Here is a 110717-nt window from a genome sequence, read left to right on the forward strand (position 1 = left end):
GATGGCGGCTGATAGGGATAGGGGCGTGTTGCCTCGGCTTGTTCGCGTCGCCGGCCTGGGCGCAGCAGGCGGCGCAGCCGCAACCGGCGGGGCCTGCGGCCGGGGCCGGCAAGCCGGCGGAGCCGGGCGGTGAGGGGCGGAACGTGCTGAACGCCGGCCCCGAGCCGCGTGTGCTGCTTCCGGCGGACTCCCGCGACCGCGCCGCCATCTTCGGTACGACGGATCCGGATGAATTGGCGCTCGCCGCGCAGGAAGACGTCATCGACGAGCAGCGCTTGCGGCTGCAGGTGCTTGAGAGCTTGTTCGGCCAGGCGTCGGAGACCCGCTCCGCGCCTTCGGGCAGGATACCGCTGCGCCCGACCTCGGCCGATCTGCCGCCGCCGTCCATGCCCCGGTTGATGCCGGCGCCGGCCGGCGCGCGGATCGATGGCACGCGGGAGGCGCGCGGCCAGGTCGACGACATGCAGCGCCGGGTGGACGGTTTGCTGCGCAACGCCGATACGCTAGGCCAACCGGCGCGTTGATCGCCGGGTGACCGAGGGCGGGAGCGCGTCTGGGCGTCAGCGGCGCCGCGCGAGTTCTCGCAGCCGTCCCGCGATCCCGGTGGGGAAGTAGTACACCGACACTACGAACAGAATGCCCAGCCACAGCAGCCAGCGGTCGGGCTCGAACAACAGCGCCAGCGGGGCGATGCCGGACACCGATTCGTGGATGCGGTGCAGGCCGTCCTGCAGATAGCTCTGCGCGAAGACGAACAGGCTGGCGCCCACCACTGCGCCGTACATGGTGCCCATGCCGCCGATCACCAGCATGAGCAGGATATTGAGCATGATCTCGAACGACAGCGAGGTATCGGGGCCGTTGTAGCGCAGCCAGAGCGCGTACATCGCGCCGGCCAGCGTGGCGAAGGCCGCGGCCAGCAGATTGGACAGGCTGCGGTACAGCACTGTGCGGTAACCGATGGCTTCGGCGCGGAACGGGTTCTCGCGGATCGCCTGCAGCACGCGGCCGAACGGCGAATTGACGATGCGCAGCAACAACAGGAACAGTACCAGGCAGACCGCGGCGATCAGGTAGTACGTAATGATGCGGCCGTCTATCGTAATGCCGAGGATGGGCTCGGAAAAGGGCCGGAAGGCCGGCCGCAGCATCTGCGGCACCTTGAAGTTCAGGCCGTCTTCGCCGCCCGTGAGTTCCGAGAGCTGGGACACCAGCGTCTGGAACGCGGCGGCGACCGCGAGCGTGATCATGGCGTAGAAGATGGCGCGCACGCGCAGGCTGGCCAGGCCGATCAGCAGGGCGAAGGCCAAGGACACGGCCAGGCCGGCGGCCGTGCCCGCGAGAACGGCCGTCCAGCCCGGTTCCAGGCGCACGCTGGCGATCGCCACGCCGTAGGCGCCGATGCCGAAGAACATCGTGTGCGCGAAGCTGACGATGCCGGTATAGCCCAGCAGCAGGTCGTAGCTGGCCACGAGGATCACGAACACCAGGATCTTCGCCGCCACGGCCAGCGACTTCGGGCCGGGGAAAAGAAAGGGCGCGGCCGCCAGCGCGGCCACGATCGCGATAAGCACGAGCGCGAGCACCGCGCTGCGGGGGGGATCGCCGGAAAGCAGGCGTACGGACATGTCGACGGGCCCTAGCGGTTCGTGACCGGATAAACGCCCTGCGGACGCCACAACAGGATGGCGACCATCAGCGCGATGTTCGAGAACAGGGCGGCCTTGGGCAGCAGGAAACCGGTGTAGTTGGCCATCAGGCCGACCAGCAGCGCGCCGATCAGGCAGCCCACGGTAGAGCCCAGGCCGCCGATCATGATCACGATGAAGATCAGCACGTTCACCTGCGCGCCCAGCTGCGGCACCACCGACTGCTGATACATGCCCCACAGCACGCCGCCGAGTCCGGCCAGCATCGATCCGGCGACGAACACGCCCACGAAGAGATGCTTGATCCGGTAGCCCAGGCTTTCCACCATCTCGCGGTCTTCCACCCCGGCGCGGATCAGCAGGCCCAGCTTGGTGCGGTTCAGCAGCCACAGCATGCCGCCCAGCACGAGCAATCCCGTCACCAGCGCGACGATCCGGAACTTCTCGATCGCGGCATCGCCGAGCAGGAACGCGCCGCGCATCGCTTCGGGCAGCGGCAGCGAGATCGTCTGCGGTCCCCAGAGCATCTTGATGATCTCTTCGCCGATGATCATGCCGCCCATGGTGATGAGGATCTGCTTGAGATGCTGGCCGTAGACCGGCCGGACGATGACGCGCTCGAACGCCAGGCCGACGGCGCCGGCCACCAGCATGCCGACGATCATGGCGGGCAGCACCGCCGCCAGGTTGACCCACAGGCTGCCGGACTGCGTCCAGTCGGCCATGGAGCCCAGCACCGTGGCCGCCATGTACGCGCCGATGGCGATGAACAGGCCGTGGCCGAAGTTCAGCACGTCCATCAGCCCGAAGACCAGCGTCATGCCCGAGGCCACGATGAAGATGATCATGCCCATGGCCAGGCCGGCCAGCGTCAGGGTGAGCCAGGTGGACAGGGACCCCACCAGCGGCAGCGCGATCGCGGCCAGGGCCAGCACCAGCAGGGCGGGGCGCAGGTCCGCGCGCACGCGCGGCAGCGGAGTGTCGAGTTCTAGCGTGCTCATTGGTGGCTTCCCAGGGACAGGCCCAGCAGGCGTGTCTGCAGTTCGTCGTCCGCGGCCAGCTGCGCCATGCTGCCGGCATGCACGACGCGGCCGTTGTCCATCACGGCGACGTGGTCGCCCACGAGGCGGGCGAAATTGAAGTTCTGTTCGACCAGCAGGATGGTGGTGGAGGCCTGCTTCAGTTCGATGAAGGCGTCGATCATGTTCTGCACGATGGCGGGGGCGAGGCCCTTGCTGGGTTCGTCCACCAGCAGCAGGCGGCGCGGCTCGATGATGGCGCGCGCCACCGCCAGCATCTGCTTCTGCCCGCCCGACAGCTTGCCGGCGGGATGCAGCCAGAACTTCTTCAGCGCGGGGAAGAAGCCGAAGATCCATTCCAGCCGGGCGGTGTCGAGCTGCGCGGCGTTGCGGGCCTGGCGCGCCGCGAGCAGGATGTTCTCCTTGACGGAGAGGTCGGCGAAGATCCCCATGTTCTCGGGCACGTAGGCCATGCCCATGCGCGCCATGTCCGGCGGCGAGGTGCGCGTGCCGGGGCCGCCCACGGGCGCGCCGTCGAAGCTCACCTGGCCCTGCGAAGCGCGCCACAGGCCCATGACCGTGCGCAGCGTGGTGGTCTTGCCCGCGCCGTTGCGACCCAGCAGCATGGTCACCGCGGAAGGCGGCACGTCGAGGTCCACGCCGTGCAGGATGTGGTACGCGCCGATGTGCGTATGCACGTCCTTCAGTTCCAGCAAGGGGCGCGTCATGCCGTTTTCTCCGTCGGGCTGACGCCCAGGTACGCCTGCTGCACGATGGGCGAGGCGATGACCGCGGCCGGTTCGCCGTCGGCCATCAGTTGACCGTTGTGCAGCACCACGATGCGGTCGGCCAGCTCGCGCACCACGTCCATCTTGTGTTCCACGAGCAGGATCGTCTTCGAGGGATCGTTCTTGATCTCCCGGATCAGCTCCAGCACCACGGGCACGTCGTCCACGCTCATGCCGGCCGTGGGCTCGTCGAACATGAACACCTCCGGATCCAGCGCGACCAGCATGGCGATTTCCAGCTTGCGCTGGTCGCCATGCGGCAGGTCGGCGGCGGACTGGTCGCGCCGCGCGGACAGGCGGGTGCGTTCGAGCAGCATGTCGGCGCGCCCGATCAGGCCGCGGTCGTCGTCCCAGGTGCGCCAGAACCGGATCTGGCGCCAGCCCATGCCTTGCTGGCGGGACTGCAGGGCCAGCCGCACGTTCTCGTGCACGCTCAGGCGCGGGAACAGCTGCGTCAACTGGAACGCGCGGCCCAGGCCGGCGTGCATCCGGGCCGCGGCGCCCAGCGCGGTGAGGTCGCGCCCGTTCAGGCGCACCGTTCCCGAACTGGCGCGCAGCTGGCCGGAGATAAGGTTGAAGTAGGTGGTCTTGCCCGCGCCGTTCGGGCCGACGATGGCCGTCAGCGTGCCAGGCGCATAGCTGCAGCTGACGTCGTTGACGGCCACGTGTCCGCCGAAACGGATGGTGAGCGATTGGGTCTCCAGCATGGACGGGCGGGGTTTCAGCGTTTGTTCTGGATCGGCACCGACATCTGGTCCGGCGTGATTTCCTTGACCAGGTCCTGCACGGCCCATGGCACCGACGGATCGTTCTTGATGCGGAAGTGGTACATGGACTGCATGGCCTGGTGATCCTCGGGCCGGAACGTCATCTTGCCCTTGGGCGTTTCGAAGCTCATCCCTTCCATGGCCTTGATCAGCGTGTCGGTATCGGAGTTGCCCGCGGTCTTGGCCAGCGCCTGCGCGATCGCGATGCCGGCCGACATGCCGCCCGCGGTGAAAAAGTCCGGTGGCTGTCCGTAGCGCTTTTGGTGCTCCGCGACCAGCCAGTCGTTCACCGGGTTCTTGGGGATGCCGTAGTAGTAATAGGTGGCGCCTTCCATGCCGGCCAGCGATTTCAGCGGCGTCATGACCGCCAGCGTGTTGCCGCCGGTGGCGATCTCGATGCCGAACCGCTTGGGATCGAGGTCGGCGATCTTGAAGGGGTTGCCGGCGCCGGCCCAGAGGATGAAGATGATCTTGCGGCCGGGCCTGTCCTTCAGCGCGTCGAACAGGCGCTGCGCGCCGGCGGTGAAGTCCGTGGCGTTGGCGGGCAGGTATTCCTCGTGCACGATCTTGGCATTTTTCAGGGCACCCTTGAACGCTTTCACGCCGTCCCGGCCGAACGCGTAGTCCTGCGCCAGCATGGCGATGGACGTGCCGGCCTGGTCGAAGGCCACGGCATTGGCGATGGCGTCCTGCGAGGAATTGCGGCCGGTGCGGAAGATGTAGCGGTTCCACTTGTCGCCGGTGATCGAATCCGCCACGGCCGGCTCGACCAGCAGGATCTTTTCGTACTCTTCGGCGATCGGCAGCATGGCCAGCGCGACGCCGGAGGAGGTCGGGCCCACGGCGATGTCGGCGTTGTCGTCGGCATAGGCCGAGGCGAGCTGCGCGCGGGCGACGTCGGGCTTGCCCTGGTTGTCCTTTTCGATGACGCGGATCTTGCGGCCGGCGACCGTCATGGTGCCTTGCGTCGCGTATTCCAGCCCCAGCATCAGGCCGGCCTGGGTTTGCTTGGCATAGGCTTCCAAGGGGCCCGTCTTGTCGTAGACGTGGGCGACGACGAAATCCTTCGCCGCCGCAGCGGAACTCATGCATAGGCCGGCCAGCGCGGCGAGCAGAACGCGTTTCATGGGTGGGCTCCTGTTATCAGTGGCGGATGGCCGCCGGTTGGTCCGGCGTGGCCAGGAATTGGCGGATGGCTTCAATCTGGGGGGCGACGTTCAGGGCGGGAGCGTGGCCGCAATCGGGGAAGTCGATGCGTTGCGCCCGCGGGCCGCGGCGCGTCATCGCGTCGGCGACCTCCGGCAGCAGCAGGTCCGAGTCGGCGCCGCGCAGCAGCAGGACCGGCATGCGCAGCGAGTCGTAGCCGCTCCAGCGCGCGTAGTCATCGGGGTGATGGCTGAACTGCCCGACGATGGCCGGGTCGTAGTGGGCGGTGACGCGGCCGTCCGGCAGGCGGCGCATGGAGGTCTCGGCCATCCGGCGCCATTGCTCGTCGCTTTGCCAGCCATAGGGCTTGTAGGCGACCCGCAGCCAGCCCTCCAGTTCCGTGACCGTGTCGAAGGCGGGCGGAGTGCCGACGTAGTCCAGGATGCGCTGGATGGCGGCCTGGGGCAGCTCGGGCCCGATGTCGTTGACCACCAGGTGCGAGATCCGGTCGCGCAGCGTGGTGGCGGCGGCATGCATGCCCGTCGCGCCGCCCATGGACGTGCCGACCCAGCGCACGCGGGCGAGCGCCAGGCCGTCCAGGAGGGCGCGCGCCAGCGCCGCGTAGAAATCCAGCCGGTACTCGGCCGCCGGGTCGGGGCTCCATTGGGACAGGCCCCGGCCTATCGTGTCCGGGCAGATGATGCGGTAATCGCCCGCGAGCGCCTGCGCCAGGTCGTCGAAGTCGCGTCCGGTGCGGGCCAGGCCGTGCCACATGATGACGGGGGGCGCGTCCGCGGCGCCCCATTCCGTGTAGTGCAGTTCGCGGCCTTCGCAGCGCAGATAGCGCGAAGCCGGCGCGGACGCGTTCGCCATGGGTCTCCTCCCGGGTTGTCCAGGTTGTGTGCTTATCGGGCTGACTATAGACTTGCGCCAAGCGCGCCAACAAGGCGGCCGACACCCCGGAACAGGGTGAGTCAAGAATATGTAGACGCAGGATCACGAGCGCCCGGCGCCGATCCCCGCGTACAAGGAGACCGCGCCATGTCCGATACGGAATTCGCCATTTCGGCCGGCGCCGGCGCGGACCGGCGCGACGAATGGCGCGCGGCCCTCTCGGACGCGTTCGGCCCGTTCGAGGTGCATCACGGCCGGCCCGGCAACTTTTCCGGGCACGTGCGCTACGCGCGCCGCGCCAGCCTGCAATTCAACGACCTGCACTACCAGGGGCAGAAACTCGAACGCACCGCCGGCAACGTGTCGCGGCTGGACCAGGAGTTCTATACCTTCGGCCTGCCGCTGGCGGGGCCCTTGGCCGTGCGGCAGCGGGGCCGGGAGTTTCAGATCGAGCCGGGCTGCGTGTACCTGATGAACCAGAGCCTGCCCTACGAGGCGACCGCGCAGGGCGCCGCCGGCTACCGCAGCCTGAGCGTTTCGTTTCCGCGCAGCGCGCTGTCCCAGCGCGATTCCCGCATCGGCGCGTTCTACAAGCTGCGCGTGGACGACGGCTCATCGCGGGGCGCGCTGTTGGCCAGCTACATGGACCATCTGTTCAAGGGCATGGGCGGCTGGTCGGACATCGAAGTGGCGGAACTGGGCGAGCGCCTGATCGACCTGATCGTGCTGTTCCTGGTACAGCCGGGGCAGGGGCAGGCCTCGGAGTCGGACAGCAGCGTGACGGTGGCGCACCGGCAACGCGTGCTGGCCTACATCCGCCAGCATCTGGCGGATCCGGCGCTGTCGCCCCAGTATGTGGCGCAGGGCTGCGGCCTGTCCGTGGCGTATCTGCACCGCATCCTGCGCGCGGGCGGGCTGTCGGCGGAATCCTTCATTTTCGAGCAGCGACTCGACAAGTGCCGCGAACTGCTGCTGAACCCGCAGCATCGCCACCGCAGCATTTCGGAGCTGGCCTATCAGGTCGGCTTTTCGCACCCCTCGCACTTCAGCCGCCTGTTCAAGCGCCGCTTCGGCATGACGCCGCGCGACTTGCGGGCCGGCTGCTGGCCCGAGGCCTCAGGCGCGGGCCAGCAGCAGGGCTGAGCCCCAGGCCGCCAGGTACAGTCCCACGCCGAACGAGGCGTGCGCCATCAGGCTGCGCGCGCGCGCCGTATTGGGCTTGGGCACGCGGGAGGCGGCGATGCCGGCGCCCATGCCCGGCTGCAGGATGAGAAAGGACGCCGCCACGCTGAGCAATCCGAATAGCAGGGCGGGCATCAGGGTGGGGCGCTGGGCCCATTCCAGGCCGACGGCCGCCAGCAGCATCGCCGCGAACGCCATGCCGACCCCGTAATGCACTGCCCAGCCCAGCCCGAGTTCGCCGCGCACCGGGGCGGCGCGGCCGATGGCCTCATGGGTGTAGCGGCCGCGTGCCAAATGGCCGACCCACCTGCCCACCATGGCGTAGTTGAGCGAGGGGGCGCCGAAGCAGCGGTTGAGGAAAACCGCCCATAAGTCCATGACCGCGGTCGCGCCGATACCGATCATCAGGGCGCGCGACAGGAATTCGAGTTCGGGGGGCATGGGCATCTCCGGTTGCCGCGCCAGGCAGTGCGGCCGCGCGGATAGATATCAAGACATTCAATTTATTGATTGAATGTTAGAGTGATGGTATCGTGATGTCAATGAACGCCTCCGCCGATTCCTATCCCGCCCAGCATTTCGATGCGCTCGCCGAGATCGCCAAGACCTTGGGGCACGCGCACCGGCTGGTGCTGCTTGAGCACGTCGCCCAGGGCGAGCGCGCGGTAGAGCGCCTGGCCGAACTCTCCGGGCTGTCGGTGGCCAATACGTCCCAGCATCTGCAGCACCTGCGCCGCGCCGGTTTCGTCCAGACCCGGCGCGACGGCAAGCGCGTCCTGTACCGCCTGGGCACGGGGCCGGTGGCCCAGTTGCTGGCGGCGCTGCGCGGTTATGCCGAACACCAGCGCGCCGAGATCGAGGAAGTCATCGCCGACAGCGTTCACCGGCGCGAGCGGCTGGATGGCGTTTCCGTGGATGAATTGCTGGGTCTGCTGGCCAGCGGAAGCGTCACGCTGCTCGACGTGCGTCCCGCGGAAGAATTCGCGCTCGGCCATCTGCCGGGGGCGGTCAACATCCCGCCCGAGCAGTTGGAACGCCGGCTGGCGGAGCTGCCGGCCGATGCCGACATCGTGGCCTATTGCCGGGGCCCGTATTGCGTGCTGTCGTCGGATGCGGTCGCCGCGCTGCAGGCCAGGGGGCTGCGCGCGCGCCGGCTGGACGTCGGCTTTCCCGAATGGAAGGCGGCGGGGCTGCGCGTCGAAGCGGCTTGAGGCCGGGTAGCCCGCCAGGCAAAAAAAACCCGAACGATGACGTCCGGGTTTTTTTTCGAGCGGGCAGGGTCAGACGTGCGTGATGAACTTCGTGACCAGGTAGCCGTCGAACGTCTCCAGGCCGCCTTCGCTGCCGATGCCGCTGTCCTTGATGCCGCCGAAGGGCGTCTCGGCCAGGGCGCTGCCGAAATGGTTGATGTTGACCATGCCGGCTTCCAGGCCATTGGAGACCTTGGTGGCGGTCTGCAGCGAGTTCGTGAACACGTACGACGACAGGCCGAAGGGGAGGCTGTTGGCGCGGCGCAGCACTTCATCGGTATCGGTGAAGCGGACCACGGGCGCGACCGGGCCGAAGGGTTCTTCGGTCATCAGCATGGAGTTGTCGGGCAGGTCGGTCACGACGGTGGGGGCGAAGAAGAAGCCCTTGCGGTCCAGCGGGCCGCCGCCGACCACCACCTTGCCGCCGTGCTTCTTGGCGTCGTCGATGAAGGCGCTCATGGCGGGGACGCGGCGTTCATGCGCCAGCGGGCCCATGTCGGTGCCGTCTTCCAGGCCGTCGCCGACCTTGATGTTCTTCAGCACTTCGGAGAAGCGCGCGAGGAACTGCTCGTAGGCGCCGTTCTGCACGTAGAAGCGGGTGGGCGACACGCACACCTGGCCGGCGTTGCGGATCTTGAACTTGGCCAGCATGGTGGCGGCGCGGTCGATGTCGGCGTCGTCGAACACCAGCACGGGCGAGTGGCCGCCCAGTTCCATGGTGACGCGCTTCATGTGGGCGCCGGCCAGTGCGGCCAGTTGCTTGCCCACCGGTACGGAACCGGTGAACGATACCTTGCGCACGATCGGCGAGCGGATCAGGTAGTCCGAGATCTTGGCGGGCTCGCCCCAGACGATGTTCAGGCAGCCCTTGGGCAGGCCGGCGTCGTGGAACATGCGGGCGATCGCCATGACGGCGCTGGGCGAATCCTCGGGGCCCTTCAGCACCACCGTGCAACCGGCGCCGATGGCGGCGGCGATCTTGCGGATGGCCTGGTTGTAGGGGAAGTTCCAGGGCGTGAACGCGGCGCAAACGCCGATGGGCTCGCGCACGACGATCTGGCGCACGTCGGGGTTGCGCGGGGGCACCACGCGGCCGTAGATGCGGCGGCATTCCTCGGCGTGCCAATCGGCGTGCTCGGCGCAGGAAGTGACTTCGCCGACGGCCTCGGCCAGCGGCTTGCCCTGGTCCAGCGTCATGTTGCGGCCGATTTCCTTGGCGCGTTCGCGCGACAGCGTCGCGACCTTGCGCAGGATGGCGGAACGCTCCATCGGAGACGACTTCTTCCAGGATTCGAAAGCACGCTGGGCGGCGGCTAGCGCGCGATCCAGATCCGCTTCGGTGGCGTGGGGCAGCTGGCCGAGAACTTCCAGCGTGGCCGGGTTGATGACGTCCTGGGTGCGCCTGCCCTCTCCGGCGACGAATTCGCCGTCGATATACAGCGCCAACTGTTCATACATGCCTGTCTTTCCTTGCGAAGTAGGAGTGGATAGCGATCGCTGTCGCCCGTGCCAGTCTAAACCAGCTTGCGGGCCGCGGGGAGGTCCAATGCGGGGAGGACGCTTGGAGCCAATCGGCGGGCGAACCTTGCGTGCGCGCCCGGGCATGGACAAAATGGTGCATCTTTGGCTGCCCACCCGGTTATCTATTGTGCAACCCGTCGATGCGCGTCCGTCCGGCAAGCCCAGTTTCTACTCACGAGCCTTTTTCCGTTTCATCGACTGGCTCCGCAACCGCATCGCCCAGGCCTCGCTGGTGGGCGACCGGCCCATCTTCCAGAACGGCCAGTTCCCCTGGGTGGCCCGGCTTGAAGCCCAAGCGCCCGCCATTCGCGCCGAGCTGAGCGGCCTGCTGGCCGAGCGCCGGCAGCTGCCATCCTTCCATGAACTGTCCCCGGATGTGGGCATGATCACGTCGGACGACCAGTGGAAGACGTTCGTCTTCATGGGCTACGGCCTGCGGTCCGAGCGCAACCTGGCGCGCTGCCCGGCCACCGCGCGGGCCTTGCAGGACATCCCCGGCCTGCGCACCGCCTTCTTTTCGATCCTGGAGCCGGGCAAGCGCATCCCCCGGCACACCGGGCCGTACAACGGGGTCCTGCGCCTGCACCTGGGGTTGGTGGTGCCGGAGCCGGCCGACCGATGCTGGATCGAGGTGGGGGGCGAACGCTACAGCTGGAAGGAGGGCGAGGCCGTCGTGTTCGACGATCTGTACCCCCACGAGGTGCACAACGACACCGCCGGGCCGCGCGCCGTGCTCTTCGTGGACTTCGAGCGCCCGTGCCGGGCGCCGATACGCTGGCTCAACCGGCTGGTGCTGGCGGCGGCGCCGTTCACCGACGAAATCCGCCGCGGCAAGGCCAACCATGACGCCTGGGAGCGAAACTACTACCGCGATAAAAAAGGGCTGGATTGAACCGGGCCGAAAACGCCCCCCAAAGGGAAGTTTTCCACAGGCGCTGTCGTGTATTTGCTCACTATCTCAACAAAGGGCTTGCGCTCAAAATATAAGCAGGCTAGAATTGTCAGCTTTCCCAGATTGTCGATTGGCCAGGGATAAGCTCAGGCCAACGTGTTGGGGGAATACCCGCAGGATTTCAACCCAGGGTCGTTGCGTTGCCACCAGTTGCTGGTCTTTGGAGCGGAAGCTCGAGGCGCCAGCCAACAATAAGCAGGGCGGCTGACCTGACGGGACCAAAACTGGCAGGAATTGCAGTGTTCCCTTTTGGGGAAAACCGTATTTCCAGTTAAGTTGGAACAGGAAAAATCATGATCCAAATGCAGACCACGCTGGACGTGGCCGATAACACTGGTGCGCGTCATGTCATGTGCATTAAGGTGCTCGGCGGCTCCAAGCGCCGTTATGCCGGTATCGGCGACATCATCAAGGTGAGCGTCAAAGATGCGGCTCCGCGCGGACGCGTCAAGAAAGGCGAAATTTACAATGCCGTGGTGGTTCGTACCGCCAAGGGCGTGCGCCGTAAAGACGGTTCGCTGATTCGTTTCGGTGGCAATGCCGCCGTGTTGCTCAACGCCAAGCTGGAGCCCATCGGCACCCGCATCTTCGGACCCGTTACGCGTGAACTGCGTACCGAGAAGTTCATGAAGATCGTGTCGCTGGCCCCGGAAGTGCTGTAAGGAGCCCTACGATGAACAACATTCGTAAAGGCGACGAAGTCATCGTCCTGACCGGCCGCGACAAGAAGCGTCGCGGTACCGTGCTGGCGCGCGTCGATGCCGACCACGTTCTGGTCGAAGGCGTCAACGTCGTCAAGAAGCACGTGAAAGCCAACCCGATGGCCAACAACCCGGGCGGAATCGTCGAAAAGACCATGCCGATCCACATCTCGAATGTGGCGCTCTTCAACCCCGCTACCGGTCGTGGCGACCGCGTGGGCGTGCAAGAAGTGGAAGGTCGCAAGGTTCGCGTGTTCCGTTCCAATGGTGCCGTTGTCGGCGCCAAGGCGTAAGGGGCGATAGACATGTCTCGTTTGCAAGATCTCTACAAGAGCAAGGTCGCTGCCGACCTGCAAGCCAAGTTTGGCTACAAGAGCACGATGGAAGTGCCGCGCATCACCAAGATCACCCTGAACATGGGTGTCTCGGAAGCCGTGGCTGACAAGAAGGTTATCGAGCACGCCGTCTCGGACCTGACCAAGATCGCCGGCCAAAAGCCCGTCGTGACGAAGACCAAGAAGGCTATCGCCGGGTTCAAGATCCGCGAAAACTACCCGATCGGTTGCATGGTCACGCTGCGTGGTCAGCGCATGTACGAATTCCTGGATCGCCTGGTGGCGGTTGCGCTGCCTCGCGTGCGCGACTTCCGCGGTATCTCGGGTCGTGCGTTCGACGGCCGTGGCAACTACAACATCGGGGTGAAAGAGCAGATCATTTTCCCCGAAATCGAGTACGACAAGATCGACGCGCTGCGTGGGCTGAACATCAGCATCACCACCTCCGCGAAGACCGACGAAGAAGCCAAGGCGCTGTTGACGGCCTTCAGCTTCCCGTTCCGTAACTAAGGGGCTGATGACGTGGCTAAACTTTCCCTCATCAATCGCGACATCAAGCGCGCCAAGCTGGCTGACAAGTTCGCTGCCAAGCGCGCTGAGTTGAAGGCGATCATCGACGACCAGTCGAAGACCGACGAAGAACGTTACCAAGCTCGGCTCAAGCTGCAACAGCTGCCGCGCAATGCCAACCCGACGCGTCAACGTAACCGTTGCGTGGTCACCGGTCGTCCGCGCGGCGTGTTCCGCAAGTTCGGCCTGACGCGCCACAAACTGCGTGAAATGGCGATGAAGGGTGAAATCCCCGGCATCACCAAGGCCAGCTGGTAGGAGAAACAATATGAGCATGAGCGATCCCATCGCCGATATGCTGACCCGCATTCGCAATGCGCAGCAAGTGGACAAAGTTACGGTGAGCATGCCCTCCTCGAAGCTGAAGGCGGCCATTGCCGCTGTGCTGAAGGACGAAGGCTACATCGACAGCTTTGATATCAAGGGCACCCAGGCCAAGCCTGAGCTCGAGATCACCCTGAAGTACTACGCTGGCCGTCCGGTCATCGAGCGCATCGAACGCGTCTCGCGCCCCGGTCTGCGTATCTACAAGGGCCGTACCAGCATTCCTCAGGTCATGAACGGCCTGGGCGTGGCTATCGTTTCGACCTCGCGCGGCGTCATGACCGACCGTAAGGCTCGCGCCAACGGCGTCGGCGGCGAAGTGCTGTGCTACGTGGCCTAAGGAGAAATTCGAATGTCACGTATTGCTAAGTATCCGGTCGAACTGCCCAAGGGTGTTGAAGCCAACATCCAGCAGGATCAGATCACCGTCAAGGGCCCGCTGGGCACCCTGACCCAAGCCCTGACCGGCGACGTCACGGTTGCGCTGGACGACGGCAAGCTTACGTTTGCCGCCGCCAACGAAACCCGTCACGCTAACGCCATGTCGGGTACCGTGCGCGCTCTGGTGGCCAACATGGTCACCGGCGTGAGCAAGGGCTTCGAGCGCAAGCTGAACCTGGTCGGCGTGGGTTACCGCGCCTCGATTCAAGGCGACGCCGTTAAGCTGCAGCTCGGTTTCTCGCACGACGTTTTGCACCAGTTGCCGGCCGGCATCAAGGCCGAGTGCCCGACCCAGACGGAAATCGTCATCAAGGGCGCCAACAAGCAAGTCGTCGGTCAGATGGCCGCTGAAATCCGCGCGTACCGCGAACCCGAACCCTACAAGGGCAAGGGCGTGCGTTACTCGGACGAACGCGTCGTCATCAAAGAAACCAAGAAGAAATAACGGCGCACGCAAGGACGAATCATGGACAAAAAAGTTTCCCGTTTGCGTCGTGCGGTTCCGACCCGCCGGAAGATCAACGAGCTGCGCGTTCATCGCCTCTCGATTTTCCGCTCGAACCAGCACATCTACGCCAACATCATTTCGCCGGAAGGCGATCGCGTTCTGGTCAGCGCCTCGACGGTCGAAGCCGAAGTGCGCGCGCAACTGGCCGGCCAAACCGGTCAGGGCGGCAACAAAGCCGCTGCGTCGCTGGTCGGCAAGCGCGTGGCCGAAAAGGCCAAGGCTGCCGGTATCGAACTGGTCGCTTTCGATCGCTCGGGCTTTCGTTACCATGGCCGCGTGAAAGCGCTGGCCGATGCCGCGCGTGAAGCCGGCCTGAAGTTCTAAGCGAGGATCTGTCAAATGGCTAAAGTACAAGGCAAGAACGCCGCGGAAAAAGAGAACGATGACGGCCTCCGCGAAAAGATGATCGCGGTCAACCGCGTGAGCAAAGTGGTCAAGGGTGGTCGCACCATGAGCTTTGCCGCGCTGACCGTGGTTGGCGATGGCGATGGCCGCATCGGCATGGGTAAGGGCAAGGCGCGTGAAGTGCCGGTGTCCGTTCAGAAGGCTATGGAACAAGCCCGCCGCGGCATGTTCAAGGTCGCGCTGAAGAACGGCACGCTGCACCACACCGTGGTTGGCAAGCATGGCGCCGCTACCGTGCTGATCTCGCCCGCTGCTGAAGGTACCGGCGTTATCGCCGGCGGCCCGATGCGCGCTATTTTTGATGTGATGGGTGTGCGTAACGTGGTTGCCAAGAGCCTGGGCTCCAGCAACCCCTACAACATGGTTCGCGCCACGTTGAACGGCCTGCGCGCCTCCATGACCCCGGCTGATGTTGCTGCCAAGCGCGGCAAGTCGGTCGAAGAAATCCTGGGGTAAATCATGGCTCAGAAGCAGATCAAAGTGACCCTCGTGCGCTCGGTGATCGGTACCAAGCAATCGCACCGTGATACGGTTCGCGGTTTGGGCTTGGGCCGCATCAACAGCAGCCGCGTGCTGGTCGATACGCCCGAGGTGCGTGGGATGATCCGTAAGGTGGATTATCTCGTTTCCGTCTCGGAAGCCTAAGGAATCACCATGTCGGATATGCAACTTAATTCGCTGAAGCCCGCCGAGGGCAGCAAGCACGCCAAGCGCCGCGTCGGCCGTGGCATCGGTTCGGGTCTGGGTAAGACCGCCGGCCGTGGTCACAAGGGTCAGAAGTCGCGTTCGGGCGGTTTCCATAAGGTTGGCTTCGAAGGCGGTCAAATGCCGCTGCAGCGTCGTCTGCCCAAGCGTGGTTTCACCCCGCTCGGCCAGCACCTGTACGCCGAAGTCCGTCTGTCGGACCTGCAAGCCCTGCCCATCGACGAAGTCGACGTGCAAGTGCTGAAGGCCGCTGGCGTGATCGGCCAGGCGGTTCGTTACGCCAAGGTCATCAAGTCGGGTGAACTCTCGCGCAAGGTTGTGCTGAAGGGCATTACCGCGACGGCCGGCGCTCGCGCCGCCATCGAAGCCGCGGGCGGCTCGCTTGCCTGATCACGAGGTGACGAGTGGCTAACGCGCAGGCATTGGGCAAAACCGGAGGACGGTACGGCGACCTGAAGCGCCGTCTCGTTTTCCTGGTGCTCGCCCTGGTGGTTTACCGGTTGGGTACGCACATCCCGGTACCGGGCATCAACCCGGATGCGCTGGCGGACTTGTTCCGTCAGAACCAGGGCGGGATCCTCGGCCTGTTCAACATGTTCTCGGGCGGGGCGCTCTCGCGCTTCTCGATTTTTGCCCTGGGGATCATGCCGTACATTTCGGCATCCATCATCATGCAGCTGATGTCTGTGGTGGTGCCGTCGCTGGAAGCCCTCAAGAAAGAGGGCGAGTCCGGCCGTCGGAAGATCACCCAATACACCCGCTACGGCACGGTCGTGCTGGCGCTGGTGCAGGCTGTGGGCATTTCGGTAGCGTTGGAGTCCCAGCAGGGACTGGTGATCGATCCGGGCATGCTGTTCCGCTTTACGACCGTCGTGACCCTGGTCACCGGCACCATGTTCGTCATGTGGCTGGGTGAGCAGATCACGGAACGCGGTCTGGGCAACGGGATTTCCATCCTGATCTTCGCAGGTATCGTCGCAGGCTTGCCTGCAGCGCTGGCTGCACTGTTGGACCTGGTCCGCACCAACTCGATGTCCGTGCTGTCGGCACTGTTCATCGTGGCTCTGGTGGTGCTGGTTACCGCTTTTGTGGTGTTCGTGGAACGCGGACAGCGCAAGATCACGGTGAACTACGCCAAGCGTCAGGTCGGCAACAAGATCTACGGTGGCCAAAGCTCGCATTTGCCGCTGAAGCTGAACATGGCAGGGGTGATTCCGCCGATCTTCGCGTCGTCGATCATTCTGTTCCCGGCCACGATCACGAGCTGGTTCTCCAGCAGCGAGAACATGCGCTGGCTTAGCGACCTGGCTGCGGCCCTGTCGCCTCGTCAACCGCTCTACATCACGCTGTACTCGGTCGCGATCATTTTCTTCTGCTTTTTCTACACGGCTCTGGTGTTCAACAGCCGCGAAACGGCGGACAACCTGAAGAAGAGTGGTGCGTTTGTTCCGGGCATCCGTCCGGGCGAACAAACGGCGCGCTACATCGACAAGATCCTGATGCGTTTGACGCTCGCAGGTGCCATCTACATCACGTTGGTGTGCCTGTTGCCGGAATTCTTGGTGATGCGCTGGAACGTTCCCTTCTACTTCGGTGGTACGTCTCTGTTGATTATTGTGGTGGTGACGATGGATTTCATGGCGCAAGTCCAGGCCTACATGATGTCTCACCAGTACGACTCGCTGCTCAAGAAGGCTAACTTCAAGGGCTCGGGTTTGCCGATGCGGTAAGCACAAGAATGTCCAAGGACGACGTCATTCAGATGCAAGGTGAGGTTCTTGAGAACCTCCCGAACGCGACATTTCGCGTCAAGCTCGAAAACGGCCACGTGGTGTTGGGCCATATTTCCGGCAAGATGCGTATGCATTACATCCGGATCCTGCCGGGTGACAAGGTCACAGTGGAGCTCACGCCCTATGACCTGACGCGAGCCAGGATTGTCTTCCGCTCCAAATAAGCGGAACCGGATTACGGAAAATTAGGAGTCAACCATGAAAGTAATGGCATCGGTTAAGCGGATCTGCCGCAACTGCAAAGTTATCAAACGTCACGGCGTGGTGCGCGTTATCTGCACCGACCCGCGTCACAAGCAGCGTCAAGGCTAACTCGGGTTAGCGACTACGCAACGGATTTATTCAAGGAACAGTCATGGCCCGTATTGCTGGCATTAACATTCCGCCGCATCAGCACGCCGAGATCGGCCTGACCGCCATTTTTGGCATCGGTCGTACGCGCGCTCGCAAGATTTGCGAAGCGGCTAACGTCCCGTTTGACAAAAAGGTCAAGGATCTGAGCGACGCTGAACTGGAACGCGTCCGCGAACACGTTGGTGTGTTCACGGTCGAGGGTGACCTGCGTCGTGAAGTGCAGCTCTCGATCAAGCGTTTGATCGACCTGGGAACCTACCGCGGCATGCGCCACAAGCGCGGCCTGCCCGTGCGCGGCCAGCGCACTCGCACCAACGCTCGCACCCGCAAGGGCCCGCGTCGTGCTGCTGCGTCCCTGAAGAAATAATCGAGGAACTGGATTATGGCGAAAGCTTCCACCAGCGGCGCTTCGCGCGTGCGCAAAAAGGTCAAGAAGAACGTCTCGGACGGCATCGCGCACGTTCACGCTTCGTTCAACAACACCATCATCACCATCACCGACCGTCAGGGCAACGCTTTGTCGTGGGCCACGTCGGGCGGTGCGGGCTTCAAGGGTTCGCGTAAGTCGACCCCGTTCGCCGCGCAGGTTGCCGCTGAAACGGCTGGCCGCGTTGCGCTGGAGTACGGCATCAAGACGCTGGAAGTGCGTATCAAGGGCCCCGGCCCCGGCCGCGAATCGTCGGTCCGCGCTCTGAACGCGCTGGGCATCAAGATTTCGAGCATCGCCGACATCACGCCCGTTCCGCACAACGGCTGCCGTCCGCCGAAGCGTCGTCGTATCTAAAGGGAATCCACATGGCACGTTATATTGGACCCAAATGCAAGCTCTCGCGCCGCGAGGGTACTGACCTGTTCCTGAAGAGCGCCCGTCGCTCGCTGGATTCCAAGTGCAAGCTGGATTCCAAGCCTGGCCAACACGGCCGCACTTCGGGTGCTCGCACTTCCGACTACGGCCTGCAGCTGCGCGAAAAGCAAAAGCTGAAGCGCATGTACGGCGTGCTGGAAAAGCAATTCCGCAAGTACTTCGTTGAAGCCGAGCGTCGCCGTGGCAACACCGGCGAAACGCTGATCCAGCTGCTGGAATCGCGCCTGGACAACGTCGTCTACCGCATGGGCTTCGGCTCGACGCGCGCCGAAGCTCGCCAGCTGGTGAGCCACCGCGCCATCGAACTGAACGGCCACACGGCTGACATCGCTTCGATGCTGGTCAAGGCTGGCGACGTCATCTCGATCCGCGAAAAGGCCAAGAAGCAAGGCCGTATCAAGGAATCGCTCGACCTGGCCACCAGCATCGGCATCCCCCAGTGGGTGGAAGTCGATACGACCAAGTTGACCGGTACGTTCAAGTCGGCCCCCGATCGCGCTGACGTCGCTCGCGACATCAACGAATCGATGGTCGTGGAACTGTACTCGCGTTAATCAGGCCTGCCGGCGCCTCCTTCGCGGAAGCGTCGGCGAGCTGGTCTCGCGACCCGTTTGCACGTCCCGCAGCAGCCCGCTTTCCGCCTTTCGGTGGAGCGGGCTTTGCGGTAAGTATCGGCCGGCGTTTTTTCGCGCCGTCCTGTTTCAAGTTTCACCCTGTCCATCAGCCTTATCGGTGTAACGAGCCGAGGGTATTGAAAAGGAACACAGTAAATGTCCACTCAAGGTTTCCTGAAGCCGCGCTCCATTGAAGTCGAACCGGTCGGCACGCACCATGCCAAGATCGTGATGGAGCCGTTCGAGCGTGGCTACGGTCACACGCTGGGCAACGCCCTGCGCCGCATCCTGCTGTCTTCGATGACCGGCTACGCGCCGACCGAAGTCCAGATGACGGGCGTGGTGCATGAATACTCGACCATCCCGGGCGTTCGCGAAGATGTCGTCGACATCCTGCTGAACCTGAAGGGCGTGGTCTTCAAGCTGCACAACCGCGACGAAGTGACCCTGGTCCTGCGCAAGACCGGCGCCGGCACCGTGCTGGCCAGCGACATCGAGCTGCCGCACGACGTCGAGATCATCAACCCCGGCCATGCCATCTGCAACCTGACGGACGCGGGCAAGCTGGAAATGCAGATCAAGGTCGAGAAGGGCCGCGGCTACGTGCCGGGCAACGTGCGCGCGCTGTCGGAAGACCGCACCCACACCATCGGCCGCATCGTCCTGGACGCTTCGTTCAGCCCGGTCCGCCGCGTGAGCTACGCCGTTGAAAGCGCCCGTGTGGAACAGCGCACCGACCTGGACAAGCTGGTCCTGGACATCGAAACCAACGGCGTGATCTCGCCCGAGGAAGCGGTGCGCCAGTCGGCTCGCATCCTGATGGACCAGATCTCGGTCTTCGCCGCCCTGGAAGGCGCTGGCGATTCGTACGAAGCTCCGGTCCGCGGCACGCCGCAGATCGACCCGGTGCTGCTGCGCCCGGTCGACGACCTGGAACTGACCGTGCGTTCGGCCAACTGCCTGAAGGCCGAAAACATCTACTACATCGGCGACCTGATCCAGCGTACCGAAAACGAGTTGCTCAAGACCCCGAACCTGGGTCGCAAGTCGCTCAACGAGATCAAGGAAGTCCTGGCCGCACGCGGCCTGACGCTGGGCATGAAGCTCGAAAACTGGCCCCCCCTGGGCCTGGAGCGTCCCTAAGTCTTGAGGGGGCCATCCCTGGAAAGGGGCGGCTCCCGCAGGCAGCCGGCCTTGCGCCGGCCCGTTTGCGAAATCGTCGTAAAATGCACCGTTTTCTACCGGACCGCAGCCTGATCGCAGGTTGATAGAAGAGCCGGACAACCCGATGGCGGAAACGCCGTCTTTAGATTCAAAGGAAACTTATCATGCGTCACGGTAATGGCTTGCGTAAGCTCAACCGCACCAGCAGTCACCGTCTTGCCATGTTCCGCAACATGGCCGTTTCGTTGATCACCCACGAAGCCATCAAGACCACGCTGCCGAAGGCGAAAGAATTGCGCCGCGTCATCGAACCCCTGATCACGCTGGGTAAAGAACCCACCCTCGCGAACAAGCGTCTGGCTTTTGCCCGTCTGCGCGACCGCGATGCCGTGGTGAAGCTGTTTGCCGAAATCGGCCCGCGCTACGCGGCCCGCAACGGCGGCTACACCCGCGTGCTGAAGATGGGCTTCCGTCAAGGCGACAACGCTCCCATGGCTTTCATGGAACTGGTTGATCGTCCGGAAGTCGATGAAGCCGCTGAGGACAGCGCTGCCGAGTAAGTTTCGGTAGAGCGATAAGCGACAAGGGCGGGTCTTCGGACCCGCCCTTGTTTTATTCCGGGCCCGGATTGGCGGGCCGGCGCGCCGCGATGCGCGTCAGGACGCGTGCAGTTCGCCGCGCAACTGTGCCGCCAGCGCCGCCAGCGCGTCCGGCGCGGCCTGGGGCGGCATCTTGAACGTCAGGTCCTGCTGCTCGATGTATTGGGTGGAGGTGACGTCCTGCGGATGATGCATGGGGATGACGTGCGCATGGGCATGCGCCACGTGGATGCCGGTGAAGGCGAAACCCACCCGTTCCACGCCGTACAGGCGCTTCATGTGGCGTCCCAGCTTCTGGCCCAGGTTGAGGATGTTGCCCGCCAGGTCGGCCGGCATGTCCTCGTAATAGGGGTAGTGCTGCTTCGGGATGATCAGCGTGTGCCCGGGGCGCACCGGCTGGATATCGAGAAACGCCAGCAGGCGTTCGTCTTCGTGGATGACGTGGGCGGGGATCTCGTGCCGGGCGATGCGGCAGAACAGACAGTTATCGGACATGCGTGCCTCGGTGAAAACGGGTTGCATGGCGGCGCTTGCTGGCCCGGGCGATCCGGGCGATGGCCGCAATACCGATAAAATACCCCGAGTTACGTCCCATACGGGTATTCCAAGGAGGCCTCATGTTGCGAGATGACGACGTTGTGATGGTCATCAGCAATGCGCCCGACCTGCTTCTGGCCAAGCGGATCGCGCATGTCCTGGTCGAAGACGGCCTGGCCGCCTGCGTGAACCTTGGCGCGCCGGGCCTGTCCATCTACATGTGGAAAGGAGAAGTCGAAGGGGCCGAGGAAATCCCCATCCACATCAAGACCACCTACGCGCGCCACCAGGCCGTTGTGCAGGCCCTGGCGCAGATGCATCCCTACGACGTGCCCGAGATCATCGTGCTGCCGGTCATCGGCGGCGCCGCGCCCTACCTGGACTGGGTGCGCGAACAAACGGACGTCACGCAGAACAAGAGAGAGTGATGTTGCAATTTGCCGGTATCGTCGGCGCGCCGGGGCGCCAGCCTCGCGCGGCCCGCGCTTTGCTCGGGCGGTGCCTCGCCCTGTTGGCGATGACGCTGCTGTTGCTGGGTTGGCAGGCCGCGGCGCGGGCCGAGGCGGAGTTCCTGGAACCCGAGAAGGCCTTCGTGTTCAGCGCGGAGATGGTGGCGCCGGACATGCTGGAGATGCGCTACCGCGTCGCGCCCGGGTATTACATGTATCGCGAGCGCTTCGGCATCACGATCAGTCCCATCGGCGCCGCGACGCTGGGCGAAGCCGTCTATCCCAAGGGCGAGGTGAAGTACGACCCCACCTTCGAGAAGGACATGGAGGTCTTCCACCAGGACGTACGCATACGCGTGCCGATCGCCGCAGGCGGACAGCCCTTCACGCTGACCCTGACCGGCCAGGGCTGCGCGGATGCCGGCCTGTGCTATCCGCCCATGGACAGCAACGTCAAGCTGACCCCGGTCGAGGGCGGCTATGCGCTGGCCGGGCCGGCGGGCGCCGCGCCTGCCGAGGCGGGGTCCGGCGGCCTGAGCGCGCTGGTCAATGCCGGCGATACCGGGCTCGCGGATGCGCTGGGCGGACTGGGCTGGGCCAAGACCGCCGGCGTGTTCCTGGTGCTGGGCCTGCTGCTGGCTTTCACGCCCTGCGTGCTGCCGATGATTCCCATCCTGTCGTCCATCGTGGTGGGCGGTTCGGCGCAAGCCCGGCCGAGCCGCAAGCGCGGCCTGGCGCTGGCCGCGACCTACGTGCTGGGCATGTCGGTCGTGTACACCGCGCTGGGCGTGGCGGCCGGCCTGAGCGGCGCCGGCCTGGCGGCCTGGCTGCAAACCCCCTGGATCCTGAGCCTCTTCGCCGCGCTGCTGGCGGTGCTGGCGCTGGCCATGTTCGACGCGTTCACTTTCCAGATGCCGTCGGGCATCCAGGCCCGGCTGTCCGAGCGCGCCTCGCGCATTCCCGGCGGCCGCTACACCGGCGCGCTGTTGATGGGCGCCTTGTCAGCCCTCATCGTCGGGCCGTGCGTGGCCGCTCCGCTGGCCGGCGCCCTGTTGTACATCTCGCAGACCGGCGACGTGGTTCTGGGCGGATCGGCGCTGTTCGCCATGGCATGGGGCATGGGGGTGCCGCTCCTGATCGTGGGGGCATCCTCGGGGGCCCTGCTGCCGAAGGCCGGCCCGTGGATGGACGGCGTGAAGCGTCTGTTCGGCATGCTATTGCTGGCCACGGCCTGGTGGATGCTGATTCCCGTCGTGCCGACCTGGGTGCAGATGACGGGCTGGGCGTTCCTGGCGGCGGTCTCGGCCGTGATGCTGCGCGCCTTCGATGCCTTGCCCCAGGGCGCGGGCGCCGGACGCATGTTCGGCAAGGGCCTCGGCCTGCTGCTGGCCCTGGCCGCGGCCGCGTGGCTGGTGGGCGCGGCCAGCGGGGGGCGCGACGTGTTGCAGCCCTTGTCGCACCTGGCGGCGCGTCCGGGCGCACCCGTGGCCGCGGCGGAAGCCGGCGGCGAAGTGCGCTTCATGCGTGTGCGCAACAACGCCGAACTGGACGCGGTGCTGGCGCAGAGCCGCCAGCCGGTCATGCTGGATTTCTACGCGGACTGGTGCGTGTCGTGTCGCGAGATGGAACGGTTCACCTTCACCGATCCGGGCGTCGCGCAGCGCATGGCGGGCATGGTGTTGGTGCAGGCGGACGTGACGGCGAACAATGCCGACGACCGCGCGCTGCTCAAGCGCTTCCGTCTGTTCGGCCCTCCCGGGATCATGTTCTTCGAGCCCGGGGGCAAGGAGCTGCCCGACGCGCGCGTCGTGGGCTTCCAGGACGCCAAGCGGTTCACCGAATCGCTGGACAAGGTGCTGGTGCGCTGACGCCCGCCGGCGCGGCCGCAAGGCCGCCGTGCAAGGCCAAACAGGCCGCGGCCGGGGAACTGCCCCGGTCGCGGCCTTTGTCCGTCTAGCCCTGGCGCGTGGCGCGCGCGTCACGGTGCTGCCAGCCCAGCTCCGCGGAGATCGCGTCGGCGCAGCGCTTGACCTCGGCGATGAGCGGGCTGCTCCAGCGCGCGTCGAATACCCCCGCGGCGCCGATGGCCGTGATGGCGAGGACGACATTGCCGTTCGAGTCGAACACCGGCGCGCTCAGCCCGTTGATGCCGGGTATCGGGTCGCCGATGGCGCGGGCGATGCCGCGCTGGCGGACTTCCCGCAAGGTCCGCTCGAACTTCTCCGACTTGCCGAGCGAGGGCACCGCGCCCAGGCGCAGGAAGTCCTCGTGCAGCAGGCTTTCGATCTTCTTGGGCGGCAGCATGGCCGCGAAGACCTTGCCCGTGGCCGTGTTCGTCAAGGACATCACCGTGCCGGTGCGCATGTTGACGTGGATCGGGTAGTTGGATTCATGCAGGTGCACGATGACGGGGCCGAGGTTGCCCAGCACGGCGATCGCGATCGTCTGCCCCGTTTTTTCGGCGAGTTCGCGCGTGATCGGCACGGCGATCTTGATGGGATCCAGCCGGTGCAGCGCCGCCAGCCCCAACTGCAGCGCGAGCGGCCCCAGTTCGTACTCGCCGGAGTTCGGGTCCTGCCGGACCAGGCCCAGGTTGCCGTAGCTGACGAGATAGGCGTGGGCATTGGCGCTCGACATGCCGGCGGCCTTCGCCAGCGCGCCCAGGGGCAACGAAGACGAGTGGTCCAGCAGCGCGAGCAGGAGCTTGCCGCCGACCTCGATGGATTGGATGCCGCGCCTGCGCGGGGGCGGCTTGACAGGGGATTGCGCGGCATTGCGCTTGCCGTTGCTGGGAGTGGTGGCCATTTTTCTTTATCGAATTGGATTGCTTATGTTAGTACTTTCGCTAATAGCAAACCATATTGACACTATCAAATCGACTGTCTACAGTCCCAGGAACAAGAAGGCCGCCGCGATCCCCGGATCGGAGGACGGCCGCCAGTGGGTATGGAGACAACGTGGAAGATTCTCGTCAATACGACTGCGACGTGTTGGTCGTCGGGTCGGGCGCGTCCGGCATGGCGGCTGCAATCACGGCCGCCACGGCGGGCCTGAAGGTCCTTATCGTTGAAAAAGAGCCGCGCTTCGGCGGGTCCACCGCGCGTTCGGGCGGCTGGCTCTGGATCCCGGGCACGTCCCTGGCCAAGGTGCAGGGGATACACGAAACCCCGGACGAAGGGCGCGCCTATCTGCGCCATGAAGCCGGCGACAGCTATAACGCCGAGCGCGTCGATGCGTTCCTGGAGCATGGCCCCCAGGCCGTCGATTTCTTCACCTCGAAGACCGACGTGCAGTTCGATATGCCGCTGGTGTTCCCCGACTACCACGCGGAAGCCCCGGGCGGGAAGCAGGGCGGTCGTTCGATGGTGGCGCGGCCCTACGACGGGCGCAAGCTGGGCGCCCATATCCGCGACCTGGCGCCGGCGCTGCCCGAACTGACCGTGTTCGGCATGATGCTGGGTTCGGGCAAGGAAATCGTGCACTTCATGCGCGCGACGCGTTCGCCGGCTTCCGCCTGGTACGTCGCCAAGCGCCTGTCGCGCCACTTCCTGGACGTGGCCAAGCACGGCCGAGGCATGACGCTGACCAACGGCAATGCCCTCGCGGGCCGCCTGGCCGCGTCCGCCTTCAAGCTGGGCATCCCGTTGTGGCTGCGCGCCCCGGCCCGCTCCCTCATCGTCGAGGATGGCGCCGTGCGCGGTGCCGTGGTGCAGCGCGACGGGGCGACCGTGCGGGTGCGCGCGGCGCGCGCGGTGGTGCTGGCGTCCGGCGGCTTCCCCTATGACATCGAGCGCCGCAAGCGCCTCTACGCGCATGCGCCGACCGGCACGGAACACTATTCGCCTTCGCCCGCCGGCAATACCGGCGACGGCCTGCGCATGGCCGAGAGCGTGGGCGCCAGCGTGAACGCCGGGCTGCCCAACGCGGCGGCCTGGGTGCCGGTGTCGGTGGTGACGCGCAAGGACGGCAGCCCGGGCTACATGCCGCACTTCATCGACCGGGCCAAGCCGGGCGTCATCGCGGTGACGCGCAAGGGCAAGCGCTTCGCCAACGAGGGCAGTTCGTACCACGACTTCGTGCAGGAGATGGTGCGCGCGTGCCAAGGCGAGAGCGAGACCTGCGCCTGGCTGATCTGCGACCACCGGACCCTGCGCAAGTACGGCCTGGGCAGCGTCGCGCCGTTCCCCCTGCCCATCAAGCGTTATCTGGATACCGGCTACCTGACGCGGGCGCCCTCGGTGGCGGAATTAGCGCAGAAAACCGGCATCGACGCCGGCAGCCTGCGGCAGACCATCGAGGCGTTCAATCGCGAAGCCGCGCAGGGGCGCGATCCGGAGTTCGGCAAGGGCAGCAAGGCCTACAACCGCTACCAGGGCGATGCCCTGCACGGCCCGAATCCCTGCGTGGCGCCCATCGTCAAGGGGCCGTACTACGCGATCAAGATGATGATCGGCGATATCGGCACGTTCGCGGGCCTGAAAGTCGATGGCGAGGGCCGGGCCTTGAGCGGGGATGGCGAGGCCATCCCCGGCCTGTACGCCGTGGGCAACGACGCTTGCAGCATCATGGGCGGCAACTATCCCGGCGCCGGCATCACGCTGGGGCCGGCGCTGACGTTCGGCTACATCGCCGGCCGGAGTATCGCCGCCAGCGCGGCGGCGCAGGAGGCGGCATGAGCGGGGCGCCAGGATTGCTGCAGGGCAAGCTGGCGCTGGTCACCGGCGCGGGGCAGGGCAACGGTCGCGCGATTGCGCTGGGCCTGGCCGCGGCCGGCGCACGCGTGGTGGCCACCGACGTGGATGCCGGCAACGCCAGGCAGGCCGCCGACGACATCCTCGCGGCGGGCGGCCAGGCGTGCGCCCATGCGCTGGACGTGACCGACCCCCGCGCCTGCGAGGCCATCGCCGCGGCAGTCCGGCAAGCGCAGGGCCCCATCGACGTGCTCGTCAACAACGCCGGCATCCTGATCCGCGAAGGCATCGACAGTCCCCGCGCCGCCGAGAACTGGCGCCGCGTGCTGGATGTGAACCTGAACGGCGGCTTCAACATGATCCATGCTTTCCTGGACGCGCTGCGCGCCACGCGCGGCGTCATCATCAACGTGGGTTCCATCGCGTCGTTCGCGGGGGCGGGGTCGACCCTGGGCTACTCGCCGTCCAAGGGCGGCGTGAAGATGATGACGCAGGCGATGGCGCGCGATCTCGCGCCCGACGGCATCCGGGTCAACGCCATCGCGCCGGGCGTCATCGAAACGCCGATGACGCAATACACGCGGGACGATCCGGCGCGGCTGGCCAGCTTCATGCAGCGCATCCCGCTCGGGAGGGTGGGGCAGCCGCAAGACCTGGTGGGCCCCGTCGTTTTCCTGGCATCGTCCATGGCGGCCTACGTGACGGGCGTGTCCCTGCCGGTGGACGGCGGCTATCTCGCGGTATAGCGAGCAACGCGCGGCGGGCGCCGAATCGATCATCGACTTGCAGCACATCCACAAAACACAGGAGACAGCGATGAAAACACCGGGGATTTTCTCCACCTTGTCCAAGGCCGCCGTGTTGTGCGCGCTGGCCATCGGCGCGCAGGCGCAGGCCCAGGACATCAAGATCGGTTTCAACGGCGATCTGTCGGCCTCGCCGTCCGCGCAAAGCGGGCAGGCCGCCGTGCTGGGATTGCGCACCGCCATCGACGACATCAACGCCGCGGGCGGCCTGCTGGGCCGCAAGCTGGTGCTGGTGGTGCGCGATGATCTCTCGCAGCCGCCCAAGTCCATCCAGAACATGACCGACCTGATCGACAACGAAAAGGTGGTGGCGATCGTGGGCCCGACCAACTCCGGCAACGCGCTGGCCTGGAAGCACATCCCCAACCAGAAGAAGATACCGGTGATGGGCGCCATCGGCTCGGGCACCGACATCACCAAGCCCGTGCGCGCGGGCGCCGAAAACTACATGTTCCGCGTCGGCATGGTCGACCGCGAGCAGGTCGACGGCGTGATCGGCTACCTGAAGAAGAATCCCAAGGTCAAGAACGTGGGCTTCATGATCGAAACCACCGGCTACGGCCAGAGCGCGCTCAAGGACCTGGAGGAAGTGGGCGCCGCGCAGGGCATCAAGCCGGTTGCGGTCGAGAAGTTCGGCGTGGCCGATACCGACATGACCTCGCAGCTCAACAAGCTGAAGGCCGCGGGCGTGGACACGGTAGTGATCTGGGCGCAGAGCACGCCTATCGCTCATGTGTTCCGCAGCATGGAGAAGATCAACTGGTTCCCCCTGACGCTGACTTCCTGGGCGGCGGACAACATCGCGTTCTACGACACGGCCGGCAAGACGTTGTCGGAGAAGCCCTTCTTCCTGCGCACCATCACCGACAACCGCACGCCGGCGCAGCAGAAACTCTACGACCGCGTGTCGGCCAAGATGACGTCTCCCACCGCCTTCGGCTTCCTGGCGCATGCCTACGATGGCATGAACCTGCTGGGCATGGCGATCAAGCAGGCCGACTCCACCGACGGAGACAAGGTGCGCGTCGCGCTGGAGAACCTGCAAGGCCGCTACGAGGGCGCCATGAAGACCTACGAAAAGCCGTTCTCGGCCACCGTCCACGACGCGCTGCTGGTGGGCGACTACAAATGGGCGCACTGGCAGGACGGAAAGCTGGTGCCCTACGCGGACGACGTGACCGCCGCCGCCGCCAAGTAGGCGCGGGCAGGCGATAGGGATAAGGGGCCATCATGTTGGCGACATTGTTGCAGGCGCTCGTCAGCGGGCTGGCCGTAGGGGGCGCGTACGCGCTGGTGGCGCTGGGATTCAGCATTACCTTCACCACCACCCGCACGCTGAACTTCGGGCATGGGGAGTTCGTGTCCGTGGGCGCCTTCGTCGGGGTGGGCGCGCTGTTCCTGTTCGCCGGCAAGCCGATCACCACGGCCGCCTTCACGGGCCTGGCGCTCAGCGGCTGGCAGTACCTGCTGGCCGGGCTGGCCGCGGTGCTGGCGATGGGCTTGCTGGGCGTGCTGCTGTACGTGTTCGGCGTGAAGCCGTTCGCCTCGCGCCCGGGAATGGCGTGGGTCATGAGCACGCTGGGCTTCGGCATCCTGCTGCAAAGCGCGGCCTTCGCGGTCTGGGGGCCCGCGCCCGTCACCGTGCCCGCGCCGTTCGGCGACGAGGTCATCCGGGTGTTCGGGGCAGGCGTGCGCAGCCAGGAGCTGCTGTTGCTGGCCGTGGCGGTGATCGTCATGGTGCTGTTCGACCGCATCATGAACCGCACGGTGCTGGGCAAGGCAATGCGGGCGGTCGCAGCGAATCCGGCGGTGGCCAACCTGATGGGCATCAACGTGAATGCCGTGATGACCGGCGCGTTCTTCGCGAGTTCGGCGCTGGCCGGACTGGCGGGATTCCTGGTGGCGCCTATCACTTCAGCGTCGATCTTCATGGGCCTGGCCATCGGACTCAAGGGCTTTTCGGGCGCCATGATCGGCGGTCTGTCCAATCCGCGCGGCTGCGTGGTGGGCGGCTTCGTGCTGGGCATCCTGGAATCGTACGTGAACCTCTGGCAGTCGCAGTGGCGCGAAGTCGCCGTCTTCGCGCTGGTGATCCTGGTGCTAGCGGTCAGGCCCACGGGCCTGTTCGGCAAGCGGCTGGTGGAGAAGGTATGAAGCGGCACGGACCTACCCTGATCACCGGGGCGCTGGCGGCGGCGCTCGCGGTATTCGCCGCGCTCGTGGACAATGATTACTACCTGCGCATCGTCTTCATGTCCTGCGTGTATTACCTGTGCGCCGCGGGCGTGAACGTGCTGGTCGGCTACGCCGGGCAGAAATCGCTGGGGCAGGCCGGCCTGTTCGCGGCCGGCGCCTACACCGCGGCCTTGCTGACGTCGCGGTGGCAGGTCGATCCGTGGCTGGCCCTGGCGGCGGCGCCGGTGGTGGCGGGCGTGTTCGGCGTGCTGATCGCCTTGCCGTCGCTGCGCGTGAAAGGACCTTATCTCGCCATGGTGACGCTGGCGTTCGGCATCGTGGTGGAGAAGATCGTCACCGAGTGGGTGGACGTCTTCGGCGGCCCGTCGGGTCTGTTCGGCATCATGCCGCTGACCTGGCGCGGGGAGGCGTTCACCAACCAGCAATGGGTCTGGTTCGCGCTGGTGCTGTGCGTGGCGACGCAGCTGCTGTTGCGCAACGTGCTGGACGGGCGCTTCGGCCGCGCGCTGCTATCGGTGCAGGCCGACGAGATCGCCTCGTCGTCGGTCGGGGTGCGGGTGTACCGCGCCAAGGTCATCGCGTTCGTCGTCGCGGCGGTGACCTGCGGCATCGCGGGGGCGCTGGTGGCGCAGCAGAACCAGTACATCAATTCGGACTTCATCACCTTCAACCTGTCCATCTTCATCCTGTTGCTGGTGCTGTTCGGCGGCGCGGGGTCGAAGGCGGGGCCCGCGGTCGGCGCCGTCGCGCTGACCATCATCGATGCGTTGCTCGCGCGCTGGCCGTCGGTGCAGCATTTCTTTTATGGCGCATTGCTGCTGTTCGCGCTGTACTTCATGCCGGGCGGCGTCACGGGGCTGTTCGCGCGGCGCGCGCCCCGCGTCGCGGACGCCCAGCCGGGCGAGGGGAGCGAGGCCGCGCCGCCGGCCGCGTCCCGTCCGGCCGACGCGGGCCGCGAGGACCTGCTGCTGGTGGTCGAGAACCTGAGCAAGGCCTACGGCGGCGTGAAGCCGGCGCAGGACATTTCCTTTTGCCTGCGGCGCGGCCACGTGCATGCGCTGATCGGCCCCAACGGCGCCGGCAAGAGCACACTCATCAATATGCTGAGCGGCGTGGTCATCCCGGACGCGGGCGTGGTGCGCTTCCGCGGCACGGACATCGCGGGCGAGCGGGCGCACGCCATCTGCGCGCTGGGCATTGGCCGAAGCTTCCAGAACCTGCGCCTGTTCGGCGAACTGTCGGTGCTGGACAACGTGCTGCTGGGCCGTCATTGCCGCATGAAGAACGGGTTCTGGGCATCGCTGCTGGGCCTGCCCGGCGCGCGCGCCGAGGAACGCCGGGCACGCGATCACGCGCTCCGGCTGGTGCGGATGGTGGGCCTGGCCCATCTGGCCGGCACACCCGCGGGCAGCCTGCCCTACGGGTTGCAGCGGCGGGTGGAACTGGCCCGCGCGCTGGCGACCGAGCCGACACTGTTGCTGCTGGACGAGCCGGCGGCGGGCCTGAACCCGCAGGAGACCGCGGAACTGGGCGAGCTGCTGGTGCGCGTCGGCGCCTCCTGCGGCATCACGCTGCTGATGGTCGAGCACCACATGGATCTGGTAATGGCGATTTCCGACCACGTGATCGTGCTGGACTACGGCATCAAGATCGCCGAAGGCAAGCCCGCGCAGGTGCAGGCCGACAAGCGGGTGATCGAAGCCTATCTCGGGACCGGCATGGCCTGAGGCCATGTCCTCTTTCGTACCAACGGGCCGCAAGCGATGCTGAAACTAGAATCCGTGCAGATTTCCTACGGCGCGATCCAGGCGGTGCGCGACGTATCGCTGGAGATCCGCCGCGGCGAGATCGTGACCATCATCGGCGCCAACGGCGCGGGCAAGAGCACGTTGCTCAAGGGCGTCGCGGGCCTGGAGCCCTTGCAGGGCGGGCGCGTGACGTTCGACGGGCGCGACGTCACGCAGGTGCCCGCCCACCTGCGCGTGGGCCTGGGCCTGGCCCTGTCGCCCGAAGGGCGGGGCGTGTTCGCGGACCAGACGGTCTACGACAACCTGGTGCTCGGCGCCTACCCCCGGCGCCGCGATCCGGCGGCGGTGGCCGAAGGCGTGGAGCGAGGATACCGGCTGTTCCCGCGCCTGCGCGAGCGCCGCGACCAGCTCGCCGGTACGCTGTCGGGAGGCGAGCAGCAGATGCTGGCGATGGCGCGCGCCCTGATGAGCGAGCCGCGGCTGCTGTGCCTGGACGAGCCGTCGCTGGGGCTGGCGCCGCTGATCGTGCAGGACATCTTCGCCGCGATCCGCAAGCTGCGCGACGACGGCCTGACCATCGTGCTGGTGGAGCAGATGGCCAACCAGGCGCTGGACGCCGCGGACCGCGCCTACGTGCTCGAAACGGGGCGCATCACGCTGAACGGAACCGGCGCGGAACTGTTGCGCGATCCCAGCGTCCGGGCAGCCTACCTCGGCGCGCATTGAGTCCGGAGGCCGGGCGCGCTACCATGTCCGCAGCGCCGCGTGGGCGGCGCGTCCAACCCCCCCCTCAGGCCGGCGCCCGTGACGTCCCCAACAATTGATGCAAGCCAGGACCGCACCGGCCTTATCTATCTTCAATTGATGTTCGTCATGGCCACGTGGGGCCTGAACATCGTCTCGGTCAAGTACCTGACGCTGCACATGGACATCCAGGCGCTGGCAGCCGTGCGCATCGTCATCGCGTTCCTCACCGTCACCCTCATCATCAAGGCCCGCCGCGGCCGCATTCCGAAGCTGGGCCGCACGGAGCTGGGCTGGGTTGCGCTGGCGGGATTCCTGGTCGTGTATGCCCACCAGGTGGCGCTGGTCTCGGGCCTGAGGTTCTCCTCGGCCGCCAACGGCACGCTCATCATGGCCACCAGCCCGCTGCTGTCGGCGCTGCTGGCCGCGCTGTTCTACCGCGAGCGGCTGACGCTGGTGCGCATCTCGGGCGCGCTGCTGGGGTTGCTCGGCGTCGGGATGGTGGTGGCGGGCAGCGGCGCGCAGTTCGGGCTGACGGGGTGGGGCGACGCCATTGTGTTCCTGGCCGTCCTGGTGTTCGTCTGCGGCGGCCTGGTGATCCAGCGAATGTCGCGCATGATGGATCCGCTGGGGATGCTCTGGTACATGTACCTGGCCGGCGGCCTGATGCTGGTCGTGCACGCGGCGCTGACGCCGGCGTCCTACCAGGCCGATACGTGGCAGATGGCCTGGTGGCCGTGGCTGGTCCTGCTGTTCTCGGCCGTGATCGCGTCGGGGGTCAGCAACATCGTGTGGAATGCCGGCATCGCCAGGCTGGGCATCAGTCGCGCCGCCCTGTTCGTGAACTGGCTGCCGATTTTCGGATTGCTGTTCGCGGCGCTGTTCCTCGACGAGCACGTCACGCCCACGCATGTGGCCGGGCTGGCCTGCGTGTTGGGCGGAACGTGGCTGGGCTTGCGGCGGGCCGCGCCGGTGGCCCGCGGCGAGGCGGCCGCGAAGGGGTAATGCGGCGGGCGCCGCGGGCGATGCCCGCGAAGGCGGCCCGCGGCCGGATCAGCGCTGGCTCTTCAGCAGCTTCGCGGCTTCGATCGCGAAGTACGTCAGGATGCCGTCGGCGCCGGCGCGCTTGAACGCCAGCAGGGCTTCCATCATCACCTTGTCGTGGTCCAGCCAGCCGTTGGCGGCGGCCGCCTTGATCATCGCGTATTCGCCGCTGACCTGATAGGCGAAGGTGGGCACCCGGAAGGTGTCCTTCACGCGGCGCAGCACGTCGAGGTACGGCATGCCGGGCTTGACCATGACCATGTCGGCGCCTTCCTGCAGGTCCGCGGCGACTTCGCGCAGCGCTTCGTCCAGGTTGCCCGGGTCCATCTGGTAGGCCATCTTGTTCGACTTGCCCAGGTTGGTCGCGGAGCCCACGGCGTCGCGGAACGGGCCGTAGAAGGCGCTGGCGTACTTGGCCGAGTAGGCCATGATCTGCGTGTGGATGTGGCCGTTGGCCTCCAGCGCGCGGCGCACGGCGCCGATGCGGCCGTCCATCATGTCGCTGGGGGCGACCATGTCGACGCCGGCCTCGGCCTGGGTGAGCGCCTGCTTGACCAGGATCTCGACCGTGGGCTCGTTCAGCACGTAGCCGTTCTCATCGATGACGCCGTCCTGCCCGTGGCTGGTGTACGGGTCCAGCGCCACGTCGCACAGCACGCCGAGCTCGGGTACGCGCTGCTTCAGCGCGCGGACGATGCGCGGGATCAGGCCGTCGGGATTGGTGGCCTCGATGCCGTCGGGCGTCTTGAGCGCGGGATCGATGGCGGGAAACAGCGCGAGCACGGGAATGCCCAGTTCCACGCATTCCTCGGCCACCGGCAGCAGCGTGTCGAGCGAATAGCGGACCACGCCGGGCAGCGACGGCACCGCTTGCTGCAAGCCGGAACCTTCCGCCACGAACACCGGGTAGATCAGATCGTTGACCGTCAGGGCATTCTCGCGGACCAGGCGGCGGGTGAAATCGTCGCGGCGCAGGCGGCGGGGACGGGATACCGGGAATTCAGGGGAGATGATCTGCGGGTTCATGGTACGACCTTGGGAGAAATCCAGTTTTCGATGTGCGCGCCGGCCTCTTCCAGCCCGATGCGTTCGGGCGCGGAGAAGGGAACGGTGTGCAGGGCGCCGATATCGGCCAGGTCCTTGCGCACGGAGAACACGGTGCGCATGCGCTGGCCGTAGGGCAGCTTGTCGGCCTTGGTCAGCAGCGCCAGCACCGGGCGTCCGGTGGGCGCGATGAAGTTGGCCAGGCGGCGGTCCAGCTCGGTGACGCCGCGGCGGATATCGATGAGCAGCACGATGCCGACCAGCGATTCGCGGTCGCGCAGATAGCCGCCCAGGATATCGGCCCATTTTTCCTTTTCGTCGCGAGCGACGGAGGCATAGCCGTAGCCGGGCAGGTCGACGAGAAAGCCGATGTGGCCTTCCGGATCCAGGGGGTCGGGCAAGCCGAACATATTGATCAAGCGCGTGCGGCCCGGCGTCTTGCTGGAGAAGGCAAGACGGCGCTGGTTGCACAGCACGTTGATGGCCGTGGATTTGCCGGCGTTGGAGCGGCCGACAAAGCAGACCTCGGGGGCGCCGGCGGTCGGCAACTGGTCGAGGCGAGCCGCGGACGTGAAGAAGGAGGCGCGATGTAGGAGGGACACGGATGGCTTTGGATACGGTTGGTTTCGAGCCCTATTGTATAATCCGGCGTTTGCAACAGTGGTCCCCGTGCGCGGAGCCGTCTTTTTTGCTTACTGGCCAGCTTGCTGAAGTCTGATCCGGCAAGTTCGCAGCAACATCGCAGGCAAGGTAGGCAAAACAGGTTCGATACGGTATTCCAGGGTGTGCGGGCAGGCGTGGGCGCCTTTTTGCGCCTTGATCGATGCGATCGTCGAGGTCTTCATGAAGCGTGTGCTGTCCCGGATGTTGGTTGCGAGCGGGCTGTTGCTCGGCGCCTCCGCCTTATCTACTACGAGTTTCGCCGCCGATGGCGCCGCGGGCCCGGTAAAACCAGATGCCGCCAAGGGCGGGCAGCTGTTTGACCAGGGCGATGCGGCCAGGGGCATCATTGCCTGTGCGTCCTGTCACGGCGCGGCGGGCAATAGCACCATACCGGTGAACCCCAACCTGGCCGCGCAGCCGCACGAGTACCTGGCCAAGCAGCTGGCCGACTTCCAGGTGAAGCCCGGCGCCAAGGTGCCGGTGCGCAACGGCCCGGAAGGCAATCCCACCCCGATGACGGCCATGGCGCAGAACCTGACGCCCGCCGACATGCAGAACATCGCCCTGTACCTGGCGCAGCAGCCGCTCAAGGAGCCGGCCACGGCGGGCCAGGAGAAGCTGGTTGATCTGGGTCAAAAAATCTGGCGCGGCGGTTTGCCCGAACGCAATGTCCCCGCTTGCGCGGCGTGCCATTCTGCCGATGGCGCGGGCATGCCCTCGCAGTACCCCCGTCTGTCGGGCCAATTCCCGATGTATATCGAAGAGCAGCTGAAGCTGTTCCGCAGCGGCGACCGCAAGAACGACATCATGTTCGCCATTGCGGACCGCATGTCGGATGCCGATATCAAGGCGGTATCGGACTACGCCGCCGGCTTGCGGTAGGCGCTTGCCCGCGGCCGGTCCGCGTTCTGCAACTGAGCGCAGCGGAACCTCGTTCCGCCGCGCGCTGTCTATGAGGGGGGTAGCCGATAGCGCGGCCCCCCTTTTTTCATGAATTCGACCCGAACACACACCCGCCCCTCCCTCCGCACCCTGCCCGGCGATTTCTTCGAATTGCTGGGCTCGATGCGTTTCGCCGTCAGCCTGCTGATGTTCATCTGCGTGGCAAGCCTGGTGGGAACGGTATTGCAGCAGAACCGCTCGTCGAACAACTACATCGACCAGTTCGGCCCCTTCTGGTTCGAGGTGTTCGACAAGTTCTCGATCTGGCACGTCTACAACAGCTGGTGGTTCCTGCTGATCATGGGATTCCTGGTCGTGTCGACCTCGGTCTGCCTGATCCGCAACGCGCCCAAGATGCTGCGCGACGCGCGCTCGTTCCGCGAGCATGTCCGCGCCAGCAGCCTGCGCGCCTTCCCCCATCGCGTGGAAACGGAGGCGCCCACCGATGTGCCGCAGACCGCGGCCGGGCTCAAGACCTTGCTGGGCAAGCTGGGGTACGCCGTGCGCGAACGCCAGGACAAGGACGGCGTGCTGCTCGCGGCCAAGAAGGGCAGCGCGAACCGGCTGGGCTACGTGTTCGCCCACGCGGCCATGGTCATCATCTGCATCGGCGGGCTGCTGGACAGTGAATTGCCCGTGCGCCTGCAGGTCATGTTCGGCGACAAGAAGCCCATCGTCGACAACATGCTGATCTCCGAGGTGCCGGAAAGCGGGCGCCTGTCGGTCAACAATCCGAGCTTCCGCGCCAGCGTGCTGGTGCCCGAGGGCGGGCAGGCCAGCACGGCGGTGGTGATGGTGGGCGACGGCGCGCTGGTGCAGCCGATGCCGTTCACCCTGAGGCTCAAGAAGTTCGTGGTCGATTATTACTCGACCGGCATGCCCAGCCGTTTCGCCAGCGAGGTGGAGGTCACCGACCCCGACACCGGCAAGACCTTCGATTCCACCATCGAGGTCAACGAGCCGCTGCGCTTCAAGGGCATGACCGTCTACCAATCGAGTTTCGACGATGGCGGCAGCACGGTGGTGCTGAAAGGCTACCCGCTGGTAGGTTCCGGTGATGCGCCGTTTTCAGTCGACGGCACGGTGGGCAAGAAGAGCGAAGTAACTGCTCACACGGCTTCCGGCCCGCGCAGCATGGGCGTTGAAATCACGGCCCTGCGCCCGATCAACGTCGAGGACCTGACCCGCGGCGATCCCAAGGGCGCGAACCAGAGCTTCGCCGACCACGTGGCCTCGGTATCCGGCAGCGCCGCGGGCAAGAAGAACGAGAACCTGCGCAACGTGGGACCCAGCATCGAATACAAGCTGATCGACGATGCCGGTCAGGCCCACGAGTTCCAGAATTACATGCTGCCGGTCGAACTGGACGGCGCCACGGTCTTCCTGGCCGGCGTGCGCAACAACGCGTCCGAGCCGTTCCGCTACCTGCGCATCCCGGCGGACGAGGACAGCTCGATCGCCGAATTCATGCGCCTGCGCGCCACGCTGGCCGACCCGGCGGCGCGGCAGGAGGCGGCCCGCCGCTTCGCCGAGCGCAACAGCCCTTCGGGGACGGATCGCCAGCCCTTGCAGACGGCGGCGGAGCGCGCGCTCGACACCTTCGCCTCCGGCGGCCTGCAAGCCGTGGCCGCTTTCCTGCAGGCCAATACCCCCGACCAGGACCTGGAAAGGGCGGCCGACGTGGTCATCCGCCTGATCGGCGCCAGCATGAACGAACTGCGCGCCATCGAGCGCGAGCGCGCCGGCCTGCCGCCGGTGGCCGCCGAGGGGCCCGACGGCGAGCGCGCGGCGGTGTGGTCGCGCCTGGCCGTGGCGGCGCTGTCCGACCTGACGGTGTATCCGGCGCCGGTGTTCCTGTCCCTGGCGGACTTCAACCACGTGCAGGCCAGCGTATTCCAGGTCAGCCGCACGCCGGGCAAGAACACGGTCTACCTGGGCAGCCTGCTGCTGGTCCTGGGCGTTTTCGCGATGTTCTATATTCGAGACCGCCGCATCTGGATCTGGATCAAGCCGCAAGACAGCGGCAGCAGCGTCCTGGCGGCCATGACGTCCCAGAAGCGTACACTGGACTTCAACCAGGAGTTCGAACGCTTCAAGCAGGCGCTGCTGCGCCAGAAGAGGTCTTAAGGTTCCCCTATGTCCACGACGACCACCACGCATCCCTCGCCGCCGGAAACGCTGACCGCGTCGCCGGACCTGCTCTGGCAGGACAGCCTGTCCGAAACCGGCGACAGCCGCGCCCAGCGCGGCAAGCCCGACTGGACCGACATCGTCTTCTTCCTGCTGCTGTCGGCGGGCGCGGCCTTCGCGCTGACCCGCTACAGCGGCGCGATGGACTATTACGAGAAAATCATCCTGTGCGGCACCGTGCCGGCCCTGGCCTGGATGGGCTGGCTGTGGCGTCCGCTGCGCCACCTGATGATCGCCTGTGCCATCGCGGCCGGACTGGCCCTGATGCTGTACGGCAACGATCTGGCCCGCGCCGAGCAGGTGTTCTTCCTGAAATACCTGTTCTCTTCGCAATCCGCCATTCTCTGGATGTGCGCACTGTTCGCGCTGGCCACGGTCTGCTATTGGATCGGCGTTTTCAGTCCCACGGCCGCCTGGCTCGGCACGGCGCTGACCTGGGGCGCGGTGTTCGCGGGCACCACGGGTTTGCTGGTGCGCTGGCGCGAGGGGCACCTGATGGGGCCGGACCTGGGCCACATCCCCGTCAGCAACCTGTATGAAGTGTTCGTGCTTTTTTCGCTGATCACGGCGCTGTTCTACCTCTACTACGAGCGCAAGTACGCCACGCGCGCGCTGGGCGGCTTCGTGCTGCTGGTGGTGACCTCGGCCGTCGTGTTCCTGCTCTGGTATTCGTTCACGCGCGACGCGGGGCAGATCCAGCCGCTGGTGCCGGCGCTCAAGAGCTGGTGGATGAAGCTGCACGTGCCGGCGAATTTCATCGGCTACGGCACCTTTTCGCTGGCCGCCATGGTCGGTTTCGCCTACCTGGTCAAGCAACATGGGCAGACCACGTCCTGGGCCAAGCTGGCGCCGCTGTTCGTGCTGGGCGTGCTGCTGTGCGCCGAACCCATGGTGTTCCGCACCGATGGCCTGTCGGCCACCTGGATGCTGTATTTCGGCGTGGGGGCGGTGATCATCGGCGCCATCCTGCTGGGCCGCCGACGCATCGCCGATGCGCTGCCGTCGCTGGAGGTGCTGGACGACATCATGTATCGGGCCATCGCGATCGGCTTCGCGTTCTTCACGGTCGCCACCATCCTCGGCGCCTTGTGGGCGGCCGACGCCTGGGGCGCCTACTGGCAATGGGACCCGAAGGAGACCTGGGCGCTGATCGTGTGGCTGAATTACGCGGCTTGGCTGCACATGCGCCTGATCAAGGGGCTGCGCGGCACCATGGCGGCCTACTGGGCGCTGATGGGCCTGCTGATCACGGGGTTCGCCTTCCTGGGCGTGAACATGTTCCTGTCGGGGCTGCACTCCTACGGCGAACTGTGACCGCCTTGCCGCGGACACCATCGAAAAAGGCCCCGAGGGGCCTTTTTTTTCGCCGGTGGCCCAAGAAAAAATACCCCCTCGGGGGGCAGCAGTTCGGATCCGGCGCTCAGGGCAGGGTGGATTCGCCCTTGAGCAGGTCGTCCAGCGTTTCCCGCCGGCGCACCACGTAGTATTTGTCGCCGTCGACCATGACTTCGGCCGGGCGGGGGCGGGCGTTGTAGTTGCTGGCCATGGCCATGCTGTAGGCGCCCGCGGATTCCACCGCCAGCAGATCGCCCTGCTCGATGGCCAGCATGCGCTGCTTCGCCAGCCAGTCGGCGCTTTCGCAGACCGGGCCGACGATGTCGTAGACGGTTTCCGCGCCGGCGCGGGGATGCACGGGGCGCACGCCGTGGAAGGCCTCGTACAGGGCCGGACGCAGCAGGTCGTTCATGGCCGCGTCCACGATGGCGAAATTGCGCGCTTCCGCATGCTTGAGGTACTGGACCGTGGTCAGCAGCACGCCGGCGTTGCCGACCAGCGAGCGGCCGGGTTCGAGCACGAGGTGCAGGTGCCCCAGGCCGCGGGCCTGCAGGCGTTCGAAGACCGGGTCGAGCAGCGCCTTGGGCGAAGGCGGGGTCTCGTCCGTATAGCGGATGCCCAGCCCGCCTCCGAGATCCAGATGGTTGAGCCGGATGCCGGCCTCGGCCAGCTTGTCGACCAGGTCCAGCAGTTTTTCAAGCGCGTCGAAATAGGGGCTGATGTCGGTGAGCTGGGAGCCGATATGGCAGTCCAGCCCCACGATGTCCAGGGCCGGCAGCGATTGCGCGACGCGATAGACGTCCAGCGCCGACTCGATGGCGATGCCGAACTTGTTTTCCTTCAGGCCGGTGGAAATGTAGGGGTGGGTCTGCGCGTCCACGTCCGGATTGACCCGCAGCGAAACGGGCGCGCGCGTGCCCATGTGCTGCGCGACCTCGGACAGCCGGTGCAATTCGGCTTCGGATTCCACGTTGAAGCATTTGACCTTGGCCGCGAGCGCGTCGTGCATTTCCCAGGCCTGCTTGCCCACGCCCGAAAACACGATCCGGGACGGGTCGGCGCCGGCCGCCAGGGCGCGCTTGAGCTCCCCGCCGGACACGATGTCGAAACCGGCGCCCAGGCGCGCGAATTCCTTCAGGACGGCCAGGTTGGAATTGGCCTTCATGCCGTAGCAGACCAGCACCGGGCGCTGCCCGACGGCGCTGCGGTAGGATTCCCAGGCGGCCTTGAGCGCGGCGCGCGAATAAACGTACAGCGGAGTGCCCAGGCGTTCGGCCAGGTGGTTCAGCGGCACGTCCTCGGCGTACAGGACGTTGTTGCGGAACTGGAAGTACGGGTGTCCGGCCAGTTCAGGCTGCGCGGGGAATCGGGAGGTCATAGAATCGGAGGGGTGGGCGGTATCGGCACCGTGGGCTGCTGCTGCGTGCCCGAGGGCGGCTTGCCATCCGGCGTCGGCATATACAACGGCCCCTTGTACCCGCAGGCCGCCACCATGCCGGTCGTCACTAGCGTGGCTACAATGCGAAGAGCCATGCGGCTGAATGCCAATTGGAACACTGGGAACTCCGTAATTCTTGCAGGCTCGATTATGACCGAAACCGAATTTCTTGCGTTGATCGACCAGGTGCTGGACAGCATCGAAAGCCAGGCCGATGACTGGGCGGCTTCGCTTGACGTCGATATCGAAACCAGCCGCAGCGGCAATGTGCTGACTCTGGTCTTCGAAGACAATACCCATGTCGTGGTGAACAGCCAGGCTGCCATGCAGGAGCTTTGGGTGGCGGCGCGCACCGGGGGCTTTCACTACCGTTACGACGGCTTGCACTGGAACGATACCCGAGGCGGCCCGCAATTGCCGGATGCTCTGTCGCAAATCTGTTCCGCCGCGGCCGGCGTCCCCGTGACGATACGCCTGTAGGCAGCACGCAGCACACCGCGTGCCTGACGCCCCCTGTCTGTGGGGGCGTTTTCATTTCCGGGCCCGGATCCGGGGCCCGCGCCCGCCCCGTGGGGCGCCCCGGCCCCGGTAATGCTCAATGAACCAAAAAAAAAGCCGGCCCATCGGGCCGGCCTGTCTTGCCTGGGACTGTCAGAAGTTGAGTTTCTGCGTCCAGGGCGCGTTGCTCTGCGTGCCCACTTCCGGGGCGACCTTGATGCGGGTTTCCTCGCTGGTGCTGCCGTTCAGGCCGTTGAGGAATTCGCCCAGTGTGTCGGCCTCGGGCAGGCCCAGCCGCGCGACGGCCTGGCCCGGCGGGAATTCCGAGAAGTAGAACTCGCCGTTTTCCACGAGGAGGCCGTCGGGGCGGGGGCGGGGCTTCTCTTCGGGCACGCCCTTGAGCACTTCCTGCATGTAGTCGACCCAGATCGGCATGGCGACGCCGCCGCCGGTTTCGCGCGAGCCCAGCGACTTGGGCTGGTCGAACCCCAGCCACGCGGTGGCCACCAGCGACGGGGTGTAGCCGGAGAACCAGGCATCGACGGATTCGTTGGTGGTGCCGGTCTTGCCGGCGATGTCGTTGCGCTTGAGCAGCACGCGGGCGCGGGCGGCGGTGCCGTAGGTGGCCACGCCGCGCAGGATGTCGTCCATGACCCAGGCGGTGCGCGGATCGATGGCGCGCGCCGCGGCGTCGCCGGCCACGACCGGCTTGGACTGCATGATGACCTTGCCGCTGCTGTCGGTGACGCGGTCGATCAGGTAGGGCGTGACGCGGTAGCCGCCGTTGGCGAACACCGAGAAGGCGCCGGCGAGCTGCAACGGGGTGACCGAGCCGGCGCCCAGCGCCAGCGGCAGCACGGCCGGCTGGCGGGCTTTGTCGAAGCCGAAGCGGGTCAGGTAGTCCTGCGCGTATTGCGGGCCGATGGCCTGCAGGATACGGATCGACACCATGTTCTTGGACTTGTACAGGCCCTGGCGCAGGGTCAGCATGGGCTCGTACTGGTTGCCGTAGTTCTTCGGATTCCAGGCCTTGGAGCCGGTCTGCGCCGCCGTCAGCTCGAACGGCTGGTCCGAAATCTGCGTGCCGGGCGTCAGGCCGCGCTCCAGCGAGGCGGCGTAGATGAACGGCTTGATGTTCGAGCCCGGCTGGCGCCAGGCCTGCGTCACGCGGTTGAAGTTGCCGCGGTAGAAGTCGAAACCGCCGACCATGGCGCGGATGGAGCCGTCCTGCGGCGACAGCGCCACGAAGGCCGCCTGCACCGAGGGCAGGTTGATGATTTCCCAGTTGTCGCCGAACTTGCGGATATAGACCACCGAGCCGCGCTTGATGCGCTGTTCGGGCTTGGCCTTGTCGTTCAGGGCGCGCGCGACCACGCCCAGCACCTTCTTGTCGGTGACGGTGATGATCTCTCGCGAGCTGCGGGCCAGCTTCACTTCCGTGGGGCTGGCAGACAGCACCAGCGCGGTCAGCAGGTCGCCGCTGTCGCCGAATTTGTCGAACACGCCGTCGAGGAACTCATCGAGCGCCTGCGGGTTGTTCTCGGTGCCGGGGGGCAGGTCCAGCTGTTCCTCGGGGCCGGGGTAGGGCGCGCGGCGCGTGTATTCGAGCACGCCTTCGCGCACGGCGCGATAGGCCGCTTCCTGGTCCTTGGACTGCACGGTGGTGTAAATGTTGATACCGCGCGAATAGACGTTGTCCTGGTACACATTGAACAGCAGCTGGCGCGCCAGTTCCGCCACGTATTCGCCGTGGATGGAATAGCCGCCGGCCGGCGTGCCCTCGGCCGACTTCATGACGATGGGCTGGGCCATCGCCTGCTTGTATTCGGGTTCGGTCAGGTAGCCCAGCGAGTGCATGCGGCCCAGCACGTAGCGCTGGCGAAGCTCGGCGCGCGGGCGGTTCGAGATCGGATTGAAGCGCGAGGGAGCTTTGGGGATGCCGGCCAGCATGGCGGCTTCGGCCGGGGTCACCTCGGACAGGGGCTTGCCGAAATAGGTGCGCGAGGCGGCGGCGAAGCCGTAGGCGCGGTGGCCCAGGTAGATCTGGTTCATGTAGAGCTCCAGGATCTGGTCCTTGGTGAGCTCCGATTCGATCTTGAAGGTCAGCAGCAGTTCATAGAACTTGCGCGAATAGGTCTTTTCCGACGACAGGTAGAAGTTGCGGGCCACCTGCATCGTGATCGTGCTGGCGCCTTGCGTCTTCGACATGTTGATCAGGTTGGTCAGGCCCGCCCGCACCACGCCGGTCCAGTCGATCCCGCCGTGCTGGTAGAAGCGGTCGTCCTCGGCCGCCAGCACCGCGGACTTCATCACGTCCGGGATTTCGTTGAAGCGCAGCACGTTGCGGCGTTCTTCGCCGAACTCGCCGATCAGGACGCGATCCGCCGTGTAGACGCGCAGCGGCACCCGCGGGCGGTAGTCCGTCATGGCGTTCAGGTCGGGCAGGTTGGGCCAGGCCAGCGCGAGCGCCATTCCCGCCAGCAGGACGCCGCACAGGAAGAGGCCGGCACAGAAGATGCCGGTCTTGACGAAGAATCGCAGTATCGGGGAGCCGCTCTTGGCGGGCTTGTCTTTCTTGGAGGAATTCTGGGGCTTGCTCATCGCGGCGATTTTACGGGTATCTCCGGTCCGGGCTTAGCGCGGGGAACCGGTTTCTGTAACAAGATTGTTCAGTGTGGTGCGCGGGCAACTGGCGGCAAATGTGATAATGCCGACATGAACGTTTCCGCTATCTCATGTCCGGAGGCTGCCCCGGACCCGGCGTCCCCCGGCGATACGCCCGAAAATCCGCCCTGCGCCACGGAGTGCGTGGGCGGGACCGCGTCGCTGCCACATGACCTGCCCGTCTTCCTGGTCGGGATGATGGGCGCGGGCAAGACGACCATAGGCCGTGGCCTGGCGCGTGCGCTGGGGCGCGAGTTTGTGGATCTGGATCATGAGCTCGAGGCGCGTTGCGGCGTGCGGGTGCCGGTAATCTTCGAAATCGAGGGGGAAGCCGGTTTCCGTCGCCGGGAAGCCGCCGCCTTGGAAGAGTGTACCCAACGGCGCAACATAATTCTTGCCACGGGCGGGGGAGCCATCCTTGCGGCCGAGAACCGCCAGCGCCTGCACGAGCGCGGCATCGTGGTCTACCTGCGGGCCAGCGTGGACGAATTGTTCCGCCGCACCTGCCGCGACCGCAATCGTCCCCTGCTGGCCACCGCGGACCCGCGCGGCACCCTGCGCGACCTGATGACCCTGCGGGAACCCCTCTACAAGGAAGTGGCCGACATGGTGGTGGAAACGGGGTCCATGCCCGTCCATACCCTGGTCAAGGCCCTGCTGCCGCAATTACAAGCCTTTGAGAAGCGCATATGAACGTTGTTGACGTCGACACCCCGGGCGGAAGCTATCCCATCCATATCGGCCCGGGCCGCCTGGACGCCCTGGACCAATGCATTCCCGCCGACGCCACCGCGATCGCCGTGGTGACCAACCCGACCGTGGCCGCCCTGTACGGCGAGCGCGCCGAAGCCGCGCTGGCGCGGACCGGCAAGCGGGTGCTGCGCATTGAGCTGCCCGACGGCGAGGCCTACAAGGACTGGCAATCGCTGAACCTGATCTTCGACGCGCTCCTGGCCCAGCGCCTGGACCGCCGCTGCGTGCTGGTGGCGCTGGGCGGCGGCGTGATCGGCGATATGACGGGCTTCGCCGCCGCCGTGTACATGCGCGGCGTGCGCTTCCTGCAGGTGCCCACGACCTTGCTGGCGCAGGTGGATTCGTCCGTGGGCGGCAAGACCGCCGTCAACCATCCGCTGGGCAAGAACATGATCGGCGCGTTCTACCAGCCGATCGCCGTCGAAATCGATACCGACGTGCTGGGCACCCTGCCGGCGCGCGAGGTTTCCGCGGGCCTGGCCGAAGTGATCAAGTACGGCCTGATCCTGGATCCGGCGTTCTGGGCCTGGTGCGAGGAAAACGCGCAGAAGCTGCGCGCGCTGGATCCGGAGGCGGTCGCCTACGCCATCCGCCGCTCGTGCGAACTCAAGGCGCAGGTGGTGGGCAAGGACGAGCGTGAATCCGGCCTGCGCGCCATCCTGAACCTGGGCCACACCTTCGGCCACGCCATCGAATCGGGGCTGGGCTACGGCGCCTGGCTGCACGGCGAGGCGGTCGGTTGCGGCATGGTGCAGGCGGCCGAGTTGTCGGCCGACGTCGCCGGCTTCGACCGCGACGACGTGGCGCGCGTGCGTGCCCTGGTGACCGCCATCGGCTGCCCGGCCGTAGCCCCCGACCTGGGAGCGGACCGCTGGCTGGAACTGATGCAGGTGGACAAGAAAACCGAAGGCGGCTCGATCCGCTACGTGCTCATGACCCGCATCGGAGAGGCCGTCACCCGGGCGGCCCCCGACGATGCCGTGCGCGCCGTCCTGGCCCGCACCACCCAATAGCCGCCAGGGAGACGGTGTTGCAGATGAGAGAGTTGGCTTCCTATGCATCCCACCCGTCTCAATCGCGCGGGCGGGCCTACGTCGAGCCGCCGCCGGAAAACCGCACGGAATTCCAGCGCGACCGCGACCGCATCGTCCACTCCGGCGCCTTCCGGCGCCTGGAGTACAAGACCCAGGTCTTCGTGAACCATGAAGGCGACCTGTTCCGCACGCGCCTGACCCACAGCCTGGAAGTGGCCCAGATCGCGCGCACCCTGGCGCGCAGCCTGGGCCTCTCGGAAGACCTGACCGAGGCCATCTCGCTGGCCCACGACCTGGGCCACACGCCCTTCGGCCACGCGGGGCAGGACGAGTTGAACGCCTGCATGCGCGAACTGGCGCCGGAGGCCGGCGGCTTCGAGCACAACCTGCAGAGCCTGAGGGTGGTGGACGAGCTGGAGGAGCGCTACGCGGACTTCAACGGCCTGAACCTGTGCTTCGAAACGCGGGAAGGCATCCTCAAGCATTGCTCGGCCGCGCACGCGCGGCAGCTGGGGGAGGTGGGCGAGCGCTTCCTGAACCGCACGCAGCCGTCGCTGGAAGCGCAGCTGGCCAACCTGGCCGACGAGATCGCCTACAACAACCATGATATCGACGACGGCCTGCGTTCCGGACTGATCACGCTGGAACAGCTGAAGGACGTGTCGATCTTCGAGCGGCATCACGCCTACGTGCTGGAACGCTATCCGGGCCTGGCGCCGCGCCGCGCGGTGTCCGAGACCATACGTCGGATGATCAACACGCTGATCGTCGACCTGACCCGGACTTCGCTGGCGCGCATCCGCGAATTCGCGCCCGCCACCGCCGACGACGTGCGCCGCGCGCCGCCGCTGGCGGGTTTTTCGGACGAGATCCGGCGAGAGGCGGACGAGCTGAAGAAGTTCCTGTTCGACAATCTGTACCGCCACTACCGGGTTCTGCGGATGACGGCCAAGGCGCGCCGCATCGTGCGCGAACTGTTCGCCGCCTTCCTGGACGATCCGCGCGTGCTGCCGCCCGACTATCGCCGGCCGGCCTTCAACGATCAGGCCCGCGCGATCTCCGACTACATCGCCGGCATGACGGACCGCTACGCCATCCGCGAACACCGCCGGCTGTTCGAGATGAGCTAGGGCCGGGCCCCGGCCCGCCGCGGCTTCAGGCCGCCAGGTAGCGCCGGGCCAGCAGCACCCAGTACGCGGCGCCCACGGGCAGGCTGTGGTCGTTGAAGTCGTAGCCGGGGTTGTGCACCATGCAGGCGCCGTGGCCGCTGTTGAAGCCGTCCGGCGAGCCGTCGCCGTTGCCGACCAGCAGGTAGGAGCCGGGCACTTCCTCAAGCATGAAGGCGAAATCCTCGCTGCCGGTCAGCGGCCGGGTTTGCGGATCCACCTTATCGGCGCCCACGAGCTCCACCGCCACTTCGCGCGCGAAGTCCGTCTCCGCCGGCGTATTCACCAGCACGGGATAGCCGCGGTCGTAGTCGATGGTTGCCCGCACCTGGTAGCTGGCCGCCTGGCTGTGGACGAGCTCGGTGATGCGCGCCTGCAGCGTGTCGCGCACGGTGCGGTCGAGCGCGCGGACGCTGAGCTTCAGCGTCGCCGTCTGGGGAATGACGTTGTTGGCCTTGCCGGCGTTGAAGGCGCCGACCGTGATCACGGCCATGTGCAAGGGATCGATGTTGCGCGCGACGATGCTTTGCAGCCCGAGCACGATGGCCGAGCCGGCGACGACGGGGTCGGCCGCGCGGTGCGGCACCGCGCCGTGCCCGCCCACGCCTTCCAGCACGATGGTGACGTTGTCCGACGAGGCCATGGTGGGGCCGTCGCGCAGCAGCAGGTGGCCTTGCGGGTGGCCGGGCATGTTGTGCATGGCGAAGATGGCGTCGCAGGGATACTTGCGGAACAGCCCGTCTTCCATCATGCGCTTGGCGCCGCCCAGCCCTTCTTCGGCGGGCTGGAAAATCAGGTTCAGGGTGCCGTTGAAGTCGCCGTGCCGCGCCAGCTGGCGCGCCGCGGCCAGCAGCATGGCGGTGTGCCCGTCGTGGCCGCAGGCATGCATGACGCCCTCGTTGCAGCTGGCATGCGCCAGGCCCGTGGCTTCCTGGATGGGGAGGGCGTCCATGTCGGCCCGCAGCCCCAGGCGCCGGACGCCGTTGCCGCGGCGCAGCTGTCCGACCACGCCGGTGCCGCCCAGCCCGCGTTCCACTTCGTAACCCCATTGCGCCAGGCACTGCGCCACCAGATCGCTGGTGCGGAACTCCTGGTAACCGAGCTCCGGATGGCGGTGGATGTCGCGCCGGATCGAGACGAACTCGTCGGCCTGGGCGGTCATGGTCTGCAGGATCGGGTGCATGTCGGGTCGGTCCTTGGAGCGGGTCACGGGTTGCCGGCCAGTTTCACGTGGCTGGAGATTTCGCGGAAGCGTTCGGTCTCGGCGCGGTACATCGCGTCGGCCTGGTCCGCGCTCATGGGGGCGGAGACTTCGATGTTCTGGTAGGCCAGGCTTTCCTTCACCGCGGGGTCCTGCATGGAGGTATTGAGCGCCGCATTGAGCTGCGAGACCACGGCTTGCGGCGTGTCGCGCTTGACGAAGTAGCCGGTCCAGGTGGTGAAGTTGAAGCCCTTGAGCGACTGTCCTTCATTGACCGAGGGCACGGTCTTGAGCGCGGGAAGCTGGCTGCGCTGGGCGTCCAGGCTGGCCAGCAGCTTGATGCGGCCTTGCCCGGCCAGCGCCACCTGCTGCTGGGACAGCGGCAGGATGGCCAGGTCCACCTGGCCGCCGCCGAGGTCCTGCATCAACGGCGCGCCGCCCTTGTAGGGCACGTGCGTCATGTTGGCGCCGATGGTGCGGGCCATGTGTTCGCCGAGCACGTGATAGAGCGAGCCCACGCCCACGCTGCCGAAGGTCAAGGGCTGGGACGCCGAGCGCGAGCGCGCCAGCGCGACCAGTTCGTCGGCGCTGTTGGCGGGCAGGTCGGCGCGCGCCACGATCACCAGCGGCGCCATGCCGATCATCTGCACCAGCCGGAAATCCTCGCTCTTGAGCTTGACGGCGGGGTTGGCGATGGGCGAGAGGATCAACTCGTTGGGCGAGCCCTGGAACAGGTAATAGCCGTCGGCCTTGGCCGCCAGCACCTTCTGCGCGCCCAGCGCGCCGCTGACGCCGCCCAGGTTCTCCACCAGCACGGGTTGACCCAGCTGCTTGGAAACGGGCGAGGCGACGACCCGGGCGATGGAATCGGAAGCGCCTCCGGCCGGGTAGGGCACCATCATCATGACGGGCCGATCGGGATAGTCCGCGGCCCGGGCGCCCTGGCCCAGCAGTGCCGCGCCCAGCGCCAGCGCACAGCCCGCCAGCCGCAGGCGGTCGAAAAACATGCTCACGAGTTTCCCCTTTTTGGAATGTGAAGTCTTGAACGGGATGCTAGGGACAGCGCTCGCTAGTTGTCTAACGAATTGTTATTCTGGAAGCTAGAAAAAAAACTCATAGTTGAGCGGGGATGCGGGCATGAACCTCAAGCAGCTCGAACATCTGTTGGCCGTGGCCGAAGCGGGATCCTTCAGCCGCGCGGCCGAACGCCTGCACCTGACCCAGTCCGCGCTCAGCCGCAGCATCCGGATACTGGAAGAGGACCTGGGGGCGCGGCTGCTGGACCGCATGGGCAAGCGCACGGAACTGACCCCGCTGGGCCTGACCGTCGCCGGCCGCGCCCGGCGCATCCTGTTTGAATCGGGCGAGCTGCGCCGCAGCGCGGAACTGCTGACGCAGGGAGACCGGGGCAGCGTGAGCATCGGGTTGGGGTCGGGGCCGGGCGTCATGCTCATGACGCCGCTGCTGGCGCACGTGGCGCGGCACTATCCGCAGTTGCGGCTGGACTTGATGCGCGGCTCGCTGGAGGCGCACCTGGCGCTCCTGCGGCAGCGGCGCCTGGATGCGTTGATTGTCGATACCCGCGGCATCGTGCCCGCGGCCGACCTGCGCGTCGAACCCATCTCGCAGATGCGGGCCGGTTTCATCTGCCGCCGAGGCCATCCCCTGATGGGGGCGGCGCGGCCGGCGCGCTTCGCCGAGATCGCGGCCTATCCCCTGGCGTCCACCTTTCTGGCGGCCGATACCGGGCGGATCCTGATCGAGCATTTCGGTATCGAGGCGGACCCGCAGACCTCGATGCGCCTGCGTTGCGACGAGATCGGCAGCCTGCTTGAAGCCGTGCGCGTGTCCGACGCGATATTCCTGGGTATCGTGGGAGCGGCCCAGACCGGCATCGAGGCCGGGGAGTTGGCGGAGCTGCCGGTTGACCCGCCGCTGCGCAGCCATGCCCTGTTCGCGCTGGTGACCCTGACGGGCCGCACCGAAGCGCCCGCGATGGGGCTGCTGCGCGAATTCGTGGCCGAGCGGCTGCGCGACTGAACCGGGCCCGCGGGCCTCAGCGCTGCTTGCGGTAGGGCTCGTCCTCGACCACGAAGGTGGCCTCGGCCAGCGCGTCGCGCGTCCACTCCTGCATGGCGGGCAGCGCCAGCACCGCATCCATGTAGTCGCGCACCGGGCCGGCGGCCGCGATGCCGTAGGTGGTGAAGCGCGAGACCACCGGCGCGAAGAAGGCGTCGGCGATCGTGAACTCGCCGAACAGGAACGGCCCGCCCTGGCCGAATTCCGCGCGCGTATCGTGCCAGATGGCCTGCAGTCGCGAGATGTCCTGTTGCGCGGCCGGCGGGAAATCGATGCCGGGCAGGTGGGCCTCGACGTTCATGGGCAGCGCCTGGCGCATCGCGCCGAAGCCGCTGTGCATCTGCGCGGCGAGCGATCGCGCGCGGGCGCGGGCCTTTGCGTCCTGCGGCCACAGGCGGGCCTCGGGATGGCGCTCGGCAAGGTACTCGCAGATCGCCAGCGTGTCCCAGACCGCGAATTCGCCGTCCAGCAGCACCGGCACCAGGCCCGCCGGCGACACCGCGCCGACGCGGCGGGTGAACTCCTCGGTGAAGAAGCCGAGCTTCTGTTCGGTGAAGGGGATGCCCGCGACGCACAGGGCGATCCACGGGCGCAGGGACCAGGACGAGTAGTTCTTGTTGCCGATGATCAGGGTGTACATGGCGCTATCCCTTACGCGTTGAGAGTGCGGGCTGCTGGTCCGGCGCGCGGCGCAGCAGCTTGCCCAGGTATTGGCCGGTATGGCTGGCCTCGGTCGCCGCGACGTCTTCCGGCGTGCCCTGCGCCACGACGCGGCCGCCGCCGTCCCCGCCTTCGGGGCCCATGTCGACGACCCAGTCGGCGGTCTTGATGACGTCCAGGTTGTGCTCGATGATCAGGACCGTGTTGCCGCTGTCGACCAGTTGGTTCAGGACCTGCAGGAGCAGTTCGATATCCCGGAAATGCAGGCCCGTCGTCGGTTCGTCCAGGATGTACAGCGTGCGGCCGGTGCTGCGGCGGGACAATTCCTGCGAGAGCTTCACGCGCTGCGCCTCGCCGCCGGACAGGGTGGTGGCGCTCTGGCCCAGGCGGATGTACGACAGACCCACGTCGATGAGCGTGTGCAGCTTGCGCGCGATGGCCGGCACGGACTCGAAGTATTCGAGCGCCTGTTCCACCGTCAGGTCCAGCACTTCGCTGATATTGCGGCCGCGGTAGCGGATCTCCAGTGTTTCGCGGTTGTAGCGCTTGCCGTGGCAGACGTCGCAAGGCACGTACATGTCCGGCAGGAAGTGCATTTCGACCTTGACCACGCCGTCGCCCTGGCAGGCCTCGCAGCGCCCGCCCTTGACGTTGAAGCTGAAGCGCCCGGGGTCGTAGCCGCGGGTCCGCGCCTCGGGCACGCCTGCGAAGAGCTCGCGGATGGGCGTGAACAGGCCGGTATAGGTGGCGGGATTGCTGCGCGGCGTGCGGCCGATGGGGCTCTGGTCCACGCTGATGATCTTGTCGAAATTCTCCAGCCCCTGCATCGATACGTAGGGGGCGGGCTCGCTCTGCGCGTGATGCAGCTGGCGCGATACGGCGACGGCCAGCGTGTCGTTGACGAGGGTGGACTTGCCCGATCCCGAAACGCCGGTGACGCAGACCAGGCGGCCCGACGGGATGCGCAGATCCACGTTCTTCAGGTTGTTGCCGCTGGCGCCCGACAAGACCAGCCAGGGCAGCTCGTCGTCGACCGGGCGACGCGCCGGAATCGCGATGGCGCGCGCGCCGCTCAGGTACTGGCCGGTCAGCGAGGCGGGATCGCGCTGCACGGCTTCCGGATCGCCTTGCGCCACGACTTCCCCGCCGTGCTCGCCGGCGCCCGGCCCCATGTCCACGACCCAGTCCGCCATGCGGATCATGTCTTCGTCGTGCTCGACGACGATGACGCTGTTGCCGAGGTCGCGCAGGTGCTGCAAGGTGCCGATGAGGCGGTCGTTGTCGCGCTGGTGCAGGCCGATGGAGGGCTCGTCCAGGACGTACATCACGCCGGTCAGGCCCGAGCCGATCTGGCTGGCCAGGCGGATGCGCTGCGCCTCGCCGCCGGAGATGGTGTCGGCGCTGCGGTCCAGCGAGAGGTAGTTCAGGCCCACGTTGTTCAGGAAGCTCAGGCGCGCCTCGATCTCGCGCACGATGCGCTGCGCGATTTCCTGCTTGGCGCCGGTCAGGCTGAGTTCGCGGAACCAGGACAGGCAGGTCGACAGCGGCATCGCCTCGACTTCATAGATGGCCTGGCCGTGGCGCTCGCCGCCGCGCGGATCCTGGCCGATGAGCACGTTGCGCGCTTCGGGCCGCAGGCGCGAGCCGGCGCAGTCCGGGCAGGTCTTGATGTTGCGGTACTTGCCCAGCTCTTCGCGCACGGTGGCCGAATCGGTCTCGCGCCAGCGGCGTTCGAGGTTGGGGATGACGCCCTCGAAAGTGTGACGCTTGACGGTGCTGCGGCCTTTTTCGTTCAGGTAGAGGAACGAGATCTCCTCTTCGCCGGAGCCGTACAGCACTTTTTCGCGCAGCGCTTCCGGAAGCTCCTCGAAGGGCGCCTCGATGTCGAATTCGTAGTGGGCCGCCAGGCTGGTCAGCAGCGAGTGGGTGAACGCGTTGCGGCGGTCCCAGCCGCGGATGGCGCCGGCAGCCAGGCTCAGTTCCGGGAAGGCGACCACGCGCTTGGGATCGAAGAACCCCACCTGGCCGATGCCGTCGCAGCTGGGGCAGGCGCCCATGGGGTTGTTGAAGCTGAACAAACGGGGTTCCAGCTCCGGCAGGCTGTGGCTGCACACCGGGCAGGCATAGCGGCTGGAGAAGACCTGCTCGCGTCCGCCGTCCATGTCCAGCGCCAGGGCGCGGCCGTCGGCCAGCTGCAGGGCGGTTTCGAAGCTCTCCGCCAGCCGCTGCTTGCTTTCGGGCTTGATGCGCAGCCGGTCGATCACGACGTCGATGTCGTGCTTCTCGGTTTTCTTCAGCGGCGCCATGCCGTCGATTTCCATCAACTGGCCGTCGACGCGCAGCCGCACGTAGCCCTGGGCCTGCAGGCTGGCGCATTCGTCCTCGAAACTGCCTTTCTTGCCGCGCGCGATCGGCGCCAGCACGGCCAGACGGGTTTCGGGCGCCCAGGCCAGCACCGCGTCCACCATCTGGCTGACGCTTTGCGCCTGCAGCGGCAGGCCGTGGTCCGGGCAATAGGGGGTGCCGACCCGCGCGTACAGGAGGCGCAGGTAGTCGTGGATCTCGGTAATGGTGCCGACGGTGGAACGCGGGTTGTGTCCGGCCGCCTTCTGCTCGATCGAGATGGCCGGCGACAGGCCTTCGATCAGGTCCACGTCCGGCTTGTCCATCAGTTGCAGGAATTGCCGGGCGTAGGCGGAAAGGCTTTCCACGTAGCGCCGTTGGCCCTCCGCGTACAGGGTGTCGAACGCCAGGGACGACTTGCCCGAGCCGGACAAGCCGGTGACGACCACCAGTTTGTGGCGGGGCAGGTCCAGCGAGACGTTCTTGAGATTGTGGGTGCGGGCACCCCGAATGCGTATCGCGTCCATCGGGCTCGTTAAGCGGTTGCAAAGGCCAACTTGGTACTATAGCGCGCCGAATCCCCCTGCGTTCGGGGCAGTCTTTCATCCCGGATTGGCCCAGGGGTGGCGCCGCACCGCCAAATCAGACCGTGAGCGTATGACACCCACGCGCGCGAATAGCCTTAGTCATTGTTGAAATTTCCACATGCAGGCAGATAAAAAACTGAAATTGACCCCTTCCGAGCGTCGCGCCAGTGTGGCGCTGGCCGGCCTGTTCGCCGCGCGGATGCTGGGACTGTTCCTGTTGCTGCCGGTGTTCGCCGTGGCCGCCGCCGGCATGCCGGGCGGGGATGACCCGGCGCGGGTGGGGCTGGCGCTGGGCATGTACGGCCTGACCCAGGCGTTCATGCAGATCCCCTTCGGCCTGGCGTCCGACCGCTGGGGGCGCCGTCCCGTGGTGCTGTTCGGGCTGCTGCTGTTCGTCGCGGGCAGCGTCGTCTGTGCGCAGGCGACGGACGTCTACTGGATCACGATCGGCCGCGCCATCCAGGGCGCCGGCGCCATTTCCGCGGCGGTCACCGCGTGGCTGGCCGATGCCACCCGCGACGAGGTGCGCACCCGGGCCATGGCCATGGTGGGCGGCTCGATCGGGCTGTCCTTCGCCGTCTCGCTCGTCCTGTCCCCCGTCCTGGTGGGCTGGTGGGGCCTCTCGGGCCTGTTCTGGACCATCGCCTGCCTGGGCGTCATCTGCCTGGGCGTGGCGCGCTGGGTGGTGCCGGTGGTGCCCCGGACCCAGGCCCGCACCATGCAGGCGGCCCGGCCGAGGGAAGTCCTGACCCATCGCGACCTGCTGCGCCTGAATTTCGGCGTTTTCGTGCTGCACCTGATCCAGGTGTCGCTGTTCGTGGTGGTGCCCGCGCTGCTGGCGAAGGTCGGCGGGCTGGACGCGCGCGAGCTCTGGAAGGTCTATCTGCCGGTCATCCTGGTGTCGTTCGTGCTGATGGTGCCAGTGGTGTTCATTGCCGAAAAGCGCCGCGCCCACCGCGGCGCCCTGCGCGCGGCCGTCGCCGGGCTGATCGTGGTGTGCGCCCTGTTGCCCGCCGCCAGCCACGGTTTCTACACGCTGGCCATCGCCTTGACGGGCTTTTTCGTGGCCTTCAATGTGCTGGAGGCCCTGCAGCCGTCCCTGGTGTCGCGGGTGGCGCCGCAAGCCTACAAGGGGCTGGCGCTGGGGTTCTACAACACCGCCCAGGCCGCCGGCCTGTTCGCCGGGGGCGCGCTGGGCGGCTGGCTGGCCGCGCATTCGGGTTCCAGCGCGGTATTCGTGGCCGCGGCGGTGCTGTCCGCGGTCTGGCTGGCCGTCACCTGGGCGCTGCGGCCGCTGGCATGAACCGGCGCGGCGTCAGGGCGTCCTGGGCCGGAAAAAGCGCGGATCGCGCCTCCAACGGCGCTTAACAGCCGCCAAATCGGAGGGCGGGGCGGCCGGTTTTGTCACTATTTCCGTTTGGCGCGACAGCCCCTTTTCGTCGATAATACATACCAAATCTAGGGCTTCACCCGGCGTCGCCGGTCATCATGACGATGACCGGCGTGTTTCATGAAGCCGGTCTTCAACATCGCTTTTATGTTGTTGCCGGCGCGTCCGCGGCAACGCACAGGCGCAGGCTGTCAACAACAGAGGGACAACGGCATGGCATCGGTTAACAAAGTCATACTCGTGGGCAATCTGGGACGCGACCCGGAAGTCCGCTATAGCCCCGACGGGGCGGCAATCTGCAATATGTCCATTGCCACCACCTCCACCTGGAAAGACAAGGCGTCGGGCGAACGCCGCGAAGAAACGGAATGGCACCGCGTCGTCATGTACAACCGCCTGGCCGAAATCGCCGGCGAATACCTGAAGAAGGGCCGTTCGGTCTACATCGAAGGCCGCCTGAAGACGCGCAAGTGGCAAGACAAGGACACCGGCGCTGACCGCTACAGCACCGAAATCGTCGCCGACCAGATGCAGATGCTGGGCGGCCGCGAAGACGGCGGCGGCGGTGGCGCCAGCTACGGTGGTGGCGGCGGCTACGACGACGCGCCGCGCCAGCAGCGCGCGCCGGCGCAGCGCCCGGCGCCCCAGCAGCGCCCGGCTCCCGCGGCGGCTCCGGCCAGCAGCGGCGCCAACCTGGCGGACATGGACGACGACATTCCGTTCTGATCGCCGCGGCTCCGCTTGCAGAAAACCCACAGTCTTCGGCTGTGGGTTTTTTTTCGCCGTCTCGCGGCGGACCCGCGCAATCGGCCGTTTCCGACGGGAAGATTCATCAAAACAGGATAAGATTCGCCCTGTCACAATTTATTGCATGGGGCGGCTTCGCGCGCCCTCAGTCGAAATGGTGCGTTCCATTCTTGGGGCGGCAGGCCTCAAAGTCGAGCTCAAGACCGAATTGAGCGTCAATACGACTTCGCGCGCCCGCTTGGGCCCGGCCGAATTGCAGGCCCGGCTGCGCCAGCGGCGGTCGACCGCCTATGTCGAGGCCATGACGCGGCTCGACGCGGGTGGCCACGTGCACAGCAAGACGGCCACGGACGCACTCATGGAGGCGATCCGGCAGGAGTTTCCCGACGTGCAGATCGAGGGCTGGCCGGTGGGCATCATCGCCAAGTGCTTTCTGGGCGCTCCCTACGAGGTCCATACCCTGGACTGCACCGGCAGCATCATCCAGCATTTCAAGGGCGGCGAGACCTTGCCGCAGGGCATGGAACGGGCCCAGTCGCTGGCACGCAGCGACCATTACGCATTCATCGAGGTCTATACCGATAAATTGATCGCCGTGGGCGTCAATGGTCAGACCGCCATCATCGCAAACTGAGTAGTCAAACATGGCAGATCGCGTTATCCAGACAGCGGACCTGAGCAACATCCTGGGGTCGCTGCGCGGCTTGCAGGGCGATATCGGCACGGTATCGGACCAGGTGGGCTCGGTGGGCCGGGAACTGAACCAGACGCGTGCCGAGCTGTCGCGCCTGGAGCAGGCTTTCGCCGATTTCGTGGCATCCGACCTGAAGGCCAAGGAGCTGTCGCTCGCCGAAACCCGGCAGGTGAAGGTGCGCCAGGAACTGGACACGACCTACGAGTACTACGGCATTGTGCGGCGCCAGGCGACCGGCATCCTGCAGGCCTCGGACATCCAGCTAGTGCGTACCGAGACGCTGCGCAGCGCGACTGAAGAACTGATGATTTCGGCGCCGCGATACTGGCTCGCGCCGGCGCTGGTGGCGCTGTCGGCCTGGCTGGGCGACAACCGCGAGCTCGCCGAGCGCGCGCTCAGCGAAGCCATTCGCCGCGACGACGAGAAGACCTCGCTGTTCTTTGCCCTGATCGCCCGCCGCGCCGGCCGCAACGAACTCAACCGCAGCTGGCTGGACCGGTATTTCGGCCTGCAGAATCCGTTCAAGCTCGATCGCCAGACGGTGGTCATGGTCGATGCGCTGGCCAACGGCGTGTTCGGCGCGGAAGTTGCCCTGCATTGCAGCAAGCGCATCACCGACTGGATCGACGAACTGTCGGCCCAGGCCGGTTTCGTCGAGACGCAACGCGCCCAATGGGGACGCGCGCTGCTCTCGAAAGCGCCCAACGAGGACCATGGCAACCGATATACGCACCTCAAGCGCCTGAGCCCGACGTGGCCGGAGCTCAATCAGGCCATCAATGGGGTGGCCATGCATGCCGCCGTGCTGGCGCACTTCGAGGGCGTGTTCCAGGGGGCGATCCGCCCCGCGGCCAGCGTGCTGGTCGCGGTCGACGACTTGCTGAGCAAACTGGTCACGCGCTTCGACGACGAAGAGCTGCCGCTGCGGCGCCAGGAAGAGCTGTGCCGCCTCATCATCGAGGAAGGCGGCAACCGCCGCGTGGCGCAGGAGCGTTTCGACCTGCAGAGCGCAACGTTGGACGAGGAGGTCGACTTCACCCAACTGCTTACCAACGCGGCCATGCATCCCGAGGTTTCTCACGTGACTCGCGCCACGCAGCGGTTCGCCGTGGCGCACTCGCGCGATTGGATCCTGGACGGCCATGCCGACGTGACCGCCAAGGCGCGCATGGCCGTGCCGGCCGACGTGCACGTCGACATCGAAGGATGGCAAGGCATTACGCAGAACGGCGACAACGAAGCCCAGCTGCTGCGCAGCCTGGAGGACGAACTCGCCGCGCGCGAGGCCCGCGATCTGGCGACCATCAAGTTCTCGGCCAAGCACTGGCTGGGCGTGGCGCTGAGCGTGGGGCTCATCCTGAGCGCCGCGAGCGCCGGCATGGTGCCTCTGCTGTTGGGCGGCGCCGGCCTGATCTGGGTCTATCTCGCGCACCGCCAGATGGAAACCCAGCGCAAGACGATCAAGGCCAACTATGCCAAGCTGCGCCAACAGGCCGGCGATGCGCTGCGCGCATGCCTGGCCGAGGTGGTGGAACTGCGCCGCGATATCGCGGCCCGGGACGCGATCTCGGCCCAGGTAGTCCAGCTGCTCGAAGGCATCAGCCCCGAACAGCACGTGCTCTCTTCGCATGATTCGGTGCGCCGCGTCATGGTCCAGGCTTAAGGAACGAATGATGATTCGCCAGATTTCCCCGGGCCCCGCGCTCACGCCCGAACCGCAGCCCGCCGCGGCCGCCACCCCCGCCGCCGAGGCGGCAACCGCCGCTGCCGCCTCGCCCGCGCCCGCCGACGTGCGCGACGCGCTGGCGGGAGCGCTGCCGGCGTGGGACCTGTTGCCCGCTTCGCCCTTCATCCGCCGCGTCAAGTGAGCGCCGGGCCCGCGCTCATCGAGCCGCCGCGCAGCTACGCGCAGTGGTCTGCCTGCCTGGATCGTCTGTCGGAAGGGGTGTGCGACGAGGCTTGCCTGGATGCGATGCGCGCCGGCGATCTCACTGCCAGCGGCGGTGTGGTCACGCTGTTTTCACAGCGTCTGGTGGATGAGTTCAACGCGCGCCTGACGCGCTGCTCGGAGCACCTGACCCGCGACCTGCGCTTGGGCGGCGAGGAAAGCCTGATCGTGCGCGCCATCCTGAATGCCCGCAAGCAGCTGACCTTCCTGCACCGCCTCGCGCAGGTCGAGAACTTTCCCGTCACGCTGCGCATGCACCTGGCCGACGAAGTGCGCAAATTCGCGCAGCGCGCGCAGCAGTCGCTGGAAGATAGCGCCAAGGCCGACCGCAGCGGCCGCCTTCCGATCCTGCTGCGCAACAACCCGCTGGTACGCTACGACACGGCTGTGTTCGGCGCGTCCGCGCCTGCGGCGGCGATGCCGGGCATGGCCGCCTCCGCGCCCGCGCAGCCTTCTATTACGCAAGCCGGCGCGCGCCGGCGCAACATCATTCTCTGACATCGACCCATGAGCGACACGACCGACTTCAAGGCCACGCTGACGCGCTACCTCAAGGCCCGCATTCCCTTTATTTCGATCCGCAGCGCCGAGCGCAGCCGGGTGCTGGAACTGTTGCGCGAGGTGGTGGCGCCGCTCAATGCGCCGGTGTTCGTGCACACGCTGTCGCAGGGTACGCGCGAGCTCGCCACCGGCCGGAGCGTGAACGAAGACCGTTCGGTCACGGGCGCGGTCGACTTCGCGAGCCAGCAGTTCGCGCAGCGCCAGAACCTGTCCTGCGTGCTGACCGAGATCTCGGACATCGAAGACGACACGGCGTCCGCGCGCCACCTGCTCGACGTCGTGATGCTGGCTGCCGAGCACAGCGGCGTGGTCATCGTGATCACCACCAAGCCGGTGTGGGGCCAGCTGCAACGGGCCGGCATGGCGCTGACGCTCTCCGCGCCGAGCGAGGACGAGATGTACGCGATCATCCACGAAACGCTGGAGGCGTACCGCGGCCACTTCCAGATCGAGTGGGACGCCGATGACGAGCGCCGGGCCGCCGCGATTCTCGCGGGCCTCTCGCGCATCGAGGCCGAGAACATCATCGCCACATTGCTGGCCAATGGCCGCATCGCCAAGAGCGATATGGTGGAACTCATGCACGCCAAGGACCGCATCTTTGCCGACATCAGCGGCATCGAGCGCGTGTCGGTGCGGGGCAACGAGCTGAGCGTGGGCGGCCTGGGCGGCCTGAAGGCCTGGCTCGACAAGGAGCGTCCGCTCCTGACCGCCGACCTGCGCGAGCGCGGCATCCGCCCGCCGCGAGGCGTGCTGCTCGTGGGCGTGCCGGGCTGCGGCAAGTCGTTGTCGGCCAAGGCCATCGCGGCAAGCTGGAGCCTGCCCCTGTATCGCCTGGACCTGTCCACGATCCATGGGCAGTATCTCGGCCAGAGCGAGTCGCGCCTGAAGGATGCGCTCGCCACGGCGGACCATGTGTCGCCCTGCATCCTCTGGATAGACGAGATCGAGAAGGGCCTGGCCGGCGCCCAGGGTTCGGGCGACGGCGGCACATCGACCCGGCTGGTGGGGCAGTTCCTCTATTGGCTGCAGGAGGCGCGGGCGCGGGTCTTCGTGGTTGCCACCGCCAACGACGTGTCCAAATTACCGCCCGAGCTGCTGCGCCGCGGCCGATTCGACGAACTGTTCTTCGTGGACTTGCCGACCCCGCAGGAGCGTCACGAGATTATCGATATCTACGTCAAGCGCGGCCTGAAGGCCGCGCAGCCGCAGGCCTTGATGGATGAACTGGTGGAGTTGTCCGACGGCTTTGCCGGCTCGGACCTGGAGGCCGCCGTCCGCGAGGTCGTCAAGGAGGCCTATCTCAATGGCGACGCGGCCGCCACGCCCGAACTGTTCCGCGACAGCTTCCGCAACGTGGTGCCCTTGTCGAAGACCGCGCCGGAGCAGATCGAGAATATCCGTGCCTGGGGCCGCGAACGCGCGGTGCCGGCCTCCGGCCAGCCCATCGGCACGGCCATTGCCCCGACCCGGCCGCGGCGGCAAGTGCTGGGCTGAGGGACTTCCCGCGGCTCAAGCGCGCCCACGGCCACGCCTCATTCCTGACTGACGACACCAGCCCTCGGGCGGCGCCACGTGAATTCGTGGCGCCGCCCGAGGGCTGGTGTCCGGCCCGTTCGTTGCACGCGGGTGGGGGCTACCGGTGAGGACCAAACGCAGGAGAGAAATATTTGGTTTCAAAACTCCGCTTGGTCTATCTATCTAGTAGTAGGTAAGATTCATCCATCGACGCAGCGAACCCAACTTCCAACGCCGCCGCCGACAACAGAAATACAGTAGTCCGCTTTTTTATTTGCCTAGTTATCTACCTATAAGTAGATAGTTTATCCGAAACACACACTCATCTTTATCTGGAGATCGACCATGAAGACCCTCGTATCCGCCCTGATCCTGTCCGCTTCGTTCATCGGCGCCGCTCAAGCCGGCGAACTGGACTATCCGCCCGCCCTGAACACCCAAAGCACGGTGACCCGCGCCCAGGTGCAGCAGGAACTGGCCGCCGCCCGTGCCAACGGTGAACTGGTGTCCGGTGAAGAAGGCTACGCCGCCACCACCTTTGCCTCCAGCGCCGACAAGACCCGCGCCCAAGTGCAACGCGAACTGGCTGCCGCCCGCGCCCAGGGCCTGACCGAGAGCGCCGAACTGGCTTACCCGCCCGTGCAAGGCTGATTTTTTTTCCCCAAGCATCTATCTACACATAGATAGCAACTCGAACATCGAAATACTGCATACCCCTTTCCGGAGATTGACCATGAAGACCCTCGTATCCGCCCTGATCCTGTCCGCTTCGTTCATCGGTGCCGCCCAAGCCGGCGAACTGGACTATCCGCCTCCCCTGAACACCCAGAGCACGGTAACCCGCGCCCAGGTGCTGCAGGAGCTGGCCGCCGCCCGCGCCAACGGCGAGCTGGTGTCCGGTGAAGAAGGTTATGCCGCGACCGCGTTCGCCCATGCCGGCGACAAGACCCGCGGCCAGGTGCAGCAAGAACTGGCCGCCGCTCGCGCTCACGGCCTGACCGACAGCGGTGAACTGGATTACCCGCCCGTGCAAGGCTGATGATGCCGACGCATGCGGGCCCCGGGGGGCGGGACTTTCCCGGCCGGGGCCCGCGCGGGCGTTCTGGCGCCCTTGAACGCGCTGAAACCGATGACGGACCGACCTATTAGTAGGTAATATTCAGCCATGGACACTCCGACTCCCAGCACCACTCGCGAACTGCTTCTGGCCCACGCCGAGAAGCTGATCCGAACGCGCGGATGCAACGGCTTCAGCTACCGCGACCTGGCCGAGCACGTGGGCGTGAAGACGTCCAGCATCCACTATTACTTTCCGGGCAAGGACGACCTGCTCTACGAGGCTGTCGAAGCCTACAGCGCGCGCGCCCTGGGCGCGGTGCGCGGCATCGACACCACGAAGCCCGCGCAGGCGCAGCTCGACGAATACCTGTCGCTGATGGAATCGCGCGCTTGCGGTTCGGGCGAACTCTGTCTGGGCGGCATGCTGGCCGCCGAGGTCAATTCCCTGCCCGATCGGGTGCGCGGCGCGCTGCAAGGCTTTTTCCGCGCGCATGAGGCCTGGCTGGCCCGCGTGCTGGCCGAAGGCGCGGCCCAGGGCACGATGAAATTTTCCGGCACGCCCGAGGCGGCCGGCCGCGCGGTGTTTGCCACCGTGCAGGGCTGCATCCTGGTGTCGCGCCTGTTCCAGCAGCCCGCAGCGCTGTGCGAGGCGATCGGCGCCCTGTACGTGCAGTGCGACGGGAAGGACGGCAAGGCCGGCTGACCCGCCCGATGCTGATCCGAACCGACGGCCGCCCTGCATGACGCAGGCGGCCGTTGCGTTTTGGGGGACGGGCGTTCAGCGGTCGGGCGCGAGCAGGGCGCGCGCCATGTCGACGCTGGTGCGCTGTTGCACGCCGAGATCCCGCATGCGCTGCTGGAACGCCGTCTGCGCTTCGCCGAAGCCGGCGACGGGGCTCATGCAATCCGTCAGCAGCACCAGCCGGGACAGATCGCGGCCAGGCAGGTGTTCGGCCATGTGCTCGACCGTGGCCTTGACGCAATGGCTGCCGGCCTCGCCGGCGATCAGGATGAGTTCGGCGCGGTCCAGCGCATCCAGCAAGCCGCGGTTGAGCTGGCTGCGGGGATCGTCGGCGTCGGGCACCTCGGCCATCAGGGCGCTGTAGTGCTCCGTCCAGGGGTTGGTGCCCTTGGGCACCTTGCGCACGATGAACTGGCGGTCGTCTTCCCAGCGGCTGTAGGCCGCGCGCACGTCCGCGTGCACGTTGTGGCCCCAGGTGCCGATCTCGCAATGCACGGGCCAGACCATCAGCGTGTAGCGGCCGCGCGCCTCCAATTCGTCGAGATAGGTCAAGGTGCGCGGGAGGTCGTCGGCATGGCGCGGCCGGAATCTGCCCCCGCGGACCTGCGCCGCGGTGATCTGCGTGAACGGCGCAACCGCCTGCCCCTCGCCGTCGCTCCAGAAGGTGGGGTGCGCGATGTCCAGCCGATGGTGCGAATCCAGCGTGACCGTGATGGAGGTGAGGGCGAACGCCGTGGCGTCGATGAAGCGCGCCAGCCGCTGCATGTCGTCGTGCGCGCCCGCGACCGGCAGGGCGGGCGCGTGGCGATCGCCCGTGAGCGGGTCCGTCGGCAGGTAGGCCTGCGGGAGGTCGCAGAAGTCATTCTGCGGGTCGATGATCAGGAGATGACTGGATCGCGGCATGACAGCGTTCGGGGGAGGCGAACTGGAAATATAGAACGGGATGGCCATGGCAATCTAGAAAAGTACCAGATGCTCGGCGCGGTCCGGCAGTTGGCGCAGCAGGGCGCGCCACTGTAGCCAGATCCTTGCTCCGGCCGGGATGGCGATGATGGCGATGACAGTCCACATGGTGAGGCTCCTGAATATTTCGCACGACCGTGCGAAATTAGGGGAAAGCAATGCGCCCGGGGCGGGGCGGCGGGCGCTACTCGATGTACTTGAAGCTGCGGTAGGTGGAAATCAGGCGTTCATAGGCGGCCCGCACGCGCTCGTGAGCCTTCGGGTCCCGCAGGAAGCGGGCGTCGTGCATCAGGCCGATCATCAGGCTGTAGACCTCGAACACCAGTTGCTCGGGATCCGTGTCCGGCCGCAGGTGGCCGGCCTCCAACGCCTGGTTTACGGTGCGCACCATGGCGGCGCGCCAGCGCCGCAGGTTGGTTTCCAGGACCGAGCGCAGCGGCGAATCCACGTCGTCGTACTCGAACGCGCCGGCCACATAAATGCAGCCGGTCAGCATCTCGACGTTGCTGGCGCGCTCGATCCATAGCGAGACCAGGGCGTTGAGCCGGGGCAAGCCGCGGGGAAAGGCCATGGCGGGGGTGAAGACCGCGGCCAGGAAGCGCTGGTCGTACTCGTCCAGCACCGCCTGCTGCAGGGCTTCCAGCGAACCGACGCGCGAGAACACACCGCTCTTGCTGATGCCCAGGCGCCGGGCGACTTGGCCGAGCGACAGGCTTTCCATGCCTTGTGCGGCGGCCATGTCCAGCGCGGCGTCCACGATGGCCGCGAAGGTCAACTCGCTTTTTTCGGTCTTGGCAGTCATGGGATGAATTTAGCACGACCGTGCGAAATAAGCGGATATTTTTTTCCGCCCATGTAAAAGGCCGGACAGCGATGCTGTCCGGCCTTGTCACCGCGAGGGGGGCTATCAGGCCTGGGCGGCCTTGAACTCCAGGCGGTACTTGTGCAGCAGCGGCTCGGTGTAGCCGTTGGGCTGCGTCAGCCCTTCGAACACCAGCGCGCAAGCGGCCTTGAACGCCAGCGAGGTATCGAAGTGGCCGGCCATCGGGCGATAGAGCGCGTCGCCGGCGTTCTGGCCGTCGACCACCTTGGCCATGCGTTTGAACGTTTCCATGACCTGTTCGCGGTTGGTGACGCCGTGGCGCAGCCAGTTGGCGATGTGCTGGCTGGAGATGCGCAGCGTGGCGCGGTCTTCCATCAGGCCGACGTTATGGATGTCCGGTACCTTGGAGCAGCCCACGCCCTGGTCGATCCAGCGCACCACGTAGCCCAGGATGCCCTGGACGTTGTTGTCCAGCTCTTGCTGGATGTCGGCGGCGGACCACTTGGAGCGGTCGCCGACCGGCACGGTCAGCAGGCCGTTCAGCAGATCGTCGCGCACGCTGTCCAGCTTGGTGCGTTCCAGTTCCTGCTGGACGGCTTGCACGTCGACCTGGTGATAGTGCAGCGCGTGCAGCGTGGCGGCGGTGGGCGAAGGCACCCAGGCGGTGTTGGCGCCGGCCTTGGGGTGCGCGATCTTCTGTTCCAGCATGGCGGCCATCAGGTCCGGCATGGCCCACATGCCCTTGCCGATCTGGGCGCGCCCGCGCAGGCCGGCGTCCAGGCCGACCAGCACGTTGTTGCGTTCGTAGGCCGTGATCCAGGCGGTGGACTTCATGTCGCCCTTGCGCAGCATGGGACCGGCCTCCATGCTGGAGTGCATTTCGTCGCCCGTGCGGTCCAGGAAGCCCGTGTTGATGAAGGCCACGCGCGCGGCGGCGGCCTCGATGCACGCCTTGAGGTTGATGCTGGTACGGCGCTCCTCGTCCATGATGCCCATTTTCAGGGTGTTGCGCGGGAGCTTCAGCAGGTCCTCGACGCGGTCGAAGAGCTCGCTGGCGAAGGCGGCCTCGGCCGGGCCGTGCATCTTGGGCTTTACGATGTAGACGGAACCGGTGCGCGAGTTCAGCTTGCGTTCGCGGTCCGGCAGCGCGGCTAGGCTGGTGACCACCGCGTCCAGGATGCCCTCGGGAATCTCGCGGCCTTCGCGGTCCAGGATGGCCGGGTTGGTCATCAGGTGGCCGACGTTGCGCACGAACATGAGCGAGCGGCCGTGCAGTGTGAGCGAGGAACCGTCGGGGCGCGTGTAGTCGCGGTCGGCGTTCAGCTTGCGGGTGAAGGTCTTGCCGCCCTTGGTGACGGCTTCGGTCAGGTCGCCCTTCATCAGGCCGAGCCAGTTGCGGTAGATCTGGACCTTGTCGGCCGCGTCCACGGCGGCGACGGAGTCCTCGCAATCCATGATGGTGGTCAGCGCGGCCTCGACCAGCACGTCCTTGACGCCGGCGGCGTCGGTGGCGCCGATGGCGTGCGCGCGATCGATCTGGATCTCGAAATGCAGGCCGTTGTTCTTGAGCAGGATGGCCGAGGGCGCGGATGCCGAGCCTTGGTAGCCGATGAATTGCGCGGCGGCCTTGAGGCCGGTCGAGCCATTGGCGAGTGCGACGCGCAGCTGGCCGTTCTCGACCGAGTAGCCGCGCGCGTCGGCATGCGAGCCCTCGGCCAGCGGAGCGGCCTCGTCGAGGAAGGCGCGGGCGCGGGCGATGACGGCGGCGCCGCGTTCCGGGTTGTAGCCGCCGCCGGTGTCGCCGGGCGTGGCGGGGATGGCGTCGGTGCCGTAGAGGGCGTCGTACAGGCTGCCCCAGCGCGCATTGGCGGCGTTCAGCGCGTAGCGCGGATTGGACATGGGCACGACCAGCTGCGGGCCGGCCTGCTGCGAGATTTCGGTGTCGACGTTATCGGTGCTGGCGCGCACCGAGGCGGGCTGCGGCAGCAGGTAGCCGATGCCTTCGAGGAATTTGCGGTAGGCGGCGGGATCCGCGATGGGACCCGGATTGGCGCGGTGCCAGGCGTCGAGTTCGGCTTGCAGGCGATCGCGTTCGGCGAGCAGGGCGCGGTTCTTGGGGGCCAGGTCGTCCACCAGGGCCGCGAATCCTTGCCAGAAACCGTCGGCATCCAGGCCGGTGCCGGGCAGCGCTTCCTGTTCGATGAATTGATTGAGATTGGCCGCCACTTGCAGGCCGTGGTGCTGGATGCGTTGAGTCATGCGGTTCTCTAGCGGTAAGTGAGGCTGGCCGGCGCCGCGCGCCGGGCGGATTTGTCGTGACATCATCGTTCGCGCTAGCCGCAATGTCCATATCAAAACCCGCTGGTCATACCAGTTTATTTTCCCGAGTCCCGGAAAAAATCCTATTTTTATGGTTTTATATCAGCTACTTACCGAGGCGTGATCTGCTGGCCCTCGCCAGGGGCGGGCTTGGTCATACCACTGGTCCGGAGGGCGCATGTACGCGGAAACAGAAGAAAAACCCCGCCAGGTGGCGGACGAGGTCGCCGAGCGCATCGAGCGCCTGATCCTGGACGGCGTGCTCAAGGCCGGCCAGGCGCTGCCGTCCGAACGGCGGCTTACCGAGAAGCTGGGCGTGTCGCGCACGGCGCTGCGCGAAGGGCTGAAGCTTCTGCGCGCGCGCGAGATCATCCATACCTCGCAGGGCAAGGGCTCCTTCGTGGCCCAGATCTCCAAGGTGGATGCCGGGCCGCTGATGCACTTGTTCAACTCGCAGCCTCGCACGCTGTACGACCTGCTGGAAGTGCGGTCGCTGTTGGAGGCGGAGTCGGCGCGGCTGGCGGCCATCCGGGGCACCGAGGCGGATTTCATCATGATCCGCCGCCGCTATGACGAAATGGTGGCGGCGCAGGGCGCGGACACCGACACGACGACGCACGCGCACCTGGACCATGCCTTCCACCTGGCGATCTGCGAAGCCTCGCACAACCCCGTGCTGGTGCATACGCTGCAATCGCTGACCGACCTGCTGCTGGGATCGGTCTTCGCCTGCGTGAACAACCTGTATCACCGCGAACCCGAGAAGCGGCAGATCGACCGCCAGCACACGCGGCTGTTCAACGCCGTCACCGGGCGCCAGCCCGAGCAGGCGCGCAAGGCGGCGGCGGATCACGTGGACAGCGTGCGCCAGAGCCTGTCGGACATCGAACAGGAAGAGCAGCGCCTGGTTCGGGCGACGCTGCGCCTGGAGGGCTGGACCTAAGCCTAGCGGTCGGCCGTGGCCTGGCCGGCGAGCGCCAGCGGCTTGCCCGCGTAGACCCGGCCGTAGCGGTTGTGCACGAAGGTCTCCAGATCGATGGCTTCCTGGCCGACGAATCCGCGCTGCGGCAGCACGCCTTGCGCCACCAGGTCGAGCGCGGCGCAGATGCCCGCCGCGGTGGACAGCTGGATTGCGCTGAGGCGATGGCCGCCGACGTCCGCGCCGAAGATGCGGACCGGGTAGGACTCTTCTTCCAGCCGCCCATTGCGGCGACCCGATGCGGACGCCTGGATCACGATCACGTCCTGTTCGGTGGTGGGAATGGCCGCCTCGAAAATTTCCTTGAGCAGGTCGCGGCGGTCGCGCAGGCGCAGGTCGTTGAGCAGCAGTTTCATGATGCCGCAGTGGCCGGGGTAGCGCACCGACTTGTAGTCCACATTGCGCGCGCGGCCGAGCAGGGTGGCGGGCAGGGTGCCGAGGCCGCCCGACGTGTTAAACGCCTCGTACTCCACGCCGTCCAGCGCGAAGGTTTCGTAGCCTTCCAGCGCCGGCACGCTGGTGAGCTGTCCGTCGACGATGGCCTCGCACGGATTGCAGTATTCGTTGATGAGCCCCTCGGTGCTCCAGGTCAGGTTGTAGCGCAGGCTGTTGGAGGGATAGCGCGGCAGGGCGCCCACGCGCATGCGCAGGTCGAGCAACGTGTCGAAGCGGCGCGCCAGCGCGTTGCCGACGATGCCGATGAAGCCGGGCGCCAGGCCGCATTGCGGCATCAGCACGCTGCGCGCGTCTTGCGCCAGCAACTGGATGGCATGCGTGCTGGCCACGTCTTCGGTCAGGTCGAAGTAGTGCACGCCGGCCTTTGCGCACAGGCCGGCCACCGCGATGGCGCGATGGAAGGGCAGCGCATTGACGACGGCGTAGCGGCCTTCGATGCACCGCGCGAGCATGTCGTCGTCCGAGATATGGCGGGTCTCGCAGCCGAGTTCGGCCACGGCGCGCAGGCGGACGGGGTCCTGGTCGGCAACCAGCACTGAGTAGTCGCCGCTGCGCTCCAGCATCAGGGCGATGGCAAAACCGATCTTGCCGGCGCCCAGGAGCAAAACGGGGCGGGGGGAGGCGTGGGACATGGCGCGGACTCCTGCGGGATGGAGGGAGGAAGTGGCCTCATCCTATGCTCGGGCGCTGTCGATGTGTAGAGGCTAAAGCGTCGTATTGGCCGTAAGTAACGTTGTTTTGACTTAATTTAATGTCGAATCGTCAAAAAAGAAGCCCCCCGGCTTGTGGCCGGAGGGCTGGGGGGGCGCTGGCCATGGCCGGGGAGGCCATGGAGGGGGATCAGCTGCCCAGGGGCGGGTAGTCCAGGTTGCCGAAGGTGACCAGGCCTTCCGACTTGGCTTGCGCCAGTTCGGTCTGGACCTGGGCGCGGCTCAGCGTCGTGGCGCGTTCGGCAGCGGCGACAGGCGGGTAGTCCAGATTGCCGAAAGTCACTTCACCGGCGTTCTTGGCCTGGGCCAGTTCGGCTTGAACTTGTTGCGAGGTCAGGCTGGACGTCTGGGCGATGGGGGCGGGATAGCCCTCTTCGCCGAACGTGTATTGGCCCGATACCTTGGCTTGTTGCAGTTCGGCCTGAACCTGGGCGCGCGTGGGGCCTTGGTCGGCTTCGGCGGCTTGGGCGCCGGCGGCTAGAACGGACATGGACAGCATCAAAGCGGTAGCAAGGGTTTTCATGGCAGACCTCCGATGTCTTGAGCTTGGGAGCCGAACCGCCGGCGTGATTGCCTGGGAGTTCGCTTGCTGTGTCCCGATGAGATGCATTCTGTGCCCAAATAGCCCTGGGATAAACCCTTATTCCCTGAAAACATCTTTCCAAAATATGGGCTAATCGGTTTCCGATTCACCAAATGGCACCATTGGTGGCGGTATTTCCATTTGATGACGCAATAGGTAGTGCCTGCCTTGGGGCAGGCAGCCAGAGAAGTCGGCGACGACGGACCGGTGCCGGGAAAGAGGCACGGAGGGAGCGGCACGGAGGATGGCCGAGGGAGACAGCTCGCGGAGAGGACGCGAGAGTTGGGGGAAGACTGGGAGGAGGAGGCAGGTCTGCGGCCCCCCGGGGGAACGTCCCGGGGCCGGAAGATCGAGACGGTCAGCGGTTCAATTCGGCCAGCGCGGCGTCGTATTCCGACTTGGCTTCGTCCAGCTTGCGCTGGGCCTTGTCGATCTTGTCCTGCTTGCCCTTGGCGCGGGCCTGCTTGAGCTCGCTTTCGCGCTCGGCCACCTTGGCCTGCTTGTCACGCACGTCGGCCTCGCGTTGCGATTGCAGGCGGCTGTCGCTGCAATTCGCCTTGGCTTCCGCCAGGGCCTTGCGCAAGCCGGCTTCGCGGCGGGTGTTGTTCTGCGCCTGGGCGGCGGCGATGTCGTTCTCGATGTGGCAGAACTTGGCGGCGCAGCCGCGCAGCGCCGAGCAGTCGCCGGCGGCCTGGGCCGGGGAGGCTCCGAGGGTGGCGGCCGCCACGGCCGCCAGGGCCAGGGATTTGAGCAAAGCAGGCATGCGAATCTCCGTAAGTGCAGTGCGATAGGCCTATCATCGCCCGCGCTGGCTCGCCAAGCAACGCGCCTCAGCGGATCAGCGTGCCGGCCAGCGCGGCGGCCACCAGCAAGGCGCCCAGCCAGAGGTTGGCGCGGAACAGCATGAAATTGCGGTCGGGACGCTGGATGTCGAACACTTTCAGCTGCCATGCCAGGTGGATAGCCACCGCGGCCATGCCGACCTGGTAGGCCCACGACAGGCCGATGGCGTAGCCGCCCCAGGCCCACAGCACGATGGTGCCCAGGTAGAAGCCGCCGATCCAGAGCTTGCCCTGGTCGCCGAAACGCATGGCGGTGGAATGCAGGCCCAGGCTGCGGTCGTCCCGCACGTCCACGTAGGCGTAGATGCTGTCATAGCCCACCTGCCACAGCACGGCGCCCGCCCACATCGCGATGGCGGCCAGCGGCACGTGATTCTGGGTGTCCGACCAGGCCATGAGCATGCCCCAGTTGAAGCAGATGCCCAGCACGACCTGCGGCCAGTACGTGACGCGCTTGCACAGCGGATAGATGAAGACGAAGGGCAGCACCGCCACCGCCAGCCAGCGGCTCATGTCGTTCAGGAAGAACAGCAGCGACCCGCAGACCAGCAATTGCCCGAGCAGGAACCAGACCGCGTTCTTCATCGTGAGCTGGCCGCTGGTCAGCGGGCGGAAGCGCGTGCGCTCGACGTGCTTGTCGAAGTTGCGGTCGCACATGTCGTTGACGGTGCAGCCGATGCCGCGCATGAGCAGGGCGCCCAGCGAAAACACGATCAGGCGCCGCAGGTCCGGCAGGCCGCCCGCGGCCTGCACCAGCGCGGCGATCGCGGGCAGCAGCGTCAGCCAGGTGCCGATCGGGCGGTCCAGGCGGCAAAGCCGGGCATACGGCCGCCACGATTTCGGCAGCCAGCGTTCGACCCAGTCGGTGAAGACGATATCGCTGAGGTCGACGGGAGATTGTTGGGGAGCGCTCACTGTCACGGCGAAACGGAGTGGGGAAAACCGACAGCATAAAACAATGGCGGCTCGGGCATTACGCCGAGCCGCTCCGTATGCCGCGGTGTCCGTGCTTCGCATGTGTCTGACACCCGTATGGGAGATGCTACGGCTTGCGTCAGTACTCCTCGGGTGTCAGACACTTGCTGCATTTCCTCCACATGCCGCCGTTGCGCCCCCAAGCGGGGCCGCACGGATCCGGCTCCGCCGGTCCGTAGTGGCGCCCCCCTGGGGGGGAAGCGCCGCAGGCGCTTCGGGGGGGGGGAGACCCCTACGCCTCGCGCAGCAGCTTGCCCAGGATGGCGATGCCGGTGCGGATCTTGTCTTCCGGCACGGTGGCGAAGCTCAGGCGCAGCGTATTGGACTTGCCGGCGCCGCAGTAGAAGGGCGCGCCGGGCACGAACGCCACGTTCTGGGCGATGGCCTTCTCCAGCAGCTTGGTGCTGTCGATGTGTTCCGGCAGCGTCAGCCAGATGAACATGCCGCCTTCGGGCTTGGTCCAGGTGACGGTGGACGGGAACTCGCGCGAGATGGCGTCCAGCATGCAGCTGCCCTGGGCGCGGTAGATTTCGCGCACGTTGGGCAGGTGCTCTTTCAGGAAGCCGCCCTTGACGATCTCGTACACGGCCATCTGGGTCAGCGTGGGCGTGTGCAGGTCGGTGGCTTGCTTGGCCTGCACCAGTTTGTTGATGAGCGGGCGCGCGGCGGCGATGTAGCCCAGGCGCAGGCCCGGCGCCAGCACCTTCGAGAAGGTGCCCAGGCGGACGACGTTGGCGCCGTGCTCGGCGGCCAGCGCGATCAGGCCCGGCTGCGGCTCGCCCGCGTAGCGCAGTTCACCGTAGGGATCGTCTTCGACGATGGTCAGGTTCAGTTCCGCGGCGCGCTTGACCAGCGCCACGCGGCGTTCCAGGTTGAGCGTGCGGCCGGTGGGGTTCTGGAAATTGGGCAGCGCGTACAGGAAGCGCGCGCCGTCGGCCAGTTCCGGGGTGATGGCTTCCGGAATCAGGCCGCCTTCATCCGTGGCGACCGGCGTGAACTTCGGCTGGTACAGGCTGAACGATTGCAGGGCGCCCAGGTAGCTGGGATCCTCGACCAGCACCTTGCTGTCCTTGTCGATCAGCACCTTGCCCAGCAGATCGAGCGCCTGCTGCGAGCCCGACACGATCAGGATCTGGTCGGCGGTGACGCTGGCGCCCGCGGCGTTCAGGTCGTCGGCGACCCATTGGCGCAGGGGCGCGTAGCCCTCGGTCGGGCCGTACTGCAGGGCGGCGCGGCCGTTGGTGGCCAATACCTTGTCGAATGCCTCTCGCACCACTTCTACCGGGAAGCCGCCGGGCGCCGGCAGGCCGCCGGCGAACGAAATGACTTCGGGACGCTCGGTTACCTTGAGGATCTCGCGGATGGCGGAGCTGGTGAGTTGCTGGGCGCGTTCCGAGAAGGAAAACGCTGGTTCGAGAGGCTTGTCCATGGAGTGCTTCTTGATCAAGAAGAGTGGGAAGAGACGGGCGTTTTTTTCCCTTCGGAAGGCCCGGATGTAAAAAACAGCGAAAAGTATTGTCCCACACGGCAGGGGCCCGGCCCCCATAATGGCCGGAACCCCTAAAATCACCTGCACCGATAATCGCCTGTACAGTTACATTTCCGCCATGTTCGAAGCCGCCCCGATCACCGCCGCCACCAAGGCCGCCCTGTATGCCGAGCTGGCCGTCCAGGCCCGCGCCCTGCTGGATGGCGAGCGCGACCGCATCGCCAATGCCGCCAACCTGAGCGCGCTGGCCTATCAAGCCTTGCCCGACCTGAACTGGGCGGGCTTCTATTTCTTCGACGGCACCGAACTGGTGTTGGGCCCCTTCCAGGGCAAGCCGGCCTGCGTGCGCATTCCGCTGAACCGCGGCGTGTGCGGCGCTGCCGCCAGCCAGCGCCAGACCCAGCTGGTGCCCGACGTGCATGCGTTCCCGGGCCACATCGCCTGCGACGCGGCCTCGCGTTCCGAGATCGTCGTGCCCCTGGTCCTGGCGGGCCAGCTGATCGGCGTCTGGGACGTGGACAGCCCGGTGCCGGACCGCTTCGACGAAGACGACCGCAAGGGCATGGAAGCGCTGTGCGCGGTGTTCCTGGCGAGCCTGGGCTGACTTCCTCCCGCGCCAGGGCGCGGCGCGCCATCGCCAGCGCCGTTGACACGGTGGCGGGCTCCCGGTAGATTTCCACTTCTGCGTTTCCCGCGCCAGTCGCCAACCGCAATACCCGATTCATGATTCATCAGGCCAACCCATCCGCTTTCCTGCTCCGCGCCCTCGGCGTGGTGCTGGCTTGCGCCGGCCTGAAATCCAAAAAACAGCCGCTCATCTGACCGGAGCATGCTGTTCCGTCAGATGGGCGACGGAACAGCGGCCTCCTGGCGGCGCTTTGCGCCGTCCGCGCATCCCCTCTGATATCCCGAGCACTTCTGTACGGTCCAACCACGGTCCTACACCGAAGGAGTGTTCACATGCAATCTCGTCATCAATCCCCGATCCAGGGCGTCTGGGTGCCTCTCGTCACGCCGTTTTCCGGCGGCGCCGTCGACGGGGGGGCCTTGCGCCGGCTGGTGCGCCACTATGCCGCCGCGGGCGTGGACGGACTGGTCGTGTGCGGCAGCACGGGCGAGGCCGCGGCCCTGGACGACGCCGAACAACTGGCCGTGCTGGACGCCGTGCTGACCGAGGCGGGCGCGCTGCCCGTCATGATGGGCCTGGCCGGCAATCACCAGGGGCACGTGCTGCAGCGCCTGGCGGCCTTCGGCACGCGCCCGCTGGCCGGCATCCTGGCTCCCGCGCCGTACTACGTGCGCCCCGGTCAGGAAGGCGCCGCCGCGTATTTCCGCTGTCTGGCCGATGCCTCGCGCTTTCCCCTGGTGCTTTACGACATTCCATACCGGACGGGCGCGACACTCGATGCCTCGACCCTGCTCGCGCTCGCGGCGCATCCGAACATCGCCGCGATCAAGGATTGCGGCGGTTCGCTGGAGAAGACGGTCGCGCTGATCGCCGACGGCAACATGAATGTGCTGGCGGGCGAGGACCTGCAGTCGCTGTCGCTGCTGTGCCTGGGCGGCGCCGGCATGATCGCGGCGGCGGCGCACATCCGGCCGGACCTGTTCGTGGCCATGCATCGCGCGGTGCGGGCGCAACAGCTGGACCAGGCCAGGGCGCTGTTCCATGCGCTGGTCCCGGTGATCCAGCTGGCGTTCGCCGAGCCCAATCCCGGCCCAGTGAAGGCCCAGCTGGACCGCCAGGGGCTGCTGAGCGCGGAACTGCGGCAACCCATGCCGCGCGCCAGCGCGGCGGTGGCCGCCCGGATGGAAGCGGCAGTGGCCGGACTCAATCGCCAGTATCCTCAGTAGGGAAGCGCCGCGCGTAGGCAACCCGCCAGCTTTGTGGCGTTCGGATTCATTTGGTAATAAATGACCTACCGGGAAGCTGACGGATTGCTTATGATGCGGCCATTCTTCGGGGTGAAACAAAACGTTCATGGCCCAAGCTTTTGAAGCCTTGTCCGCCTGGCAGGTGATGCTGGCGGGCTTGCTGTTCTTCGGTGGCATCTATCTGGTTTTCGGCGCGGCCACCTGGCTGTTGACGCACTACCTCCTGCCCGCCCTGGGCATCGGGCGCGCCCTGGATCCGCGCCCGATCGCGCCCGGCCAGTTGCGGCGCGAGTTCGCCCAGTCCGGCCTGTCCATCCTGCTGTTCGGCACGGGCATGATTTTCCCGTGGGGCCTGCTGCAGCTGGGATGGGCGCACCTGGATCCGGATGCCGGCTGGCGGCAGATCCTGGTCGAGATCCTGGTGCTGGTGGCCTGGAACGACGTGCACTTCTGGGTCAACCACCGGCTGCTGCACACCCGGCCGCTGCGCCGCTTCCACCTGCCGCATCACCGTTCGGTCGTGACCACGCCATTCTCCACCTACAGCTTCCATCCGGTCGAAGCGCTGATGCTGGGCAACGTGATCCTGCTGCCCATGGTGCTGCACGATTTCAGCTTCTGGTCGCTGGCCTCCGTGCCGCTCTTTAGCCTGTTCTTCAATTGCATCGGGCACGCCAACTACGACTTCTTTCCCCGCGTGTCCTATGCGCACTGGTTCGCCGCCAGCCGCCGCCATCATCTGCACCATGCCTGCTACAACGGCAACTACGGCTTCCAGTTCACCTTCATGGACCGCCTGTTCCGCACCCGGCTCAGGGCCGAGGCGGCGGCCCCCCAGCTGGATGCCTTCCGGCAGCGAGAATCGCTTGGCGGACGGGCCTGAGGCGCTGTCGCGGCTGCCGTCGCTGCGCAACCGGCGCGACTGGCAAAGCCTGGCCTACCTGGCCGCCCAGCCCGTGCTGGCGGCCTGGCAATGGGTGCACGGATTCTGGTGGCCCCTGTACGGCTTGATGCTGTTCCTGACCCTGGGCATCGGCGTCATCCATCACAACCACACGCACCTGCGGATGTGGCGCGGCCGCTGGGCCAACCGAGCCACCGATTTCTGGATCACCTTGCTGCAGGGGCATCCCACGTTCGTGTTCTATCCGGCCCACGTGGCCAATCATCACCGCTACCGGCACGGCGCGCTCGATGCGGCGCGCACTTACCGTTTCGGGGGCGACACCAACCATCTGTGGGGCTATCTCCTCCACCCGCTGCAGGCCGTCTGGGTGCTGTATCCGCTGTTCTTCGCCTGGCTGGGCCGGCTGCGCCGCCGCTGGCCGGGCGCGTGGCGCTACTGCATGGCGCAGTATGGCGCCTGGCTGGGGCTGTGGGGCGGCCTGTTGGCGCTGAATCCCGCGAAGGCCCTGGTATTCGTCATCATCCCGCAGCTGCACGGCCTGCATTGGCTGCTGGCCACGAACTATCTGCAACATGCGCACGCCGACGGCGGCCCGCGGTCCGTCGCGGGGCTGGACTACGCGCGCAATTTCGAGGGGCTGGTCAATCCGCTGCTCTTCAACATCGGCCTGCACACCGCGCACCACGAGCATTCACGCGCGCATTGGTCCGAGCTGACCCATCTGCACCGCGAACGCTACCGCGACCGCGTGCACCCGGCATTGAACGAGCGCGGGCTGACGCCCTATATGTTCCGCGTCTTCGCGCTGGGCACGTTCCTGCCGCGTTTCCGCAGCCGTTCGCGCATGGCGCCCGAGCACGTCCGCTAGCGCCGCAATCCATTCATCCACAAGAGACCCGCCATGCCTATTGCGTTTCATCGCGTCTATCTGGAGAGCGCCGGCTATTTCATGCCGGGCGAACCCGTGTCCAACGAGGCCATGGACAGCTACATCGCCCCGTTGAACCGCCTGTCCGGCCGGATCAAGAGCCGCATCCTGGCCGAGAACGGCATCAAGCAACGCTACTACGCGATCGACGCCGAGGGCGCCACCGTCTTCAGCAACGCGCAGCTGGCGGCCAACGCAATCCGAGATTGCCTGCGGCGCGGCGATAGCGATCTGGCGGACGTGTCGCTGCTGGCCAGCGGCTCATCCGGCGGGGATGCGCTGATGCCGGGATTCTCGAACATGATCCAGGGCGAGTTGGCCGCTCCGCCCATGGAAACGCTGTCCGTGCACGGCATCTGCGCGGCGGGCGTGTCGGCCATCCAGGTCGCCGCGCAGGGCGTGGAAATGGGCGGGCACGCCAGCGCGCTGGCGGTGGCCAGCGAACTCCCCTCGCGGCTGTTCAAGCGCTCGCGCTTCGCCGCGAGAGGGTACGACGCCGATTTCGACGCCCACTTCCTGCGCTGGATGCTGTCGGATGGCGCGGGGGCGGTGCTGCTCGGCAATACCGGGCGGCCGCTGCCCGGGGCATCGCAGGGCGTGCGCCTGCGCCTGAAGTGGGTGCACCAGCGCTCCTTCTCCGGCGACTACCCGGTGTGCATGCAGCTGGGGTTGTCGGCCGACCGCGCAAAAGGGCACCTGGACTACCCCTCGTGGAACGAGGCGGAGACCGATGGCGCGCTCTCCTTGCGCCAGGACATCCGCCTGCTGCCGCATCTGTTCGATATCGGCATCCATGAGTACGCCAAGCTGGTGCGCGACGGCTGGGTGGATCCGGACCAGGTGGATCACTTCCTGTGCCATTACTCGTCCGAGAAATTCATCCCCGTGGTCGAGGACCTCATGGAGAAGGCCGGCCTGGTGATTCCCCGCGACCGCTGGTTCAGCAACCTGGCGTGGCGAGGCAACACGGGCGCGGCTTCCATCCTGATCATGCTGGCGGAATTCCTGGAGACGCGCGAGGTGAAGCCGGGCGAGCAGATCTTCTGCTACATCCCCGAATCCGGACGCTTCATGGCCGCCTACATGCTGCTGGAAGCCGAGGCCGTGCACGATCGGCCGGCGGTGGCCGCAGCGCCCGCGCGAGCGGCCCCGGCGGCCCGCGAGGATGCGCACAGCGGCGATGCGGAAGCGATCGCTCCGCCGCACGATCCGGAAATGGCGCCGCAGGGCCTGGGCCAGTTGCTGACCGAGCTGGCGGCGATCTGGCACGACTACCGCTCGCGGGTCTGGCGCACGCCGGTGGTGCGGCGCCTGCGCGACCGGCGCTTCCAGACCGCCGATTACCTCAACTGGATGGAGAACTGGATTCCGCAGGTGCGCGAGGGCAGCAAGTGGATGCGCGAAGGCGCGGCCTCGCTGTCCGAGCAGTATGCGCCCCTGGCGGCGCTGATCGACACGCATGCCGGCGAAGAACAGAACGACTTCGAGATCCTGTTCAGCGACTATCGCAAGGCGGGCGGCGCGGTGGCCGACATCGATGCCCTGCGCCGCAATCCGGGCGGCGAGGCGCTCAACGCCTATCTGCACGGACTGGCGGCCACGCGCGATCCGATCGGGCTGCTAGGCGCCATCTACATCATCGAAGGCACCGGCCAGCGCATCGTGCCGGCGCTGCTGCCCCTGCTCAAGGCCAGCCTGTCGCTGCCGCCCGATGCCTGCCGCTTCCTCGAATACCACGGCCACAACGACGAACACCACCTGGCGCGCTGGCTGTCGGCGGTGGAGCTGGCGCTGGATTGCGACGAAGACGGCCTCGCCGAGCGGCGCATCGTCGATACCGCGCGCCGCACGGCCGCGCTGTACCTGATGCAGTTTCATCACGTGATGGAGGACGACCGGGCATGAACCAGGAACCGGAGTTCCTCTCCCGGGAGCATGATCCCGCCGATCCCAGCCCCTGGCTGGCCCTTTACCTGGACCGCAGTACGCCCTTGCCGGACAAGGTGAAGAAGGCTTGGCTGACCGATTCCAGCTGCGCCTCGCGCCAATACCTGCTGCCGTTTCTGCGGCCGCTGGCGCGCGCGTTCATCATCCTGATCCAGGTCGTCAAGACCTTCCTGCCGCGCCGCTGGTCGCATTCGCGGTTGCTGCACCGCATCCTGGCATGGGGGCTCAAGCGCTTCGTGTCGCCGGAGGCCAACTGGCTCATCCTGCGGCACTTCCACCTGGGCGCGCAGATCCTGTCCTTCATCGCGGCCAACTCGCCCGTGCCCGTCACGACCACGCCGCTGGAGCCGCGCAACATCGACGACCTGAAGGACGATCTTTTCGTCAAGCACGACCTGAACCTGTTCAACTTCGTCATCCGGCTGAACCAGGCGCTGCGCGATGCGGGCGTCGAAATGCACGCGCCCGAACGTGTCGATTTCTCGATGATCCGGGATCCCGATTTGTTGCTGGAAGACATGCCCCGGGGCAAGCTGAACTTCCTGGACCTGCAAAGCGCGATCGAGCTCTTCACGCCGCTCTACCAGCTGATGCTGACCGACAACGACTTCTGGCGCGCGGCGAATTCCCTGCAGCTCGACGAGACCATCGGCATCTACGCGGCCAAGCTGCTGGGGGCGCCGCAACACCTGATCCTGGTCAACAACAATCACCCGCTGGTGCCGATGTCGACCCTGCGCGCCGGCTATCGCCTGGTGCTGCATGGCCTGTCGACCGAGATGTTGCACAGCCTGTTGATGGAAATGAAGGCCGCGCAGCAAGGCGGGGAACCGCCGGCGCCGATCGCGTAGCAGCGCGCGTGTGAGCGATCGGGCGGCCTGGCGTCGTGTTTGACCGCCGTATCGGGGCGACGCTTATAGGAGCTGCCCGTACCGAAGAACAGCTAGTGCTATCCACAATTGCCTGTTGCGGCGCTTCTGCGCACCATCGCGGGCTTTGCTGCGGGGATCGGCCGCGGCGGCAGGCGGACGATCCGCGCGCAGTCCGGTGCCGGGCAGGAGCGCTGCGGTATATTGCAGCGCTCGTCCGGTTGCCGATGTCGATCAGCGGCTGTGCCCGAATCCCCTCCTGGAAGTTCTGTCCATGCCTTCGTCCATCGAGATCATCGCCACCCTTCTGTTCGCCGTGGCGGTTATTCATACCTTCTCGGTTCCCGCCTTCGCGCGGCTCGCGCATCGCGGCGGGCCGCACGCGGGTTTCTGGCACCTGTTCTCCGAGGTCGAGGCCGTCTTCGGCGTGTGGGCGTTCGTGCTGATCGTGGCGATGGCGGCCCTGGCGGGGCCGTCGCATGCCATCGAGTACATGGACACGCGCAACTTCACCGAGCCGCTGTTCGTCTTCGTCATCATGGTGGTGGCGGCCAGCCGGCCCATCCTGGAGCTGGTGGGGCTGCTGGTTCGGTTGGTGGCGCGCGCGCTGCCGCTGCGGCGCGAGCTGGCCACGTTCTTCGTCGTGATGTCGCTGGTGCCGCTGGGCGGTTCGTTCATCACCGAACCCGCCGCCATGACGCTGGCCGCCATCCTGCTGCGCGACGCCTATTTCCGCACTAGCGGGCGCGCGGGCTTCAAGTACCTGACGCTGGGCGTGCTGTTCGTCAACGTATCCATCGGCGGGGTGCTGACGTCCTACGCCGCGCCGCCGGTGCTGATGGTGGCGTCCACGTTCGGCTGGGATTCCGCCTTCATGCTGCAGCACTTCGGCTGGCGCGCCGCCGTGGCGGTCTGCCTGAATGCGGCCCTGTTGACGCTGGTTTGCCGCAAGGCGCTGCTGGAGCGCTCGGTGGGCACCGGCGACGGCGTGGACGCGCCGGAAGGCGCGGATTCGCGTCCTCCGGTGCCCGTGGTGGTCATGCTGGTGCATCTGGCCTTCCTGGTCGCGGTGGTGCTCAGCGCGCACCATCCGGCCATTTTCCTGGGCTTGCTGATGATGTTCATCGGCTTCTCGGAAGCCTACAAGCGCCACCAGAATCGCCTGATGATCAAGGAAGGGCTGATGGTGGGCTTTTTCCTGGCCGGGCTGGTCGTGCTGGGCGGCCTGCAGAAATGGTGGCTGCAGGATCTGCTGGGCGGGCTGGAGCCCTTCGTCCTGTTCTGGGGCGCCACCGCGCTCACGGCCATTACCGACAACGCGGCGCTCACCTATCTGGGGTCGCTCGTCGAAGGCACCAACGAAGCCTGGCGCTATATGCTGGTGGCCGGCGCCGTGACCGGCGGCGGCCTGACCGTCATCGCCAACGCGCCCAATCCGGCCGGCTTCGCCATCCTGAAGAACCATTTCCCGGACGGCAGCATTTCGTCCGGCCGGCTGTTCCTGTCGGCCCTGGCGCCGACGCTGGTGGCGGCCGTCATGTTCCTGCTTCCGGTATAGGGCGGCGCCCCTGGCGGGGCCCGCCGGGCGGGCCGCCGGGGGCGGACACCGAGGCTTCATGAAAAACCGCTAAAATTCAAGACTTTCCCCGTATTTTTTCCGGCCTCGCCCACCCGCCGCTTTGGCCCGGATCCGGTTTTCGACCCGATCCGACCCCGGATATTCCATCCGGTGCCAAGCGGCTTTTGATATGCCGGGCCCGCGCCTGGGAGCCCCTCGATGCCCATTTACGCGTACAAATGCAGCGCCTGCGGCCATGCCAAAGACGTCTTGCAGAAGATTTCCGATGCGCCGCTTTCGGTCTGCCCCGAATGCGGTCAGAGCACGTTCTCCAAGCAGGTGACCGCGGCTGGATTCCAGCTCAAGGGCTCCGGCTGGTATGTCACGGATTTCCGTGGCAATGGCAACGGCGGCAGCCAGGGCGCGACGGCGAGCACGCAGGCCAGCACCCCCGCGCCGGCGGAAAGCGCGGCACCGGCCGCCGCGGCCGCCCCGGCGGCGCCCGCCACCGGCAGCGCGGCTTCCTAGAGCGCTTCCGATGCGTATGCGCGTCATCAAGAAGTACTTCATCACCGGCCTGCTGATTTGGGTTCCCCTGGTCATCACGGTGTGGGTACTGGGACTGCTGGTCGCGACCCTGGAAGGGTTCGTGCCTGGCTTTCTGTCGTCCGAATCGCTGTTCGGCATCGACATTCCCGGTTTCCGCTTCGTCCTGGTGGTGGTGGTGGTGCTGTTGACGGGCATATTCGCGGCCAACCTGATCGGCCGTACCATGGTGGACCAGTGGGAAAGCCTGCTGGGACGCATTCCCCTGGTGCGGTCCATCTACAACTCGGTCAAGCAGGTCAGCGATACCGTGCTGGCGCCGAACGGGCAGGCGTTCCGCCGCGCGGTGCTGGTGCAGTATCCGCGCGCCGGCAGCTGGACCATCGCGTTCGTCACCGGCACGCCCAGCGGCGAGGTCGCCGACAACCTGCCCGGCGACCACATCAGCGTCTACGTGCCGACCACGCCGAATCCGACGTCCGGCTTCTTCCTGATGATGCCCCGCGCCGACGTGGTCGACCTGCAGATGAGCGTGGACGCCGCATTGAAGTACATCGTTTCCATGGGCGTGGTTGCCCCGGCCCCGGCTTTCGTGCCGGCGGATCGGCCGGCCGCGCCCGTCCCGACGCCTGGCGCGCAAGACGCGCCTCGCGCCGATTCGTAACCCTTACGCTACAACCAAGCACATAAACGGAGTCATCCCGCATGCGTACCTGCTACACCGGCCAGGTTTGCCGTGACCATCTCGGCCAGACTGTCACCCTGTACGGCTGGGTGAATCGCCGCCGCGACCACGGCGGGGTCATTTTCATCGACTTGCGCGACCGCGCGGGCCTGGCCCAGATCGTGTTCGATCCGGACAACGCCGCCTTCGCCACCGCGGAGCGCCTGCGCAACGAATTCTGCATCCGCGTCACCGGCCTGGTGCGCGAGCGTCCGGCGGGCACCGCCAACACCGAGCTGGCCTCGGGCGAAGTCGAAGTGCTCTGCAAGGAAGTCGAAATCCTGAACGCGTCGGTCACGCCGCCGTTCCAGCTGGACGACGACAACCTGTCGGAAACCACCCGCCTCACGCACCGCGTGCTGGACCTGCGCCGTCCGCAGATGCAGCGCAACCTGATGCTGCGCTACCGCGTGTCCATCGAAGTGCGCAAGTTCCTGGACCAGCTGGGCTTCATCGACATCGAAACCCCGATGCTGACCAAGAGCACGCCCGAAGGCGCGCGCGACTACCTCGTGCCCTCGCGCGTGAACGCCGGTCACTTCTTCGCGCTGCCGCAATCGCCGCAGCTGTTCAAGCAGATGCTGATGGTGTCGGGCTTCGACCGCTACTACCAGATCACGAAGTGCTTCCGCGACGAAGACCTGCGCGCCGACCGCCAGCCCGAATTCACGCAGATCGATTGCGAAACCTCGTTCCTGAGCGAAGTCGAGATCCGTGAGATCTTCGAAAACATGATCCGCCACGTGTTCAAGGTGGTGCAGGACGTGGAGCTGCCCTCGCCGTTCCCGATCATGCCCTGGACCGAAGCCATGCGCCGCTACGGCTCCGACAAGCCGGACCTGCGCGTGAACCTGGAATTCACCGACATGACCGACGTCATGCGCGACGTGGACTTCAAGGTGTTCGCCGCCGCCGCCACGGCGCCGGGCAGCCGCGTGGTCGCCCTGCGCGTGCCGGGCGGTGCCGAGATGTCGCGCAGCGAGATCGACGGCTACACCCAGTTCGTCGGCATCTACGGCGCCAAGGGCCTGGCCTACATCAAGGTCAACGACGTGGCCAAGGGCCGCGACGGCATGCAATCGCCCATCGTCAAGAACCTGCATGACGCTGCCCTGGCCGAACTGGTCAAGCGCACCGGCGCGCAAGACGGCGACATCATTTTCTTCGGCGCCGACCGCGAAAAGGTCGTCAACGACGCCATCGGCGCGCTGCGCGTGAAGATCGGTCACAGCGAATTCGGGAAGAAGACCGGCCTGTCGACCGCCGGCTGGAAGCCGCTGTGGGTGGTCGACTTCCCGATGTTCGAATACGACGAGGAAGACGGCCGCTACACCGCCGCCCACCACCCCTTCACCAGCCCCAAGGACGGCCACGAGGATTTCCTCGAATCCGATCCCAGCAAGGCCTTCGCCAAGGCCTACGACATGGTGCTCAACGGTTGGGAAATCGGCGGCGGTTCGGTTCGTATCCACCGCGAGGAAGTGCAGAGCAAGGTATTCCGCGCGCTGAAGATCGGTGCCGAGGAAGCCCGCGAGAAGTTCGGCTTCCTGCTGGACGCACTGCAGTACGGCGCCCCTCCGCATGGCGGCATCGCCTTCGGCCTGGACCGCATCGTGACGATGATGACCGGCGCCGAGTCGATCCGCGACGTGATCGCTTTCCCGAAGACCCAGCGCGCCCAGTGCCTGCTGACCCAGGCGCCGTCCGAGGTCGACGAGAAGCAATTGCGCGAACTGCACATCCGGTTGCGTAACGTAGAGGCGAAGTAATCCCCCCCCGAAGCGCCGGAGGCGCTTCCCCCCCAGGGGGGCGCCGCTACGGACCGGCGGAGCCGGATCCGTGCGGCCTCGCTTGGGGGCGGTGGTTGCTTGCGGTGCGTGTCGCTCTAGTGGGCAGTGGGGCGCGCAGTTGCCAGGCCGGGGCACCGCTGGGGCTTGGTCTGGCTGCTGTGCATATTGCTCTAATGGGCATTGGAACGCCTGGCTGTTTGGGGGCAGGGTACGTGCCGCGGAGGTGGGAACGGTCTTCTGAATTGGAGTAATCTGGCAATCGCCGTCGGGTTTGGCGGTGTCTGGCCGGGCTTCTTTTTGGCTCGGTTGGCGGTTCCCCAGTTTTGAAAGGCGCCATTTCCTCTATGTCGCTCATCCGCGTCGTCAGCTACAACATCCACAAGGGCCGCTCGGCATTGGGCCGGCGCGACTCGCTGAATGAATTGCGCCTGGGCCTTTACGGCCTGCGCCCCGACCTGGTCTTCCTGCAGGAGGTGCAAGGCCGCAACGAGCAGAAATCGCTGCTCGACGCCCAGCACGAATCCCTAGCCGCCGCGTTGCGGCTGGACGTCGCCTATGGCCGCAACGCCGTCCGTCACGAGACGGACCACGGCAACGCGCTGTTATCGCGCTTTCCCATTCTCGACCACGAGAACCAGGATATTTCCGATCACCGGCTTGAGCAGCGCGGGCTGCTGCATGCCCGGATCGAGCTCGACGGGCGCGCGGTGCATTGCTTCGTCGTGCATCTGGGATTGTTCGCCACCAGCCGCAGCCGCCAGATCCTGGCGCTGACCGAGCGCATCCGGCGCATGGTGCCGGACGGCGAGCCCATTTTGATCGCGGGCGATTTCAATGACTGGGGCGACCGCCTGGCGCCTCTGTTCGTGCAGCAGCTGGGCTTGTACGAGGTGTTCTCGCATGCCCCGCGCAGCCATGGCGGCGAACTGCCGCGCCTGCGCGACTCCGTGAAGCGGCTGAGCAACGCGCTGCGCGGACTGCCCAACAGCGGCGTGTCCATCATGGAGCGCACCAACCAGCTCGGCATGGACGGCAACTCGCGCCTGTTGCTGCCGCCGCCGCGCACGTTCCCCGCGGTGTTCCCGTGGTTCCGCCTGGACCGCATCTACCAGCGCGGCTTTGCCGTGCGCAGTGCCCGCGTGCTGCGCGGCCGCGAATGGGCCAGGCTTTCCGATCATTCTCCCTTGCTGGCCGAGCTGGAACTGCCGTGAGGGCCGAGCAGTCCAAGCTGGACTGGACGATGGGCAACGACGTCCAGTTGCTCCAGAACGGCTCCGACTTCTTTCCCGCGCTGCTCGCGGCCATCGACGCCGCCCGGTTCAGCGTGCACCTGGAAACCTATATCTTCACTCCGGATCGTACCGGCTCCCTGGTATTGGATAGCCTGGAGGCGGCGGCGCGACGCGGGGTCAAGGTGCGCGTCGTGCTGGATGGCTTTGGCAGCGCCGGGTTCGTCGAGCCCTTGCGCACGCGGCTGACCAACGCCGGCGCGCAGTGCCGCATATTTCGTCCTGAGCCGCGCTGGTTCGCGCGCTATATCCCGTCGCGCAGCAGGCTGAGGCGCCTGCATCGCAAGGTCACGGTGGTGGACGGGCGCATCGCCTTCATCGGCGGCATCAACATCATCGACGACTACGATGACCGCGATCCCACGGACGGCATTACCGGGCCGCGCTTCGATTTCGCGGTGCAGGTGCAGGGACCGCTGGTCACCGAAGCCGCCTATGCCCAGGAACTGCTGTGGGTGCGGCTGAACTGGGCGCGTCTGCGCCGCCATCCGCGCGATTGGAACCGCATGCGCCTGCTGAAGCCGCGGCACGCGTCCGTAGCGCCTTGCGGCGAGTTGCGCGCAGCGCTGGTGCTGCGCGACAACCTGCGTTTCCGCCAGACCTTCGAGCGCGCCTATCTCTACGGCATCGCGCATGCTCGCCGCGACATCCTGATCGCCAACGCGTATTTCTTCCCCGGCCGGCAATTTCGCCGCGCGCTCGCCAAGGCCGCCGCGCGCGGCGTGCGCGTGCGCCTGCTGTTGCAGGGCAAGGTGGAGTACCGCATGCAGTACCATGCCACGCGCTCGCTGTACGACCAGCTGTTGCGCGACGGCATCGAAATCTACGAGTACATGCCGAGCTACCTGCATGCGAAGGTGGCCGTGATCGACAACGTGGCGACCGTGGGCTCGTCCAACCTCGATCCCTTCAGCCTGCTGCTGGCGCGCGAGGCCAACGTGGTCGTGGACAATCAGCCGTTTTCCTGGGACCTGCAGGAACGGCTGGAGGCGGCCATCCGGGAGGGAGGGCGCTTCATACGGCCCCTGGAATACCAGCGGCGGGGATGGCTGCGGCGCTGGGTCGATGCGGCTTCCTACACGCTGCTGCGCATCGGGGTCGCGTTGACGGGGACCTCGGACAAGTACTGAGGGTTGGCGCTCAGGCGCGCCGCTTCAGCAAACCCAGCGCCAGCGCGGTGCCGACCAGGATGATGGCGGCGCCCGCCGCGATCGACGGCGTGATGCTCTCGTCCAGGAACCATGAACCCCACAGCACGCCGAATATCGGCACGAGGAAGGTGACGCTGACGGCGCCGGTGGGGCCGACATTTGCGATCAGGCGGAAGAAGATGATGTAAGCCGCGCCGGTGCACGCCACGGCCAGCAGGATGGTGGCGATCCACGCTTGCGCGGAGGCGGGGGCTTCGGGCCAGTGGCTGACCGCCAGGGGCAGCAGCACCAGGGTCGCGCCTATCATGCTGCCGGTGGCGTTGGCCAGGGCGTCCACGCCGCTCAGGAAGCGCTTGGTCCAGTTGGCGGCAATACCGTAGAACACCGGCGCGGACACTGCCGCCAGGACCGCCGGTCCGGTGCCGCCATCGCTGAAGTTCAGCTTGTCCCATACCAGCACGACGATGCCGATGACGCCTATCATCAGCCCCAACGAACGCGTCCAGGCGAGCCTGTCCTTGAGCCACAGCCAGCCGATGACCGCTCCCCAGACGGGCGTCACGGCATTGGCCACCGACAGGAAGCCGGCGCCCAGGGATTGGGCGGCATAGGCAAACAACAGGAATGGTACGGCGGCGTTCAGCACGCCCACCATCAGCAAGGCTTTCCAGTGCCGGGCGATGATGGGCAGCTTGTTGCGCCACAACGCGAACGGCAGCAGGACCAGCGCGGCCAGCCCTACGCGCAGCTCGATCAGCGCAATCGGCCCGAATTCCGGGACCGCCAGGCGCATGAAAAGGAAGGAGCCGCCCCAGACGGCGGCCAGGAGCAGCAGATCCAGCAGATTGCGTTGACGCATGTTCAGTCCCGGGCGTGCCTCATTTCCGGCTGGTGACGAGGTTCTTCATCTTGACCCGGTGCGCCAGCAGGGCACAGGTCAGGGAAAGGACGATACACAGGATCAATCCGGCGCGCACTCCGTTTAGTACCGTGCTATGCGAAATAATGATGCCGACCACCGCGGTGCCCAGCGCGCTGCCGATGGCGCGCGTGGTCTGCACCAGCGCCGAGGCCACGCCCACGTCGCGCCGTTCGCTCAGCATCTGCATGAAAAGGGTCAGGTTGGGCAGCAGGAAGCCCAGCGCGCAGCCGTTGACGAAGAACGCCGCCAGGATCCACCAGGCCGAGGTGCCCGGCGAGATCAGCAGCACCATCAGCGATCCGGCGGCCAGCAGGCCGCCGCCGAACACCATCAGGCGCTGCGGCTCGGACTGTTTGGGGAACAGGCGGCCGTTGATGATGCTACCCACCGAAATCGCGGCGACCAGCGGCGTCAGCAGCAGCCCCGCCTCGCTGGGCGTGTAGTTCAACACCTGCTGCAGCAGCAGGGGGCTGTAGAAGATCAGCACGAACATGACCGCGCCCACCATCATCGCCGCCGCGTTCAGCAGGCGCGATTCGCGGGCGGCCAGGACGCGCAGTGGAAAGATGGGAGAACACACCCGGCGCTCGATGGGAATCAGGGCGGCCATGGCGCCCACGCCCATCACGGCCAGCAGCGCGCCCAGCAGCGGCTGGGCGTGGGCGCCGCCGGCGAAAGCCAATTCCAGCGCGGCCAACGGCGCGCCGACGGCGATGACGAGCAGGATCGCGCCCAGCCAGTCGATCTTGCGGCTGCCGTCGTGCACGGGCCGGATGCGGGGAAAGTAGCGCGCCAGCAGGAAGAAGGCGCCCGCGGCCGCGATCGGCGCGATGAAGAAGGCCGCGCGCCAGCCGAGCGCCTGTGTGGCGGCGCCGCCCAGGACCGGGCCGATGCCGCTGGCCATGGCGAAGGCGGCCGACACCAGCGCCATCCAGCGCACCCGCTGCTTCGCGTCGGGGAACAGGTCGGCCGGCGCGGCGAAGGCCGTCGCGATCATCATGCCGCCGCCGATGCCCTGCAGCGATCGGAAGACGATCAACTGGGTCATCGTCTGCGACAGGCCGCAGGCGATGGAGCCCAGCGCGATGATCAGCACCGACAGCAGCATCAGGGGCTTGCGGCCGAACATGTCTCCCAGCCGTCCGAAGACCAGGATGGAGGCGGCCGTGGCGAGGAGGTAGCCCGTGCCGACCCAGGCGTACAGCGCCATGCCGTCGAGGGCCTCGGCCACCCGCGGCAGGGTGGTGCTGATGATGGTGGAGTCCAGCGCGGCCAGGACGACGGTGGCGGACACCCCCGCCATCCCCATCAGGAGGTCGCGTCGCGAATGGGCGGGGGGAGAAGGGGGTGGGGGTGCGTCGGGCGGCATCGTCATGCCGCAAAGCATATCACCGGCGCATCAGGGTTTTCACTTGTAGAACGTGTGGTAGCCCCAGAATACCGCGATGACCAGCACCACCATGATCCAGGACCAGCGCGAATTGGACAGCCCGCGCGGTTCGGGCTCGGGTGGCGGGGGCGGCGGCGCGAGGCGGGGCTGGCCCGCCATATGGTCGATGAAGGACGCGAAGAATTTCTGGATGATCTTGTCGCCCGTCTTCAGCAGCAGGCTTTCGCCGCATTCGGCCAGCTTGCCGCCCGCCATGCAGGCGACGGTATAGGCCACGCGCGTGCCGTCGTCTTTCGCGCTGAGGTTGATCTGCGCGGTGCCGATGACGAGGCCCGCAGCGCGCCCCTTACCCTCGAAGACCAGAGTGCAGCTATTGTGGGGGTCCACGTCGGACATCAGGATCTCGCCGTCGTAGTCGGTGTCCAGGCCTGCGATCTTGGCTCGCAGCGTGACGGTGTACTCGGCCGGGGTGCGCTGGATGACTTCTACACAATTAGGGATGCACCGCTGCAGGACGTCCGGGTCGGTCAGGGCACCCCAGGTCTGGTGCTGAGTTGAAGGAATCCACTGAGCATCTACAATGCGCATGGCAGTCTCCTCATGTCGCGTCGCTGACAGTTCATTGTGGACTCAAAGCAACGAAACGCCAAGAGACTGAGGACGGCCGGTCCTATTTCCGCTACTTCTAGAAGTCAAGTCGCTGACCGAGCAGCGCTACATGGCTCCGAATAAAACCAAATCAAGTGCCACCGCTGCAGTTTCGCGCAACGCACTGACTGTGCTTTCCGCGGCGGAAACGCTCTTGGTGCTGGCTTGGACGCTCAAATACAGCGCTTACGGCGTCGATTTTCCCGATGAAAGGTTCTCTGACCTGGGCGTCGAATCCTTTCATTTGCGATTTCTCGACGACGCAATTCGGCTTTATTTACCATCCCCTGTATGTGTTGCTTGGCGGCGACATCGCCACTCTCCGGCAAGCAACATACTGATTACGCTTGTTCTTGCCAGGAGCCTGGCATATATCTTGTTCAAATCGTTTTCGCCGCGGCCAGGGGAAATCGCGTTGCCCTCCCTGTAGCCGCGTCTGGCTGCCAGCGCCTTCGCTATTTTCGACGTCTCGCTGGTAATACCAAGCCACAACACTCTTGCGTTGCAAGCGCTGCTGCTCACCGGCATTGGCTTGATTTTGGCCGATAAGAAGATAAGCCGGATGAGCGTATCGGGCTGGCTGATCATGGCAACCGGTTCAGTACAACGAGACCCGTAGGTTGCTGGATGTGAGGGCTTGAGGCGCCGTGGCGCTGATTTTGCTACTTCATCGCGGAACTCTGTAGATTACAAACCCCGTGTTTTCGAAGACCTTCTCAAACGGATAGTCTTGCTTGAGTTTCTTGCGCATTAAGACCACATAGTCGATGCCGTAGCGCTTGCCGAGATCCACGAACCACGATGGCGGAGCTTCGTAGAATCGCTTTTCGATAGCCGTATTAAGCTGATAGAAGCCGTCCATCGGCGGAGTATGGCCAAGATATGGAGCTAGCGGTTCACCGAACTCCGCGAAGCGTCTCATGCCTTCGTCGTACACCTTTTTGCTGGAGTCGTAGAGCCAGCCGGTGTGTAACCATTCCCGCAAGTTGCCGAAGGAACTACGCTCGGAATAGTCGCGCCAGCCATAGTAGATGGTAGGGTCGACCATGAACAGTGAGTCGGTTGCGGTATGAGCCTGCGCCCAACGCTGGGCTGCCATGAACTCCCGGCCCTGCTCGACGTAGGCGCGGTCGGGACGTTGGGCCAATTGCCAATGCACAGCACCGTATCCCGCGGCGCAAGCCACGATCACGCCGATGAGGGCAGGCTCGATATGGTCCATGGGAAGGGTGCGTCGCAGCAACCAGCAGGCCGTGGCGAGGATGGCGCCTGCCGCAGCAATTTGCCACATCGACTGGGTTCCCGCCATTGGCATCTGCTGAGCCGCATACGGCAAGGCGAATGACTGATAGTGGTAGGCGGCGATTGCCGCGCCAATGCACAAGAGCAGCATCGCCGCTTGCCAGGCCCGGGACTGTCCGGGCGCGGACTGATGCAGGCGAGGAAGCACCAGCAGAGCCACGAGCAGCATGGCAAAGCCAGGCCGGGCAAAGAACGGCGCCAACAGCAGCGTGGCGGCAAGTGCACGCGTGGCGATCGAGCCCTTGAGAAGATCCTGGTATAGCCCCGCCACCGCGATGATGAGGCAGATCGTGATAAAGACGGCGCTCGCGCGAGGCAATTGAAGCTTGACCAGCAGCGGCGATATTACGTGCTGCGAGGAAATTAACAACCCCGCGACCGCAGTGATGGCGAGCAAGAGGAATCCGCACAGGATCGCATTGCAGCGCCGCGGCGTACTGCTAGCGCGAGGCAGATAGAACACGGCGAGCACGGCAAGCGAGAGTAACGGTGGAACGCGTTCATCGTAATAGCGCCCTAACAGCCCGTTATCTATGCCGTAGAAGTGGAAGCTGAACGTCTGGGCTAGTTCGATCCAGATTTTCGGATCGATGGCGCCGCCAGCAATTTCCGCCCCACGATAGGCTACGCTCCACCAAAGCACCGCAATCACAAGGAACGCAGTTATCCCCGCCACGATTCTGCGGATCGGGATGTTCCTTTCCACGAGCCAGTAGCCAAGGATGAAGATCCCGCCAAAGGCTGTCATCAGCGGGTGTACCGTGAAGCCTGCCGCGAGCAGCAGAGAGGCGCTTATTACACGGCCACGAAGATACTGCGCGATCGCCAGGAGTCGGAGACCGTCCGCAATGTTGTAGAACAGGCCGAGGAAGAATGTACTGGCGAAGAAGGACAAGTCCATCTCGCGAGCGAAACTGCTCACAACGATAACCGCGGTAAGCGGAGCGGTCATCCATGCCGCCCCAGGCGCCAATGTACGGCTCAGCCAGATAACGGAGCCGGAGAGGAACAGGTATTCGATCAGGATGAACCAAGGTACCAGTGTGTCGGGCGCGATGCCTACGTGATTGGCCAGCGGATAGACAAACATGGCCAACGACTTGCTGTATGCCTGTATTCCGTTGGGAAAATCGGAAGCAAACCACGTTGGGTGTTCCCGGTGTGTAACCCAATCGAGCGGCGACCATCCGGAGATTGCTGCTAGCGGGCCTAAATCAGGACGGCGAAGCAGCCAGGCAAAGATACAGACGCCGAGTACCAATACGCTGCCGATTACAAGCTCTGCACGTGTGGGTCGATATGAACAATTCACTGGTGTCCTTTCGGAAAACCACTTATGTCGGTGGTGAGTTCACGAAGCAGGAGGCGCAGTCCTGCGTCATAAGCCCGTGCCTCGTTGGCTGCATAGGACAGGCCTGCATCCATTACGTATGGTTCGGTGGCAAGGACTTCGCCGCTATCGATAGATTCCGTGACGCGATGCAGCGTGGCGCATTGCGCCAAGTCTCCCGCAGCGAGTGCGCGGGCTATCGAGCCCAGCCCACCATAGTCGGGCAACGCCGCGCAGTGGGTATTGAGAATTTCCGCGCCGGTGTCGAGTACCGCGCGGCCTACGATCAGGCCGGCACGGAAAAGATATACACGTTGAATATCATGCTTGCGGATAAGCGAAACGAGTTCCGCATTATTGTGAATCGCCCCAATCTCCGGAGCCGGGTAGTTGGGCCGATTCCATTCGGCCAATTGCATCTTGAGCACGAGGGAAGGGCTCAGTGAACCACGGCGAAGCAGTTTCAGGACGCGGCACCAACTGGAGGACTGATCGAAGCAGCGTAGCAGCGCAGGCTGCTCACCGAGCTCCGACACGAGCCTGCGTCCCAGCCGATCATTGCTGACAAGCAAGAGCGTACGAACTGGGCTTTGAGTGAAAGGTGCGGAGGGTTTCAAGGCTATCGCTTTTCGTAGACGAACTTGATGACCAGGTTCAGATCAATACTCGCCACGCCCAACGGCCAGAAACGCACGCTGCGCCGCGTCAAATGACGGTCGAGAGTGTTCAGGATTTCGTCCGCGAAATTCGGGTGCTCCCAGCAAATGATCTTGTCGGGGTTGATGTTCGTGTTGCGCTTGAGCCATCGGCGGCTTGTCAGGTAGCGGCCCAGTCCCCAAGCCAGTCCTCCCTCGGCAGGAATGGCGCCGATCAATACACCACCCGGACGCAGCACGCGCATCATTTCTTCGAGATAGCGCTCGAGCGGGTACAGATGTTCAAGCGAGTAGAACGATACGACGGCGTCGAACTGGGCATCGGTAAACGGCAGCTTGCCGTCGGCACGCCGCTCCAGCAAAACGGATTGGTGCGGAATGTCGAGCTTGGCCAGGCGCGCAGCGGAGCGGTCAAGCATCGGTTGCTGGATGTCGCCGATGTAGAAACAGTCTGGGCGGCCGCGCCACCACGGCAGATGATGAATATCGCCTGGTCCGATTTCAAGGACCGTCTTGCCGGTCATGTCTAGTTGCTGCATGACACGATATCCCGCGCCATTGACTACGGCACCCGCGGACTGCTGCTGGTTGGAGTCATAAAAGCGCAGGTAGACGTCGAGCCACTCCTGCCAGCACGGATCGTCGGTCTGCGGCACAAGGCCGAAGCGGCGCCGGTCGCCGAAGAGCGGCGCCGAGAGGAATTCGGGCAGGCGGTATCCGAATGCGCGATAGGTCATGAGGTTGTCAGCGGGAATTTGGTGGTGTTTGGGGGTCAGCGTCGCGTTGCCGAACGCAGTTCGGCGATCAGCGAGGATATGCCAAGCCGTTCAGCCAGCATGATCAGTAGCGCCAGCAGCAGCGGGAGTACCAACTGCGCAACATGCATGCCAATCGCGATCGGAAGGGCTTCAGAGACCGAATAGCCTAGTGTCTTGAGTCCGACAATGGCGGCGGCCTCATAGGTGCCTATACTGCCGGGCAGGGCCGGGATGGCCGCGGCGAGTGTCGTGAACATAAAAATGAACAGGGCTCTGCCCAATGACATTGGCATGTCGACCGACAGGCTCAGGACCATGTAGATGTTCAAGTACGACAGGCCCCAGGCGACGACGCCATAGAATAACGACCGTGCGAAAGCCGCCGTTCCTACTGTGTCCGCGAACTGCAGGTACACGCGCTCCATGAAACCGCCCAGAGCCTTCCAGGGCAATCTGCGCAGTATGCCTAGAACCAGAGACTTGCCGCGTAGGGCAACCAGGATGACGATGACAGGTGCGAGGCTGAACGCGACTACCACCCTTGTATCGAGTGCGCTGAAGTACAGCGCGAGGCCAACGTATCCCAGTACGGCGATGATCAGCATATCGACCGTCCGCTCCAACAGTACGGCGGCCATGCCCACGCTCAGCGGCACGCCACAGTTGTCCCGCAGATAAGTGCCCTTGATCAGCTCTGACAGACGTCCCGGTATCAACAGGTTCAGCCCTTGTGAAAGAGCCATGGCCTTGGTCGCCCGTATCAGCGGCACGCGGGGGGGCGGGATCAATGCCGCATGGCGCGCGCCCAGTACGATTAGTGTGACGAACACGATTGGCTGCACCGCCAGCACGGCTATCAGCAGCCGCCTGTCAAAGCCCTGCATGAGCTCGTCGAAATTGCCATGGCGGTATGCCAGGTAGCCGAGACATGCCAGCACGGCGAACTTGATGAATGTGGAAAGCCTGACTTGCCGCAGTCGGTCGTGAATCCTGTTTGCCAGCGACATCGTCATGAATTCCTCCGGCCGTTGCCGGCACGCGCGGCGGTCAGTTCGGTAAACGTACTTACCACGTGTTCCAGTTCGCCGTCGCTGGCGCAATGTACCGGCAGGTTGAAAGCGGTACGCGCATAGCGATCCGCGTGGCCGCGATCGACGTAGCGGCTGCTTCGATAGGTGGTCATGCGCGGGATATTGTATTCGATCAGTTGCCCGAACTGGACCCCCAGGGGTAGCCCCCTCGCCATGAGGTCTTCGCGGTCTTGCACCTGCAGTACATAGTGTGAGTAGGTGGCGCCTTCCACACGCGGCGGCAACACGATACCCTGTCGTTCAGGCAGGTGGTCGAAGTAGTATGCGGCATTGTGGCGACGGCGCGCCAGAATGTCGGAAAAGCGGCGCAATTGCGCCACGCCGACACGGGCTTCCACCGAGGTCATGGCCTCGAGGTAGTCGCTGGGCATATCGATAATCGACTCGTCGTAGTAGCGGACAAAACGGTCCAGCACACCCGAGCGCTCCAGCCGGTTGACCAATCCGTAAATTGGACCCGAAAGCGCCGGATATAGCGCCAGCAGGTACAGCGTACGCCGGATGGCCTTGGCGGTGGAAGCTGGCGCTAGCCGTTGTTGCCTCAATGCGCGCAACCGGGCGGCCAGGGCGTCGTCGTCCGTCGTGACCATGCCGCCGAAGATCGACGTCATCAGCTTGCTGGCATTGAGCCCGAAGATCGCGGCGTCGCCGTAGCGTTGCACCGGCCGACCCGCCGATTCTGCCGAGAAACTGTGGGCGCAATCCTGGATCACGCGCATGTGCGGATACCGCTCGCGCAGTTCCGCCAGCCGGTCGAGATCTACCGGATAGCCGAAGATGGATGTGGCGATGATCGCGCCGGCGACGGGCGAAATCGCCTCGGGCACGAGATCCAGATCCATATTGAAGTCATTCGCGCCGCTGTCCAAGAAGACAGGGGTGGCGCCCGCAGTGACGACGGCGTGCGGGACGACTACGCATGTGTATGCCGGGCAGATGATTTCGCGGCCTGATAGACCCATTGCTTCGAGCAACAGCACAAGGCCGGTCCGGCCATAGGGAAAGGCGATTGCATGACGCTGCCCCATCTCTGCGGCAAAAGCGGCTTCGAATTGCGCGACATCGTCCGGGCCGCGCGGCCGCAGCGCCGCCATCCATTCCGATGCGCCAAGTTGAGGTCGCAGGCGCGGGATCATTCTTGTTCGTCCGAAAGTTGCCAATAGCCCTGGCTCGCCATGTGGATGGCCGAGAATTCCGGCTGGTCGACGCGCTCGAGCCCCCGACGATCTCCCTCCAGCGCATCGCTGATGGTCATATCCGGCCCCAATACGATCGTTCGCCGGTTCGACGCACCTGAGGGGCGTGCGCCGGTAATCAGCATCTTCACTAGCATCTGCTTGATCAGGTTGCCCAGCACGAGGCTGCGCATGAGGGTCAGTGTCAGCACGCGCAGTACCGCGAACTGGAGCGGCCCCGGCAATTGCCGGTTGACGCGCACCATGGGTGCCGTAACGGTGACGCGGTCGCCATCGACCGAGCAATCGGGCGCCAACTGATAAGACTGTGACGAGTACCATTTGCCATTGCGCGCACGTGCGAGCACTCCCGCATCAATGCGCGCGCGGCGTCCATTCACGAAGTGATAGCACGCCCCGCCCTTGTGCAGAGATACGATCGTGTAGTGCGACGGGCCGGCGTCTACCAGCAGGCCGGCCTGCTCGAAGCGGATGCGTTGCTTTACGCCGGTACGTGCCGGCAGTACCGGGGGGAGCGCCGAGACCCCGCGCGCCGCCATCTCGGCCGCCGCCCAGCAATAGGCGTTGAACATAGGTATCAGGTTGGGCTCGTCCATCGTGGAGAGCGTGACCGTCTGGCGTTGTGCGATCGATTCGCGCATCGCGTGGGCCAGCGCCGCCGCCTCGGGCACGTCGGCGGCCAGCGCTTCGACTCCGGCGGGATAGAAGAAGCGCGTATTGCGGCTGCCATAGTAGCCGCCGAAACTGCCGTCCGGATGCGCGAAGTGCCAAAGGAAGCGAATACTTGCGGCGAGTGTGTCGTGCAGGCTCCAGTCCGGCCGCATGCGTGCCACGTCGGCCAGATAGTAGGTGCACAGCGACTGGTAGCCTGGATCGGCGCCCTGGTATTCGCGGAACCAGCCTTCGGCCGAGGCGGCCTGCAGAATACGGTCCAACAGATGCCGCGCGCGCGTGTCGTCAGTCTGGCCGGTGACGACGTTCCATTTGAGCAGCGCGGCAACTCCAGTCGCAAGGTGATTGGAGATCAGTCCGTGCGTCTCGTCCGCATATCCAAGAAATCTGCGCATCGGCCTGATAATGCCGATATATCTTTCACGGTCGGCCGGAGTCAGCCGGTCGCCCAGGAGGTCGATCGCGGACAGCAAGTCGTAGGCGACCAATGCCGTGACGCAGAACGATGACTCGTAGGGGAAGGCTTCCTCGAGACTGCCATTGGGGCGCGTCAGCGCCTGCGCTCCCGCGAACATTGCGTCGATGCGGCGCAGCACGGCCTGCTCTGTGATCCAGCCCGGCAGCAGCCCCGCGGCCAGCAGCCGGGCCAGCCCATGGGCTGCACCCTGGAATGTGCCGTTGCCGAAATCGATCAGTTTCCAGGCCCAGTAGAAACGGTCGCCAACGCCCCACGTCGCGCTGGTAGGGTCTCGATCGTACAACGCCAGCAGGCGTGGCAGCACGATCTCGATTTCGGTCAGGTATGCGTTGTCTCGCTTCATTGTTTGATTCGCATGCGCGCGCGTCACCGCGTGATGGCGGCCAGGAGCGTGCGAAAGCCTTCGGTCCAACCGTAGTCGCGCGATAGGGTGTGAGGGTGCCAAAGCACGGTGCATTGGCCGCTCACCTGGCGCACTTCGTTTATCCAGTGGTATATCGCACGCTCACGGGTGCTGTCATCGAGCACGGCGTAGTCGTACAGGTGGGAATCCATCAGGACGAGCGGCAATGCCGCGTATTCCGCCTCGTCACCTAGTGGTGCGAACTTCAGTGCCGCGCCGTTGCGAAACCCGGGGCGGTCGTTGAAACCCAACGTCGTATCGAGCGTGAAGCCCGCAGCGTGCTGGGCCGTCCAGGTGTGCTGCCAACTGAAACGAAGCCAGTGCTGGCGGCAGCTCCGCACCGGCGTACCGCAGGCAGTCTCCAATCGTTCACGTTCGGCACGCATGCGGGAGGCTTCCTGCCAGGCATCGAATGACTGATGCAAGCCAAGTTGCCAACCCTCGGCGGCAAGCGATTGGAAATAACACGCCAATGCGGGGTTGCTCACGTCGTACGATGGGTCAAGAAGCCATTGCCGCGGCAGCGTCGGCATGCGCTTGCCGGCGAACAGGTTCAATTGGCTGCGGACGCCGGCTTCGCGCTCCAGGGCAATGGTGGTTTCAACCTGCCAGTCATGCCCTGGCACTAGCAGCATACGGGCGGCCTTCATGATCCGGTCAACCGCGATGGACAGTTGGCCGCGCAGTACGCAGCGCAGGGCATTGAAGCAATGGAAGGCGCTCTGTTTGAGGCGGATCGGCCAGGTCTTTGCCACCGCGTCGATGTCATGTGTGATGACGATCTCGGGGGAGGGGAGCGGGCCGAACAGCGCGGATTCTGGTTGTCCCGCCTGGCGGGCGGCCCATCTACGTAATAGCAACGCGATTCGGTTTACCCATGCACGGTCCCAGATACGGCTATCCCAGCCCTGGAGTCGCAAAGAGTACGAATGGATCGGGCCGTGCCGGAGTTCATGCGCGCGCTCGGCGGTGCCATGCAAGTACCAATGTGCTGCGCTCCACCAATCCACATGCTGCCAGCCGCTGGCGGCCGTAAAGCAATTGGGCACCAGCAGACCGCCGTCTGCAGCCAAGTCGTCAGCCCATTCGGGCAGTCGCACAAGCGTCATGGATGGCGGCAGCATTTGCGCGACCGCGGTCGATGCGATGCTGGGCACGGGCAGGGCGAGTACTGCATCCGCACGTTGTGGCCAATACCGGTCCAGTGTGCTCGCCATGACGGCACGCATAGATCGGCCAGAGTGTTCTGTCACTGGTCGATGAAGGTCTGGTGCCAGAGTTCCAGGCACAGCGCCCCCCAGAGTTGCCGTCCGTAACGGCCTTCCGCGCTGATGAGCCGTTGCAGCGCCGCTGGGCGAAACAGGCCTCGCTCGCGCGAACGCTGGCCAAGCAGGATATCGCCCACGAAGTCTCGTACCGGGCCGCCGCGCAACCATTCGGCCAGCGGCACAGGAAAGCCCATCTTGTCCTTGCGCGCCATAATTGGTTTGGGCACAACAGAGCCCACCGCGCGTTTGAAGATGTGCTTGGCCCGGCCGCCGCTAAACTTGAGAGGCGGGGGCATGCTCGTGACAAGATCGACGATGCGGGTGTCGAGCAGCGGCACGCGGGATTCCAGCGAAACTGCCATGCTGACCCGGTCTTCCACCTGCAACAGCGCGGGCAGGAACGACTTCAGGTCGAAGTGCGTCATTTTGTTGAACAGCGAGCGCGTGTCTGGGTGATTGAAGATCGTCTGGAACTCGGCAAAAATGCGATCGCCGTTGTAGCGGGCTAGCGCATCGTCGCTCAGCACGTTCTCGAGATCGGGGCTGCGATCAATCAGGCGGAAGTAGCGCCGGTCCATTGGCTCGAAGAGCCCGTCGCGCCAGAAGGTCTGGATAAGAGGGCTGTAGTCGCGTAACAGCGGCAGGTTCGGGATAATCGAGGCCAGCGTCACCAGATGCTTGCCTTCTTCCTGCGATTCGAAAATCGCACCTTTCAGGGCCTGCTCCAGGTAGCCCACCAGATAACGCGCGTAACCACCAAAGATCTCATCGCCGCCTTGGCCACCTAATACAACTTTGACATGTTGCGACGCCAGCGCGCTGACGCGGAACTGTGGAAACAGCCCCGGTCCAGCCACCGGTTCGTCCATGGAGTGGATCAGGCGCGGCATGTCCTCCACGAAGTCCCAGGCAGTCGGCGCGGTGATGTGTAGTTCGCTGCCGGAGATCGCATTGGCAACGCTACGGGCGTGGGGCAACTCGTCGTACTGGGGGCCTTCAAGGAAGTGGCCGTGAAACAGGCGCATTGGACCATTGACGTGGTTGGCTGCCAGTGTGGCCACCAGGCTTGAGTCGAGCCCACCGGACAGGTAGGCGCCCACCGGGACGTCGCTGCGCGTCTGTAGATGCACGGCATCGTCCAGCAGCACGCGCAGGCGGTCTACAAAGTAATCTTCGTTTTGGGACTCATCGATCTCGTAATTGGTGTCCCAGTAACGCAGGACCTGCCGGATCTCACCACCGTTGCCCAGGATCGCGCAACCAGGCTCGATTCGCCGCACACGATCGAACATGGTCTGTTCGCCCAGGCAGAATTGGAAGGTCAAGTATTGCTCGACGCCGGCCCAATCGGCGTTCGCCTTCAAGGCCGGGTCGCAGAGCAGGGCTTTGATCTCGGAGGCGAACTTGATTTGTCCGCCAATTGACGTCCAGTACAGCGGCTTGATGCCGAACTGGTCTCGCGCGAGAATCCAGTCGCAGGTCTGTGTGTCGACGAAGGCGAACGCGAACATGCCGTTCAGGCGCTGCAGTGCGGCAGTACCTTCGGCGATCAGCAGCTGTAGCAGCGTCTCGGTATCGGAGAACGTTGTGAAGCGCGTACCGTACTTCTGGATCAGGTACTGGCGTAGTTCGATGAAGTTGTACAGTTCCCCGTTGTACACGAGAACGTAACGGCCATCCCTCGAGTACATCGGCTGCTGCCCGTGCTCGATATCGATAATGGAAAGCCGCCTATGCCCGAGCGCGAAACGTGGTCCATGCGCAAAGCCCGACGCATCCGGACCGCGATGAGCAATCCGGGACATCATGGCTTCGACTAGCGCGCGGCTTGATTCCCGGTCGGCGCCCGTCCCCAGAATTCCTCCGATTCCGCACATGTCGGCTTATGCTCCCGATTGGACTTGCGCGCGCTCCGCGGAGCGCAGTATCCGGCGGTAGCTGACGCGCCAGCCGCCCCAAGGCCAGTAATACATCAAGGTCATAACGAGGTAGCCCAGCGTGGTGATCGAACTTACCATCTTGCTTGCACTGACCTTTTGGTCGTAGCGTAGCTCAAAGGGTACCTCGCCAAAGCGCATGCCTATGATCTTCAGTTTGACGAGTTTCTCCAGTGTGCAGGTAAAGCCCAGGCCCTTTAGTTGAATAAAGTTGTTGCCATAGAAGGCAATGGCGCGCTGGATGGTTTCGGCGCGGTAGGCGCGGAATCCGCATGAATATTCCTTCAGCCCGCGAATCGGGAAGAAGACCTTCATGAACAGATTTGCTGCGCGGCTGATGGCGCGGCGGTAGGCATTCAGGCCATGCTGGCCGCCGCCAGGCTGGAAGCGCGAGGCAATGACGATATCGCACTCTTTGAGTTTCTCGATCATCAGATGGATCGCGTCCGGTTCGTGGGTATCGTCGCAGTCCATGCGTACGATAACGTCGCCGGGCTGGCTATGCACAGCGGCATATTCGAACAGGTCGCGAATGGTCTCGCCTAGGCCGCGATTGATAGTGTGGCGCAGAATCTCGATCGGCAGCTTGCGAGCGTACTGTTCCAGTAGTTCAGCCGTGCGGTCGCGGCTACCATCATCGCAGACCACAATCCGATAGCCACCTGCAACGTTGTGCAACGTTTCATGCAGCTTGGGCAACAGCGCGGGCAGCGATTGTTCTTCGTTATAGGCTGGTAGTAAGACCAGAATCATTGATGATACTCCAGCAGCGTTTTAATCGTCAGTTCCGAGGCATGGCCATTGCCATAAAAGTCCGGGCGGTCCGAGTCTGGTGGCGCCAAGCGCCGCCAGGCATCGAGGATGCGACCGGTATCGGCGCCAACCAGCGTATTCCAGCCCGAGGACACGGTTTCCACCCACTCCGTCTCATCGCGGGTTGTCAAGCAAGGTACACCAAAAAAATAGGCTTCCTTCTGTACGCCGCCCGAGTCAGTCACGATTGCCCTGGCGGATTCCTCGAGCCGGATCATGTCGAGGAAACTCACCGGCTCGATGACCTTGACGTTGCCCGGTATCGAGGCGACGCCGGCGTGGGTCAGCAGCTTGCGCGTACGTGGATGTAGCGGCAGCACAACCGGCACATCGGCTGCGATACCAGTGAGTGCGGTAACAATGCCATGCAGACGGTCGGGGACGTCCGTGTTTTCCGCACGATGGGTCGTGGCGAGTACGTATTCGCCATTTTTCAGCCCCAGGTCCTGTAGGATCGTGCTCTGGCGCGATGCCCGGTCGCGGTAGAAAAGCGAGGCATCACACATCACGTCGCCGACGTTGTGGACGCCGTGCGTGATGCCTTCAGCGGCCAGGTTGTCGACGGCAGTGCGGGTCGGGCAGAGCCGAAGCGTGGAAACCCGGTCAGCGACGATGCGATTGATTTCTTCGGGCATGCGTGTGTTGAAGGAGCGTAGTCCCGCCTCCACGTGAGCCACGGGGATATGTAGCTTGGCAGCGGCCAGAGCGCCAGCCAGGGTGGAGTTGGTGTCCCCGTAGATCAGCAGCCAATCGGGCTTTTCGGCCATCAGTACCTGCTCGATCGCGCCGAGCATCTTGCCGGTCATCTCGCCATGGTTGCCGCCGGCGATGCCCAGGTGATGGTCTGGATGCGGAATGTCCAACTCATCGAAAAACACGGTGGACATGTTGTCATCGTAGTGCTGGCCCGTATGGACCAGTACTTCATGGACCTCATTCTTATAGTCGCACCGGATAGCCCTCGAGACCGCGGCGGCTTTGACGAACTGCGGGCGGGCGCCGACGATGGTGACGAGCTTCATGCCTGCAAGGCTTTCATCTGTGTGGTGATGACCTGTCGCTGCGTCTTGATGAAGAAAATCCTGGGTGTCATGGTGGTATCGCGTGAGGGGCGCTGGCGACGCATTGTGCTGACGTTTCGGTAGTGCTCTAGGCTCGTTATTAGCCGAGTTTCGATCACGGTTTTGCAATTGCGGCTATGGCCTGCAGGCGCAATATTGTACTAAATATTATCATGCGTGGATTTCAAGGACCACGCAGCCGCGGGGAAATATCGCAAGTAACGTTGGGGAAATTCTGCGAAATGCCGTGGAATTTGAAGCATCCACGCATACCTGAAGATAGCGAAAAGCGAGATGACGCTTTGATTTTCGTTGGCGCCGGGGCCGAACTGAAACATCATCACCTAGGTTGCGTCAGTACTCGGTTTGTTTGTCTCCTGTTCGAGATGTGCCCCTAATGCGTCCCCCGTTGGGAGTGGCTGCCCGACTGCCCATGACACTGGTGGGTCAACGTGATGGAAGGTTCGTGCTGCATCTATCGGAGATCGTTGAGAAGTGTTCTACCCGCTCATTTTTTTGGAGGGGCAGTCACGTGGCGGACTCAGAAAACGAAAAACCCGCCGAAGTGGGCGGGTTCGGGGACTACTTTTTTACCATCGTGGCGTGGATGAGGAAGCCCATCCTTCGATCAAGCCACCTGTGCAGCCAAGCAGGAATCGACACGGGCAGTGCGCGCGCGGGAAAGAACGTTAGGAATGTCTCCTTCACAACAAAGTGAGGCGACAACATCCTGATGAACTCTTCCCTGGTATATGCCTTACCCACAGGGTTATCGCCACCGTCATACAGACGCACGATCTCATCGACGTTGTTCTCTCGGAAGATGTTGTCCCGCGAACGCCCGGCGAGTTTGGCACCGAGCTTGGCCAAGGCTTTGCCCACCCATGACAGTGCCCCCCAGTTCCGAAGTATGGCGTTCTTGTAGTAGACCGAGATCAGCGCGCTGCCACCTGGACGGAGAACTCGAGCGATTTCTGCGACACACTGCTCTGTCTTCGGCGTATGGTGGATCACGCCCACGCAGTTCACATGGCTGAAGATTCCGTCTTCGAAGGTCAGCGCCTCGGCATTTTGCTGACTGGCTAGCACCGGTACGCCATAGATTTCGGCGCGCTTCTTCATTAGATCTACTGCAGCTTGCGTCAGATCGGCCCCCGAAATGGGCCCCTCCAACTTCCCGATCTTGGACAGTTCGATGACCCAGAAGCCCGGGCCACAACCGAGATCCAGTACGTGATCTCTGTTGCCCTCGGGAGGGATAAATCGGCTGTCGACACTGCCCGCCAGGCAGTCCTCTATGTAGACGCGCCGATGCTCATCGAAAAATTCGCGCGTTCCGGGCTCAAAAGAGGACTCACCAGTGAATAGCGGATGACGTTCCCAAAACGCTCGAACATCGTCGACGGTGACACCATCTTTTGCCGCTCTTGTCATTTTTGGTTTTTCCGATTGCAAAGGCTGCTATTTTACTTCAAGTTGATAACGATCCGGACTGCGCAGATCAGCCTCTCACCGGCAAATCCCCGAGAACGTGTGCACGATCTAGTCGCGTAGCTGGATAATCGGAGGATGAGAAAGCCCTACGTCAGAGACATCAGTCGAGAGACGTTTGAAGAAATCCTACCGCTGCTGCAAAGCGTGAGGAAGCGCACGAAGCCGACCACGATGACTTGTACAAAGTGTTCTGTGCAGTGCTGTAGCCGCTGCGCGGTGGTTGTCAGTGGCGGATGCTGCCGAGAGACCTCCCCAAATGGCGCACGGTGCATCCGTACTTTGCAAAGTGGAGCAAACTCGGCCGGAACGGTATCAATGGACTGAAGCGGGCGTTTAAAAAATCAGGTTAGCGCGGCCCGCAAAAGACTGGGGCGCAGCGCCATGCCCGACGCCTTTGATCGTGGAGGCGCCGAACGTGAAGAATACGGACACGGCGGCCTTGAAGGGCTATGACGTAGGCAAGCAGGTATCAGGCATCAAACGACACATCAGCGTGAATACGCAGGGGCTGCCCCATGCCATTGCGTGACGGCGGCCGAGGTGACAGACCGCAAAGGGGCGTTGCAGGCTTGCAGCGTAGAAAAGGCGGCTTCGGTAAAGTACAAGCGTGCTGGCTGACAGCGGTTACGTGGGGTAGCCTTTTGCTCAAGGGGCGCGGGAAATGCTGGGCGAAGCGGCACGGTGCAGATTGCCAAGCGTAGCGGGTTGCATAAAACCGCGGTGATTCCCAAACGCTGGGTAGTTGAGCGCAGTTTCGCCTGGTTGGAGAAAAACAGGCGCCTGTGGAAGACCTGCGAGCGATGGCTCAAACTAGCTTGCAGTTCTTCCATTTGGCTCCTGGCGCTGCTGCTCAGAAGATCGTGAACACGTTCTTACTGCAATTTCAGCGGCTCGTACTCCGGCACCCAGCGCTTCAACTCGGCGCGGACCGCGCTGTCCTCGACGGGCTCGGTGCCGGCGACCCAGCTCATGCCCGATTCGCGGAAGGCCTCCGGCACGGGACGCGAGCGTGCGATCCGCAGTTTCGGATGCGGGGTTTCCAGCGTTTCCTCGCAGTCCGCCAGCAATTCCTCGTAGAGCTTTTCACCCGGGCGCAAGCCCGTGAACTCGATGCGGATTTCCTCTTCGGTGAATCCCGAAAGGCGGATCATGTTCCGTGCGAGGTCGGCGATCTTGACGGGCTCACCCATGTCTAGCACGAAGATCTCCCCGCCGCGGCCCATTGCTGCGGCCTGCAGCACGAGCTGGGCCGCTTCCGGAATGGACATGAAATAGCGCGTGATGTCGGGGTGCGTGACCGATACCGGGCCGCCGCGCGAGATCTGGGCCTGGAACCTGGGGATGACGCTGCCCGTGCTGCCCAGCACGTTGCCGAAGCGCACGATCTGGAAACGGGTTTTGCTGTTGCGGCCGTGCAGTACTTCGCACACCATTTCCGCCATGCGCTTCGTTGCGCCCATGACGTTGGTCGGGTTTACGGCCTTGTCGGTCGAAATGAGGACGAAACGCTGGGCATGGAAGCGTTCCGCGCATTGCGCCACATTCAGGGTGCCAAGCACATTGTTGCGCACAGCCTGCCAGGCATTGTCGATCTCCATCAGCGGCACGTGCTTGTACGCTGCGGCGTGGAACACGATATCCGGCCGATGGCGGGCGAAGACCTCCTCCACCCGTGTGGCGTCTTTCACATCGCCCGCCAGCGGGACGATGCGAACGGACGGCTGGTTGTCCTTGAACCACTGTTCAATGGTGTAGAGGGCAAACTCGCTGATCTCGTAGAGGATGATCGCGGCAGGCGAGAATCGCGCCAGTTGGCGGCACAATTCGCTGCCGATGGAACCGCCGGCGCCGGTAACCAGCACCTGCTTGCCAGCAATCATCTCGTGGATATTGATGTTGTCGATGTTGACCGATTCGCGGCCGAGCAGATCCTCGATCTTGACGGGGCGCATCATATTGATCGCGACGCGCCCGCTCATCAGTTCGCTCAAACCCGGCACGGTGAATAGTGAGGCGCCCGCACGCGTGGCGATGTCGGAAACGCGGCGAATGGAGGACCCCTTGGCCGAGGGAATGGCCAGGATCACGTGCTTGGCGCCGTAGTCGGACAGGATCTCGGGAAGCCGGTTGGTTCCGCCAGCAACGCGGCACCCGGAGATTTCCAGGCCGCGCTTGGCGGGGTCATCGTCCACGAGCGCCACGACATGCCAGTCAGAGCTCCTGCCCAGTTCCCGGACCAGCATCGCGCCGGCGGTGCCGGCGCCGACGACGACTACAGGCTTACCCTGGCCAACGCCTTCACGGTACAGCCAGTGTTCTTTCCACATGCGCCAGGCGGCCCGGCCGCCGCCCATGACGAGCAGCAGCAGAAGGGGATACAGCACAAGGATGGAGCGCGGCAACGCCGGTTGGCCACGATTCAGAAAGGCGAAGAGCAGCAGCGTGATGGTGGAGGCGATCACGACGTTCAGGACACGCTTGAGGTCCGACAGGCTGGCGAAGATCCACATGCCGCGATACAGGCCGGCCCAGCGGCAGGCGATGAGCTGCACAGGCAGCAATACGAGCAGCGCGCGCGCAATCGGGCCTTCCCATTCGGTCGGCCATTCGAAATTGAGGCGGATGAGGAACGCGCCCAGCCAGGCGATGATGATCGCCGCCAGGTCAAACAGGAACACCAGGGCGGTTCGGAAGCGGGTGGGGATGATCATTGTCTAGTAGCTGTAGTAATCAGTCCGCGATCAATCGGGAGCCCGGAGGTAACACGGCCCCCTCGGGAACCCGGACGCGGTATCCGGCGCAGGACCCTGCCTGCAGCCAGGCGCGGCCCTCGACGACAACCCCTCCCGCAAGTTGCACGCCGACGCCCAGATGGGCAAAGTCGCCAAGTATGGCGTCATGATCGACGGTAGCGTTGGCGTTGACAATGGCGCCGCGCCCAACTCGGGCGCAGGCTCCGACCATGGCGCCCGCCATGATGGCGCAGCCGCCGGCGACCTCGGCCAGCTTGCTGACCCAGGCTCGGGGGTGGACGATAGTGGCAAGAGGAACGCCGAGGTCCGCGAGAGCCCCGGTCAGGCGCTCGCGTACGGCTTGATTGCCGATGGCGACGATCCCTGCCTGGCAGCTGTGGGCCAACTCCGGCAATTGCTGAGTCGAACCGACAATGCGCCAATCTCCGGATTGTTGCTGGGCAGGATACGAATCGTCGGCGAAGACGACTTCGGCCCATTCGCCCGTCATCGTAGCGGCCTCGGCCACGGCACGTCCGTGCCCGCCGCTGCCGACGATGAGCAAGATGCCTTTGGATTCCATAGTTACGCCAATTACTCCAAAATCTAGCACGTGTCTGCACGCAGACGGGATTCTACTCAAGATGCGTCGCGTGCCGGGCTACTAAATGTTCAGTCCTTGCTTTCCGGAGTTCCGGCCTTAAGCCATATCGATAGCGCAATTACCGGGACATATGCGCAAATCAGGCCAGTCATGCCGTCCAGATATCCGGTCGATATTGCCACGGCCCACGGAAATAACCACAACAGATTAATCGCAAGCACCGTCAGGGTTACGCGGCGGTGGCTTGAATATTTTCGACTCGCGTATTGATATGCGTGCGTCCGATGCGCCTCATAAACCTTTTCACCGCGGCAAAGCCTGCGTATCAGGGTTACGGTGGCATCGACGATGAATACACCAAGCATTACCAGCCAGGCCCACAACATGGCGGGCGAATGCCATCCGGCCAGGAGGGACAAGGCGCCTAGCGTCAAGCCAAGGAAGCCGCTGCCACCGTCGCCCATGAAAATTTTCGCGGGGGGGAAGTTCCAGACTAGAAAACCGGCCACGGTTACTGCCAGTAGCGCGCTGGGTACGCCAGCCAGCGGTTGCCCGGCCAGCGCATACAGGGCGCAGCCGCCTACTGTGACGCAAAGGGCTTCAATGCTTGCAATGCCATCAATCCCGTCCATGAAGTTGTACAGGTTGAGCATCCAGACCAGATAGAAGGCTCCCAGGACGGACAGCAGCCAGCCGCTCTGCATCTCCAGCCCCCAGAACGAAACGACGGGCACTCCACCAATCCAATAGAGCACCCATGCCGCCCCGACAAAGTGGGCCAGCAACCTCCAGCGGGCCTGGATATGGCCGTGGTCATCCAGAAACCCTATGAGCGCGATCCAGGCGCCGGCACCGCCAAGTGCCAACGCGTCCACGGGTGCGACATTGCCGGTCAGTGCCAGCGCTGCCAGCCCCAGCAGAAAGCTGATGACAAACGCAATGCCGCCGCCCCGGGGCGTGGGAGTTTTATGCGAGCTGCGTGCGTTCGGCACGTCGATGACATTATGGGTAAGCGCGTAGCGACGCAGCGCGCCGGTCAACAGCCAGGCCAGCACTGCGAATACTGCGAACAACCACCACGGTAGCGATATGGCATCCATCTTTTTAAATGCAGAAATAGCCGAATATGGGCCAATGGAAATAGGGCGTTCCTGAAGTCAACGTACGTCGATATCGCGCAGGACGAACGGCTGAGGTTTATAGCCGAAATCCCGCGCCGCATCGTCGTGGTCAAAAACCATGTCGCGATTCATGCGCTGCACCATGTCCGCATTCCAGTTGCGGTACCGCGGAATCATATGCAGGAGAAACAGGGCCGTATTGAACAGCCAGATCGGGACGGTCAACAGGCGGGGGCTTCTGCCCATTGCTTTGAATATGCGTGTCACCATTTCCCGGTAGCTCAACACTTCGGCTCCGGAAATGTTGTAGCCCTTGTTCGCAGCCGCTGGCGCGAATACGGAAATCACGGCGGCCTGCGCGACGTCGTCCACATACACGGGCTGGCGTAGCCCGCCCGCCCGCCCGAACACCGGGAAGACATGGAGCTTGCGGATGATGCGGACGATCTCCGACAGATTACGGTCGGTGCTGCGGCCATAGATCAAGGTCGGGCGCAGCACGGTCCAGCCGATGCCGGCGCCCTCGGCCCAGGCCGCCAGCGCGCTTTCGCCCTCGGAGAGGCGCTTTACCAGGGATTCCTCATACGGATTCTGGGAGCTGACCTTGGTGTATCGGCTGGTCGACGACAGGCATGCCACGCGTTGCGCGCCCATCCGGCGCATGAATTCAAAGTGCTCGCCAACGATCCAGATATGGCACAGTGCGATCCAGTGCGTAATCGGACCCACTGCCTGGGTGGCTGCTTCCAGGTTGGCGTCCGACAGCGATATCCAATGCACTCCGTCCACTTCGGCGGTGGGCTGTGCGCTACGGGAAAAGGCCACGATTCGGTGTCCGCTGGCGGTCAGCTTGGCCAGCACTTGCCGGCCGGCCGGGGAGGTTGCGCCCAGTACGCCCACGGTGGCAGGCTCGTTCATCGCGCACCTCGATCAATGTGTTGCTGCAGCAATTCGGCCAGGCGGGACGCCTGCTTGTTCAGCTCGAAGTGCTCCAGGAAATAGGCGCGGCCGCGTTCGCCCATGGCGGCGCGCGCCTCGGGGGACATGCCGTGGAGCAGCTCAATGTTGCGGGCAAGCTCTTGGGCATCTTCGGCCGGGCTGACCAGGCCGGCGCCGGCCTCCTCGACAACGCGGGCGCCTTCGCCATCGATCGATGCGAGGATGGGGCGGCCAGCACTCAGATAGGACTGGATCTTGGCAGGCACGGTCTGCGCGTAGATCTCGCTGCGCTTGAGCGAAACGATCAACCCTTGCGCGCGAGTCAGGAACTGCGGCATTTCGCTGGACGGATAACGTCCGGCCAAAATCACGTTGTCCAGATTCCGTGCCTGCTTCTGCTCGGCCAGCCAAGGCGACATGCTGCCGCTGCCGACCAGCACGATGCGGACGTCCGGCAGATGCTTGAGCTGTTCGGCAGCAGCGGCCAGGGTTTCGACGGCCTGGGCTGTGCCGAGGTTGCCGGCGAAGACGACGCAAAAGTGCGACTCCAGATCATCCAGCAGCGCTCGGGGCACTTGTGTTTCGATCGGCAGTGCAGTGGGCGTGTCGCGCGAACAGTTTGGGTAGTAGACCAGCTTGGCAGGGTCGGCATAGCGCGAGACGGCATCGATGAATGCGCGCGATTGCACCATGATCAAGCCGGCACACGAATAGATCCAGCGGACCATCAGGCCGATTGCGCCCAGCACGAACTTGTTCTTGATGAAACCCGTGGCGCTCAGGCTTTCCGGCCAAAGATCCAGCACCCACATGGCCATTGGCTTGCGCAGCCGCCATTTCAGATAGATCGCTGGTATGGCGGCCGTAATGGGCGACAGCGAAAAGACGAAGACGACATCGAACGACTTGCCCGTGGCCTGGCGGGGGAAATGACGCAGACCGTTCCAGACGAACGAAACGTAGTTGCGCGCGAGGTTTGCCGCGCCGCCCGCGCCACGCGGACGAAGGGGGGCGCGGTGCACGGGAACGGTACCGTTGAAAAGCTCTTCCGACGCGCCTTCCGCCTGATAGCCGGGGAAAATCTTTCCATCCGGATAGTTCGGCTTGCCCGTGAATACCTCCACGGTATGGCCCTGGGCCACCAGGGCTTCAACGAGGTCGTTGATTGAGAAGGACTCGGGCCAGAAGTACTGGGTGACGAGGGCGATCTTCAATTCGCCTTTTTCCATACGACGCGGTTGACGTAGTCGGTGTAGCTATGAATGATGCGTACCACCTTCTCGGACACGTTCGGCATGCTGTAGTCCGCCACCAGGCGGAAATCGCGGTCTGCGCCGCGCGACTGGTGCGCCAACAGCTCCAGCGCCTGCAGCGTCCGGTCGGCTTCCAGGCCAACCATCATCACGGACGCTTCCTCCATGCCTTCGGGGCGTTCGTGTGCCTCGCGGATGTTGAGCGCCGGGAAATTCAGGATCGACGATTCTTCGGTGATCGTGCCGCTGTCGGACAGCACGGCGCGCGAGGACACCTGCAGCTTGTTGTAATCCATGAAGCCCAGCGGCTTCAGCAGGCGCACGTTCGCGTGGAACTTGACACCCATGGCATCCACGCGCTTTTGCGTGCGCGGATGGGTGGAGACGATAACGGGCAGATCGTAGGTGGCGGCCACCGTATTCAGCAATTTCACCAGCTTGGCGAAGTTGTGGTCCGAATCGATGTTCTCTTCGCGGTGGGCGCTGACGACGAAGAACTGACTGGGCTTCAGGCCCAGGCGATCCAGAACGTCGGACGCCTCGATGCCGTCGCGGTAATGATTCAGCACTTCGAACATCGGGCTGCCGGTCTTGATGATCCGGTCGGAGGGCAGGCCTTCACGCAACAGATACTCGCGCGCGATGTCGCTGTACGTCAGGTTGATGTCGGAGGTGTGGTCGACGATGCGGCGGTTGATCTCTTCCGGCACGCGCTGATCGAAACAGCGGTTGCCCGCTTCCATGTGGAAGGTGGGGATCTTGCGGCGCTTGGCGGGCAGAACAGCCATGCAGCTGTTGGTATCGCCCAGCACCAGCATTGCATCCGGTTGAATCTCGGCCAGTGCCTGGTCGGTTCCGATGATCACTTTGCCGATGGTTTCCGCGCCGGTGGCGCCCGCGGCATTCAGG

Annotated in this window: 110 protein-coding genes and 2 pseudogenes (1 of these 112 only partly in view); 64 read left to right on the top strand and 48 right to left on the bottom strand. The window is 65.3% G+C overall.

What is annotated here, in order from left to right; genetic code table 11:
• Positions 1-143: 143 nt before the first annotated feature.
• The gene (locus ADE01S_RS07025) at positions 144-524 is read left to right on the top strand and encodes a hypothetical protein (protein ID WP_075873390.1); all 381 of its coding nucleotides are present in this window, start codon (positions 144-146) and stop codon (positions 522-524) included.
• Between the two features lie 36 nt (positions 525-560).
• Here the strand turns inward: ADE01S_RS07025 and ADE01S_RS07030 are convergent, their stop codons facing one another.
• Genes ADE01S_RS07030 through ADE01S_RS07055 form a run of 6 tightly spaced genes read right to left on the bottom strand, consistent with a single transcriptional unit; the run spans position 561 to position 6242 of the window.
• A complete protein-coding gene (locus tag ADE01S_RS07030; protein WP_062680871.1) occupies positions 561-1628 on the bottom strand; it encodes a branched-chain amino acid ABC transporter permease in 1068 nt (355 codons plus the stop codon).
• Between the two features lie 11 nt (positions 1629-1639).
• The gene (locus ADE01S_RS07035) at positions 1640-2650 is read right to left on the bottom strand and encodes a branched-chain amino acid ABC transporter permease (protein WP_062680872.1); all 1011 of its coding nucleotides are present in this window, start codon (positions 2648-2650) and stop codon (positions 1640-1642) included.
• Complete coding sequence (locus ADE01S_RS07040) at positions 2647-3396, bottom strand: ABC transporter ATP-binding protein (protein ID WP_062680876.1); 750 nt, start codon at positions 3394-3396, stop codon at positions 2647-2649. The genes ADE01S_RS07035 and ADE01S_RS07040 overlap by 4 nt, the downstream gene beginning before the upstream one ends.
• Entirely contained in the window at positions 3393-4163 is a 771-nt protein-coding gene (locus ADE01S_RS07045; RefSeq protein ID WP_062680878.1) for an ABC transporter ATP-binding protein, read from the bottom strand. The genes ADE01S_RS07040 and ADE01S_RS07045 overlap by 4 nt, the downstream gene beginning before the upstream one ends.
• Before the next feature lie 14 nt (positions 4164-4177).
• Positions 4178-5350 (bottom strand): substrate-binding domain-containing protein, encoded by a 1173-nt coding sequence (locus ADE01S_RS07050; RefSeq protein ID WP_062680880.1) that lies wholly within the window; start codon positions 5348-5350, stop codon positions 4178-4180.
• Between the two features lie 16 nt (positions 5351-5366).
• Complete coding sequence (locus ADE01S_RS07055; RefSeq protein ID WP_062680882.1) at positions 5367-6242, bottom strand: alpha/beta fold hydrolase; 876 nt, start codon at positions 6240-6242, stop codon at positions 5367-5369.
• 168 nt (positions 6243-6410) lie between these two features.
• On the opposite strand from ADE01S_RS07055, the gene ADE01S_RS07060 reads away from it, so the two are divergent.
• Positions 6411-7406, top strand: a complete 996-nt coding sequence (locus tag ADE01S_RS07060; RefSeq protein ID WP_062680884.1) for an AraC-like ligand-binding domain-containing protein — start codon at positions 6411-6413, stop codon at positions 7404-7406.
• Here the strand turns inward: ADE01S_RS07060 and ADE01S_RS07065 are convergent.
• Complete coding sequence (locus tag ADE01S_RS07065; RefSeq protein ID WP_062680886.1) at positions 7380-7886, bottom strand: DUF2938 domain-containing protein; 507 nt, start codon at positions 7884-7886, stop codon at positions 7380-7382. The genes ADE01S_RS07060 and ADE01S_RS07065 overlap by 27 nt on opposite strands.
• Positions 7887-7987: 101 nt before the next feature.
• On the opposite strand from ADE01S_RS07065, the gene ADE01S_RS07070 reads away from it, so the two are divergent.
• On the top strand, positions 7988-8656 hold the full coding sequence (locus tag ADE01S_RS07070) for an ArsR/SmtB family transcription factor (RefSeq protein ID WP_062680888.1): 669 nt from the start codon (positions 7988-7990) through the stop codon (positions 8654-8656).
• A 69-nt stretch (positions 8657-8725) separates the two neighbouring features.
• Here the strand turns inward: ADE01S_RS07070 and ADE01S_RS07075 are convergent, their stop codons facing one another.
• Positions 8726-10153 carry an NAD-dependent succinate-semialdehyde dehydrogenase gene (locus ADE01S_RS07075; RefSeq protein ID WP_062680890.1) on the bottom strand — a complete coding sequence of 476 codons (1428 nt, stop codon included), beginning with the start codon at positions 10151-10153 and terminating at the stop codon, positions 8726-8728.
• A 190-nt stretch (positions 10154-10343) separates the two neighbouring features.
• Here ADE01S_RS07075 and ADE01S_RS07080 point away from each other — a divergent pair, with 190 nt between their 5' ends.
• The 19 genes from ADE01S_RS07080 (at position 10344) to rplQ (ending at position 20507) form a co-directional block, all read left to right on the top strand.
• Positions 10344-11108, top strand: a complete 765-nt coding sequence (locus ADE01S_RS07080) for an aspartyl/asparaginyl beta-hydroxylase domain-containing protein (protein WP_082775732.1) — start codon at positions 10344-10346, stop codon at positions 11106-11108.
• A gap of 353 nt (positions 11109-11461) precedes the next feature.
• Positions 11462-11830, top strand: a complete 369-nt coding sequence (gene rplN / locus ADE01S_RS07085; protein WP_006216531.1) for a 50S ribosomal protein L14 — start codon at positions 11462-11464, stop codon at positions 11828-11830.
• Positions 11831-11841: 11 nt separating this feature from the next.
• Complete coding sequence (gene rplX, locus ADE01S_RS07090) at positions 11842-12162, top strand: 50S ribosomal protein L24 (protein WP_006389623.1); 321 nt, start codon at positions 11842-11844, stop codon at positions 12160-12162.
• Positions 12163-12174: 12 nt separating this feature from the next.
• Positions 12175-12714, top strand: coding sequence for a 50S ribosomal protein L5 (gene rplE / locus ADE01S_RS07095; protein ID WP_043541565.1), 540 nt, complete (start codon positions 12175-12177; stop codon positions 12712-12714).
• A 12-nt stretch (positions 12715-12726) separates the two neighbouring features.
• Positions 12727-13032, top strand: coding sequence for a 30S ribosomal protein S14 (rpsN, locus tag ADE01S_RS07100; RefSeq protein ID WP_006216527.1), 306 nt, complete (start codon positions 12727-12729; stop codon positions 13030-13032).
• Between the two features lie 10 nt (positions 13033-13042).
• Positions 13043-13438, top strand: a complete 396-nt coding sequence (gene rpsH / locus ADE01S_RS07105; protein ID WP_062680892.1) for a 30S ribosomal protein S8 — start codon at positions 13043-13045, stop codon at positions 13436-13438.
• A gap of 12 nt (positions 13439-13450) precedes the next feature.
• Entirely contained in the window at positions 13451-13984 is a 534-nt protein-coding gene (gene rplF / locus ADE01S_RS07110; RefSeq protein WP_062680894.1) for a 50S ribosomal protein L6, read from the top strand.
• A 21-nt stretch (positions 13985-14005) separates the two neighbouring features.
• Complete coding sequence (gene rplR / locus ADE01S_RS07115; RefSeq protein ID WP_013397004.1) at positions 14006-14371, top strand: 50S ribosomal protein L18; 366 nt, start codon at positions 14006-14008, stop codon at positions 14369-14371.
• Between the two features lie 15 nt (positions 14372-14386).
• Entirely contained in the window at positions 14387-14908 is a 522-nt protein-coding gene (gene rpsE / locus ADE01S_RS07120; RefSeq protein WP_013397003.1) for a 30S ribosomal protein S5, read from the top strand.
• A 3-nt stretch (positions 14909-14911) separates the two neighbouring features.
• Entirely contained in the window at positions 14912-15097 is a 186-nt protein-coding gene (rpmD, locus tag ADE01S_RS07125) for a 50S ribosomal protein L30 (protein WP_006216520.1), read from the top strand.
• A 9-nt stretch (positions 15098-15106) separates the two neighbouring features.
• Positions 15107-15547: a 50S ribosomal protein L15 gene (rplO, locus tag ADE01S_RS07130; protein WP_043541568.1), complete on the top strand. Its 441-nt coding sequence runs from the start codon at positions 15107-15109 to the stop codon at positions 15545-15547.
• 14 nt (positions 15548-15561) lie between these two features.
• Positions 15562-16887, top strand: coding sequence for a preprotein translocase subunit SecY (gene secY, locus ADE01S_RS07135; RefSeq protein ID WP_043541570.1), 1326 nt, complete (start codon positions 15562-15564; stop codon positions 16885-16887).
• Between the two features lie 8 nt (positions 16888-16895).
• Positions 16896-17114 (top strand): translation initiation factor IF-1, encoded by a 219-nt coding sequence (gene infA / locus ADE01S_RS07140; RefSeq protein WP_003806927.1) that lies wholly within the window; start codon positions 16896-16898, stop codon positions 17112-17114.
• Between the two features lie 34 nt (positions 17115-17148).
• Complete coding sequence (rpmJ, locus tag ADE01S_RS31145) at positions 17149-17262, top strand: 50S ribosomal protein L36 (protein WP_003806928.1); 114 nt, start codon at positions 17149-17151, stop codon at positions 17260-17262.
• A gap of 43 nt (positions 17263-17305) precedes the next feature.
• Positions 17306-17671 (top strand): 30S ribosomal protein S13, encoded by a 366-nt coding sequence (gene rpsM, locus ADE01S_RS07145; RefSeq protein WP_006389632.1) that lies wholly within the window; start codon positions 17306-17308, stop codon positions 17669-17671.
• A 15-nt stretch (positions 17672-17686) separates the two neighbouring features.
• On the top strand, positions 17687-18088 hold the full coding sequence (gene rpsK, locus ADE01S_RS07150) for a 30S ribosomal protein S11 (RefSeq protein ID WP_006216516.1): 402 nt from the start codon (positions 17687-17689) through the stop codon (positions 18086-18088).
• An 11-nt stretch (positions 18089-18099) separates the two neighbouring features.
• Entirely contained in the window at positions 18100-18723 is a 624-nt protein-coding gene (gene rpsD / locus ADE01S_RS07155) for a 30S ribosomal protein S4 (RefSeq protein ID WP_062680895.1), read from the top strand.
• Between the two features lie 216 nt (positions 18724-18939).
• Entirely contained in the window at positions 18940-19926 is a 987-nt protein-coding gene (locus ADE01S_RS07160; protein WP_006216514.1) for a DNA-directed RNA polymerase subunit alpha, read from the top strand.
• Between the two features lie 185 nt (positions 19927-20111).
• Complete coding sequence (gene rplQ / locus ADE01S_RS07165; RefSeq protein WP_025136324.1) at positions 20112-20507, top strand: 50S ribosomal protein L17; 396 nt, start codon at positions 20112-20114, stop codon at positions 20505-20507.
• Positions 20508-20603: 96 nt separating this feature from the next.
• On the opposite strand, the gene ADE01S_RS07170 is transcribed toward rplQ, so the two are convergent.
• Positions 20604-21041 (bottom strand): HIT family protein, encoded by a 438-nt coding sequence (locus ADE01S_RS07170; RefSeq protein WP_062680897.1) that lies wholly within the window; start codon positions 21039-21041, stop codon positions 20604-20606.
• Positions 21042-21163: 122 nt separating this feature from the next.
• On the opposite strand from ADE01S_RS07170, the gene cutA reads away from it, so the two are divergent.
• Positions 21164-21511 (top strand): divalent-cation tolerance protein CutA, encoded by a 348-nt coding sequence (gene cutA, locus ADE01S_RS07175; RefSeq protein WP_062680899.1) that lies wholly within the window; start codon positions 21164-21166, stop codon positions 21509-21511.
• On the top strand, positions 21511-23400 hold the full coding sequence (gene dsbD, locus ADE01S_RS07180; RefSeq protein WP_062680901.1) for a protein-disulfide reductase DsbD: 1890 nt from the start codon (positions 21511-21513) through the stop codon (positions 23398-23400). The genes cutA and dsbD overlap by 1 nt, the downstream gene beginning before the upstream one ends.
• Positions 23401-23485: 85 nt before the next feature.
• On the opposite strand, the gene ADE01S_RS07185 is transcribed toward dsbD, so the two are convergent.
• Positions 23486-24337 carry an IclR family transcriptional regulator gene (locus ADE01S_RS07185; RefSeq protein ID WP_087881439.1) on the bottom strand — a complete coding sequence of 284 codons (852 nt, stop codon included), beginning with the start codon at positions 24335-24337 and terminating at the stop codon, positions 23486-23488.
• 152 nt (positions 24338-24489) lie between these two features.
• Here ADE01S_RS07185 and ADE01S_RS07190 point away from each other — a divergent pair, with 152 nt between their 5' ends.
• From ADE01S_RS07190 to ADE01S_RS07220, 7 genes and pseudogenes are all read left to right on the top strand, one after another.
• Positions 24490-26208, top strand: coding sequence for an FAD-dependent oxidoreductase (locus ADE01S_RS07190; RefSeq protein WP_062680903.1), 1719 nt, complete (start codon positions 24490-24492; stop codon positions 26206-26208).
• The gene (locus ADE01S_RS07195) at positions 26205-26969 is read left to right on the top strand and encodes an SDR family NAD(P)-dependent oxidoreductase (protein WP_062680905.1); all 765 of its coding nucleotides are present in this window, start codon (positions 26205-26207) and stop codon (positions 26967-26969) included. The genes ADE01S_RS07190 and ADE01S_RS07195 overlap by 4 nt, the downstream gene beginning before the upstream one ends.
• Before the next feature lie 70 nt (positions 26970-27039).
• Positions 27040-28227, top strand: coding sequence for an ABC transporter substrate-binding protein (locus ADE01S_RS07200; RefSeq protein WP_062680907.1), 1188 nt, complete (start codon positions 27040-27042; stop codon positions 28225-28227).
• A gap of 32 nt (positions 28228-28259) precedes the next feature.
• Positions 28260-29183 (top strand): branched-chain amino acid ABC transporter permease, encoded by a 924-nt coding sequence (locus tag ADE01S_RS07205; RefSeq protein ID WP_062680909.1) that lies wholly within the window; start codon positions 28260-28262, stop codon positions 29181-29183.
• Positions 29180-30952 (top strand): branched-chain amino acid ABC transporter ATP-binding protein/permease, encoded by a 1773-nt coding sequence (locus ADE01S_RS07210; protein WP_062680911.1) that lies wholly within the window; start codon positions 29180-29182, stop codon positions 30950-30952. Before ADE01S_RS07205 ends, ADE01S_RS07210 begins: the two co-directional genes overlap by 4 nt.
• Before the next feature lie 96 nt (positions 30953-31048).
• Positions 31049-31699: pseudogene (locus ADE01S_RS07215) on the top strand (ABC transporter ATP-binding protein); the annotation flags it as partial.
• Positions 31700-31837: 138 nt separating this feature from the next.
• A complete protein-coding gene (locus ADE01S_RS07220; protein WP_062681098.1) occupies positions 31838-32722 on the top strand; it encodes a DMT family transporter in 885 nt (294 codons plus the stop codon).
• A gap of 48 nt (positions 32723-32770) precedes the next feature.
• Here ADE01S_RS07220 and hemB read toward each other — a convergent pair whose 3' ends face one another.
• The 3 genes from hemB to ADE01S_RS31490 form a co-directional block, all read right to left on the bottom strand.
• Positions 32771-33787 carry a porphobilinogen synthase gene (gene hemB, locus ADE01S_RS07225; RefSeq protein ID WP_062680914.1) on the bottom strand — a complete coding sequence of 339 codons (1017 nt, stop codon included), beginning with the start codon at positions 33785-33787 and terminating at the stop codon, positions 32771-32773.
• Positions 33784-34407 carry a ribosome biogenesis GTP-binding protein YihA/YsxC gene (yihA, locus tag ADE01S_RS07230; protein WP_062680916.1) on the bottom strand — a complete coding sequence of 208 codons (624 nt, stop codon included), beginning with the start codon at positions 34405-34407 and terminating at the stop codon, positions 33784-33786. The genes hemB and yihA overlap by 4 nt, the downstream gene beginning before the upstream one ends.
• Positions 34408-34497: 90 nt before the next feature.
• The gene (locus tag ADE01S_RS31490) at positions 34498-34650 is read right to left on the bottom strand and encodes a hypothetical protein (protein WP_156494250.1); all 153 of its coding nucleotides are present in this window, start codon (positions 34648-34650) and stop codon (positions 34498-34500) included.
• On the opposite strand from ADE01S_RS31490, the gene ADE01S_RS07235 reads away from it, so the two are divergent.
• The 3 genes from ADE01S_RS07235 to ccsB all read left to right on the top strand — a co-directional run bounded on the left by ADE01S_RS07235 (position 34649) and on the right by ccsB (position 38914).
• Positions 34649-35350: a c-type cytochrome gene (locus ADE01S_RS07235; RefSeq protein ID WP_087881442.1), complete on the top strand. Its 702-nt coding sequence runs from the start codon at positions 34649-34651 to the stop codon at positions 35348-35350. The genes ADE01S_RS31490 and ADE01S_RS07235 overlap by 2 nt on opposite strands.
• Positions 35351-35458: 108 nt before the next feature.
• On the top strand, positions 35459-37537 hold the full coding sequence (locus tag ADE01S_RS07240; protein WP_062680918.1) for a cytochrome c biogenesis protein ResB: 2079 nt from the start codon (positions 35459-35461) through the stop codon (positions 37535-37537).
• Between the two features lie 9 nt (positions 37538-37546).
• Positions 37547-38914: a c-type cytochrome biogenesis protein CcsB gene (gene ccsB, locus ADE01S_RS07245; RefSeq protein ID WP_082775725.1), complete on the top strand. Its 1368-nt coding sequence runs from the start codon at positions 37547-37549 to the stop codon at positions 38912-38914.
• Between the two features lie 106 nt (positions 38915-39020).
• Here the strand turns inward: ccsB and lysA are convergent, their stop codons facing one another.
• Together lysA and lptM are read right to left on the bottom strand one after the other, a co-directional pair.
• The gene (lysA, locus tag ADE01S_RS07250) at positions 39021-40313 is read right to left on the bottom strand and encodes a diaminopimelate decarboxylase (RefSeq protein WP_062680920.1); all 1293 of its coding nucleotides are present in this window, start codon (positions 40311-40313) and stop codon (positions 39021-39023) included.
• Positions 40310-40573: an LPS translocon maturation chaperone LptM gene (gene lptM / locus ADE01S_RS32275; protein WP_305954969.1), complete on the bottom strand. Its 264-nt coding sequence runs from the start codon at positions 40571-40573 to the stop codon at positions 40310-40312. The genes lysA and lptM overlap by 4 nt, the downstream gene beginning before the upstream one ends.
• Between lptM and cyaY the strand changes: the two genes are divergently transcribed.
• Positions 40524-40853: an iron donor protein CyaY gene (cyaY, locus tag ADE01S_RS07255; RefSeq protein ID WP_062680922.1), complete on the top strand. Its 330-nt coding sequence runs from the start codon at positions 40524-40526 to the stop codon at positions 40851-40853. The genes lptM and cyaY overlap by 50 nt on opposite strands.
• Before the next feature lie 171 nt (positions 40854-41024).
• On the opposite strand, the gene ADE01S_RS07260 is transcribed toward cyaY, so the two are convergent.
• Entirely contained in the window at positions 41025-43472 is a 2448-nt protein-coding gene (locus ADE01S_RS07260; protein ID WP_062680924.1) for a penicillin-binding protein 1A, read from the bottom strand.
• Between the two features lie 114 nt (positions 43473-43586).
• Here ADE01S_RS07260 and ADE01S_RS07265 point away from each other — a divergent pair, with 114 nt between their 5' ends.
• Genes ADE01S_RS07265 through ADE01S_RS07275 form a run of 3 tightly spaced genes read left to right on the top strand, consistent with a single transcriptional unit; the run spans position 43587 to position 46452 of the window.
• Entirely contained in the window at positions 43587-44228 is a 642-nt protein-coding gene (locus tag ADE01S_RS07265) for a shikimate kinase (protein ID WP_062680927.1), read from the top strand.
• Entirely contained in the window at positions 44225-45301 is a 1077-nt protein-coding gene (aroB, locus tag ADE01S_RS07270) for a 3-dehydroquinate synthase (protein ID WP_062680928.1), read from the top strand. The genes ADE01S_RS07265 and aroB overlap by 4 nt, the downstream gene beginning before the upstream one ends.
• A 23-nt stretch (positions 45302-45324) precedes the next feature.
• Entirely contained in the window at positions 45325-46452 is a 1128-nt protein-coding gene (locus tag ADE01S_RS07275) for a deoxyguanosinetriphosphate triphosphohydrolase (protein WP_062681101.1), read from the top strand.
• A 25-nt stretch (positions 46453-46477) separates the two neighbouring features.
• On the opposite strand, the gene ADE01S_RS07280 is transcribed toward ADE01S_RS07275, so the two are convergent.
• Together ADE01S_RS07280 and ADE01S_RS07285 are read right to left on the bottom strand one after the other, a co-directional pair.
• Positions 46478-47671 carry a M20 aminoacylase family protein gene (locus tag ADE01S_RS07280; RefSeq protein WP_062680930.1) on the bottom strand — a complete coding sequence of 398 codons (1194 nt, stop codon included), beginning with the start codon at positions 47669-47671 and terminating at the stop codon, positions 46478-46480.
• Between the two features lie 23 nt (positions 47672-47694).
• Complete coding sequence (locus ADE01S_RS07285; RefSeq protein WP_062680933.1) at positions 47695-48696, bottom strand: tripartite tricarboxylate transporter substrate binding protein; 1002 nt, start codon at positions 48694-48696, stop codon at positions 47695-47697.
• Between the two features lie 130 nt (positions 48697-48826).
• Here ADE01S_RS07285 and ADE01S_RS07290 point away from each other — a divergent pair, with 130 nt between their 5' ends.
• A complete protein-coding gene (locus tag ADE01S_RS07290; RefSeq protein WP_062680935.1) occupies positions 48827-49729 on the top strand; it encodes a LysR family transcriptional regulator in 903 nt (300 codons plus the stop codon).
• 16 nt (positions 49730-49745) lie between these two features.
• Here the strand turns inward: ADE01S_RS07290 and ADE01S_RS07295 are convergent, their stop codons facing one another.
• Positions 49746-50408, bottom strand: coding sequence for a glutathione S-transferase family protein (locus tag ADE01S_RS07295; protein ID WP_062680937.1), 663 nt, complete (start codon positions 50406-50408; stop codon positions 49746-49748).
• 4 nt (positions 50409-50412) lie between these two features.
• Entirely contained in the window at positions 50413-53298 is a 2886-nt protein-coding gene (gene uvrA / locus ADE01S_RS07300) for an excinuclease ABC subunit UvrA (RefSeq protein ID WP_062680939.1), read from the bottom strand.
• Between the two features lie 178 nt (positions 53299-53476).
• On the opposite strand from uvrA, the gene ADE01S_RS07305 reads away from it, so the two are divergent.
• From ADE01S_RS07305 to ADE01S_RS07350, 10 genes are all read left to right on the top strand, one after another.
• Entirely contained in the window at positions 53477-54661 is a 1185-nt protein-coding gene (locus tag ADE01S_RS07305; RefSeq protein WP_062680941.1) for an MFS transporter, read from the top strand.
• 300 nt (positions 54662-54961) lie between these two features.
• Complete coding sequence (gene ssb, locus ADE01S_RS07310; protein WP_062680943.1) at positions 54962-55474, top strand: single-stranded DNA-binding protein; 513 nt, start codon at positions 54962-54964, stop codon at positions 55472-55474.
• Between the two features lie 175 nt (positions 55475-55649).
• Positions 55650-56129, top strand: a complete 480-nt coding sequence (locus tag ADE01S_RS07315; protein WP_062680945.1) for a hypothetical protein — start codon at positions 55650-55652, stop codon at positions 56127-56129.
• A 10-nt stretch (positions 56130-56139) separates the two neighbouring features.
• Positions 56140-57852 (top strand): hypothetical protein, encoded by a 1713-nt coding sequence (locus tag ADE01S_RS07320; protein WP_062680946.1) that lies wholly within the window; start codon positions 56140-56142, stop codon positions 57850-57852.
• A 7-nt stretch (positions 57853-57859) separates the two neighbouring features.
• The gene (locus ADE01S_RS07325; RefSeq protein ID WP_062680949.1) at positions 57860-58057 is read left to right on the top strand and encodes a hypothetical protein; all 198 of its coding nucleotides are present in this window, start codon (positions 57860-57862) and stop codon (positions 58055-58057) included.
• On the top strand, positions 58054-58635 hold the full coding sequence (locus tag ADE01S_RS07330; protein ID WP_131828763.1) for a hypothetical protein: 582 nt from the start codon (positions 58054-58056) through the stop codon (positions 58633-58635). Before ADE01S_RS07325 ends, ADE01S_RS07330 begins: the two co-directional genes overlap by 4 nt.
• 9 nt (positions 58636-58644) lie before the next feature.
• A complete protein-coding gene (locus ADE01S_RS07335) occupies positions 58645-60195 on the top strand; it encodes an AAA family ATPase (RefSeq protein WP_062680952.1) in 1551 nt (516 codons plus the stop codon).
• Between the two features lie 366 nt (positions 60196-60561).
• The gene (locus ADE01S_RS07340; RefSeq protein ID WP_062680954.1) at positions 60562-60867 is read left to right on the top strand and encodes a DUF4148 domain-containing protein; all 306 of its coding nucleotides are present in this window, start codon (positions 60562-60564) and stop codon (positions 60865-60867) included.
• An 82-nt stretch (positions 60868-60949) separates the two neighbouring features.
• Positions 60950-61255, top strand: a complete 306-nt coding sequence (locus ADE01S_RS07345) for a DUF4148 domain-containing protein (protein ID WP_062680956.1) — start codon at positions 60950-60952, stop codon at positions 61253-61255.
• Positions 61256-61381: 126 nt separating this feature from the next.
• Positions 61382-61978, top strand: coding sequence for a TetR/AcrR family transcriptional regulator (locus ADE01S_RS07350; RefSeq protein ID WP_062680958.1), 597 nt, complete (start codon positions 61382-61384; stop codon positions 61976-61978).
• Between the two features lie 75 nt (positions 61979-62053).
• On the opposite strand, the gene ADE01S_RS07355 is transcribed toward ADE01S_RS07350, so the two are convergent.
• The 3 genes from ADE01S_RS07355 to ADE01S_RS07365 form a co-directional block, all read right to left on the bottom strand.
• Entirely contained in the window at positions 62054-62920 is an 867-nt protein-coding gene (locus ADE01S_RS07355; protein WP_062680960.1) for a cysteine hydrolase family protein, read from the bottom strand.
• A gap of 244 nt (positions 62921-63164) precedes the next feature.
• Positions 63165-63782, bottom strand: a complete 618-nt coding sequence (locus ADE01S_RS07360; RefSeq protein WP_062680962.1) for a TetR/AcrR family transcriptional regulator — start codon at positions 63780-63782, stop codon at positions 63165-63167.
• Positions 63783-63887: 105 nt separating this feature from the next.
• On the bottom strand, positions 63888-66062 hold the full coding sequence (locus ADE01S_RS07365) for a malate synthase G (protein WP_062680963.1): 2175 nt from the start codon (positions 66060-66062) through the stop codon (positions 63888-63890).
• 238 nt (positions 66063-66300) lie between these two features.
• Here ADE01S_RS07365 and glcC point away from each other — a divergent pair, with 238 nt between their 5' ends.
• Positions 66301-67065 (top strand): transcriptional regulator GlcC, encoded by a 765-nt coding sequence (gene glcC / locus ADE01S_RS07370; RefSeq protein WP_062680965.1) that lies wholly within the window; start codon positions 66301-66303, stop codon positions 67063-67065.
• 2 nt (positions 67066-67067) lie between these two features.
• Here the strand turns inward: glcC and ADE01S_RS07375 are convergent, their stop codons facing one another.
• From ADE01S_RS07375 to ADE01S_RS07395, 5 genes are all read right to left on the bottom strand, one after another.
• Positions 67068-68189 (bottom strand): saccharopine dehydrogenase family protein, encoded by a 1122-nt coding sequence (locus ADE01S_RS07375; protein WP_062680967.1) that lies wholly within the window; start codon positions 68187-68189, stop codon positions 67068-67070.
• 208 nt (positions 68190-68397) lie between these two features.
• Positions 68398-68790, bottom strand: coding sequence for a DUF4148 domain-containing protein (locus tag ADE01S_RS07380; RefSeq protein ID WP_075873487.1), 393 nt, complete (start codon positions 68788-68790; stop codon positions 68398-68400).
• Positions 68791-69208: 418 nt separating this feature from the next.
• Positions 69209-69613, bottom strand: coding sequence for a DUF1090 domain-containing protein (locus ADE01S_RS07385; RefSeq protein WP_062680971.1), 405 nt, complete (start codon positions 69611-69613; stop codon positions 69209-69211).
• 67 nt (positions 69614-69680) lie between these two features.
• On the bottom strand, positions 69681-70607 hold the full coding sequence (ubiA, locus tag ADE01S_RS07390) for a 4-hydroxybenzoate octaprenyltransferase (RefSeq protein ID WP_062680973.1): 927 nt from the start codon (positions 70605-70607) through the stop codon (positions 69681-69683).
• Positions 70608-70899: 292 nt separating this feature from the next.
• Positions 70900-72096, bottom strand: coding sequence for an aminotransferase-like domain-containing protein (locus tag ADE01S_RS07395; protein ID WP_062681102.1), 1197 nt, complete (start codon positions 72094-72096; stop codon positions 70900-70902).
• A gap of 178 nt (positions 72097-72274) precedes the next feature.
• Here ADE01S_RS07395 and msrC point away from each other — a divergent pair, with 178 nt between their 5' ends.
• The 12 genes from msrC to clsB all read left to right on the top strand — a co-directional run bounded on the left by msrC (position 72275) and on the right by clsB (position 85719).
• Positions 72275-72760 carry a free L-methionine (R)-S-oxide reductase MsrC gene (msrC, locus tag ADE01S_RS07400; protein ID WP_062680975.1) on the top strand — a complete coding sequence of 162 codons (486 nt, stop codon included), beginning with the start codon at positions 72275-72277 and terminating at the stop codon, positions 72758-72760.
• Between the two features lie 356 nt (positions 72761-73116).
• A complete protein-coding gene (gene dapA, locus ADE01S_RS07405; protein ID WP_062680977.1) occupies positions 73117-74010 on the top strand; it encodes a 4-hydroxy-tetrahydrodipicolinate synthase in 894 nt (297 codons plus the stop codon).
• A gap of 127 nt (positions 74011-74137) precedes the next feature.
• Complete coding sequence (locus ADE01S_RS07410; protein ID WP_062680979.1) at positions 74138-74914, top strand: sterol desaturase family protein; 777 nt, start codon at positions 74138-74140, stop codon at positions 74912-74914.
• Complete coding sequence (locus ADE01S_RS07415) at positions 74874-75806, top strand: fatty acid desaturase (RefSeq protein WP_082775726.1); 933 nt, start codon at positions 74874-74876, stop codon at positions 75804-75806. Before ADE01S_RS07410 ends, ADE01S_RS07415 begins: the two co-directional genes overlap by 41 nt.
• Before the next feature lie 33 nt (positions 75807-75839).
• Positions 75840-77771 carry a StlD/DarB family beta-ketosynthase gene (locus ADE01S_RS07420; protein ID WP_062680983.1) on the top strand — a complete coding sequence of 644 codons (1932 nt, stop codon included), beginning with the start codon at positions 75840-75842 and terminating at the stop codon, positions 77769-77771.
• A complete protein-coding gene (locus ADE01S_RS07425; RefSeq protein WP_062680985.1) occupies positions 77768-78664 on the top strand; it encodes a DUF6999 family protein in 897 nt (298 codons plus the stop codon). Before ADE01S_RS07420 ends, ADE01S_RS07425 begins: the two co-directional genes overlap by 4 nt.
• A 292-nt stretch (positions 78665-78956) precedes the next feature.
• Positions 78957-80240, top strand: coding sequence for a putative Na+/H+ antiporter (locus ADE01S_RS07430; RefSeq protein WP_062680987.1), 1284 nt, complete (start codon positions 78957-78959; stop codon positions 80238-80240).
• 219 nt (positions 80241-80459) lie between these two features.
• Positions 80460-80768, top strand: coding sequence for an FmdB family zinc ribbon protein (locus ADE01S_RS07435; RefSeq protein ID WP_062680989.1), 309 nt, complete (start codon positions 80460-80462; stop codon positions 80766-80768).
• A gap of 16 nt (positions 80769-80784) precedes the next feature.
• Positions 80785-81450, top strand: a complete 666-nt coding sequence (locus ADE01S_RS07440) for a DUF502 domain-containing protein (RefSeq protein ID WP_062680991.1) — start codon at positions 80785-80787, stop codon at positions 81448-81450.
• A 41-nt stretch (positions 81451-81491) separates the two neighbouring features.
• A complete protein-coding gene (gene aspS / locus ADE01S_RS07445) occupies positions 81492-83279 on the top strand; it encodes an aspartate--tRNA ligase (protein ID WP_062680993.1) in 1788 nt (595 codons plus the stop codon).
• Positions 83280-83644: 365 nt separating this feature from the next.
• Complete coding sequence (locus tag ADE01S_RS07450; protein WP_042795979.1) at positions 83645-84511, top strand: endonuclease/exonuclease/phosphatase family protein; 867 nt, start codon at positions 83645-83647, stop codon at positions 84509-84511.
• Positions 84508-85719 carry a cardiolipin synthase ClsB gene (gene clsB / locus ADE01S_RS07455; RefSeq protein ID WP_062680995.1) on the top strand — a complete coding sequence of 404 codons (1212 nt, stop codon included), beginning with the start codon at positions 84508-84510 and terminating at the stop codon, positions 85717-85719. The genes ADE01S_RS07450 and clsB overlap by 4 nt, the downstream gene beginning before the upstream one ends.
• 10 nt (positions 85720-85729) lie before the next feature.
• On the opposite strand, the gene ADE01S_RS07460 is transcribed toward clsB, so the two are convergent.
• The 3 genes from ADE01S_RS07460 to ADE01S_RS07470 all read right to left on the bottom strand — a co-directional run bounded on the left by ADE01S_RS07460 (position 85730) and on the right by ADE01S_RS07470 (position 88640).
• Positions 85730-86599 (bottom strand): DMT family transporter, encoded by an 870-nt coding sequence (locus ADE01S_RS07460; protein WP_062680997.1) that lies wholly within the window; start codon positions 86597-86599, stop codon positions 85730-85732.
• Positions 86600-86618: 19 nt separating this feature from the next.
• Positions 86619-87971, bottom strand: coding sequence for an MFS transporter (locus ADE01S_RS07465; protein ID WP_062680999.1), 1353 nt, complete (start codon positions 87969-87971; stop codon positions 86619-86621).
• Between the two features lie 99 nt (positions 87972-88070).
• A complete protein-coding gene (locus tag ADE01S_RS07470; protein WP_062681001.1) occupies positions 88071-88640 on the bottom strand; it encodes an SRPBCC family protein in 570 nt (189 codons plus the stop codon).
• Between the two features lie 130 nt (positions 88641-88770).
• Here ADE01S_RS07470 and ADE01S_RS31495 point away from each other — a divergent pair, with 130 nt between their 5' ends.
• Entirely contained in the window at positions 88771-89130 is a 360-nt protein-coding gene (locus tag ADE01S_RS31495) for a hypothetical protein (protein WP_131828738.1), read from the top strand.
• A 237-nt stretch (positions 89131-89367) separates the two neighbouring features.
• Here the strand turns inward: ADE01S_RS31495 and ADE01S_RS07475 are convergent, their stop codons facing one another.
• The 11 genes from ADE01S_RS07475 to ADE01S_RS07525 all read right to left on the bottom strand — a co-directional run bounded on the left by ADE01S_RS07475 (position 89368) and on the right by ADE01S_RS07525 (position 103099).
• Positions 89368-91263, bottom strand: a complete 1896-nt coding sequence (locus ADE01S_RS07475; RefSeq protein WP_131828739.1) for a hypothetical protein — start codon at positions 91261-91263, stop codon at positions 89368-89370.
• 47 nt (positions 91264-91310) lie between these two features.
• Entirely contained in the window at positions 91311-91949 is a 639-nt protein-coding gene (locus tag ADE01S_RS31155) for a formyltransferase family protein (RefSeq protein WP_131828740.1), read from the bottom strand.
• Between the two features lie 2 nt (positions 91950-91951).
• Positions 91952-92725 carry a class I SAM-dependent methyltransferase gene (locus ADE01S_RS07485; protein ID WP_062681007.1) on the bottom strand — a complete coding sequence of 258 codons (774 nt, stop codon included), beginning with the start codon at positions 92723-92725 and terminating at the stop codon, positions 91952-91954.
• Between the two features lie 35 nt (positions 92726-92760).
• Complete coding sequence (locus tag ADE01S_RS07490) at positions 92761-93759, bottom strand: lysylphosphatidylglycerol synthase transmembrane domain-containing protein (protein WP_082775728.1); 999 nt, start codon at positions 93757-93759, stop codon at positions 92761-92763.
• Positions 93756-94973, bottom strand: a complete 1218-nt coding sequence (locus ADE01S_RS07495) for a DegT/DnrJ/EryC1/StrS family aminotransferase (protein ID WP_165695641.1) — start codon at positions 94971-94973, stop codon at positions 93756-93758. Before ADE01S_RS07495 ends, ADE01S_RS07490 begins: the two co-directional genes overlap by 4 nt.
• A complete protein-coding gene (locus ADE01S_RS31755) occupies positions 94970-96526 on the bottom strand; it encodes a hypothetical protein (protein WP_062681013.1) in 1557 nt (518 codons plus the stop codon). Before ADE01S_RS31755 ends, ADE01S_RS07495 begins: the two co-directional genes overlap by 4 nt.
• Before the next feature lie 23 nt (positions 96527-96549).
• The gene (locus tag ADE01S_RS07505) at positions 96550-97803 is read right to left on the bottom strand and encodes a polysaccharide deacetylase family protein (protein ID WP_062681015.1); all 1254 of its coding nucleotides are present in this window, start codon (positions 97801-97803) and stop codon (positions 96550-96552) included.
• Positions 97804-97835: 32 nt separating this feature from the next.
• Positions 97836-99731, bottom strand: coding sequence for an asparagine synthase (glutamine-hydrolyzing) (gene asnB / locus ADE01S_RS07510; protein WP_062681018.1), 1896 nt, complete (start codon positions 99729-99731; stop codon positions 97836-97838).
• Between the two features lie 6 nt (positions 99732-99737).
• Positions 99738-100544, bottom strand: a complete 807-nt coding sequence (locus tag ADE01S_RS07515; RefSeq protein ID WP_075873384.1) for a glycosyltransferase — start codon at positions 100542-100544, stop codon at positions 99738-99740.
• Complete coding sequence (gene wecB / locus ADE01S_RS07520) at positions 100541-101626, bottom strand: non-hydrolyzing UDP-N-acetylglucosamine 2-epimerase (protein ID WP_062681021.1); 1086 nt, start codon at positions 101624-101626, stop codon at positions 100541-100543. Before wecB (ADE01S_RS07520) ends, ADE01S_RS07515 begins: the two co-directional genes overlap by 4 nt.
• 621 nt (positions 101627-102247) lie before the next feature.
• The gene (locus ADE01S_RS07525; protein ID WP_062681023.1) at positions 102248-103099 is read right to left on the bottom strand and encodes a class I SAM-dependent methyltransferase; all 852 of its coding nucleotides are present in this window, start codon (positions 103097-103099) and stop codon (positions 102248-102250) included.
• Between the two features lie 135 nt (positions 103100-103234).
• Here ADE01S_RS07525 and ADE01S_RS31160 point away from each other — a divergent pair.
• Positions 103235-104023 (top strand): annotated as a pseudogene (locus ADE01S_RS31160) (IS5 family transposase).
• Positions 104024-104031: 8 nt separating this feature from the next.
• Here ADE01S_RS31160 and ADE01S_RS07535 read toward each other — a convergent pair.
• The 6 genes from ADE01S_RS07535 to wecB (ADE01S_RS07560) all read right to left on the bottom strand — a co-directional run.
• On the bottom strand, positions 104032-105870 hold the full coding sequence (locus ADE01S_RS07535; RefSeq protein WP_062681025.1) for a polysaccharide biosynthesis protein: 1839 nt from the start codon (positions 105868-105870) through the stop codon (positions 104032-104034).
• Positions 105871-105889: 19 nt separating this feature from the next.
• The gene (locus tag ADE01S_RS07540) at positions 105890-106474 is read right to left on the bottom strand and encodes an acetyltransferase (RefSeq protein ID WP_062681027.1); all 585 of its coding nucleotides are present in this window, start codon (positions 106472-106474) and stop codon (positions 105890-105892) included.
• 89 nt (positions 106475-106563) lie between these two features.
• Complete coding sequence (locus ADE01S_RS07545; protein WP_062681029.1) at positions 106564-107595, bottom strand: MraY family glycosyltransferase; 1032 nt, start codon at positions 107593-107595, stop codon at positions 106564-106566.
• A gap of 57 nt (positions 107596-107652) precedes the next feature.
• Entirely contained in the window at positions 107653-108534 is an 882-nt protein-coding gene (locus ADE01S_RS07550) for an NAD-dependent epimerase/dehydratase family protein (RefSeq protein ID WP_062681031.1), read from the bottom strand.
• The gene (locus ADE01S_RS07555; RefSeq protein WP_062681033.1) at positions 108531-109769 is read right to left on the bottom strand and encodes a glycosyltransferase family 4 protein; all 1239 of its coding nucleotides are present in this window, start codon (positions 109767-109769) and stop codon (positions 108531-108533) included. The genes ADE01S_RS07550 and ADE01S_RS07555 overlap by 4 nt, the downstream gene beginning before the upstream one ends.
• Positions 109766-110717 carry the 3' portion of a non-hydrolyzing UDP-N-acetylglucosamine 2-epimerase gene (wecB, locus tag ADE01S_RS07560; protein ID WP_062681034.1) on the bottom strand. It continues 182 nt past the right edge of the window, so 952 of the gene's 1134 nt are visible here — the last part of the coding sequence; its start codon lies off the right edge, out of view; it ends in the stop codon at positions 109766-109768. The genes ADE01S_RS07555 and wecB (ADE01S_RS07560) overlap by 4 nt, the downstream gene beginning before the upstream one ends.

This window comes from Achromobacter denitrificans NBRC 15125, assembly GCF_001571365.1.
GTDB classification, from domain to species: domain Bacteria; phylum Pseudomonadota; class Gammaproteobacteria; order Burkholderiales; family Burkholderiaceae_B; genus Achromobacter; species Achromobacter denitrificans.

What these genes read in the sequence shown, in the direction of transcription:
- lptM (WP_305954969.1), bottom strand. Translation starts at nt 40,573, where the DNA reads ATGCTGTCCAGCACCTGGTCGATCAACGCAAGAAATTCGGTTTCGGTC.
- ADE01S_RS07160 (WP_006216514.1), top strand. Translation starts at nt 18,940, where the DNA reads ATGTCCACTCAAGGTTTCCTGAAGCCGCGCTCCATTGAAGTCGAACCG.
- ADE01S_RS07340 (WP_062680954.1), top strand. Translation starts at nt 60,562, where the DNA reads ATGAAGACCCTCGTATCCGCCCTGATCCTGTCCGCTTCGTTCATCGGC.
- msrC (WP_062680975.1), top strand. Translation starts at nt 72,275, where the DNA reads ATGTTCGAAGCCGCCCCGATCACCGCCGCCACCAAGGCCGCCCTGTAT.
- ADE01S_RS07470 (WP_062681001.1), bottom strand. Translation starts at nt 88,640, where the DNA reads ATGCGCATTGTAGATGCTCAGTGGATTCCTTCAACTCAGCACCAGACC.
- ADE01S_RS07030 (WP_062680871.1), bottom strand. Translation starts at nt 1,628, where the DNA reads ATGTCCGTACGCCTGCTTTCCGGCGATCCCCCCCGCAGCGCGGTGCTC.
- aspS (WP_062680993.1), top strand. Translation starts at nt 81,492, where the DNA reads ATGCGTACCTGCTACACCGGCCAGGTTTGCCGTGACCATCTCGGCCAG.
- ADE01S_RS07045 (WP_062680878.1), bottom strand. Translation starts at nt 4,163, where the DNA reads ATGCTGGAGACCCAATCGCTCACCATCCGTTTCGGCGGACACGTGGCC.
- ADE01S_RS07415 (WP_082775726.1), top strand. Translation starts at nt 74,874, where the DNA reads ATGCCTTCCGGCAGCGAGAATCGCTTGGCGGACGGGCCTGAGGCGCTG.
- ADE01S_RS07060 (WP_062680884.1), top strand. Translation starts at nt 6,411, where the DNA reads ATGTCCGATACGGAATTCGCCATTTCGGCCGGCGCCGGCGCGGACCGG.
- ADE01S_RS07285 (WP_062680933.1), bottom strand. Translation starts at nt 48,696, where the DNA reads ATGTTTTTCGACCGCCTGCGGCTGGCGGGCTGTGCGCTGGCGCTGGGC.
- ADE01S_RS31490 (WP_156494250.1), bottom strand. Translation starts at nt 34,650, where the DNA reads ATGAAGACCTCGACGATCGCATCGATCAAGGCGCAAAAAGGCGCCCAC.
- ADE01S_RS07410 (WP_062680979.1), top strand. Translation starts at nt 74,138, where the DNA reads ATGGCCCAAGCTTTTGAAGCCTTGTCCGCCTGGCAGGTGATGCTGGCG.
- ADE01S_RS07040 (WP_062680876.1), bottom strand. Translation starts at nt 3,396, where the DNA reads ATGACGCGCCCCTTGCTGGAACTGAAGGACGTGCATACGCACATCGGC.
- ADE01S_RS07220 (WP_062681098.1), top strand. Translation starts at nt 31,838, where the DNA reads ATGTTCGTCATGGCCACGTGGGGCCTGAACATCGTCTCGGTCAAGTAC.
- ADE01S_RS07485 (WP_062681007.1), bottom strand. Translation starts at nt 92,725, where the DNA reads ATGACCTATCGCGCATTCGGATACCGCCTGCCCGAATTCCTCTCGGCG.
- asnB (WP_062681018.1), bottom strand. Translation starts at nt 99,731, where the DNA reads ATGTGCGGAATCGGAGGAATTCTGGGGACGGGCGCCGACCGGGAATCA.
- rpsH (WP_062680892.1), top strand. Translation starts at nt 13,043, where the DNA reads ATGAGCATGAGCGATCCCATCGCCGATATGCTGACCCGCATTCGCAAT.
- ADE01S_RS07315 (WP_062680945.1), top strand. Translation starts at nt 55,650, where the DNA reads ATGGTGCGTTCCATTCTTGGGGCGGCAGGCCTCAAAGTCGAGCTCAAG.
- hemB (WP_062680914.1), bottom strand. Translation starts at nt 33,787, where the DNA reads ATGAACCCGCAGATCATCTCCCCTGAATTCCCGGTATCCCGTCCCCGC.
- rplO (WP_043541568.1), top strand. Translation starts at nt 15,107, where the DNA reads ATGTCGGATATGCAACTTAATTCGCTGAAGCCCGCCGAGGGCAGCAAG.
- ADE01S_RS07385 (WP_062680971.1), bottom strand. Translation starts at nt 69,613, where the DNA reads ATGCCTGCTTTGCTCAAATCCCTGGCCCTGGCGGCCGTGGCGGCCGCC.
- ADE01S_RS07205 (WP_062680909.1), top strand. Translation starts at nt 28,260, where the DNA reads ATGTTGGCGACATTGTTGCAGGCGCTCGTCAGCGGGCTGGCCGTAGGG.
- ADE01S_RS07210 (WP_062680911.1), top strand. Translation starts at nt 29,180, where the DNA reads ATGAAGCGGCACGGACCTACCCTGATCACCGGGGCGCTGGCGGCGGCG.
- dsbD (WP_062680901.1), top strand. Translation starts at nt 21,511, where the DNA reads ATGTTGCAATTTGCCGGTATCGTCGGCGCGCCGGGGCGCCAGCCTCGC.
- ADE01S_RS07290 (WP_062680935.1), top strand. Translation starts at nt 48,827, where the DNA reads ATGAACCTCAAGCAGCTCGAACATCTGTTGGCCGTGGCCGAAGCGGGA.
- ssb (WP_062680943.1), top strand. Translation starts at nt 54,962, where the DNA reads ATGGCATCGGTTAACAAAGTCATACTCGTGGGCAATCTGGGACGCGAC.
- ADE01S_RS07360 (WP_062680962.1), bottom strand. Translation starts at nt 63,782, where the DNA reads ATGACTGCCAAGACCGAAAAAAGCGAGTTGACCTTCGCGGCCATCGTG.
- ADE01S_RS07490 (WP_082775728.1), bottom strand. Translation starts at nt 93,759, where the DNA reads ATGACGATGTCGCTGGCAAACAGGATTCACGACCGACTGCGGCAAGTC.
- ADE01S_RS07535 (WP_062681025.1), bottom strand. Translation starts at nt 105,870, where the DNA reads ATGATCATCCCCACCCGCTTCCGAACCGCCCTGGTGTTCCTGTTTGAC.
- ADE01S_RS07375 (WP_062680967.1), bottom strand. Translation starts at nt 68,189, where the DNA reads ATGTCCCACGCCTCCCCCCGCCCCGTTTTGCTCCTGGGCGCCGGCAAG.
- glcC (WP_062680965.1), top strand. Translation starts at nt 66,301, where the DNA reads ATGTACGCGGAAACAGAAGAAAAACCCCGCCAGGTGGCGGACGAGGTC.
- ADE01S_RS07435 (WP_062680989.1), top strand. Translation starts at nt 80,460, where the DNA reads ATGCCCATTTACGCGTACAAATGCAGCGCCTGCGGCCATGCCAAAGAC.
- rplX (WP_006389623.1), top strand. Translation starts at nt 11,842, where the DNA reads ATGAACAACATTCGTAAAGGCGACGAAGTCATCGTCCTGACCGGCCGC.
- ADE01S_RS07395 (WP_062681102.1), bottom strand. Translation starts at nt 72,096, where the DNA reads ATGGACAAGCCTCTCGAACCAGCGTTTTCCTTCTCGGAACGCGCCCAG.
- rpsD (WP_062680895.1), top strand. Translation starts at nt 18,100, where the DNA reads ATGGCACGTTATATTGGACCCAAATGCAAGCTCTCGCGCCGCGAGGGT.
- ADE01S_RS07550 (WP_062681031.1), bottom strand. Translation starts at nt 108,534, where the DNA reads ATGAACGAGCCTGCCACCGTGGGCGTACTGGGCGCAACCTCCCCGGCC.
- ADE01S_RS07495 (WP_165695641.1), bottom strand. Translation starts at nt 94,973, where the DNA reads ATGATCCCGCGCCTGCGACCTCAACTTGGCGCATCGGAATGGATGGCG.
- ADE01S_RS07050 (WP_062680880.1), bottom strand. Translation starts at nt 5,350, where the DNA reads ATGAAACGCGTTCTGCTCGCCGCGCTGGCCGGCCTATGCATGAGTTCC.
- ADE01S_RS07280 (WP_062680930.1), bottom strand. Translation starts at nt 47,671, where the DNA reads ATGCACCCGATCCTGCAGACCATGACCGCCCAGGCCGACGAGTTCGTC.
- ADE01S_RS07345 (WP_062680956.1), top strand. Translation starts at nt 60,950, where the DNA reads ATGAAGACCCTCGTATCCGCCCTGATCCTGTCCGCTTCGTTCATCGGT.
- ADE01S_RS07365 (WP_062680963.1), bottom strand. Translation starts at nt 66,062, where the DNA reads ATGACTCAACGCATCCAGCACCACGGCCTGCAAGTGGCGGCCAATCTC.
- ADE01S_RS07420 (WP_062680983.1), top strand. Translation starts at nt 75,840, where the DNA reads ATGCCTATTGCGTTTCATCGCGTCTATCTGGAGAGCGCCGGCTATTTC.
- ADE01S_RS07265 (WP_062680927.1), top strand. Translation starts at nt 43,587, where the DNA reads ATGAACGTTTCCGCTATCTCATGTCCGGAGGCTGCCCCGGACCCGGCG.
- ADE01S_RS07325 (WP_062680949.1), top strand. Translation starts at nt 57,860, where the DNA reads ATGATGATTCGCCAGATTTCCCCGGGCCCCGCGCTCACGCCCGAACCG.
- ADE01S_RS07195 (WP_062680905.1), top strand. Translation starts at nt 26,205, where the DNA reads ATGAGCGGGGCGCCAGGATTGCTGCAGGGCAAGCTGGCGCTGGTCACC.
- ADE01S_RS07260 (WP_062680924.1), bottom strand. Translation starts at nt 43,472, where the DNA reads ATGAGCAAGCCCCAGAATTCCTCCAAGAAAGACAAGCCCGCCAAGAGC.
- ADE01S_RS07465 (WP_062680999.1), bottom strand. Translation starts at nt 87,971, where the DNA reads ATGGGGATGGCGGGGGTGTCCGCCACCGTCGTCCTGGCCGCGCTGGAC.
- ADE01S_RS07545 (WP_062681029.1), bottom strand. Translation starts at nt 107,595, where the DNA reads ATGGATGCCATATCGCTACCGTGGTGGTTGTTCGCAGTATTCGCAGTG.
- ADE01S_RS07075 (WP_062680890.1), bottom strand. Translation starts at nt 10,153, where the DNA reads ATGTATGAACAGTTGGCGCTGTATATCGACGGCGAATTCGTCGCCGGA.
- rpsM (WP_006389632.1), top strand. Translation starts at nt 17,306, where the DNA reads ATGGCCCGTATTGCTGGCATTAACATTCCGCCGCATCAGCACGCCGAG.
- ADE01S_RS07380 (WP_075873487.1), bottom strand. Translation starts at nt 68,790, where the DNA reads ATGAAAACCCTTGCTACCGCTTTGATGCTGTCCATGTCCGTTCTAGCC.
- ADE01S_RS07320 (WP_062680946.1), top strand. Translation starts at nt 56,140, where the DNA reads ATGGCAGATCGCGTTATCCAGACAGCGGACCTGAGCAACATCCTGGGG.
- ADE01S_RS07335 (WP_062680952.1), top strand. Translation starts at nt 58,645, where the DNA reads ATGAGCGACACGACCGACTTCAAGGCCACGCTGACGCGCTACCTCAAG.
- ADE01S_RS07055 (WP_062680882.1), bottom strand. Translation starts at nt 6,242, where the DNA reads ATGGCGAACGCGTCCGCGCCGGCTTCGCGCTATCTGCGCTGCGAAGGC.
- cyaY (WP_062680922.1), top strand. Translation starts at nt 40,524, where the DNA reads ATGACCGAAACCGAATTTCTTGCGTTGATCGACCAGGTGCTGGACAGC.
- ADE01S_RS07525 (WP_062681023.1), bottom strand. Translation starts at nt 103,099, where the DNA reads ATGACAAGAGCGGCAAAAGATGGTGTCACCGTCGACGATGTTCGAGCG.
- ADE01S_RS07425 (WP_062680985.1), top strand. Translation starts at nt 77,768, where the DNA reads ATGAACCAGGAACCGGAGTTCCTCTCCCGGGAGCATGATCCCGCCGAT.
- ccsB (WP_082775725.1), top strand. Translation starts at nt 37,547, where the DNA reads ATGTCCACGACGACCACCACGCATCCCTCGCCGCCGGAAACGCTGACC.
- ADE01S_RS07235 (WP_087881442.1), top strand. Translation starts at nt 34,649, where the DNA reads ATGAAGCGTGTGCTGTCCCGGATGTTGGTTGCGAGCGGGCTGTTGCTC.
- ADE01S_RS07035 (WP_062680872.1), bottom strand. Translation starts at nt 2,650, where the DNA reads ATGAGCACGCTAGAACTCGACACTCCGCTGCCGCGCGTGCGCGCGGAC.
- rplF (WP_062680894.1), top strand. Translation starts at nt 13,451, where the DNA reads ATGTCACGTATTGCTAAGTATCCGGTCGAACTGCCCAAGGGTGTTGAA.
- ADE01S_RS07065 (WP_062680886.1), bottom strand. Translation starts at nt 7,886, where the DNA reads ATGCCCCCCGAACTCGAATTCCTGTCGCGCGCCCTGATGATCGGTATC.
- ADE01S_RS07170 (WP_062680897.1), bottom strand. Translation starts at nt 21,041, where the DNA reads ATGTCCGATAACTGTCTGTTCTGCCGCATCGCCCGGCACGAGATCCCC.
- dapA (WP_062680977.1), top strand. Translation starts at nt 73,117, where the DNA reads ATGCAATCTCGTCATCAATCCCCGATCCAGGGCGTCTGGGTGCCTCTC.
- wecB (WP_062681021.1), bottom strand. Translation starts at nt 101,626, where the DNA reads ATGAAGCTCGTCACCATCGTCGGCGCCCGCCCGCAGTTCGTCAAAGCC.
- ADE01S_RS07305 (WP_062680941.1), top strand. Translation starts at nt 53,477, where the DNA reads ATGCAGGCAGATAAAAAACTGAAATTGACCCCTTCCGAGCGTCGCGCC.
- rpmD (WP_006216520.1), top strand. Translation starts at nt 14,912, where the DNA reads ATGGCTCAGAAGCAGATCAAAGTGACCCTCGTGCGCTCGGTGATCGGT.
- rplQ (WP_025136324.1), top strand. Translation starts at nt 20,112, where the DNA reads ATGCGTCACGGTAATGGCTTGCGTAAGCTCAACCGCACCAGCAGTCAC.
- ADE01S_RS07505 (WP_062681015.1), bottom strand. Translation starts at nt 97,803, where the DNA reads ATGGCGAGCACACTGGACCGGTATTGGCCACAACGTGCGGATGCAGTA.
- ADE01S_RS07440 (WP_062680991.1), top strand. Translation starts at nt 80,785, where the DNA reads ATGCGCGTCATCAAGAAGTACTTCATCACCGGCCTGCTGATTTGGGTT.
- ADE01S_RS31755 (WP_062681013.1), bottom strand. Translation starts at nt 96,526, where the DNA reads ATGAAGCGAGACAACGCATACCTGACCGAAATCGAGATCGTGCTGCCA.
- ADE01S_RS07450 (WP_042795979.1), top strand. Translation starts at nt 83,645, where the DNA reads ATGTCGCTCATCCGCGTCGTCAGCTACAACATCCACAAGGGCCGCTCG.
- aroB (WP_062680928.1), top strand. Translation starts at nt 44,225, where the DNA reads ATGAACGTTGTTGACGTCGACACCCCGGGCGGAAGCTATCCCATCCAT.
- infA (WP_003806927.1), top strand. Translation starts at nt 16,896, where the DNA reads ATGTCCAAGGACGACGTCATTCAGATGCAAGGTGAGGTTCTTGAGAAC.
- ADE01S_RS07460 (WP_062680997.1), bottom strand. Translation starts at nt 86,599, where the DNA reads ATGCGTCAACGCAATCTGCTGGATCTGCTGCTCCTGGCCGCCGTCTGG.
- ADE01S_RS07350 (WP_062680958.1), top strand. Translation starts at nt 61,382, where the DNA reads ATGGACACTCCGACTCCCAGCACCACTCGCGAACTGCTTCTGGCCCAC.
- ADE01S_RS07515 (WP_075873384.1), bottom strand. Translation starts at nt 100,544, where the DNA reads ATGATTCTGGTCTTACTACCAGCCTATAACGAAGAACAATCGCTGCCC.
- ADE01S_RS07240 (WP_062680918.1), top strand. Translation starts at nt 35,459, where the DNA reads ATGAATTCGACCCGAACACACACCCGCCCCTCCCTCCGCACCCTGCCC.
- ADE01S_RS07430 (WP_062680987.1), top strand. Translation starts at nt 78,957, where the DNA reads ATGCCTTCGTCCATCGAGATCATCGCCACCCTTCTGTTCGCCGTGGCG.
- ADE01S_RS07070 (WP_062680888.1), top strand. Translation starts at nt 7,988, where the DNA reads ATGAACGCCTCCGCCGATTCCTATCCCGCCCAGCATTTCGATGCGCTC.
- lysA (WP_062680920.1), bottom strand. Translation starts at nt 40,313, where the DNA reads ATGACCTCCCGATTCCCCGCGCAGCCTGAACTGGCCGGACACCCGTAC.
- rplE (WP_043541565.1), top strand. Translation starts at nt 12,175, where the DNA reads ATGTCTCGTTTGCAAGATCTCTACAAGAGCAAGGTCGCTGCCGACCTG.
- rplN (WP_006216531.1), top strand. Translation starts at nt 11,462, where the DNA reads ATGATCCAAATGCAGACCACGCTGGACGTGGCCGATAACACTGGTGCG.
- ADE01S_RS07295 (WP_062680937.1), bottom strand. Translation starts at nt 50,408, where the DNA reads ATGTACACCCTGATCATCGGCAACAAGAACTACTCGTCCTGGTCCCTG.
- ADE01S_RS07275 (WP_062681101.1), top strand. Translation starts at nt 45,325, where the DNA reads ATGAGAGAGTTGGCTTCCTATGCATCCCACCCGTCTCAATCGCGCGGG.
- uvrA (WP_062680939.1), bottom strand. Translation starts at nt 53,298, where the DNA reads ATGGACGCGATACGCATTCGGGGTGCCCGCACCCACAATCTCAAGAAC.
- ADE01S_RS07540 (WP_062681027.1), bottom strand. Translation starts at nt 106,474, where the DNA reads ATGGAATCCAAAGGCATCTTGCTCATCGTCGGCAGCGGCGGGCACGGA.
- ADE01S_RS07185 (WP_087881439.1), bottom strand. Translation starts at nt 24,337, where the DNA reads ATGGCCACCACTCCCAGCAACGGCAAGCGCAATGCCGCGCAATCCCCT.
- rpsE (WP_013397003.1), top strand. Translation starts at nt 14,387, where the DNA reads ATGGCTAAAGTACAAGGCAAGAACGCCGCGGAAAAAGAGAACGATGAC.
- rpsK (WP_006216516.1), top strand. Translation starts at nt 17,687, where the DNA reads ATGGCGAAAGCTTCCACCAGCGGCGCTTCGCGCGTGCGCAAAAAGGTC.
- cutA (WP_062680899.1), top strand. Translation starts at nt 21,164, where the DNA reads ATGTTGCGAGATGACGACGTTGTGATGGTCATCAGCAATGCGCCCGAC.
- rpmJ (WP_003806928.1), top strand. Translation starts at nt 17,149, where the DNA reads ATGAAAGTAATGGCATCGGTTAAGCGGATCTGCCGCAACTGCAAAGTT.
- ADE01S_RS31495 (WP_131828738.1), top strand. Translation starts at nt 88,771, where the DNA reads ATGGCTCCGAATAAAACCAAATCAAGTGCCACCGCTGCAGTTTCGCGC.
- rplR (WP_013397004.1), top strand. Translation starts at nt 14,006, where the DNA reads ATGGACAAAAAAGTTTCCCGTTTGCGTCGTGCGGTTCCGACCCGCCGG.
- ADE01S_RS07355 (WP_062680960.1), bottom strand. Translation starts at nt 62,920, where the DNA reads ATGCCGCGATCCAGTCATCTCCTGATCATCGACCCGCAGAATGACTTC.
- ADE01S_RS07200 (WP_062680907.1), top strand. Translation starts at nt 27,040, where the DNA reads ATGAAAACACCGGGGATTTTCTCCACCTTGTCCAAGGCCGCCGTGTTG.